Raw genomic sequence first — 112027 nt, 5'->3', positions numbered from 1 at the left:
GTTCGCGGGGGCTGGGGGAGGTGCGTGACCTCGCCGAAGGGTCGGTGATGGCACATATCGCGACCCACGCCGCCTGCCCGGTGGTCGTCGTACCGGCGGGTTGGGTACCGCGTCAGGACCGGCCCGGACGAGTGGTGGTCGGGGTGGACGGATCGGTGCGGAGCGAGCAGGCGATCGGCTTCGCGTACGAGTTCGCGCAGCGCATCGGTGCGTCGGTCACGGCTGTCCTGGCCTGGAAGGATCCGAAGAGCACCGGTGCCGGGGACATCCTGTTCCCCGCCCACGACCCCGCCGTGGTCGACGAAGACGGCGCCGCGGTGCTGGCCGAGTCCGTCGCCGGGCAGGCGGTCGCCCATCCGGACGTGAAGGTCACCGAGAAGCAGATCCGCGGTACCGCGTCGAGGGTCCTGGCCGAGGAGTCCCAGAACGCCGACCTGCTGATCGTCGGCTCCCGCGGCCGCGGTCGGGGCCGGGGACTCGTCCTGGGCTCGGTCAGTCGCGCGGTCCTGCACCACGCCGCGTGCCCGGTCGCGGTCGTCCGCTGAGACCCGGCCGCGGGGCCTGCGGAGCGGACGAAGGTCCCGCCAGATCGAGGGCCGACGGCACTGCCCTGACCTCGGCGGCGCGGATCAGAGTGGTCGTGGGGAGGCGATCGCCATGCAGAAGCGCGGATCGTTGAACGAGTTCGGCCTGGCGGCCGGAAAGAAGGCGCGGCTGCGCCGGATCCTGTTCGACCACGGTCTGCGGAACGGTACGGCGCTGTTCCTGCCCTACGACCAGGGGCTGGAGCACGGACCGCGGGACTTCTTCGCGAATCCGCGGTCCGCGGACCCGGCGTACATCATGAAGCTCGCGATCGCGGGCGAGTTCAACGGCGTCGCGATCCAGATCGGGCTGGCGGAGAAGTTCTTCTGGGACTATGCCGGTGAGATCCCGCTGATCCTCAAACTCAACGGCAAGACCGACATCCCACCCGACGCCGCGGCGCTGTCGCCGGTGCACGCCGGTGTGGAGGACGCTGTGCGCCTCGGGGCCGACGCGGTGGGCTACACCTTGTACGTCGGTTCGCCCGCGCAGGAGGCCGATTTCACACAGTACCGGCGAGTTCGCGCCGACGCCGAGCGCTTCGGGATGCCACTGGTCGTCTGGGCCTACCCGCGCGGTACGGCGATCGAGGCGAAGGGCGGTAAGGACTCGTTCTACGCCGTGGACTACGCGGCCCGGGTGGCGAGCGAGCTCGGCGCGGACGTGGTGAAGGTGAACTTCCCACAACCGGCGAAGCGCGACAACGTCAGACCGCCGTACGAGGAGATCTTCACTCCGCAGCAAGCGATCGACGGTGTGGTGCGCTCGGCGAACCGGACGCTGGTGCTGGTCTCCGGCGGCGAGCGGTCCGGCGACGACGCGATGTACCGCAAGGCCGAGCAGGCGATGGACGCCGGCGGTCTCGGTCTGATCTTCGGGCGGAACGTCTGGCAGCGCGAGTACGACGAGTCGCTGGCCTTCGTCGACGGTCTGAAGGAGATTCTCGTCCAGCACCCGAGCGACTGAGAGGAACGCCGGTATGACCAAGTACGTCCTCGTTGGCGTCGATGGCTCGCCCGAGAGCCGCCTCGCGCTGCGGTGGGCCGTCGGCGCGGCCGAACAGCGGAACCTGCCGGTGCGGGTGGTGCGGGCCTACCAGAGCGACTTCGGCCCGTGGCCGGCCGCCGGCATGTCCGGTTACGCGCCGCCGGAGATGCCGGTGGACGAGTTCCAGTTCGAGCTCGACGAGGCGCTGCAGTACGCCCGGGAGCGGCTCGGGGAGGACGCCGCGTCCGGCTGGCTGGCCCCGGTGGACCCGTCGCACGCCCTCCTGAAGGAGGCCGTCGGGGCCGATCTGGTCGTGGTCGGGACCCGGTCGCGGAGCAAGATGTCGGCCGCGGTGCTGGGCTCGGTCGCGATCGCCGTCGCTTCCAAGGCGCCGTGTCCGGTGGTCGTGGTCCGCGGTACGGGCCGGGCCGGGCCGATCGTGGTGGGCACGGACGGCTCGCCGGACTCCGAGGACGCGCTGACCTTCGCGTTCGAGGAGGCGGCCCGCTCGGGGGAGTCGCTGGAGGTGGCGTACTGCTGGCATCCACAGGCGGATCCTTCCGAGTCGGTCGACAGCACGGACGAACTGCTCGAGGGCTGGCTGACCGACAGCCTGGAACCGTACCGGGACAAGTTCCCGACCGTTCGGGTGCATGCCGCTGTCGTCGCCGGCCGGGCCGCAGCGCGGCTGATCGAACTGTCCGGGAAGGCGTCATTGGTCGTGGTCGGCTCGCGCGGCCGCGGCGGCGTGAAGGGGTTGCTGCTCGGCTCCGTCAGCCAGAGCCTGCTACACCAAGCCGACTCACCGGTCGCGGTCGTCCGCCGGCACGAGACATCCTGATGCGGTCGCCCAGACAGGTCCTCGGCTAGGAGCGCGGGACTGTGGCAGCTGACGAACTGACCCGGTGGCCGGGTAACAGCTGGGTGGGTGAGCTGATGCGGCAGCTCACCCACCCTTCGGCTTGGTCGCCCTGGGGTGCCGACGAGCTGTGGCGACCAGCGCGGAGGACCAGTCGATGAGCGCCGTCCTCGACTGGCTCGCCCAGCTGCCGGCGTGGCTGGTGCTCGCGGTGGTCTGTCTGCTGCCGGCGCTCGAGGCCTCGACGTTCCTCGGACTCGTGGTGCCTGGGGAGACCGCGGTCATCGTCGGCGGCGTAGTCGCGCACGCCGGGGGGCTGCCGCTGTGGGCAGTGATGGTCGCGGCAGCGGTCGGTGCGATCGCGGGTGATCAAGTGGGGTTCCTGGTCGGGCGCCGGTACGGGTCCGGGGTGCTCGAACGGCTGCCGCGGCGTTTCCGGCGACCGGAACAGATCGAGCGGACCCTCGCACTGATCGGCCGCCGTGGCGCCGTGGCGGTCGTCCTCGGGCGGTGGACCGCAGCGTTCCGTGCACTGGTGCCCGGCATCGCGGGGATGAGCCGGATGCAGCGGTCGCACTTCACCGTCGCGAATGTCGTCGGCGGGACTATCTGGGCCGTCCTGGTGGCCGGTGGCGGCTATCTGGCCGGTGCATCGTACCGGGCGCTCGAACAACGCCTGGGGGTCGTGAGCGGCGTGCTGCTCGGCCTGGTCGTGATCGCGATCGTCGTAGCGTTGGTAGTGCACCACCGGAGGTCCCGACGCTGACGTGGTTCGTCCGGCGCGGGAAGCGTCCAAGGAACGACTAAGAATGCAGGGCGATCGTCGGAGCATGACGAACCGCGGCCCAGGGCAAGTGACGACCCGGCCGCGGAGAGTGCGCGTACGCCGGGTTCGCGCGACCCCGGCGTGGTGGCGCGACGCCATCGGCCTCGCCTGCTGGGCGAGTTCGCTGGTCGTGATCGCGCTCTGGGTGTCGGGGCGTGGCCTGCAGAACCTGGCCGGCGGCCCGGCCGACCTGCTCACCACGCTGGGTCGGCTCTCGGGGCTGGTCGCGGCGGATCTGTTGCTCGTGCAGGTGTTCCTGATGGCGCGAGTGCCGATGATCGAGCGCAGCTACGGTCAGGACGAGCTGGCGCGCAGACACCGGCTGGTCGGGTTCTGGTCGTTCAACCTGCTCCTCGTCCACATCGTGCTGATCCTCGGTGGCTACACCTTGCGTGACCACGTCAACCTTCTGCGTGAGACGTGGACCGTCGTCACGACGTACGGCGGGATGCTGTTGGCGACCGCGGCGGCCATCGCGTTGACGCTGGTGGTGGTCACCTCGGTCAAGGTCGCGCGGCGAGCGCTGCGGTACGAGTCCTGGCACCTCCTGCATCTGTACGCGTACATCGGCGTAGGACTGTCCGTGCCGCACGAGATCTGGACCGGCGCGGACTTCACGACCTCGAGGCTCGCGCGGGTCTACTGGTGGTCGGCGTACGGAGTCGCGCTCGGCGCGATCCTGCTGTACCGGCTGGCACTGCCGGCGTGGCGGACGCTGCGGCACGGACTGACAGTGAGCGAGGTGATCCCCGAGGCGCCCGGCGTGGTGACCGTACTACTTGGTGGTCGCGGTCTGCACCGGTTGCCGGTTCGCGCCGGGCAGTACTTTGTTTTCCGGTTCCTCGACGGTCCGGGATGGTCACGGGGCAACCCGTACTCGTTGTCGGCATCACCCGCGCCGGACCGGCTCCGGGTGACGGCGAAGGCCGCAGGCGACGGGAGCAGCCGGCTCGCTCGCCTGCGGCCCGGCACGCGGGTCGCGGTGGAGGGACCGTACGGGCGCTTGACCGCGGAGCGGCGGGAGACGGACCGGGTGGCGATGTTCGGCTGTGGCATCGGCATCACCCCGCTCCGCGCGCTGCTCGAGGAACTGGACTACCGGCCGGGCAACGCGATCCTGGTCTACCGCGCGCACAGCGAGGCCGACCTGGTGTTCCGCAGCGAGCTCGAGCAGCTGGCCGAGCGCCGTGGCATCGCCCTGTACTACCTGCTCGGCCCGCGGCTGCAGCACCGCGCGTCGTGGCTTCCGGAGAGCGCACGGTCCTGGTCCGACGAGGACGCCGTACGGCATCTGGTGCCGGGGATCACGGGGTACGACGTCTATGTCTGCGGACCGGATCGCTGGATGGATGCGGTGTGTACGGCAGTTCTCGCAGCCGGACTGCCGGCCGAGCGACTGCACCAGGAACGGTTCTCGTGGTGAGAGGAGCATGTGTATGAGGCGCGGGGTCAAGGTGCTGATGACGGTTGCGACGACCGCCGTGGTCGCGGTCGCGTTCCGGGCGAGTCTGCAGTCGTCGCACAACGGGATGACGGCAGCCGTGGTCGTTCCCACGGAGCACTCCAAGCGAGCGGGCGGCACGCAGCCCTCCCCGCGGCCCGGACGCACCGGCCACCGGACCTCGCCACCACCCCGGAGCACCGCTCCGACCCCTCGCATCCCGACGACTCCGACGGCGCCGAGATCGACCGCTGCACCGACGCCGCACTCGACCGCTCGACCCACCGCGGCAGCGGTGACCGTCGCCGGGGGCGTGGTGGACACGCAGTACGGGCCGGTTCAGGTGGAGATCACCGTGCGCGGCGGGCGGATCACCAAGGCGCACACGCTGCAGCATCCCAGCGGCGACGGGCAGACCGATCAGATCAACAGCAACGCGGTCCCGCAGCTCAACCACGAGACGCTCGCCGCACAGAGCGCGCAGATCGACACTGTCTCCGGTGCGACTTTCACCTCCGAGGGGTACCGCCAGTCGCTGCAGTCGGCCCTGGATGCGGCGCACCAGGCCGGTGCGCGATGAAGACGCATTCGGAGCGGCTCCGGCGCAATCTGGTGGTGGGCGGGAGTACCGGCGTACTGCTGGTGCTGCTGTTCCTGTACCCGACCAGCCGGAACCATGTCTCGACCGCGTCGGCGCCGGCGGCGGCCGCACCAGGCGTTGTCAGTCCGAAGTCCGGGTCCACTGACCTGACCGCGAACGGATCATCGGAAGACACGCGGTACGGACCGGTGCAGGTCCGGATCAGCGTCCGCGGGCACCGGCTGACCGCGGTGACCGCCTTGGTCTATCCGGCGTCGGGCGGGCGTGACCGGGAGATCAGTTCGTTCGCGCTACCGCAACTCGAGCAGGAAGCGGTTGCCGCGCAGAGCGCCCGCATCGACACGGTGTCCGGGGCAACGTTCACCTCGGACGGCTACCGCCGCTCCCTGCAGTCCGCACTCGACGCCGCGCATTTCCGGCCGGCGGGATGACGCCTTCCAAGAAACCTCCAAGATCGCACTGCCAGCCTGACTGATTCCAGCTCGTCCGAGTCGAAGGAACGTGATCCAGACAGTGCAGACAGTCAACGGTCTCCCGGCCCACGTGCTTCTCGTGCACGCCATCGTCGTCCTCCTGCCGTTGTCGGCGGTCCTCCTGGCCCTGACCGCGCTGTGGCCCGCGGCCAGGCGCCGGCTCGCTGGGCCGAACGCAGTCCTGTCGCTGCTGGTCGTAGTGCTGGTGCCGATCACGACGAGCGCAGGGGAGTGGCTGGAGAGCCGGCTCTCACCGAACCCGTTGATCCATCGGCACGCCGAGCTCGGCGACACCGCCATCTACGCTGCCGTCGGCGTCGCTGTGCTGGCGGTCCTGCTCTGGTGGCGGCAGCGGGAGGCCGCCGGACGTACGCCGGCCAAGCGCACGTTCCTCGCGCCCAGCTCGGGCAGCCTCACCGCCGCGCTGACCGTGGTCGCTGTCCTCGTCGCTGGGGCCGCTGTGTACGACGTCGTACGGATCGGCGACTCCGGCGCCAAGGCGAGCTGGAACGACTGGGCCGCGCGTCCCTGATCCGAACGAGACGTGCTCGGTGAGCTGCACGGTCCACAAAGTCAGCAGCATCGCGATCGCCAGAGTACGGAACAGCGTGGGCGCGAAGGCCATGGCCAGCACGGCGCATGCGGTCGCGGGCACGGCCAGGATCGGCGTGAGCCAGCTGACCACGGGCGGATCGTGCGGGTCGGCGAGGACCAGTGTGAGCACGCCGCCGCAGATCAGGATGCCGGCCGTCATCGCGCGCCCCGGGATCAAGTTGCCGGCGGCAAGGAAAACGCAGTAGAGCGCGATCAGCAGACCGAGCGGGACAGCGGCGGTGACGACACGGCGGCCGGGCACGACGGCGCGGTCCAGATCAGGTTTCCGGCCGGTGGACCACGGCGACCGGACAGTGTGAGTGGTAGAGCAGGCCGCGGGCCACGGACCCCATCCGCAGCTCGGAGAACGCCGTCCGGCCCTGGCCGCCGACCACGACCAGGTCGGCGGCCTGCGACTCGCGCGCCAGCACGAGGACCGGATGATCGATCACGCCACGACGCTGCACGGGTACGTCGGCGTACTTCGCGGCCCAGCCCTCGAGCGTGTGGGCCAACAGGTCGTCGGCGGACTCGATCCAGGGCTGCTGGTTGGGATCGATCCAGACGTTCGGGTCCGGGTAGGTCTCGCCGACGTCGATCGCATGGACGCCGAGGACCTCGGCGCCGGTAGCGTCGGCGAGCTCGAAGGCGAACCGCAATGCGTCCTGGCCCTCGAGCGACCCGTCGATACCGACCACGATCCGTCGGTGCGCGGGCGCGGCCGGGTCCCAGCTGTCCGGTACGACGATCAGCGGGACCTTGGTCGCGAGCGCCGTACAGACCTGGGACGTGGAGCCGAGCACCAGTTCGGCGAAGCCGCCCATGCCGCGCCGACCGACGACCAGTGCGGTCGACTGCTCGGCGAGAGCGAGCAGGGTCTGCGCCGGATGTCCGTGGCGGACCTCGAGCGAAGCGTGCCCGAACCCCAAGCGGTCGAGTTCGTGCAGGGCGTCGTCGAGCACCTCGGTGCCGTCGTCCGCTCCGGCGGGCGGCGCGGCGACGGGCTGTTGCCGTTCGTCGTCGACGACGTACACCGCGTGCAGCGGCGAGTGCTGAAGGACGGCGTACGACGCTGCCCAGGTCAGCGCGGTCAGGCCGTCGCGGGATCCGTCGACTCCCACCAGCACGGGCAGTTGAGGGGACAGTTGAGGGGACATGGGCACCTCCAGGGGCTGGACTCCTGCGGCTCCAGTCAAGTCGCGCGCAACTGGCGCGGGCAGGACGGAAGGTCCCGAACGGGCGCACCGAAGGTCCCGGTCCAGGCGGGCTGTTCGGCCGCTGCCACCGATCGCCGCGGGTTCCAGGGTCGAAGGGAGGGAAGTTTCGTGCGGCGAGATTCGTGATGAAGGCAGGTTCGTGATGAAGGCATTGGTCTACAACGGTCCGGGGCAGCGGAGCTGGCACGAGGTGCCCGATCCGGTGATCCAGGACCCCGAGGACGCGATCGTCCGCGTCGACGCGGTGACGATCTGTGGCACCGATCTGCACATCCTGAAAGGCGACGTGCCGACCGTCGCGTCCGGCCGGATCCTCGGCCACGAGGCGGTCGGGACGATCACGGCCGCGGGGGACGGCGTTCGCGGAGTGGCGGTCGGCGATCGGGTGCTGATCTCGTGCATCACCGCGTGCGGCCGCTGCGAGTACTGCCGGCAAGGGCATTACGGGCAGTGTCTGGGCGGTGGCGGCTGGATCCTCGGGCACCTGATCGACGGTACGCAGGCCGAGCAGGTCCGGGTCCCGTTCGCGGACCGTTCCGTCTACAAGCTGCCGGAGAACGTCAGCAGCGAGGAGGCCGTGCTGCTCGCCGACATCCTGCCGACATCGTTCGAGGTCGGCGTCCTGAACGGCGGGGTCTCGCCGGGCGACACGGTCGTGATCGTCGGAGCGGGCCCGATCGGTCTGGCGGCGCTGGCGACCAGCAAGCTCTTCACGCCGTCGCGCGTCGTGGTCGTCGATGCGGCCGACTCGCGTCGCAAGGCAGCACTTGAACGCGGCGCGGACCTGGCACTCGGGCCGGAAGAGGACGTGGAGACGAAGATCCGCGAGCTGACCGGCGGGCTCGGCGCCGACGTCGCGATCGAGGCGGTCGGCGTACCGGCGACGTTCGAGCTCTGCACCCGTCTGGTCCGCCCGGGCGGAACCGTCGCGAACATCGGCGTCCACGGCGCGCCGGCGACGTTGCACCTCGAGGACCTGTGGATCAAGAACGTCACCATCACCACGGGTCTGGTCGACACGTCCTCGACCCCGAAGCTGCTGTCGATGCTGGCCGCGGGACGGCTCGAACTCCCCGGGCTGATCACGCACCGGTTCGGGCTGGACGAGATGCAGGACGCGTACGACGTCTTCTCGGACCCCGCCACCACCGGCGCACTCAAGGTCGCCCTCTTCAGCGAGCGTGGCGTCGAGTAGCGATTCGTCCAGCGGACTGCCCGATCACCGGACGACGGCGATCGGGCAGTTCGTGTGGTGCAGGACGCTCTGGCTGACCGAGCCGAGCAGCAGGCCGGTGAAGCCGCCGCGGCCGCGGGATCCAACGACGAGCAGGCGTGCGGACTCGGATCGCTGTACCAGGCCCTCGGCCGCGGATCCCGGGACCAGCTCGGTCGTCCAGGCCACGTCAGGGTGATCCGCGGCCGCGCCGGCGACGGACTCGGCGACAAGCAGCCGCGACTCCTCGCGGATCGTCTCCTCGTCGAACTCCAGCTCCGACACGTTGTCGTTGTAGCGGTGGAACGGGCTGCTCCAGGCGTGCACGGCGACTACCGAAGTGTGCAACGAATCGGCCTGATCGTAGGCGAAGCCGATGGCCCGCGCCGAGGCCTTCGACCCGTCGACTCCGACGACCACGGGTGTCTCGTCGTCCGCGTGCGACGGCGCGTCATGTGGGACCACCACGACCGGGCACTCGGCATGCATGGTCACCTGGACCGCGACCGAGCCGACCAGCAGTCCGCTCCAGCCGCCGTGACCGCGGGATCCGATGACCATCAGCCGGGCGTCCTGGGCCGCGTCGACGAGCGTTTTCGGCGCGGCCCCGCCGACAAGGGCGGTGTCGACCCGCAGCCCGGAGTACTGGGCCCGGATGCTGTCTGCGGCGTCGTCAAGCGCTTGCTGGCGGGCCGTTCGGACCGCCTCGAGCGGAACGACGTGGCCCGGTGTCGGGCGCGTGACGATGACGATCTCGAAGGCTTCGAGAATTCGCAATGGTGCCATCGCACGATCCGCCGCGGCAGCGGCCCACTGCAGAGCCGACGTGCTGCCGGGCGAACCGTCGTACCCGATCACGATCGGCGCGGACGCTGACGCCATGAGTGTCTCCTCCTATCAGAACAGGTAGTCAGAACCGCTCGTCGAGGACGTCGCGCCAATGCACCCGCGCTGCGTGCCCGGTGGGCCCGGCGGGGTAGCCGATCCGCAGCACCATCTGCGGCCACGCCCGGCCGCCGATCAGCTCCCGGACCCGGAACCGGGGCTCCGGGTGCTCGAGCACCTGATCGAGGAACGACGCCGTCAGGTCGTACGACGTAGCGACCAGCAGCACGCGTTGGAGCGCGACACCGGCACCGACCCAACCGTCGCTGTCCTCGCCGCGGGTACTGAGTACGGCGATCGCCGGGTGCAGCTCGAAGACCGCCCGATCACGCTGCCGGACGTTGACGCCGGCGGACAGATCACGCACGTACGCCGAGCCGACCGGCACCGGTCCGAGAGCGCTCTCCGGGACACCGTCGCCGACGCGGTCGCCACCGACCCACCGCATCCGCTCGTGCACCCGGTCCTCGTCGTGCAGATCCGCGGCGTCCGCTTGGCGCAGCAGCACGCCGAGTTCTGCCACCGTCGCGGCGTCGAGCCAGTGCAGCCTCGCTCCTTCGGCGCGGGCGGCCGCGTCGAGCTGGTCGCGGACCCGCTGCGGAACCGGGTGGTCGAGCAGCGGACCGCGATACGTGTGCCGCGCGGGAACCTCGCCGTACAAGCGGGCGAGGTCCGAGACCGGCGCCCGGCGGTCGGCAAGGAAGACGCGGGCCACGACCTCGGGAAAGGCCGGATCGGGGTTCGCGGCCAGGTTCGCCTCGTGCCCGAGGACGGCAGCGGCGACGCGGACGTTGAACGCGGCGGCGCCGATCGCGATCCGGGCAGCCCGTCCGGACGGATCGGCCGCGGGCAGCGCCCGGTCCTCGTCGAGCAGGATGTCGAGCACCGGGCCGTGCACCTCGAACCGCCACGGCTGGGTGTTGTGCAGGGACGGTGCGTGCGCCGCGGCGGCGAGCAGGATGCCGACCTCGTCCTCGGTCAGTACGGCATTCATGGTGTCTCCGTGGTGGCGCGGGTGACTCGGTCGTTCCGGGTAGTCATGGGTGTGTCCGTTTCTGCCGCCGATCCGCCGAAGCGGATCAGCGTCGGGTTCAGGCAAGTCGTTCGCACGTCGTGTGCGAGGGCGGTGAGCAGGACGCGCTGCAGCGCCATACCGGTCCGGGTCCTGATCGGGCAGGCCGGTCGGCTGGAGCATGATCCGGACGACCAGGCCGCGGTCGTGCAGGTCCGGGTAGCTGGCCGGCCAGGCGTCGTAGCTCAGCGACGCGGCGCCGGTCGCGATCCGCTCGGCGCGCGACCAAGTCCCGCCGGGCGGTCAGGCCGTCGAGCCGGACATCGATCCAGTCCTGGTCGACCTCGAGCCGCAACGGTCGCCGGACGTGGTCCCCGGCCGCTGCACCGGCGGCCTGCAGCAGGACGCCGCGGGCCTCGGTCGACAGTTGGTCGGTCAGCATCGGCCCCTCCTCGACAGATGTTCCTCCCGCTTCAGCGTCTGCCCGCCCGCCGCGCGATGCACAGCGGCATACGTCCCGGGACCGGCGGGCCGTTCGGCTCCCGCGAGTGAGGTGAGAACGGCTCTGACCGCCGGCGCCGGCAGATTCCACGATCGAAGTGCGGGACTCGAGTGAAGGGACGACATCATGGCCACCACATCGCACCGGCAGCACCTGCCGGCTCCCACGACGCGAACAACTGTGCAAGTTGAAGGCGATCGGCACCCGATCATCACCACCGCGGCCGGCCGCGCACTCGCCGTACTGCGGATCGCGTACGGCCTCACGTTCCTGTGGGCCTTCCTCGACAAACTGTTCGGCCTCGGCTACGCGACGAAGTCGGGCCACGGCTGGGTCGACGGCGGCGACGTGACTGCCGGCTTCCTCAAGGGCGCCACCGGCCCGTTGGACAGCTTCTACCGCTCGCTGGCCGGCGACTGGTGGGTCAGCCCGCTGTTCATGATCGGGCTGGCGGGCATCGGCCTCGCGCTCACGCTGGGCATCGGGATGCGGATCGCCGCCGGTGCCGGGGCGTTGCTGTACCTGCTGATGTGGTCCGCGAACCTGCCGCCGCAGACCAACCCGGTGATCGACGACCACATCCTCGGCGCCATCACCGTGATCGTCCTCGCACTCGTTGCCGCTGGCAACGTGTGGGGCCTGGGCAGGTGGTGGAGCGGGCTGAACCCGGTCCGCCGGTACCCGTGGCTGCGATGAACGAACGATGCGCGAGCGAGGGGTGAGCGAGCAGTGAGCACAATGACCGTGAAGCCGGTGATCCACGTCGGAGTCGACCGCTCCTGGCGGGACACCGGCGCCCTCGAGTGGGCCCTGCAGGAGGCGTTGCTCCGGCAGGAGCCCCTCCAAGTGGTGCACGTGATCGACGAGCAGCTCCGGCGAGTGCCGGGCTGGGACCCGGAACTGGTCGACGACGCGGCGATGGATCTGGTGAACGACATCGAGAAGTACTTCGACGAGACGCCGGACGCCCCCGATCACGAGATGGACCTGACGGTCGGCCCACCCGCCCGCAGCCTGGCAGACGCGGCCACGGGCAGCCGGATGCTGGTCGTCGGCCGTCGCGGACTCGGTACCTTCAAGCGCTTGCTGATCGGCTCCACGTCGGAGGCGGTCGTCGCGCACGCCGCCGTACCTGTGGTGATCGTGCCGGAGCACTGGAAACCGTCCGACCACACCGGTCCGGTGCTGGTCGCCCTGGACGGCCCTCCGGACGGCGCTCCGGACGGCCCAGCCGACGGGCGGGCCGACAAGCCCGCGGGCTCCGCCGAGGAGGCAGCGGTCCGTGAGTTCGCGATCAGCGCGGCCGCCGAACGGCACCTGCCGGTCCGGATCGTGCATGTCTGGGACATCCCGCCGGTCTACAGTTGGGACGCGACGAACGCCGTGAGCGCCGAGTGGGCCGAGACCGCCCAGCGGTACTTCGAGGACCTGGCCACCGGATGGCGCCGGAAGTACCCGGACGTGACGTTCCAGGTCGAGGTCCGCCGCGGCCACGTGGTCGACGGTCTGGTCACCGCCGCCGAACAGTCCGATGCCCGGCTCCTGGTCGTCGGTACCCGCCACCACACCCGGTTGGCGTCGTTCGTGGCCGGTTCGGTGACCCGAGGAGTACTGCACCACGTGACCTGTCCGTTGGCCGTCGTACCTGCTGGAGCGCCAGGTGAGAAAGATGACTGAGTGGAACCGGACCGGGCCTGTCGTGGTGGAAGTGGACGGGACCGCGGAGAACCTGCGGGTGGTGGACTACGCGTCCGCCGAGGCGTTGCGGACCGGCGCGGAACTTGTGCTGCTCGCTCCGTACGGGCCGCGCTCGCTGCACGGTCCAGACGGCCCGGCCGGATTCGATGATCCGATGATGTCCGAGTTCGCGGCGAAGTCACCGGCCGAGCTGGCCGACGCCGCGGTGCGCGCGGCGGTCGCGCACGTGCGGCACCGGGAGAGGCACGCGGCCGAGCTGGCCGCGATCACCGAGGAGGGCTCGCGGCTCCGGGTCCTCGCGCACGCGGCGCGCAACGCGCGGATGCTGGTGGTCGGCCGGTCCCGCAGCCGTGGTCCGCAGCGGCTCGTCCACACCCAGGCCAATCTCACGCTGGCGGGGCGGGCCGGTTGCCCCGTGATCGTCGTACCGCTGTCCTGGAAGCCGTCGTTGCACGACCGGAAGGTTGCTGTCGGCATCGATGGTACGACGCTGTCTGCCGAGGCACTGGAGTTCGCGTTCGGCGTCGCGACCGGCCGAGAGGGCGACCTGATCGTCGTGCACGCCGGGATCCCCGCCGAGCGGCCGTTCGCGGACGCGGACCCGGAGGGCTCGTGGATCAGTCGCGCGGACTACCTGTTGTCGGCCACGCTCGCACCGTGGACCAGCCGGTACCCGACGGTGAAGGTGACGCGCTTCCTGAGTAGCCGTCCACCGGCCGCGGCGCTGGTGCACGAGAGCGGCGAGGTCGGCCTGATCGTGGTCGGCGCGCACACCGGCGCGCTGCCGATCGATCCCGTGGCCCGGCGCTCGATGGCCGCGATGACCTGCCCGGTGGCGATCGTCCCGCACCACCCGACCGCTACTGAGGATCGCCTCGACGCCGCTCGGCTGGAGACCGCTGCGGGTGCCGTGGTCCCGACGTCCTGAACGGAGGCACATCATGTCCGAGACCGTTCGTGCCCTGATCGTGTACGAGTCGATGTTCGGGAACACCGAGCGGATCGCGCGGGCGGTCCGCGATGGGTTGCGACGGTACGTCCCGACCGAGTCGGTGGCGGTCAACCGGGCGCCGAGCGCCGTACCGGGCGACGTCCGGCTGCTGGTCGTCGGCGGTCCGACGCACACGTTCTCGATGAGCCGGGCGTCCACCCGGCAGGAGGCGTGGAAGCAGGCCGACGTGGTGATGCCGATCGAGGTCGGCATCCGCGAGTGGCTGGCGGCGCTCGAGCCGGCCGCCGGATCCGGGACGGATGCGCCGCGGATGGCGACCTTCGACACCAGGATCGCCAAGGTCCGGCGGCTGCCCGGTTCGGCGGCGCGGTCGGCGGCCAAGCTGCTGCGCCGGATGGGGTATCGACAGCTGGGGGAGTCCGGGAGTTTCTTCGTGAACGACTCGACCGGCCCGATCCGCGAGGCCGAGATCGAGCGCGCGCGGAGCTGGGGCCGGGAGCTCGGCCGGCAGTTCCGGGCCGCTGAGCGGGTTCGCCCCGGTCGCGTCCGGGAGGTGAACAGACGATGATGCACTCGGCAGCGGGGGCCGCGTTCTGGTCCGTGACTCTGATCGTCGTCTGGGTCCTGGTGTCGGGCGCCGCGGCCTGGGTCGCGATCCGGCTGCTGCGGCCGCGCCGCCGCCCGCCCCCGCCCACCCTGCCGTCGCCCCTCGACATCCTCGAGCGCCGGTACGCCGCCGGCGAGATCACCCACGAGGACTTCGACGAGGCCCGCGCCCGCCTCCGCGAACACGAAATCGACCTCTGACCAGCACTTTGGGCCCCCACCAACCACTTTCGGGCCGCCTGGTTGGTACGGGCTCAAAGTGCTGTTACCAGGAGCGGATGCGGCGGCCGGTGATGTGGTGGGGGTCGATGACCAGGTACGTGTCGCGGGGGGCGCCGGCCCAGGGTTCGACGCGGTCGCGGACGGCTTCGATCTCCAGGTCGACCGCGGGGCGGACGGTGCCGTTGACGAGTACGCTCCAGCCGTCGCGCATCCCCTCGTCGACGAAGTCGAGCTCGAACGCGATCGGCTCCAGGTCGTACTGCGCGACGGCGCTGTCGGACGCGGTCCGGAACACGATCAGCCGATCGAGAGTGCAGTAGTTCACCGGGATCACGATCAGTTCGCCGACTCCGGCGTACGCGATCCGGCCGATCGAGCGGCTCTCGATCAGCCGGAGGCATTCTTCGGCTCGCATCGGCTCGAGGTGCGGCGCGACGGGCGGTCGCACGGGAGTCCGTGGCCGGTCGGCGTGGGTGAGGCCCTCGACGCTGACGTCCAGGGCCTGCGCCAGCCGGACGAGTTCGGCGCCGGTCAGGGTGAACGGGCGGGTCTCGATGTGGTCGACGCGGGCCACGCTCAGACCGGCCCGGTCGGCGACCTCTGCACTGGTCAGGCCGAGCGCCTGCCGGCGGTACCGGATCCGGCTGCCCAGGTCGTCCGGGCGGTCCGCGAGCTGTGGGTCCATCGGAGTCTGCCTCTCGGTTGATCGTCCGGTTCCAGACCATCATCGGGATGGCGGCGTGGTCAGGGTCCGAGGTCACCGGGGGCCTGGGCCGGAAGCCACCGGGACGCCGAAGGTCCCGCCCGGCCGGGACCGTGGTCCCTGGCGGCCTGCGCGACCGGGAGGCGATGCTGGGGCGGGGGTACGACGTGCTGCCGAAGGAGACGGTGATGACGATCAAGGTGTTCCTGCTCGACGACCACGAGGTGGTGCGGCTCGGGCTGCACCAGCTGCTCGACGGTGAGCCGGACATCGAGGTCGTCGGCGACGCGTCGACCGCTGCGGAGGCGATCGCCCGGATCCCCGCCGTGCGCCCCGACGTCGCGGTCCTCGACGTCCGGTTGCCCGACGGCGACGGGATCACGGTCTGCCGCGAGGTTCGCTCGCAGATGGACGAACCGCCGGCCTGTCTGATGCTGACGTCGTTCTCCGACGACGAGGCGCTGTTCACCGCGATCATGGCCGGTGCCGCCGGATATCTGCTCAAACAGATCCACGGCCAGGCCCTGATCGACGCCGTACGGCGGCTCGCTGCCGGCGAATCGCTGCTCGACCCGAGCATGACCGCGAAGGTGCTGGACCGACTGCGGCATCCTACGGAGTCCGAAGATCCCCGGTACGCCGCCCTGACCGAGCAGGAGCGCCGCATCCTCGCCGAGATCGCCGAGGGCAAGACGAACCGTCAGATCGCCCAGTCGCTCTACCTCGCGGAGAAGACGGTGAAGAACTACGTATCGTCACTGCTCCGCAAGCTGAGCCTGGAGCGTCGTACCGAGGCCGCTGTGTTCGCCATCGAGCACGCGAAGAAGCAGCAGCGCTAGGGTGTGTCTCCCAATCCCGCGCCGTAGCGAGCAGGTGCTCGGTGCGGCGAGGTGCCGTGCCGAGTGCCGCGCAGTAGGCGGGGGATTGGGAGACACGCCCTAGGGCGTGTAGCCGGCCGGACGTGTGGTCTCGTCCTGGACGGGTGTCCGGTGCCAGGTGCTGCGTTCGGCAGCGTGGAGGGCGGCGCTGATGTCGGCGGCCCAGATGCGGATCCGGTTCCAGTCACGGAAGTCGCCGGCGAGGTTCCCGGTGGCCAGCCGCCGGGCCAGGAAGCCGTGCGCGCTGGCTGGGTCGAGACGGCCGGCGAACGTGATCGCCGGCGTCGCCCCGATCTCGTGCGCGAGGCGCCGTACGGTGGGCGGCATCGCCTGGTCCTGGTCCCTGTCCGGCCCGACCGGACCGCTGTGGAACAGCCAGACCTGGCGCGTGCGGAGCGCGTCGGCGTTGTGCTTCAGGAACCGTACGGCGTCCCGGCGCCAGCGGCGGACGTAGATCGCGCTGCCGAGGACGACCGCGTCGTACGCCTCGACGTCTTTGACCGCGGCGACGTCGACGACATCGGCCTCGTGATGATGGATCCGAAGCTCCGCGCCGATGGCCTCGGCGATGCCGGCGGTCGAGCCGGCCTTGCTGGCGTACGCGACCAGAACCTTCTTGGGCATCAGGGACCTCCTTCGCGGTCACGTCCAGCACAGCAGTCGGTCCTGCGACGCCGGGAGTGCCTAACGGCCCGGCCTATCCGGGACCTTCGATCGCCGCCGGCGGAAGGACGGCGACCGGGCAGGGTGCCTGCCGGAGCATGGTCTGGCTGACGGATCCGCGGAGCAGACCGGCGAGACCGCCGCGCCCGCGGGAGCCGACGACGAGCAGATGCGCGTCGCTGGAGTACTCGAGCAGCAGCTCCGACTCGTGACCGCTGACGCGTACGAGGTCGGCATCGCCGGCGTACTGCCGGATCCCGGCGAGCAGGTCGTGGTCACCGCTCTTGTCCGTGACCGCGACGATCCGGGCCGGAAGCTCGTGGCGGTTCGCGTACTCGAGCCCGAACTCGATCGCGGCGCGAGCCAGCGCGGAACCGTCGTACCCGATGACGATCCGGCTGCCGGCCAGCGAGTCGTCGGCCGGCCGTACGACGACCACCGGGCAGTGGGCGTGCGCGGAGAGTTCGACACCCGCGGAGCTCACGACCATCCCCAAGAGCCGTCCGGTGACCCGGCTGCCGATCACGATCAGGGCGGCGGTCCGCGATTCGCCGAGCAGCACCGCGGCCGGGAAACCGTCGACGCTGCTGCCCGTCACCGAGACGCCGGGTTCGAACTTGCGGGCCAGGTCGACGGCGTCCGCGACGATCCCCTCGGCCTGGGCGCGCAGGCCGGGTGCGAGATCGGTCGGGCCGAGCGGCACGTGGAACTCCGACCAGACGAACGCGTGCACCAGCCGCAAACCGACACCCCGCGCGGCGGCTTCGGCGGCACCCCAGCGGATCGCGTTCTCGCAGTCGGGACGGCCGTCGATACCGACCACGACGTACTTCCCCGTCATGCGCTTCCCCTCATTCAGCTCAGCGTCGCGATCCACGCCGCTCGCCACCCAGAGGCGAAGGTCCCGGGCGACGGGACCGGACGGCACTGGCCGGGCACCGCCCGGCCGCGGTGCTCTAAAAGTGGTGCGGTGGGGTGTCGGAGGGGGAGCGGTCATGACGGCGATCGACCAGCCGGGCACCCGGCCGGACGCGGGCTGGGACGTACTGGCGTCGGACGGATCGGTGGTCCGCATCCGGCCGGTCCGCGGCGACGACGAGCCGGCCCTGCATGCGATGAACGGCCGCGTCTCGGACGAGTCGATGTACCTGCGTTTCTTCGGCATCAACCGGCGGTCGGCCGACGAGTACACGCGGCACCTGGCCGCCGATCAGGACGGTCACGTCGCGCTGGTCGCGGAGTACGGCGGTGACCTGGTCGGGATCGCGAGCTACGAGCTGTTGCGCCCGGGCGAGGCCGAGATGGCGTTCCTGCTGCAGGACTCGGTGCATGGGCGGGGGATCGGGACGCTGCTCCTCGAGCAGCTCGCCGCGACCGGCCGCGAGCACGGCATTCAGCGACTGCGCGCGGACACGCTCGGCGAGAACGCGAAGATGCTGCGACTGCTCGCCGGCTCGGGATTCGAACAGGTCCGCCGGTTGGAGAGCGGAGTCGTCGAGCTGGTCCTCGACACGGCGTACCACCCGGTGACGCTGGAGCGGATGGCCGATCGCGAGCGGGCGGCGGAGAACCGCTCCCTGCATCGGCTGTTCTCGCCGCGGACCGTCGCGGTGATCGGCGCCGGCCGTGAGCCCGGCGGCATCGGCCACGAGCTCCTGCGCAACATCGTCGCGGGCGGTTTCACCGGTTCGGTGTACGCCGTGAATCCGCACGCGGCCCGGATCGCGGACGTGCCCGCGTACCGCTCGATCGCGGACGTGCCACGGACGGTCGACCTGGCGGTGATCGCGGTTCCGGCGGACCAGGTACCGGCCGTCGTCGCCGAGTGCGGTGACCGTGGTGTCGGTGGCGCGGTCGTGCTGACGTCGGGGTTCTCCGAGCTCGGCGCAGCCGGACGCGAGCTGCAGCGCGAACTGCTGTCGGTCGCACGCCGCCACAGCCTCCGGCTGATCGGCCCGAACTGCCTCGGCCTGGTGAACACGGCTCCGGAGGTGAGTCTGAACGCGACGTTCGCGGAGCTCGCACCGAGGGCCGGCGCGCTGGCCATCGCGGCGCAGTCCGGCGCGGTCGGGATCGCGGTGCTGCAGCATGCCGGCCAGACCGGACTGGGCATCTCGGAGTTCGTCTCGCTCGGTAACAAGGTCGATGTCAGCGGCAACGACATGTTGCTGCACTGGTGGGGCGACCCGCGAACCGCGGTGATCGGGCTGTACCTGGAGTCGTTCGGCAACCCGCGGAAGTTCGGTGGGCTGGCCCGGATGATCGGCCGGACGAAACCGATCCTGGTGGTCAAGGGCGGACGCTCGGCCGGTGGTCGCCGGGCCGGGGCCTCACACACCGCGGCGGCCGCAACACCCGAGACCGCCGTCGACGCGCTGTTCGCGCAGTCCGGCGTACTGCGGATGGACACGGTCGAGGAACTGGTGGAGACCGCCCGTCTGCTCGCCGTCCCGCCGCTCCCGCACGGCCGCCGGGTCGCTGTGGTTGGCAACGCAGGTGGCGCAGGGATCCTCGCGGCTGACGCGGCCGGCCGGCTCGGGCTGGAGCTGCCAGAGCTGAGCCCGTCCGTCCAGGAGCAGCTCGCGGCGACCGGCGCCGTGGGTACGGCGAACCCCGTCGACCTCGGAGCGGCCGCGTCGCCGGCGTCTCTCACGGAAACCCTGCGGGTGCTGAAGACGAGTGCTGAGATCGACAGTATCGTGGTGAACTACGCTGCGACCCGGGCCGGCAAGGTCGATGAGATCTACGCTGCGATCGCCGCGGCCGGCAACGAGGCCTTGCACCCGCTCGTCGTGAACTGTGTCGGTTCGGCGAACGCAGCGCCCGAGATCGCACTGGCGGACGGCCGTCGGTTGCCGGTGTTCCCGTTCCCCGAGAGTGCGGTCCGGGCGCTGGCCCATGCCGTGCGGTACGCCGAGTGGCGGGCGCGACCGCAGGGCGCCGTACCGGAACTGGCGCGAGTCGACTCGGTGGGCGCGCGGGCGGTCGTGCAGCGCTTCTTCCAGCGGATGCCTCGAGGCGGGTGGCTGGATCCTCGGCAGGCGGGTCTGCTGCTGGACTGCGCTGGTGTGCCGATGATCCCGGTCGTGCCGGCGCTGACGCGTTCAGAGGCGATCGCGGCGGCCGAGGCGGCCGGGTATCCGATCGCGGTGAAGACGGGCGCGCCCGGCGTACTGCACAAGACCGACATCGGCGGCGTGCGCGTCGGGCTGACGAACTCCGCGCAGGTCGGGGTCGCGTACGACGAGATCACGCGCGCGACGGGTGACCCACAAGTACTTGTGCAGGCGATGGCGCCGGACGGGACCGAGCTCGTGATCGGCGTGGTGCGGGACCAGCGCTTCGGGCCGCTCGTGATGGCGGGCAGCGGCGGCGTGCTGACCGACGTACTGGCCGATCGGCAGTGGCGTGGCCTGCCGCTCACGGATCTGGACGCACGCGAGATGGTGCACTCGTTGCGGTGCGCGCTGCTGCTCGCCGGCTACCGCGGTGCGCGAGCCGCCGACCAGGAGGCCGTTCTCGACGTCGTGCACCGGATCGCGTGGCTGGCGAGTCAGGTCCCCGAACTCGCCGAGCTCGATATCAACCCGTTGATCGCCACCCCGTCCGGGGCCTTCGCCGTGGACATCCGGGTCCGGCTCGCCTCGGCGGAGCCGGAGACCGACTGGTTCGCGCGCCATCTCCGTCGCGACGACGCGTGAGGCTCAGGACGCGTAGGTTCGCTCGAACCGGAGCGCCACTCGGCTGAGCGCGCGCAGGGCAGCGACCGACTCGGCGATCTCCCGGTGCGATTCGACCGGGTGCACGGTCCGGAACAGGTCGTTGCGCAGGTCCTCGAGCGCGTCCACCAGATGCTCGATCTCGTCGGCGACGATCGTGTCGTGCGGCTGCTGAGCCGTGATCATCGGCAGGATCCGGCCGCGGAACGCGACGATCGTGTGCTGCGCCTCGGTCAGCCGGCGCTCCTCGAGAAACCAGTTGTCGGCGAGGCTGTTCTCGGCGATGGTCGTGAGATCGGCCTCCCAGCGGTCGATCTCCTGGCGCAAGGTGGTCATGACTGCTCCTTCGCCTGGAACTCGGCGACGGGCCGGCGGGCGGCGCCGCGGTGCGGCCGGCTGTGGCCGAAGCGGATGATCATGTCGGCGTGCCCGGGCCGTCCGGTGAGCAGTTGGACCCGTGGCCGCAGGTCGTCGAACTCCAGCGGCTGGTTGAGGAACGAGGCGCTCACCCCCGCCCGGGTCGCCGTCAGGAGCACGCGCTCCAGCGCCGCCCCGGCCGTCACCTGGTCGCTCGGTTCGTCGAAGGCCGTCGAGAGCACGGCGATGTCCGGATGCTCCTCGAACTTCCGTTCGGCACGGCTCCGGTCGTTCGGCCTGGTGGCCAGGTCGCGGACGATCGCCGGGTAGCTGGCCGACCGCGGGCCCAGAGCCGAGCTGGGTACGCCGTCGGCGGCGCGGTCGCCACCGACCCAGCGTGCCCGTTCGGCCCGCCGGTGCCAGTCGCCGATCTCCCGCAGGTCGGTGTCGAGCACCATGTCGAGCACCGTGTGGACGCCGTCCTTGCCGAGCCACGTGAGCTCGGCGCCCTCGGCGTACGCGGCGCGCATCAACGCCACCCGGACGTTCTCGGCCAGTGGCGTGGTGTCGGACGGGTTCCGGTCGGTATGGCGGTGCGGGATGTACTCGGCGAGGTCCCGGAGCTCGTCGTTACGGGCCGCCGTGGGTTCGAGCACGATGCGGGCCAGTAGATCGGGCTCATCCGGGTACGGAGCCAGCCCGAACCAGGCGCCGTACCCGAGGCTCTCGGCCGCGCAGCGGAGGTTGAAGCTGGCGGCGCCGGCGGCGATCCGCATCGCCCGTCCGGTCGGGTCCTCGGCCGGCAGGGTACGGGAGCCTTCCAGGTAGATGTCGACCACGTGGCCCTCGACCTCGAAGCGCCACGGCTGGGTGTTGTGCATGCTCGGCGCGGCGACCGCCGCCGCGAGCAGATCCTCGACGTCCTTGGCGGGGAGTTGATCGGACACGGGATGCTCCTCCCACTGGTTCTCCATCTCCAGGTTCGCCGGTGCAAGGGCGTGGCGCTGGGGGCAAGAGTCCCGATCGCGGGAGGCCGTTCGGCCGTCAGTCGCCGAGCGGCGCGCGCAGCTCGACCACCGTGCCGTGCGGCTCCTTGTCCGTCATGTCCACGGTGCCGCCGAGCGCCTCGGCGCGCTCGGCCAGGTTGCGCAGTCCGCTGTTGCGGCTGCGTTGGTTGATACCGATCCCGTTGTCGGAGACCCGGGCGAGCACCTGGCCGGCGTCGACACCGATCTCGACCGTCGCCGCCGACGCCTCCGCGTGCCGAACGATGTTCGACAGGGACTCGCGGACGGCGGCGAGGATATGCGGGCGGACGGCCGCCGGCACCACGGTGTCGACCGGGCCGCTGAAGATCAGCTGTGGACGGAAACCGAGCGGACCGGCGTACTCCGCCACCAGGGTGTGGATGTCGCCGCGCAGCGAGCTGCTGTCGGAGGTCTGCTGGAGCTCGAAGATCGCGGCCCGCAGGTCGTGGATCGTGGTGTCGATGTCCTCGACCGCGCGGCTGAGCCGGTCCCGGTGCTCGGGCCGGACCAGTCGATTCATGCCCTGGAGCTGGAGCCCGGTAGCGAACAGCCGCTGGATCACCAGGTCGTGCAGGTCGCGGGCGATCCGGTCGCGGTCCTCGAGAACGGCGAGCATGTCGCGATCCCGCTGGGCCTGGGCACGCTCCAGCGCCAGGGTCGCCTGGCCGGCGAAGATTCTCACCAGGTCGGCGCCTTCGGCGACCCGAGTGCTCACGCCCTGTTCGGCCGCGACTGCGAGCACACCACCGGTGCGCGTACTGCCGGACGGCAACGGCGCCAGCGTCGTGCGCGCCAGGGCCGCCCCCTCGGGGAACTCGGTCAGCCCACCGGAATCCTTCAGCAACTGCGCGAGGTCCTCGATCACGACCTGTTCGCTGGTCCCGGAACTGGCCCGGCCGAGAACCGGCAGATCGGCGGGAATCCGGCGGCCGAGGTACTTCGTGAACGCGGCCGGACCGTCGACGGCGCGGACGACCAGCTCGTCGGCGTCGACCAGCAGAACGGCCGCGACATGTGCACCGGACACCTCGCGGGACCGCTGCGCGATCAGCTGCAGCGCCTGGTCGGCGTCGAACTCGCCGAGCATCAGCTGGGTGATCTCGGCGGTGATCTCGTGCCAGCGCCGGCGCTGCTCGGTGTCGGCGTACAGCCGGGCGTTGTCGATCACCACACCGGCCGCGGCGGCGAGCGCGGTGACCGCGCGTTCGTCGTCCTCGGTGAAGTCGGCGCCCCCGGTCTTCTCGGTCAGGTACAGGTTGCCGTAGACGTGCTCGCGGGTCCGGATCGGGACCCCGAGGAAGCTCCTCATCGGCGGGTGGTTGGTCGGGAACCCGTAGGACCGCGGGTGCTCGGCGAGGTCGTGCAACCGGATCGGTTCGGGGTGCTCGATCAGCAGGCCGAGGATGCCGTGTCCCTCGGGGTACGCCCCGATCGCGGAGATCTCGTCGTCGTCCACCCCGTAGGTGATGAACCGGACCAGCCGCTTGCCGTCCGGTCCGACCACGCCGAGGGCTCCGTAACGCGCTCCGGCCAGTTCGCAGGCCGCCGTGACGATCCGGTCCAGGGTGCTGTTCAGGTCCAGGTCCGCCCCGATGCCGACGACCGCGTCCAGCAGCGCGCGGAGCCGGTCCTGGTGCTCCATGATCTCGTCGACCCGGCCGAGCAGCTCCTGGAGCAGGGCATCGAGACGCACCCGAGACAACCCGGCGTACTCCAGCGCCCCCTCGTCCCAGCTCCCGCGTCCTGCCCGTGAGCCATTGACCACCCCACCAGCCTACGTACCGTCACACATTGTGGGAACTCCCGAATCTTGGGCGTTGTCCCCAGGGCACCAGGCGGCGGCCCTGCACGGACTCGACTCCCAGCCGTACGAACTGCGGTTCGTCCATCGGCATCCAGGAGTGCAGCGGCAGGGTACGGCGCAGTGCGTCGGCCTCGTCGCGGGTCACGACCGACAGGTGCCCGATCGCGGTCACGGTCCACCCGGTGTGCCGCTCGGGATCCACGTTGTCGGCCTCGAACGCGACCACGTCACCGCGCTCGGCGGCCCGGAACTTGTCACCCGGCCCGGTGCTGAACACGATGGTGTCGTCGTCGACCACGAAGTTGACCAACCGGATCGCCGGGAGACCGGCATAGGTGTACACCAGCCGGCCGAGCGGCACCGATCGGAGCAGATGGAGGCACTCCGCCGTACCAAGGATCTCGAGCCGGGAGCGGTCGAACTGTTGGGGCATCGTCATCGGACATCCTCCAGGCACCGTGGACCGGGGCGCCCACGGTTCAACCTTGGAGGTGGCGGTGGACCGGAGCCAGGGCCGAAAGTCCTCAACCGGCAGCCGCGTGCGGAAGGACTTTTGGACCGCAGGACCCGGGACCCGAGGCCCTGCCGGGGCGAGCCGGCGCGCTGTTTTCTGGAGGTGAGACCCGGAGAGACTGGAGGCCGGTCGCCATGACTAGTCCGTTGCAGGTTTCCGATGTGATGACCCGTGACGTCGTCACGGTGGCCGAGGACACGCCGTACAGGGAAGTGGTCGAGCTGCTCGCCGGGCAGCACATCAGCGCCGTACCGGTGCTGGATCGGCGCGGCGGTATCGCCGGGGTGGTTTCCGAGACCGACCTGCTCCGCAAAGAGGAGTTCCAGCAACAACCGAAGCGGTCCTGGCTGGCCCGTCGGCGGCAGCGGCGCGCTTCGGCGTCCGCCGGCGGCCGGTTGGCCGGTGACTTCATGTCGCGGCCCGCGGTGACGATCGATGAGACGGCGACCGTTCCCGAAGCGGCGCGGGCGATGGCGGCGCACGGGATCACCCGGCTGGTGGTGACCGGCGGCGACGACCTCACCGGCATCGTCACCCGCTCGGACCTGTTGAAGACGTTCCTCGCCGCCGACGACCGGATCCTGCACCAGATCCGGCACGACATCGTCGAGCGGGGACTCTGGGCCGACCCGGCTACGATCGAGATCCGCGTCAACGACGGTGTGGTGACGCTGTCCGGTGAGGTCGACGAGCGCAGTACCGCTCTGGTCGCGGGGAAGCTAACGGCCGCGGTCGATGGTGTCGTCGGCGTCGACAACCTGCTGACCTGGGGGTACGACGATGTGGCGGCCAAGCCGGACCCGACACCGTCCCCCGAGCTGCGACGCCCCTCGTGAGTTCAGGCGGACGTCGTTTCCTGATCTGACGGCCGGAGAGCGGCGAGCTGCACCAGGCGCGTCACGTCGTACCCGTGCACCACTCCGGCCAACCGGCCGTCGCCCCCGACGACGAGCGCGAGCTCGTCCGGGCCTGATGGCATCTGGATGACCAGATCGCCGAGCAGATCGTCGGCGTGCCCAACAGGTACGTCGTTCAGCGGTCGCTGGGCCGCCCTGATCGTCAGACCGGCTCGCTGGTGAACAGGAACCCGGGCCAGCCGGCGCAGCGACACCGTGCCGGTCGGGCGGGCGTCGAGATCGACCACCGCGAACACCACGTCGCGGGTCCGCGTCATCGCATCCGCGACGAAACGGTCGATCGGCATCGCGGCGTACGCCGTCACTGGCGGGACCGACATCGCGGCCGCGACCGGTGTCGGCCCGAGCGCGATCCGCAGCCGGGCGGTCCGTGACTCGGCGGTGACCGAGGTGACGATGAGATAGCCGATCATCACCAGCCACAGGCCGGTGTAGCGGCCGGTGACCCACTCGGCGAGCCCGATGCCCGCGATAACGACACCGATCACGCGACCGGCCCGACCCGCCGAGAGCGCGGCCCGGTTCGGGTCGCCCGTGCGCCACCAGAGGGCGGCACGAAGGATCCGGCCACCGTCCAGCGGCAGACCCGGCAGCAGGTTGAACACGGCGAGGAACACGTTCATCACGGCGAGCCACACAAGCGTGGCGGCCACCAGTTGCGGCGCCCCGGCGATGTTCAGCAGCAGCGCGAGTACGCCGGAGCCGAGCCCCAGCCCGAGGCTCATCAGCGGCCCGGACGCCGAGACCCAGAACGCGGTCCGCGGTGAAGCCGGCTCGCCGCCCAGCACGCTCACCCCTCCTAGCATCCATAGGGTGATGCGCTGGACGGGAATCCCAGCCCGCAAGGCAACCACCGAATGTGCGAGTTCGTGCAGCAGCAGCGAGCCGGCGATCAAGAGACCGGCCAGGATGCCGATCGCCCAGTAGACGCCGGCCTGGTGTCCGGGCGCGAGCTCCGGCAGGACGGCTGTCGCCAACCCGTAGGCGACCAGCAGGACGAGCACGATGAGCGACCAGTTGGCCCCGACCTCCACGCCCGAGATCCGGCCGAACCTCACGGTCTGCTTCATCTGCCCTCCTGCTGGGCGCCGGGGAGCGGAGGAAGTCCACCGCCGCTGATGCAGCGGGACGAGCTGTACGGTGCGCGGCTTGGGGTCCGCTTCTCCGTACCTGCGTACCGGGCTTCCTCCGCCTGATACCAGTGGATCTCGCGAACGCGCTGTACAGAAGGGCGTTGGGTCCCGAGAACACGGGACTTTCGGACCGAAAGCCGGCGGCTGTGGGCCGGTGCCGGGTTCGGGACCTTTGGCCCTGCCGTCGGCCGCGGTCGCTCGGGCACTGTGGGTGGTGTGGGAGCCGGTATCAGGGGTCCGGTGACCCGACGACCGGGGGGTCAGGTGTCGCGCGCCACCCCCGGGGGGTGAGGCCACAGAGGGGTGTTGGCCTCGACCCCACAGGTGCCGTGCAGCGTTCGCTGCACGGCACCTGCTTGTGCGTGTTCGGGCGTGTTGGACGGCGGCCGCGGTTACAGTCGCTCTCGAAGGGGGACCGTTGGCCGTTCCTGGTGTCGAGACGCTGCGGCAGTACCAGCGAGGCTGGTTGCGGTCGGACGTGCTCGCCGGGCTGACGGTGGCGGCGTACTTCGTCCCGCAGGTGATGGCCTACGCCCAACTCGCCGGGCTTCCGGCGGTCACCGGACTGTGGGTCGCGCTGTGTCCGCTGGTCCTGTACTTCCTGCTCGGCTCGTCGCGCCTGCTGTCGCTGGGCCCGGAGTCGACGACTGCGCTGCTGACCGCCGCCGCGATCGGCCCGCTCGCCGCCGGGGACCCGGTGCGGTACGCCGCGTTGGCCGCCGTACTCGCTCTCTTGGTCGGTGTGATCTGCGTGGTGGGCTGGGCCGCCCGTCTCGGGTTCCTCGCGGATCTGTTGTCGAAGCCGGTGCTGGTCGGCTATCTGACGGGGATCGCGATCATCATGATCACCGGTCAGCTGGGCCGGCTGACCGGTGCGCCGGTGACGGGTGACTCGCCACTCGCCGAGGTGGTGTCGGCGATCCGGTTGGTCGGTCAATGGGAATTCGCACCGGTGGTGATGTCGATGTCGGCCCTGGCGTTGCTGCTGGCGCTGGCGCGCTGGGCGCCGCGGTTGCCCGGTCCGTTGATCGTGGTCGCGTTGGCCGCACTGGTGACCTGGGCGGCCGACCTGGGCGCGAAGGGTGTGGATGTGGTCGGTCCGGTGCCGAGTGGGCTTCCGGTGCCGCACCTGCCGGCCATCACCGTCCACGATGTCGGCCTGCTCGCGCTGCCCGCGGTCGGAGTCGCCCTGGTCGGGTACACCGACACGGTCCTCACCGCCCGTGCGTTCGCCGGCCGGACCGGAGAACGCATCGACGCGGGCGGCGAGTTGCTCGTCCTCGGACTCTCGAACATCTCGGCCAGTCTGTTCCGCGGTTTTCCGATCAGCAGCAGCGGCAGCCGGACAGCGCTCGCCGAGGCCTCCAACGCGAAGAGTCAGGTCTACTCCCTGGTGGCCGCGGCGGCGATCGTCGCGACCCTGCTCTTCGCCGGCCCGCTGCTGGCGACCTTCCCGATCCCGGCCCTCGGCGCCCTCGTCGTGTACGCCGCTCTGCGCCTGATCGACCTCGCCGAGTTCCGCCGGATCGCCTCGTTCCGGCGCAGCGAACTCCTCCTGGCAGCGGCGACGACCATCGGCGTGGTCGCGCTCGACGTCCTGAACGGCGTCCTCGTCGCGGTCGCACTGTCCGTGCTCGACGTACTCCGGCGGGTCGCCCGCCCGCACGACGGGATCCTCGGCTACGTCCCGGGGATCGCCGGTATGCACGACATCGACGACTACCCGGACGCGCGCCCGGTGCCCGGCTTAGTCGTGTACCGCTACGACTCGCCGCTGTTCTTCGCCAACGCCGAGGACTTCCACCGCCGCGCGCTGGCCGCGGTCGACGACGCACCGACGCCGGTCCGCTGGCTGCTGCTGAACACCGAGGCGAACGTGGAGATCGACATCACCGCGCTCGATGCGCTCGACACCCTCCGCGTGGAACTCGAGGCCCGCGGTATCGTCCTCGCCCTGGCCCGGGTCAAGCAGGATCTCCGCGACGACCTGGAGGCCGCCGGATTCCTCGACCGCCTCGGCGCCGACCGGGTCTTCTACACCCTCCCGACCGCTGTCGAAGCGTTCCGCGAAGAGACCTAGGCCTGGGTCACTTCAACGGCCTGCCGGGCGATCTCCCACTCCTCGTTGGTCGGGATCACCAGCACCGCGACCGGACTGTCCGCCGTCGAGACGACTCCGCCCGCCGGCTGCGCATTCCGCTCGGGGTCCAGGCGGATGCCGAGCCCTTCAAGTCCGTCGAGCGCGGCAGCCCGGACCTCGGCCGAGTGCTGCCCCACCCCTGCGGTGAACACGATCGCGTCCACAGTCCCCAGTACGGCGTAGTACGCGCCGATGTACTTCCGCAACCGGTAGCAGAAGATGTCGAACGCGAGTTGCGCGCGCTCGTCACCGGCCGCGCGGCGTCGCGACACCTCCCGAAAGTCGTTCGCCCCGGTCAGCCCTTTCAGTCCGGACTGCGAGTTGAGCGCCTGGTCGGTCTCCTCGGCCGATCGCCCCGCGACCCGCGCGAGATGCCCGTGGATCGCCGGATCGAGATCGCCCGACCGCGTCCCCATCACGAGGCCCTCCAGCGGAGTCAGTCCCATCGACGTGTCGACCGACTGCCCCCGCCGTACGGCGGCCGCGGAGCAACCGTTGCCGAGATGCAGAACGATCACGTTGATGTCATCGGGTTCGCGACCGAGCAGTCGCGCGGCCTCTCCGGACACGAACGAGTGCGACGTCCCGTGGAACCCGTACCGCCGGATCCCGTACTCGTCCAGCCACTCCGACGGCACCGCGTAGGTGTAGGCGTACGGCGGCAACGTCTGGTGGAACGCCGTGTCGAACACCGCCACGTGCGGCAGGTCGGGCAGCAGCCGTCGCGCGACCTTGATGCCCTCGAGGTTGGCGGGATTGTGCAACGGGGCCAGCGGAACCAGGTCGGTCACCTCGGCAACCAGGGCGTCGTCCACCAAGGTGGGCGCCGCGAACTTCGAGCCACCGTGAACGACCCGATGACCGACCGCCACGATGTCCATCTCAGCCAGTGCCGGACCGTGCGTCTCGAAGGCTCGCACTGCGGCCTCCAGCGCGGCCTCGTGATTCGGCACGGCCTGGTTGTCGTCGAAGTCGCCGGCCGGCCCGTGATGCTCGTGGTGGCTCTGATCCTCACCGATCCGTTCGACGAGGCCGGTCGCCGCGGCCTCGCCGGAGGCGGCGTCGACCAGGCTGTACTTGAGCGACGACGAACCGGCGTTGATCACCAGAACGTGGCCGGTCATCGAGTTTCTCCCTGCTGGGCCTGGATCGCGGTGATGGCGACCGTGTTGATGATGTCCCGGACCGTGGCACCGCGGGACAGGTCGTTGACCGGCTTACGGAGGCCCTGCAGCACCGGGCCGACCGCCACCGCGTTCGCCGAGCGCTGGACCGCCTTGTAGGTGTTGTTGCCGGTGTTCAGGTCCGGGAAGACGAAGACCGTGGCCCGGCCGGCGACGGGGGAGCCGGGGAGTTTCGTCTGCGCCACGGCGGCATCGATCGCGGCGTCGTACTGGATCGGTCCCTCGACCGGGAGCCGGGGCGCCCGGTCCCGGACGATGGTGGTTGCCTTGGACACCTTTTCGACGTCGGTGCCGGTCCCGGACGAGCCGGTGGAGTAGGACAGCATCGCGACCCGCGGTTCGACACCGAAGGCGGTTGCGGTGGCGGCCGACGAGATCGCGATGTCGGCGAGTTGCTCGGCGGTCGGGTCCGGGTTCACAGCGCAGTCGCCGTACACCAGGACCTGGTTCTGCAGGCACATGAAGAAGACCGAGGAGACCACTGACACGTCCGGAACGGTCTTCACCACTTCGAGGGCCGGCCGGATGGTGTGCGCGGTGGTGTGGACCGCTCCGGACACCATCCCGTCCGCCAGTCCGAGGTGGACCATCATCGTGCCGAAGTACGACACGTCGCGGACCAGCTCCCGCGCCCGGTCGAGGTCGACGCCACGATGCTGCCGCAGCCGGTGGTACTCCGCGGCGAACTGCTCGGTCAGCTCACTGCTCTCCGGGTGAACGACTCGGGCTGCGGCGACGTCCACGCCGAGACTCGCGGCCTTCGCGCTGATCGTCGTCGCGTCGCCGAGCAGCGTCAGGTCGGCGACACCCCGCCGCAGCAGTACGTCGGCCGCGCGCAGGATCCGCTCCTCCTCGCCCTCCGGCAGCACGATGTGCCGGCGGTCGGACACCGCGCGATCGACCAACTGATGCTCGAACATCAGCGGCGTCACGGCACTGCTGCGCGCCAGCGCGAGTTGGTCGAGCAGCGCCTGCCCATCGACGTACTGGTCGAACAACGCGAGTGCGGTGTCGATCTTGCGTGGGGCGTCCTTGGTGAGGCGGCCGCGGACCGCGGTCAGCTTGGCCGACGTGGCCTGCGTACCGAGACTGGTCTCGATGATCGGCAGCGTGGCGCCGAGGCCCTCGATCAGCCGCTGCACCTGGGGCGGCAGCTCGAAGCCGCCGTTCAGCACGATGGCCGCGATCTGCGGGAAGGTCCGCGAGGTGTGGGCCATCAGGACACCGAGGACGACCTCGGGCCGGTCGCCGGCGGTGACGACCGCGGCGCCCTCGAACAGCCGGTCGAGCACGTTCGGCATCGTCATGCCCGCGATCATCAGCCCGGTGACCTCGCGGGTCAGCAGCTGCGGGTCGCCGCTGACCAGTCGCCCGTCGATCGGTGCCATCAGGTCCGTGACGAGCGGCTGGTTGAGCACCGGCTCCTCGGGAATCGCGAACGCCGGCGCCCCAATACCGTCCAGCGCGGCGACCAGCGGCTTGCCCTCGTCGACGCCGACCCGGTTCGCGATCACCGCGAACAGCGACCCGTGGTTGGCGACGAGTTCCGCGACGGCCATGTCCGCGAGCGCGCGGACGTCGTGCGGCGTGCGGCCGAAGCCGTTCAGCACCAGCAGCACGGGTACGCCGAGGTTCGCCGCGATCTTGGCGTTGAACGAGAACTCGGTCGGCGTCCCGACATCGGTGTAGTCGCTGCCGACGATCACCACCGCGTCAGCCTGCTCGGCCACCGCGTGGTACCGCTGCACGATCGTATCGAGCGCCGCGTCGGGGTCTTCGTGCACCGCTTCGTACGTGACGCCGACCCCGTCGTCGTACGAGTGGACCACCGCGTCCTGCGAGATGAGCAGGTCGAGGACGTAGTCACGGCCGCCGTGGGTGGCCGTGTCCGCGCGGACGATCGGCCGGAAGACGGCGACCCGTCCGACCCGGCGTGAGAGTTGATGGAGGACCCCTAGAGCCACCGTCGACTTCCCGGTGGTTCCTTCCACCGAGGCGACGTAGACGCTGCTTCCCATGCCTGAACCCTACGGAACCGGCCCTGGAGTCGTGGCGTGCAGGTGGGCGAGCCGCGTCACGATCGTTCCGGCCGGAGTTACGCCGTACGGGTGTCAGAACGGATCAGAGGAGGACATCATGCCTAGTGCGAACCTTGCCACCACGCCGGTGGCGATCGACATCCCGCAACTGATCGGCAAGTACGCCGAGCTGGACGGTTACACCGCGGCGTTCGAGAGTTACCCGCTGGATGCGGATCCGGCGGAGTTCTTCGCCGGGCTGCCCGACGACCGGTGCCAGTGCCCGCACTGGGGCTTCGTCACGGCCGGCGCGATCACGTTCCGGTGGGCCGATCACAGCGAGACGTACCGGACCGGTGACGCGTACTACGCCGGGCCGGGCCACCTGCCGCTCATCACGGCGGGCACGAGCATCGTCGAGTTCAGCCCGACCGTTGAGCTCGAGAAGACGATGGCCGTGATCGGCGCCAACCTCGAGCGGGCGGGAGCGGAAGCATGACCAGCGTCGCGGAACGAGCTGAGGTCGACGCGGCGGTTGCGCGCCTCGTGGAGTGGCTGGAGACCGGAGTACCGCCGGAGGGGACTTTCGCGGTGGACTGTTTCGCGGACCTGAGCACGCCGCACTGGCGGATGCAGTACGGGTCCGGCGCGGCGACGATCGCCGCCCGGCGCGAGCTGCATCCGTTCCCGGGAGTCGTCCGGGTGGAGCGTGTACGCCGGACGGACGGCGGGTTCGTGATCGCGTTCGAGGAGCGGTGGCGGCACGACGGACAGGACTGGTACTGCCGCGAGCAGATCGCCGCCGACGTGAACGCGGTGGGGGAGATGAGCGAGCTGTCGGTCTACTGCACCGGCGACTGGGACGAGGCAGTGCAGGCTCAACACGCCGACGAAGTGCGCCTGCTGAGGCCCTGAGCAGCAGCCCGGGTTCGCAGTACCGTGAGCGGTGTGGCGAGCAGTCGGCGTGACACCGAGCTGGCGGCGCGAACCCGGGCGGTTCTCGAGGCTGCGTCCGGTCACGTCTTCGGCACCGAACCGGGACGGCTCGCCGCCGAGCTGTACGACGTACTCGCGCGGACGACCGACGACGCCGACCGGGCCCGGGTGGCCGCGGCGCTCGCGCGCTGCTGGGTGTACGGCGGCCACGCGGACCGGGCCGCACCGTTCGCGGACGAAGCACTGGCACACGCGGAGCAGGCCGGCGACCCTGAGCTGATCGCGAACTGCCTCGACGCGGTCCTGGCGGCGCATTGGGGACCGGACGAGCTGCCGTTGCGCCAGGTGACCGCTTCCCGCCTGGACGAGGTATCGGCGCATGTCCTCGACCCGGACGCGCGACTGCGCGGTCATCTGTGGGGACTGCAAGTCGGGTGGGAGACGTTGCGGTTACCGACGATCCAGCGTCAGCTGCGCGCGCTCGAACTGCTGGCCGGCGAGTCGCCGCGAGCCCGGTTCTTCGCCGCCTCGCGCCGGTGGATGTACGAGCATGTCCGCGGTCTCGAAGCTCGCGAGTTCATCGAGGTGGCCGAGGACGCGGCCGCCGAGGCCGGGCTCGCGGACGCGTGGATGGTGACCGGCCTGATGCGCGGATACACCGCACTGCGCACCGGCGACGAGGCGACGGCGACCGAGATGGCCGAGCGGATGGAGAAGTTCGCCCACGACGAAGGTGTCACCGAAGTCGCGACCGAGGCCGCATCGGTCTGGGCGCTGAGCGGACATCCCGACCGAGCCCGAGCGCTCCTCGACCAGCTCGGCCCGGACGTCCTGGAGACCATGCCCCGGGACGTGAACTTCCTGCTCAACCTGCACTGCGTTCTCGAAGCCGCCCTGGCCGTAGGCGACGAGGACATCGTCCGTACGGCGGTCCGCCTGCTCACGCCGTACGAGAACCGGGCCGTGGTGAATTCGGGTGCTGTCTACTTCCACGGGGTCACCGACGACACGCTTGCCCGGGCTGCGGCGCTGACGGGTGACACCGAGCGTGCCGAACAGCTTCGCTCGCGCGCGATGTCGACGTACCTGAAGCTGGGCGCGACTTGGTGGCACGAGCGGCTGTCTGATGCTCCGGAGTCGGCGGTCGTGCATTTCCATCCGGCCGAGGACGGGCTGTGGCTGGTCGGTTCGGCGGCCCGGCCGATGCGGGCGTTGCGGGGCTTCGGCTACCTCCACCGCCTGCTCGAGCAGCCCGGTCGGAGGGTCTCGGCCATCGACCTCGTCACGGGCGGGGTGGCCACCGTGATCCAGTCCGACGCCGGACCGAACCTCGATCACCGGGCCGCGACGGCGTACCGCCAACGCCTCAACGACCTCGCCGCCGAACTCGACGAAGCGACCGACTGGTCGGACCGGGCCCGGGTCGAGTCACTGACCGCGGAGCGCGACGCCCTGCTGGCCGAGCTCAGCTCCGCCGCGGGCCTCGCCGGCCGTTCCCGGGCCACGGGCTCGACCTCCGAACGAGCCCGAGTGGCCGCCACCAAGGCGATCACCACCGCGATCACCCACATCGAGGCCGTCGACCCAGACCTCGCGACCCACCTCCGTGACGCCATCCGCACGGGCACCGAATGCAGCTACCGCCCGCGTCCCGACGAGCACCGCGCCTGGTTGCTGTCCGGCTAGGTGACGTTCTGCCGCGCGAACGCGACCGCCTCGGCGATGAGCGCCTGCCAGGCAGCTCGGTCCGGGACCGGGATCGAGACCCATTCGCGCATCGGGTTGCCGGTGGGGGCGAACGGGTCGCCGGTGCCGTCCGCGATCAGCTCGGTGACGCGGTCCGCCGGAAGCTTCAGGATCAGCGACGTCCCGTTCCTCTCGAGGCAGGTGACGAACTGCCCGGCGAGCCGGACGCACGGATGGCCCATGATCGTGCCGCGGCCGATGGCGGGGTCGTACAGCAGGTCGTCGGTGAGCTCGTCGTACAGCTCCCGCGGGGCGTCCCCGCCGGCGTCGGCCGACGGGGACGTAGGGGTCGCGGCAGGCGTCATGACGCGGGTGGGGTGAAGACGCCGAACTGGTTGCCCGACGGGTCGCGCAGGTACGCGAAGTCCGGCGTACCGCCGCCGACGGCGAGGTGCTTGCTGATCACCGTGCCGCCGAGTTGCTCGGCGTCCGCGCAGGTGGCCTCGATGTCGGCGACCAGGATGTAGAACACCGCGTGGTTCGGCAGCTGGCCGTTGGTGCCGAACAGGCCGCCCATCGGCTGCTGGGCACCGGAGGCGGTGATGTTGCGGTAGTCGAGGCCGCCCGAGGTGAGGCTGCCGGACGACTCGAACGACCAGTCGAAGAGGCTGCCGTAGAACTTCTCGGTGCCGTCCGGGTTGTCGGTCGCGACCTCGAACCAGGCGAGCGTGCCAGGGGCCGGAATACTCATGATCTTCTCCTTCACAGGTTTGGGTGGTGCAACAGGACCCACGCTGTCAGCGGTTCGCGACAGCCCTATGTCGGAGTTGGGAAAAGATCTTCTGGATGCAGCGCCGCGGCGGGCAGCTTGGTCTCGTACCCGTCCACCCGCAGGTCGGCGGTCTGCGGCGGCCGTCGCGGCCGGGTCGGGGTCCGCTCGGCGCGGGTGATCCGGTCCATCCGGAAGACGCGGTCCTCCTGGCGCAGGTGGCACCAGGCGGTCAGGTACGACCCGTTCGGCCCGACCACGACATGCTGCGGCTCGACCTCACGCTCGGTCCCGACACCACCGACATCGGTGTAGGAGATCCGCAGCACCTGGTTGTCGCGGACCGCCCGCCAGATCTGCTCGGCGACCTCGCTGTCCGGATCCGGCACCGGCTGCACCAGCAACCGCACCTTCGCGGCCGCCGTCCGCGCCTCGTCGAGATCGCGCTGCGGCATCGCGGCGACGATCTTCTGCAGCGCGGTCCGGGAGTCCCGCGAGAACAGCACGTGGTCGCTGCGGCTCAGCGCGACCGCGACCGCCATCGCCTCCCGCGCGGTGAAGTTGAGCGGCGGCAGACTCATCGCCCGGTCCACCGAGTACCCACCGGTGCGCCCCTGCTTCGTCGCCAGCGGTACGCCAGCCTGTCCCAGCGCACTGAGATCTCGCTCGATGGTCCTGACACTGACCTCGAAGCGTGCCGCCAACTGCCGCGCCGTACGCCCCCGCGGTCCCGCCGCGCGCAGCTCCTCGGCGAGGGCGTACAGCCGATCGATCCGGTTCATGCCTCGCAATCTAGGCGTGACCATGGACAAGTTTGCGCGCCTGCTGACCAGTCAGTTGTTCGCACCGAGTTCTTCGGCGAGGGCGACGATCAGGCCGGACGGGCCGCGGAGGTAGCAGAGCAGGAAGATCGACTCGAACGGCGTGATCTCGCCCATCAGTTCGCCGCCGTGCGGTTTCAGCCGGGCGACGGTGTCGTGGATGTCGTCGACGGCGAACATGACGCTGCGGTAGCCGATGGTGTTAGGCGGTGCGGACGGTTCCGCCGTACCCGCCGGTGGGTTCTCGAACTGCATCAGTTCGAGCTGGCTGTGGCCATCGGGGGTGCGGAGCATCGCCATCTCGAGGCGGACGTCCTTGAGGCCGTTCACCGAGTCCACCCAGTCGCCCGAGACCGGGGACCCGCCGACGTGTTCCATCCCGAGTTCCTCGAAGAACGCGATCGCCGCCTTCAGGTCGTGCACCGCCACGCCGACGTGGTCCATCCGCTTGATCGCCATACTCGCGATTCTCCTTCGGTCAGCTGGTCAACTACCCGAAGGACGGAGCCACGCCGGCGTTCTCGACACGAACTACTGGGGCAGTTCGGTCCCGGTGCGCTCGGCGACCATGTAGGCGGCGTACCAGGCCGGCCAGTTCGCGTCCTCTTCGCCGGTGCGCGCCTCGTGCTCGCCGTGCGCTGCGGCGGCCCGCCGGAGCGCGCCCTCGAGGTCGTCGGCCGAGGTGTACGTCGACTCCGCGGGGTCGACCCGGTTGGGGAGTCGCGTGGTGACCTCCTGCAACAGCCAGGTGTTGCCGTCGGGGTCGCTGAACGTCGCGAACGAGCTGTAGCTCGAGCGGTCGTCCGCCCGCCCGGCCACCCGGCCGCCGCCCTCGCTGACCTCGAACTGCGCTCCCGGCGCGCCGGGGTGGAAGACCTCGCTCACCTTGGCGCCCTGCGCGAGCAGCTCGTTCCGCGCCGCCTCCACGTCGGTGACAACGAGGTACAGACCCTGCGCCGTGCCGGGCTGGGCCGAGGTGATCCTGGTGCCGAACTGCACCGACGCGGGGGAGCCCGGCGGGGTGAACTGCACGACACGGAATCCGTTGTCGAACGCGAAGTCCGCGTCCAGACGCCACCCGAGGCCGCTGTAGAACTCCTTGGCGCGATCGGTGTCGATGACCGGGATCACGACGGCTTCGAGCTTCAGGTCGGTGCTGCTCATGACTTCCTCCTGGGATCAATGTGCAGGATCAGCGTGGTTCGTTGACCTCTAATCTGCCGCTCAGCGACCCCCGTGACACCAGTGGGAATCCCTGGTCGGCGCCCTGGCCCCCGGGACTTCGCAGTGATCCGCCGGGGGATGTCGGTGCCGTCCGGTGCCGTCCTGAGCCGTCGGACGGGCAAAACGCTCTAAACTGCCGTCGCGTGGACCACCAGATCGTGCTGATTGCCGGTGCGGGGCTAGCGATCATGATCGCGGCCTCCGTGTTCGCGCGGCGGACCGGCGTCGCGGCGCCGCTGCTGCTGGTTGCCCTGGGCATCGGAGCCAGTTACCTACCGAGTACGCCGGTGATCCATATCGAGCCCGAGATCATCCTGGCCGGCGTCCTGCCGCCGCTGCTGTACGCGTCCGCGGTGCAGCTCCCGGTGCTCGACGTACGGCGGAACTTCGGGCTGATCTCGTGGTTGTCGATCGTGATGGTGATCGTCTCGGCCCTGGTGATCGGGGCGCTGGTCCACGCGCTGTTCCCGAGCATCCCGTTCGCGCTGGCGACCGCGCTCGGCGCCGTGGTCAGCCCGACCGATGCGGTGGCTGCTACCGCGATCGGCCACCGGGTCGGACTGCCGCCACGCCTGATGACGGTGCTCGAAGGTGAAAGTCTGGTCAACGACGCGTCCGCGCTGGTCGTACTGCGGACGGCGGTGGCCGCGCTCGCCGTCACCACGCACTTCAGCTTCGGTCACACCGTCCTCGACTTCGCCTGGGCGGTCGTCGGCGCGATCCTGATCGGGGCCGTCATCGGGCTGCTCACGGTCCTGCTCCGGCAGCGGCTCGACGACCCGGTGCTGAACACCACGATCTCGTTCGCCGTCCCGTTCCTCGCCTACTTCCCGGCCGAGGAGGCGCACGCGTCCGGCGTCCTCGCGGTGGTGATCGCCGGTCTGCTCACCGGTGCGCTCGGGAGCCGGAAGTTCAGTGCCCGTGACCGGCAGACCCAGGCGACCACCTGGACGACGATCAGTTTCATCCTGGAGAGCGGCGTCTTCCTCGCGATGGGCTACGAGCTCCCGAACCTCGTCAACGATGCCCGCGCCGAGACCACGGTCGGGGAGATCACGACGCTGGTCCTGCTCGTGGTTTTCCTGCTGATCGCGCTGCGGTTCCTCGGGCTGGCCTGGCCCGCGCTGCAAGGCCGGATGGGTTCGAGCGATCGCAACGACCAGGTCCGGGCCAAGCTGAACCAGATGTCGGAACACCTGGACTCGGTGGAGCCGTCGGGGGAGCGCGAGGAGAACCGGCTCGCCTGGGCCCGCAAGCGGCTCGCCCGCAGCCAGGCGGACGTCGACTTCGAGGAACGCGAGCCGATCACCGGCCGCGGTCTCCTGGTACTGGCCTGGGCCGGCATGCGCGGCGTCGTCACGGTCGCCGCCGCCCAGACCATCCCCGCCGGTACGCCCCACCGCGCGACCGTCGTACTGGCGGCGTTCGTCGTCGCGCTGATCACCCTGGTGCTGTTCGGGCTGTCGCTGCCCTGGGTGATCGCACGGATGCACTTCTCGTCCGAGACCGCGGAGGAGAAGCGGGACTCGGTCCAGGCGCTGATGCGGCAGATCGGTGAGGCCGCGATCGACGCCGTCGGCCCGCTGGACGAGCAGACCGTCGACGGCGAGCGGCTCGACCCGGTCGTGGTGAGCACGCTGAAGGACCGGATCGTGCCCCGCCTCGTGTCCGGGAGCCAGGAGCTCCGGGAGACCAAGCCCGATACCCGCGAGCAGATGAGCATCGTCCAGCGCCGCTACCTCGACGCGATGCGCGAAGCCCTCGGCACCGAACGCAGCATCGGCGCCTACAGCTCCGACACCTACCGCCGTGTCGAAACCTTCCTCGACACCATCGAACAACGCTTCAGCACCGCCTAGCGCCCTGGGTTATTTAATTCATTGTCTTGACAAAAATAATCGGCGGCGCCAGGGTCGGTTGTTGTGGGTAAGGAGACCGGCGGGCCGCTGCGGTTGCTGCGGGAGACGCATGAGCAACGCGTGATCTCGGCGTTGCGGACGCAAGGTGCTTTGACTCGTGCTCAGCTCGCCGAGCGGACCCGACTCTCGCGGGCGACGGTGTCCGTGATCATCCAGGCCTTGCTGGCCCGGAAGGCCGTGACCGAGACGTTCCCGGACGAGACGGATCCGACCGGTGACCCGGTCGTGCGGGGCCGTGGTCGGCCGGTGTCGCGGCTGATCTTGAACGCGGCCGGCGGGTTGGCCCTCGGGCTGGATCTCGGTCACCGGCGGATCCAGGTCACCATCGCCAACGTCGCGCATGAGATCGTCGCCTCCGACAGCGTCTCGTGCGCGGAGCGATCGCCGTGGCCCCGCCGCCTCGAGCTCGCCCTCGACCTCGTCGACGAACTCACCACCCGCCACGAGCTGTCCCTCAACACGCTCGCCGGCGTCGGGGTCGGCATGGTCGGCCCGGTCCCGAGCGGCCGCAACTTGATCCTGAGCGGCCGCCCCGCCGAGGTGCGGGACAGGCTGAGTGAACGCTTCGGCGTGCCGGTGCAGCTCGACAACAACACCCGCCTCGCAGCCCTGGCCGAGGCCCTGTGGGGCGCGGGTTCGGGCTTCGACAGCGCCCTCTACCTCCGCCTGTCGTACGGCGTAGGCGGCGGACTCGTCCTGGGCGGCCGACTGTTGGCAGGCGCCACCGGCGCGGCAGGGGAGCTCGGCCACATCAGCGTCGACCGCGATGGCCCGGAGTGCTCCTGCGGCGGCCGTGGATGCCTCGAGCGGTACGTCGCCCTCGCAACGCTGCTCGAACGATGCAACGACCTCCTCGAAGCGAACAGCCAGCAGGCCCGCGACCTGCTGACTGAGGCAGGCACCCGGATCGGCGAGGTCCTGGCCGCGGCCTGCAACACGCTCAACCCGGAAGTCGTCATCATCGGCGGCGAACTCGCCGACACCGGCGACCATCTCCTCGACCCCCTGAACGCCGCGCTCCACCGCTACACCCACGCCCAGGTGCACAAGAACCTGAAGGTGACCCGAGCAGCCCTCGGCGCCGATGCGGCCGCCCGCGGCGGTATCGCGCTCGTCCTCACGTCCCCCAACCAGGAGGCCTCCCACTCGTGACTCCCGCCATGAGTCCCACCATGACTACCGTCGCCACCATCGACATCCACCGCGACCGCCGCCACCCGATCGACCCGATGATCTACGGCCACTTCCTCGAGTCGGCCTTCTTCGGCAACATCCAGGGCGGCGTGTTCGACGAGGGCTCCCACCTGGCGTACGGCGGTGACGACGTACGGAACGGTCTGCGCACGGACGTGATCAAGCTCTGCCAGGAGCTCGGGCTCCCGGTCGTCCGCTGGCCGGGCGGGAACTTCACGTCGCCGTACCGCTGGGAGGACGGCGTCGGTCCGCGAGGCTCGCGGCCGCGGCGGCTCGAGTTGGCCTGGGGTTCGGAGGAGGACAACCACTTCGGCACCGACGAGTTCCTCGCGTGGTGCGCCGAGGTCGGCACCGTGCCGTACCTCGCGCACAGCTGCCGCGACGTGGACGACGCGGTGCGCTGGGTCGAGTACACCAACTACGGCGGCGACACGGAGTACACCCGGCAGCGGGCGCACAACGGCCACCCGGCGCCGTACGGCGTGCAGTACTGGGGTCTCGGCAACGAGGTGTACGGCGACTGGCAGATGGGCCACCGCAGCGCGGCCGCGTACGCCGCCGACGCTACGCAACACGCACGGTTCATGCGCGCGGTCGATCCTGGACTGAAGTTCATCGCGGTCGGGAAGACCGACGACCGCGACGGCTGGACCGAAGCGGTGCTAGGTGCCGTCGGCAACCAGATCGACTACCTCTCGTTCCACCTGTACGGCGCGACCACCCAACTGACCGACGGCGCCGCCGAGTACGACGCGATCGTTGCCCAGTCGCTGTACTTCGAGCAGCAGATCGTCGATTACTCCGAACTGGTCGCCGGGATCGCCGCTCGGGCGGGTGTTGATCGTCCGCTCGGTCTCGCCCTGGACGAATGGAACATCCGGCACGTCGAGCCCGCGAGCTGGCCGGCTCCACAACCGTCCGACGACGGCGGCACCGTCGAGCGCGACGTCACCGGTCTGCCCACACAGCCGGCGCATCGGGTCAACCGCTGGAGCCCGCGGACGCTCGCCGACGCCCTCTTCTACGCCGGTGTGTTCCATGCGCTGCATCGCGCGGGCGGGCGTGAGGTGCCGGTGACGATGGCAAACACGGTCAACCTGCTGAACGCGAACGGGGTGATCGTCGCGCGGCCGGGCGGTGCGGTGCGCGCGGCGACGTACCACGTCTGGGATCTGTATCAGAACCACCTCGGCCCGATCGCACTCGGCGCCGACGTGCGCTCACCGAGCCGGCTGGCCGCCGTACGGCAGGGGGATGAGCGGGATCATCGTGGCGACTTCCAGACGCGGTCGGCGACCGTTCCGGACCTGGACGTGTCCGCGGCACAGACGGAGGACGGGCGGTCCGTGCGGATCGCGGTGATCAACCGGAACCAGACCTCTGCGATCCGCGCCGGCCTGACGCTCGACGGTCGCCGGGAAGCGCTGCCGACGCAGGCAGTGGTCAAGCAGTTGGCAGCCGACGATGTGCTCGCGTCGAACAGCCTGAGTGCGCCTGACGAGGTCGCGCTCCGCGACCTCGGAACGGTCGAGCTCGTCGATGCGTCCTACGACTTCCCGCCACACAGCATCACGCTGCTGTCCTTCGACGTCAGCTAACGCAGGTCGAGACGCATCAGGATCCGGGGATGGCCGGACAGCGTGGAAGTGGTGTCGGCCGCCTTGGTGAAGCCGGCGTGCTCGAAGTTCTTGCGAAGTCCGGCGTACGCCATCGTCAGGTCGACCTTCTGCGCACCGTTGTCGAGAGGATAGGCCTCGACAACGGGGGCGCCGTTGTCGCGGGCGAAGTCGACGGCGCCGGCGATCAGCGCGTGCGAGATGCCCTGGCCGCGGTGCCCGGGCCGGACGCGGATGCACCACAACGACCAGACCGGGAGGTCGTCGACGTGCGGAATCTTCCGGTTACGCGCGAACGTCGTCGCCGCGCACAACCCGGCGACGTACTCTGCGCGTTCCGGACCACGGAGCGTGTTGTTGAGCTTCGACGGGATGCGGTAGCTGAGGCAGAAGCAGACGCTGGCGGACGGCGACTTCGGTCCGATCACCGCGCGCACGTCCTCGAAGACGGTCGCCGGGCGTACGTCGATCATCGCGTCCCCTCGGGTTTCAGCAACTCGTTGTGGATCATGAACGCGGTCCGCAGCTCCTTGTAGCCGACCCGGTCGAACAGCACCGTCATCGTGGTGCCGTCGTAGTGCTCGACCAGGCCGGGTCCGAACGTTCGGTGCACGACGCGGCCGCCGACCGGGAACGGCTGCTCCTCGGGCGGTGCTGCCGTCTTACCGGCCAGGTCGTTGTCACAGTTGCCGCACGGACCGGCGTACTGCTCGCCGAAGTAGCTGAGCAACCACTCGCGCCGGCAGCCGCCGTACTCCGCGTACGTGGCCATCATCTCGACTCGGGACCGGGCCACCTCGCGGCGATCGTGCTCGACGGCCGAGGCCGCGGCGACGGCCTTGTCCACGTCGACGCCACGGGCGAGGTGGAACTGGTGGCCGATGGCAACCACCCGGGCATCGGTCAGCCGGCCGAGAGCGCGCTCGACCCGCGCCGCGCTGAGACCCGCCGCCTTGGCGAGCGCGGGTACGTCGGCCGGCCGGTGCTCGTGGATCGCGCCGGCGACCGCGACGAGATCCTCGTCGGTGACACCACCGGATGCGAAGAACCGGTTCAGACCGAGGTCGGCGTGCCGGAAGAACAGTTCGATGTCGGCCGCGGCGCCGTCGCGGCCCGCGCGCCCGATCTCCTGGTAGTACGCGTCGATCGAGGACGGCGCCTCGGCGTGACTGACCCACCGGATGTCAGGCTTGTCGATCCCCATCCCGAACGCGATCGTCGCGACCACGACCCGGCAGTCACCGGCGAGGAACGTGTCCTGCACCTCGCGCCGTTGCTTCGCGGACAGACCGGCGTGGTACGCCTGCGCGGGTACGCCGGCGGTGTGCAGGTCGCTTGCGAGCTCCTCGGCGTGGCGGTGCGTGCCGACGTACACGATGCCGGGACCGCGGGACGAGCGGACGTGGCTGAGCAGGCGGCGGTTCTTGGTGTCGTCGTCGGCGAAGGTGAAGACGGCGAGGTTCAGGTTCGGCCGGTCGAAGCCGCCGACGACCACGTCCGGGTCGGTCATCTCGAGCCGGTGCGCGATCTCCTTGCGCACCGGCGGCGCGGCGGTCGCCGTCAGCGCGAGCACGGGCGGGCGCCCCATCGCGCGGATCGCCGTCGCGAGGCGGAGGTAGTCGGGCCGGAAGTCCTCGCCCCATTCACTGACCAAATGCGCCTCGTCGACGGCGACCAGCTTCGGGCGTGACGCTGCGAGCAACTCGAGTACGTCGGCGTGCGTCAGCTGCTCGGGGGAGAGCAGCACGAAACCCGGCCGGTTGCTGGTCAGCAGCTCGTGAGCGGCCCGACGGCCGGCGTGATCGGTCGCGTTCAGCTCAGCGACCTCGACACCGGCAGGATGCTGCGACAGAGCGCGCAGCTGGTCCCGCTGCAATGCGACCAGCGGACTGACCACGACCGTCACCCCACCGAGCGCGAGCCCCGCGAGCTGGTAGATCGCCGTCTTCCCGGTCCCGGTCGCCAGCACCGCGAGCGTGTCCCGCCCGTCGAGCACCGCCCGTACAGCCTCCTCCTGCCCAGGCCGCAAACCGCCGTACCCAAGCACCTCCCGCGCAAGCCCCGCAACATCAAAAGACATGGCGGTACCGCGTCCTGTTCCTCCCCAGAACACTCATGGAGGAACGGTAGTACAGGGGTCAGCGCTGGACGGCGTACACCAGCTTCTGGATGCCGTTGGCGTAGGAGTCGCTCTCGATCAGCTTGAGGTTGAGCTTGTCGTGGTCGCCGTCGCTGAACAGGCGCTTGCCGGCGCCGAGCAGGACCGGGAAGACCAGCAGGTTGTACTGGTCGATCAGGCCCGCGTCGGACAGGTTCCGGTTCAGCGTGGCGCTGCCGTTGACGATGATCGGGCCGCCGTCGGTCTCCTTCAGCGCCGCGACGTCGTCGAGCGAGCGGAGGATGTGCGTCTCGCCCCAGTTCGTCACCAGGTCGGTGTCCTTCAGGGTCGTCGAGACGACGTACTTCGGCATCGCGTTGTAGCCCGCGAAGTCGTCGACCATGCCCGGCCAGACCGGCGCGAACGACTCGTAGCTGACCCGCCCGAGCAGCAGCGCGGTCGCCTCCTCCTGCTCGCGGCCCTTCAGCTCGAACGCCGCCTCGTCGAACGGGATGTCCTTGAACGTCCAGCCCGCGTTGCGGTAGCCCTGCTCGCCGCCGGGCGCTTCGACGACGCCGTCCAGAGAGACGAACGCGGTGGTGATGAGGGTACGCATTGGGGTGCTCCTTGACTCGTTGTTGTGCTGCTCTTGCCTACGCGTCGAGCAGTGCCGGGTCCACTCGACATCTGCTGCGGAGAATCCAAGTGTGATCCAGGCCACTCAGTTCCGCTGGGTGTTCACGAGCCACGCGGCGGAGTCGAACAGCACCCCGTCATCGGTCTCGTGAGCGACGAGCGTCGCCCGCAACGCGTCCCGAGCGCGGTCGGCTGCCGCGGTGTCGAGCCCAGCCAGCAGCGCCTGTGGCTCCTGCAGCCGGAGCACGTTCTCGTACGCCGCGTCGGCATCGGGACCGTAGTAGATCCGCTCGTGGACCGCGGTGAAAGTCGGCTCCGCAAACCCGGCTGTGGTGAGAATCTGCCGCGTGAGCACCCGGTCGCCGAGCGCGAACGGCGAGTCGTCCCGAAACTCACCCCCGAGCGCCTGCGGAATCACCCGCGCCCACTCGTTGTCGGCCCGCGGCTGCCACACGAGCAGCACCAACCGCCCGCCCGGCCGCAACGCCCGCCGAAGGTTGCCGAAGGCGCCCATCAGGTCGTCGAAGAACATCACCCCGAACCGGCTGATCACCACATCAAACCCACCGCCGAAGTCATACGCGGCCGCGTCGGCCAGAAGATAGCTAACCCGCTCCGAGCTCTGACCGAGTGCATGCTCAAGCATCCGCTCCGAAACATCCACCCCAACCACACTGCCCCGCACGGCGTCACCCGCCGCATCCCGCGTCGTCTGCCCACCCCCACACCCAACATCCAGCACCCGATCGTCAGCCTCAATCGCACAGGCATCCCGAAAGCGCGGGCGATAGAACCGCAGCTCGGCGTCGTAGTCGAACATGCCCAGAGCTTACGCACCAGCAGCTCACCCGAAATGCCTACGCGGATGCGGTGAAGATGGTTTTGGCGACTTGGATGGCGGACATCGCTTTGGGCCAGCCGGCGTAGAACGCGAGGTGGATGATCGCCTCTTTGAGTTCGGCTTCGGTGAGTCCGTTCTGGCGGGCCAGGCGGAGGTGATTGGGCAGCTGCTCGACGCTGCTCGAGGTGAGCAAGCTGGCGACGGTGATGAGGCTGCGGTCGCGGGGTGACAGTTCGGTGCGTTTCCAGACGTCGCCGAACAGGACGTCGTCGGTGAGCTCGACGAGTTTGGGTGCGAAGTCGCCGATGGCTCGTTGGGCCGGTGTGGGTTCGGGCACGGTGGATTCCTTCACGTCAGACGTCGAAGTCGGTGCTGCGGCTGAGGTCTTCCCACGCGTCGGCATCGGCGCGCAGGGCGTCGAGGGCGGCGCGGAAGCCGTCGGAGGTGTCATTGCCGAGCAGCAGCATGTACGGCGGAGAGTCGGACTCGACGGCCTGGATGAGCGCGGTCGCGGCCTTTGCCGGGTCGCCTGGTTGCTTCCCATGCCCGGTGTCGTGGTCTTTGCGGCGCTTGCCGGCGGTGTCGGCGTAGTCGGCGATCGGTACGGCGGCCTGCGTCAGTGACCGTCCGGCGAAATCGGTGCGGAAGCCGCCGGGCTCGACGACCAAGGCGGTAATGCCGAGTGGCGCGACCTCCTTGCGCAGCGACAGGGTGAGCGCTTCGATCGCCGCCTTGACGGCCGAGTAGTAGCCCGAGCCCTCGGGGCAGATCCGTGCACCGATCGAGGACAGATTCACGATCGTGCCGCTGCGGCGGAGACGCATGCCCGGCAGGACAGCCTTGATAGTGCGGACGGTACCGAAGACATGGGTGTCGAAGAGCTGCTGAACGGCGTCGTCCTCGCCTTCTTCGACGGCGGCGCGGTATCCGTAGCCGGCGTTGTTGACGAGGACGTCGATGGCGCCGAACCGGTCCTCGGCTGCACCGACGGCTGCGGTGACCTGTGCGTCGTCGGTGACGTCGAGCGGGAGAGCCAGGGCCGTGTCGGGGTACTTGTCGGCCAGGTCCTGCACCTTGCCGACGTCGCGCGTGGTGACGACGACGTTGTGCCCGCGGTCGAGGACGGCATCAGCGAAGGCGCGGCCGAGGCCGGTGGAGCAGCCGGTGATGAACCAGGTGGTCATGGTGTGCCTTTCGATTCTCAGTTCTGAGGTGGTCAGGCCAGCCCGATGCGTTGCAGCCATTCGGTGACTTGCGGTCGGGCTTGCTGGGCTTGTTCGCCGCGGACGGCCAGCCCTTCGGCGAGGGTGGTGCCGGAGGTACGGGCGTAGTCGCGTTCGGTTGTCCCGAGCCCGCTCATGGCGTAGGTGGTGAAGGCGTGAACGGTCTTGCCGGTGAAGTCGAGCTTCTCGGTGAAGGTCGACATGATCATCGGCGCGCGCACGTTCCAGATCGGGCTCCCCAGCAGTACGACGTCGTACTGGTCGATCGCGGGCAGGGGCTTGGCGATCGCGGGTCGCGCGTCGGTGTCCTGCTCGCGGACGTTGCGGGCGACGGTGTCGTCGTAGTTGCCGGAGTAGGGCTCGGCGGCCTCGATCCGGTAGACGTCGCACGGTACGAGATCGGCGATCATGGTCGCGACAACCTCGGTGTTGCCGACCTTCAACCAGGTGCGGCCGCCGTTGTCGTAGTTCTCGCCGGGGCGCGAGAAGTAGGCGACCAAGACCTTTGCCGCGGTCAGGGTGGAGGGAGCGGTCGAGGGCTGCACCGTGGGTGATCCTCCTTGGCCTGTGCTTTCGGTGCCGGGCGCGGTTCCTTCGCCGCAGCCACTGGGTGCCGCCGCGAAGAAGGTGCCTGCGAGCGCGAAGCGGAGCAGATTCCGGCGGGGCAGGCCGCGGGAGCCGCTCGCCAGCTGTTGGTGCATGGGACGTCAGCCGATCCTGCGGCTGCCGAGGGCGGTGACCATGGCAGGGTCGCGGTGGTCGAAGAACTGGCTCTCGCCGGTGTCGAGGGCCGCGATCTCCTCGAGCTGGGCGTCCGTGAGGGTGAAGTCGAAGATGTCGAGGTTCTGCGCCATCCGGTCCGGGCGGACAGACTTGGGAATGACGACGACGTCGCGCTGGACGAGCCAGCGGAGCACGACCTGCGCGACCGACTTGCCCGTTGCCTCGCCGATCGCGGTGAGGACAGGGTCGGTGAACAGGTTGTTCCGGCCTTCGGCGAACGGTCCCCACGACTCGATCTGGACACCGTGCTCGCGCATCAGCTCCTGGTCGGCGACCCGCTGGTGGAACGGGTGGGTCTCGATCTGGTTGACCGCAGGCGTGATCCCGTTGTGCTCGATCAGATCGACGAGCCGGTCGGCGTGGAAGTTCGAGACCCCGATCGCCCGGGCCCGGCCGTCGGTGTGGATCTTCTGCATGGCCCGCCACTCGCTGTAGTAGTCGCCGAGCGGCTGGTGGATCAGATACAGGTCGAGGTAGTCGAGACCGAGGCGATGCAGCGAGGCGTCGAACGCACGCAGGGTGTCGTCCTCGACGCTGCCGGTCGGCGCATGCTGGATCCACAGCTTGGTGGTGACGAACAAGTCGTCGCGGGCAATGCCGCTGGCGGCGATCGCCGCCCCGACGGCCTCCTCGTTGCCGTACGAGGCGGCGGTGTCGAGGTGGCGGTACCCGGTCTCGAGGGCGGCTTCGACGGCGGCCTGGGTCTGGTCGTCGGGGATCTGGAAGACACCGAATCCGAGGATCGGCATCTCGACGCCGTTGTTCAGCGTGACGGTCTGCATGGCTGTGTTCACCTTTCGATAGTGGAGATGCTGGGTTTGCGCAGGTTGAGGCTGAGCGCGGCGGTGATGCCCAGGACGGCGACGGTGACGATCAGGCCGGTCCGGAGCCCATCCATGAAGACGCCGTGCCCGGCGACGACGGCCCCGACGCCGGCGACTCCGAGCGATCCGCCGAGTTGGCGGCAGGTGTTGAGCACACCGGACGCGGTGCCGGCGAGCTCGGACGGCGCGTGGTCGAGCACCAGGGACGCGATCGGCGGAACAGTCAGCGCACCGCCCACGCCGACAGGGACCATCGCGGCAGCCGCGCCCCACAGCGGTACGCCGACCGGCAGGGCCACGATGAGGACCAGTCCGGCGCACTGCACGAGCAGTCCTGCCGTGATCAGGGCACGAGGACCGAGCCGTGCGCTCAATGCGGCGGCCCGTGAGCTGACGATCGTGACCAGCCCGGTCATCGGCAAGAACAGCAGCCCGGTGAGCAGGGCCGAGGCCCCGCGCTGCTGCTGGAAGTACAGGCTCTGAACGAAGACAACGCCGTAGAAGGCGGCCATCGAGGTAAACGCGATAGCCAACGCGATCGACAGTTGGCGGGACCTGAGCAGAGACAGCGGCACCATCGGTTGCCGTCCCCGGGCTTGTGCCGTCGCGAAGGCGAGGGCGGCGATGACTGCGGTCGCCGCGAGTCCGACGATGACCGGGCTTGTCCAGCCGCGGCTACCACCTTCGATCACTACGTAGCTGAGCGACCCCAGGGCAACGACCGCGGAGACCTGGCCCACCGGATCGAAGCGGGCCGGTCGCTGCGGTGAGGCCGCGGTCCGCGAGATGCACACGAGCGCAAGCGCCGCGACAGGCAGGTTGACCCAGAAGATCAGCCGCCAGTTCAGTAGCGTCAAGGCACCACCGGCGATCGGCCCGGCAGCGGCCGCGACCGAGCCGCCGACCGCCCACAGCCCGACCGCGCGAGCACGCCGGCGTGCATCGCTGAAGCCCTCACGGATCAGCGCCAGCGAGGTCGGTGTGACCAGTGCCGCACCGGCCCCCTGCAGCAGCCGCGCGGCGATCAGCGTCCCGAGGCCCGGCGCCAAGCCGCACAGTGCCGACGCCAGGGCGAAGATCAGCATGCCGACGCCGTAGGCACGGCGTGCTCCGATCCGGTCCGATACCGACCCCGCGAACAGGATCAGCGCCGAGAAGGTGAGCGTGTAGCCGGTGACCACCCACTGCAGCCCGGACAGCCCACCGCCGAGCGTCCGGCCGATGTCCGGGAGCGCGACGTTCACGATCTGCGCGTCGAGGGCCACGACGAAGAAGCCGAGCATCGCCCCGCCGACGGTGGCGAGCTGACGGCGGTCGAACGACATCTCGGTGCCCGGTGCCGACGCGGTAGTGATGGTCATGGCTCCAGGAAACAAGCGCATGGCCCCTGAGTGAGAGTTCCCGCTGTACCAGGTACCAGCAGACCCTCCCAGGCCGGCCAGACCCCGCCGTACCGTGGTCACCGTGAGCAACAAGGACGACGTACGGGAGTTCCTGACCGGTCGGCGAGCCAACGTGACGCCGGAGCAGGCCGGGCTGCCCACGTTCGGCGACAAGCGCCGCGTCGCCGGCCTCCGCCGCGAGGAGGTCGCGCTGCTTGCCGGTGTCAGCGCCGACTACTACACCCGCCTCGAGCGCGGCAACCTCTCCGGTGTCTCGGAACAGGTCCTGGACGCACTTGCCCGCGCACTGCGCCTGGACGACGCCGAACGTGCCCACCTGTTCGACCTGGCCCGCGCCGCCACCGGCCCGGTGCGCGGCTCACGCCGTACCGCCGTCTCCAAGGTCCGCCCCGGCATCCACCGGATCCTGGAATCGCTGACCACACCCGCCTACGTGCGCAACGCCCGCACGGACATCCTCGCCGCCAACGACCTCGCTTTCGCCCTGTACGGCGACATTCTGGACCGCGACAGGATGCCGCTGAACCTGGCGAGATTCCTGTTCCTCGACCAGCGCGCTCCCGCGTTCTTCCTCGACTGGGAAACCGTCGCCGACGACTCCGTCGCCGCACTGCGGGTCGAAGCCGGTCACAACCCGCACGACAAGAGCCTCACCGATCTCGTCGGCGAGCTGGCCACCCGAAGTGACGAGTTCCGCATCCGGTGGGCCCGGCACAACGTCAAACACCACCGCACCGCCGCGAAACGACTCCACAGCCCCTTGGTCGGCGACATCGACCTCACCGGCGAAGCCTTGGAACTACCCGGCGACGGTCTCGTCATCATCACCTACACCGCCGAACCTGGCAGTCCCGCCACGGAAGCCCTCCGCTTCCTCTCCAGCTGGGTAAGCCGCACCGGTACGCCGGCAGAGCAGGCCTTGCCCGAGCACCAAGGCTGATCCCACACACCGACCAGCCCCGGCTGGACACGAACCGTCGCGGATCTGCATTTCGACAGGAGGTGTCGGGCCCCGGGGTAGTGCACTTGAGCGTGAACCGGTCCGCGCGTACGCCGTCTCGCGGGTGCACTACCTGTCGAGCTGCCGACTCAACCCGCCGACGGGATGAAGGTCAGGTGGGTGCCGTCGGGGTCTTGGGTGTCGGAGGCTGGGGTGGTGGTGGCGAGGCCTAGTTGGGCGATCGTGGTTGTTGCAGAGGGCAAGAGTTTGATGGCGTCGAGGCCCAGGCGGAAGGTGTCGTCGGTGACGCGTTCCATGCCGAGGTGGGTGCCGTAGAACTCGGCTGCCGCGTCCAGGTCGGGGGCGGCGAGGCCGACGTACGCGAACTGGCGGACCGGGCCGGTGGTGATCGGCGGGACGCGGAACTCCTCGGTGCGCTGCAGTAGCTCGACGCGTACGCCGTTCGGGTCCGAGAGGAATGCGAGCCGGCCCTGGCCGCTGCCCGCGACCCGGGGGGCCGAGATCTCGGCGTACCCGAGCGCGATCAGCCGCGCGTAGTCGCCGTCGAGATCGTCGGTCATGAAGCCGACATGGTTCAGCCCGTATGTCGCCTGCGCGCCGGGCTCCTCGGAGTTGAGGAGCTCGACCAGGCCGGTGGCCAGTTGGATGTGCACGCGGTGCACGCAGGGACCTTGCATGAACAGCCGGTCGACCACCTCCGCCCCGAGTTCGCCGTAGAACGACAAGCTCGCCTCGAGATCCCGTACCGGTCCGCCGACATGGTTCAGCTCGTAGATCACCCAACCACGATAGCAAGCGCTTTCCGATCGTGTCGCGACGGAGAGTCTCCGCGATCTGACGGGGTGTGCCGTCACCTGGTGGTCACGTGGCGGTCACCTGGAGTCCGGGGGAGACGCATACGTTCCCGATGTTTTGACCGACCAGAAAGGCCCGTAATGATCAGGAAAAAGGCTTTTGTCGCCGCGCTCGCCGCGACCACGGTGATCGCTGCGGCGGGGATGGCCTCGGCCGCCGCCAGCGGAGCGTTCAGCACGGCCCAGGCCGGCGACGCGGCCGCGGACGCCGCCGCCCACCAGCCGCAGCGCGGCCCGAAGAACGTGATCTTCTTCCTCGGTGACGGGATGGGGACCCAGGAGATCACCGCCGCCCGGTACTACCAGGGTGTCCGGAACAAGCTGAACGTGGACCGGGCCCGCTACACCGGGTTCGACACCACGTGGTCGGTGAAGCCGGCCGCGAAGGCGCCGTACCTGCCGGACTACGACCCGGACTCGGCGTCGACCGGCTCGAGCTGGGCGACCGGCAAGAAGACGATCGACGAGCGGATCTCGCAGGGCCCGAGCAGCGCCGAGAACGTCCCGGGTACGAACTACCAGACCGTGCTCGAGCTGGCGCAGAAGCGCGGCCTGAAGGTCGGCGACGTCTCCACCGCGGAGATCACCGACGCGACCCCGGCGGTGCTCGCCTCGCACATGTCGCTGCGCGGCTGCCAGGGCCCGGCCGACATGGCCAACTGCGCGAAGGAGACCAAGGCGGCCGGCGGTCTCGGCTCGATCGCGGAGCAGGAGGTGGACCACAAGGTCGACGTACTGCTCGGTGGTGGCCGGGCGCGGTTCGAGCAGCAGATCACCGGCGGCCCGTACGCCGGCAAGACGGTGGTCGACCAGGCCAAGGCGAACGGCATCCAGTACGTCACCGACGCGGCCGGACTGAAGTCGGTCAAGGGTGACAAGCCGGTGCTCGGCCTGTTCAACAAGAGCAACATGTCGCTGGAGTGGAGCGGCCCGTCCGCGGCCCTCGGCAAGGGTGCTGCGCCGCAGTCCTGCCAGGAGAACCAGCGTCCGTCGACCGAGCCGAGCCTCGCCGACATGACCTCGAAGGCGATCGGCCTGCTGGAGAACAAGAAGGGCTTCTTCCTGCAGGTCGAGGGCGCCTCGATCGACAAGCAGGACCACGCCACCAACGCCTGCGGCCAGATCGGTGAGACGGTGAACTTCGACAAGGCGATCGGTGTCGCGTTCGACTACCAGAAGACGCACCCGGACACGCTGATCGTCGTCACCGCCGACCACTCGCACACCAGCCAGATCGTCGGCGAGGACGCCTCCGGCACCGGTCTGCCGACCGGCTACTCGACGAACCTGACCACGAAGGACGGTCAGACCCTGACGCTGACTTACGGCACCGCCGGCTTCGGAGGCGACGGCAAGGCTCCGGTCGCGGCCGGTCCGAGCCAGCAGCACACCGGCGCGGTCGTTCCGGTCTGGGCCAACGGCCCGGGAGCGGACGCCGTCCTCGGCACCAACGACCACACCCACCTGTTCGACGTCCTGCAGGGGAAGTAGTCGGCCGGCTACCTTGAGTGGCCCCCGGTTCACGCGAACCGGGGGCCACGCGCATTGTCGTGAAATCCGCCGGCGGCAGTGCCAAGATGTGCCCATGGAGTCGGTGATCTTCGAAAGCCGGGACCTGGGGCGGACCGAGGAATTCCTGAACCGGGCGTACACGAAAATGCAGATCGGCGGTACGCCGAAAGACGTCCGGGCGCGGATCTCGCGGGCGGCCGCCGAGTCGATCAGCATCGACCGGATCGAGATCGGTTTCGAGATGAGCTACGACGCGAATCCGCTCGGCAAGATCTGCCTGTGCGAGGTCCACTCCGGGAGCATCGGCGACCACGCGACCGACGGCTGGCGGGACGAGTTCCACCCAGGGGACCTCGCGTACTTCGCCCCGCCGGACAAGCCGTACGCCGGGACGGTGCGCAGGTCGGCGTACACGATCACGATGTTCGACGAGTCCCTGCTGACTCGGGTGGCCGGCGTCAACCGCCGGGACACCGCGCCGGTCCGGCTGGTCGCGCACCGGCCGCGCTCGCGGGAGGCGGCGCGGCACCTGTCCCGGACGATCGCCTATCTGGGCGACCACGTGCTGCCGAATCCCGCCGTCCAGTCGTCACCATTGCTGGTCGCGTCGGTCTCGCATTTGCTCGCCGCCAGTGTGCTGGAGGCATTTCCAAATACTGCGACGCCTGACCACAGAGCGGACAGCCGGGATGCCCGCCCGGCGACGATCAAGCGCGCTGTGGCATTCATCGAGTCGAATCTGGACAAAGCCATCGACGTCTCGGACATCGCAACCTTCGCCGGAGTCTCCGTGCGCGCCGTGCAGACTGCGTTCCAGCGACACCTCGGTACGTCGCCCCTCGCGTACCTGCGGCGCCTCCGGCTGGAACAGGTGCGGGCCGACCTGCTCGCTGCCGACCCGGCGGAGTGCACCGTCGCCGGCGTCGCGGCCCGCTGGGGCTTCCACCATCACGGGCGGATGTCCGCGGCGTACCACGACGTCTACGGCGAGCTGCCGAGTGCGACGCTGGATCGTTAGGGCAGCTTCCGGGTGTCGATGAGCTGCTGGGCGACGTCCCGCAGCTTCGTGTTGGTGTCCTGCGAGTACCGCTTCAGGATCGCGAACGCGCGGTCGGCGTCGACGTCGAAGCGCTCCATCAGGATGCCCATCGCCTGACCGACGAGCTTCCGCGCGTCGACCGCCTGCGCCAGCGTCGCCTCGTGCTTCGCGGACGCGAGTGCGACCGAAGCGTGCCGGGCGAGGATGTGCGCCACCGCCTCGTCGTCGGCCGTGAACGCGTCCGGGAGCGGACTGTAGAGCCCGAGCACGCCGACCGTCCGGTACTGCTCCTGACCGGTCACCAGCGGTACGTCGAGGACGCTCCGCACGCCCAGTGCGGCGACTTTGGAGGCCCAGAGCGGCCAGCGGTCGTCGGTGCCGGTGTCGCGGATCAGGACCGGCGATCCGAGACGCAGGGACGTGACGAGCGGACCGTCCTGGCTGCTGAGCTGCAGCTCGTACACCTCCGCGACCACCGGATCCGTCACGGCCGCGATCTCCGTCCGCGAGCCACGGCTGGAGAAGACGACACCGGCGTACGTGCAGTTCAGCGCCTGGAGTGCGAACTGGACGACCGCGTCCAGGGTCTCCTCGATCCCGGGTGCGTCGTGCAGCTCGACCGCGAGCCGCGCGAAGGCCGACGCATCGGTGTCGTTCACCGGGTCGATCAAGGTCATCTCTTTCTCCTGGCAGCCTGGCGGCGGAAGTGCCCGCCGTCGGGCCGCCGTGGTGCTAATCATGCGTCGACGGTGTGGGGCGCACGCGCGAATCCGGCCTATTGCCGCAGAATTGGCGTTCTGCGGACAGGCCGGTGTTCGTCCTACGGATAAGTTGGAGAGGTGCAGGTGCCGAAGCGCTGGTCATGGGTGGCCGTGGGAGTGCTCCTGGTCGGCGGCTGGGCAGCCTGCTCGGACGAGTCCGAGACCACCAAGCCGGCCGCGGTGCCGAAGACCTCACCACCACCTGTGGCGAAGCCATCACCCACCAAGACGAGCGCGAAGCCCTGGTACGACGACTACGACCCGGCACACTTCGCGCCGCAGGTACGCCGCTACGCCAAGGCGGCCGGGATCAACCCGCAGCTGCTGATGGCGATCCTGTACAACGAGGACTACAAGCCGCACGACCCGAAGTTCGAGCGGCAGTGGGCCGAGGTCGACTCGGACCCGGCGTTCGGGATCGCGAACATGCACGAGGCGGCGTTCGACGAGACGAAACGCGGCCGGGACTTCGCCAAGCGCAGGTGGGACGAGCTGCCGGACAACCCCGCGCTGGCGATCGAGGCCGCGGCCTGGCACCTGCACGACCTGGCGAAGCGCATCCCGAGCAAGCGCGCCGACCTCTACACGAAGGACGAATTGCTTGCCCTCGGCTACAACGCCGGTGGCGGGAACATGCGGATCTTCGCCCGCGGCCGGAAGGCCGGTCCGCAGGCGTCGTCGTACCTCGACCGCCTGCACCGCAACTGGGCGAAGTCCGGCGAGGCGATCAAGAGCTGACAGGAGACACCGTGGAATTCAGGGCACCCGCGCTGGCCGTGGCCGACTGGCGGCGGCAGGTGTTCGCGCTCTACCGGTCCGTCCGGGACGAGTCCGATCCGGCCGTCGCCCACGAGCTGTGGCGAGCGGGCCGCGACGACCTGCTGACCAACCACCCCGCATCACCGGTCCCACCCGAGGACCGCTCGGCGTACGCCGGTGCGCGGGTCGCGCCGTACCGGCCGGAGCTGCGGTTCGACGCGGAGATCGACGCCGACGTCGAGCCGTTCGAGTGGGAGTTCGTGTCGGCCACCGACGGGGTGATCCCGTTCTCGCGGGTCGGCGTACTGCACCTGCCCGCGGTGGGGGACCTCGACGTGTGGTGGCTCGAGTCGTACGGCGGTGGGCTGTTCGTCCCGGTGAAGGACGCGCTGGCCGGCAAGTCGACGTACGGCGGTGGTCGCTATCTGATCGATACGGTCAAGGGTGCCGACCTCGGTGGCGACCTGCGCGCAGGTCACCTCGTCGTCGACCTGAACTTCACCTACAACGCATCGTGCGCGTACAGCCCGGACTGGACCTGCCCGCTCGCACCGGCAACCAACACCGTCGGTGTCGAGTTGCCGGTGGGCGAGCTGTCAGGCTGAGGGCTCCAGCGCCTGGGTGAGCAGGGCGATCAGCGCCTCGAGCTGGAAGTCGGCCGAGGAGCCGACCTCTTCGTCGGAGCCGTCGAGGGCCATCGCGGCCAGGCCGGCCTTGGCGTCGATCAGGTCGGCGATCCGCGTGTCGATGGTCTGCGCGGCGATGATCCGCCACGCGGTGACCGGCTCGTCCTGACCGATCCGGTGCACCCGGTCGATCGCCTGGGTCTGCTCGGCGTTCGTCCAGGACAGCTCGGCGAGCACGACGTTCGACGCGACCTGGAGGTTCAGGCCGACGCCCGCGGTGAGCAGCGAGCAGACCGCGATCGACACGTCGGGATCCTTGACGAAGGCATCGATGTTCTTCTGCCGGGTCCTCGCGGTCTGGTCGCCGCGGATCGACGAGTACTGGATGCCGCGCTCGGCGAACAGTTCCTCGGCGGTGTCCATCACCTCGATGTGCCGGGCGAAGAACACCACCTTGCCGACGTTCTGCGCGAGCTGCGCCGCGTAGTCCGCGGCCAGTCCGGCCTTCGCCTGACCGATCCGGCGGAACAGACTGAACACGTTGTCGCCGGTCTTCTTGGCGGCCATCTCGGCCCGCTCCCAGCTCGCCACCTGACGAACCAGGTCGTGGTCGACACCCTCGACCGTGACGCCGGAGCGGCGGGTCTCCAGAGCGGTCTGGTAGCGCGCCACCAGCCGATCGGCGAGCTCGCGCTCGGCGGCCCGGATCGAGCGGCCGACGGCGCCGTCCAGCTCGACCGGCAGGTCGGCGATCCGGCGGGCCGGGATGTCCGCGGCGACGTCCACCTTGCGGCGGCGGACGATGCCCATGTCGATCACGCTGGCCCGCGCGGCGGCCGCGAAGCCCGGGTCGGCCGGGGTCAGTTCGGTCGCGTCGAGCTTCTCCATCAGCTCGGACCGCGGCGACTTCTCGTCGACCCAGCCGAGGAACTCCCAGATCGCGGTGAAGTCCTCGATCGAGTTGATCAGCGGCGTACCGGTGAGGGCCATCAGCAGCGGCCGGGCGGTCCGGGTCCGGAGCCGGTTGGCCAGCTCGAGCACGTTGCGGGACCGCTGCGACTTCTTGTTCTTGATGAAGTGCGCCTCGTCCACCACCATGCCGCGGAAGCCGAGGTCGCCGAGCCAGCCGACGTGCCGGTCGAGCACCTCGTAGTTCACCACGACGATGTCCGCGAACCCGTCGATCGAGTCCCCGTCACCGTGGATCACAGTCGGCGTACGGCGGGGCGTCCAGAGGCCGGCCTCGCGGGCCCAGTTCGTCTTCACGACGTTCGGGACGACGGCGAGCAGCGGGTAGGCCTCGGCGGCCTGCGCGGCGAGCAGCGCCTGGGCGGTCTTGCCGAGGCCGGGCTCATCGGCGAGCAGGAACGTCCGGTGACCGTCGGCGGCGGCCGCGACCAGGCCGGCCTGGTGCGGCATCAACTCCAGGCCGCGGAGGCGGAGCGCGTCGATCCCACCGGTCAGCCGGAGCGAGGTCGGGTCGGGCAGGCTCATGCTCGCCGAGGCGGCCGCCTGCTCGAAGGAGCGCAACAGCGGGCCGATCAGCTCCCAGCCCGCCAGCCGCCCGGGGCGGGCCGGCCGGGACGGCGGGGCCGAGAAGTCCGGGGCGAGGAACGGGTTCGCGAGCTGCCGTGAGACCACCGCCTGCGGCACCACCCGGCGAGTCTGCGTGTCCTGGGGAGCGACCGGTTGCACCGGCTCCGGCTCCTCGGGGGCCTCCAGGCCGGCGTCCTCGAGCATCTGCCGCTTGAGCGCGGCAGCCGCTTCGGAGATCACCGCGTCCTCGGCCAGCAGACCGAGCAGCGACGGCTCGAGCGCGGCGGTCTTGGCCAGGATCGTGGCGATCCCGTCCAGCCTCCGAAGCTGCTCGGTGCGGTACGCCTCGGTGGCGGACTCGGCCGCGTTCACCCGGGCCCGCTCCTCGCGGACCAGCAGGGCGACGATCTGGAACTTCGTCCGGGTCGACGGCTTGGTCGCGCCCCGGGTAACCGCGGACTCGACCTCGCGCACGGCCTGTGCGAGGACCTGGATCAGACCGTCTGACTCACCGTCGCGGACGCGCCGCTTGCGACGGGGTGCGGAACGGGTAGCGCCGGGCTGGCGCTGACCTCGTCGGGCCAACATTTCCTCCTGTGTCGTGCCACGGCCGAGCCATGGCGGAATGCCAGACCGCACGAGAACCGACCCGCCGGCGAAACGCCGCGCGGAGCCGTCCAGAGGGTCCCCCAGGAACACGGCTCAGAATGCACCGCTCCTGTGTGCGCGATCGAGAAGCAACTCTACCCGCACTAGCCTGAATGTTGCAGACCGGGATCGGGTACCAGGGTCGGCGCACCGGAAAGCTCCCCACATCGCGAGGGGTCGACAGTGGAGCAGATCGACGGAAAACCGCTGGGTGACGACGAGTTGCAGGCCCTCGACGCGTACTGGCGGGCCGCCAATTACCTGTCCGTCGGGCAGATCTATCTGCTCGCCAATCCACTGCTCCGGGAGCCGCTGCGACCGGAGCACGTCAAGCCGCGACTGCTCGGGCACTGGGGTACGACGCCGGGGCTGAACCTCATCTACGCGCACCTCAACCGGGTGATCCGGCAGCGTGACCGCGACGTGCTGTTCGTGACCGGGCCCGGGCACGGCGGGCCGGCCTTGGTGGCGAACACCTGGCTCGAGGGCAGCTGGACGGCGGCGTACCCGAACACGACACAGGACGAGCTGGGGATGGGGCGGCTGTTCAAACAGTTCTCGTTCCCGGGCGGCGTACCGAGTCACGTCGCGGCAGACGTGCCGGGGTCGATCAACGAGGGTGGCGAGCTCGGGTACTCGCTGAGTCACGCGTACGGCGCCGCCGCGGACAACCCGGACCTCGTGGTGGCCTGTGTGGTGGGCGACGGCGAGGCAGAGACGGGACCGCTCGCGGCGTCCTGGCACTCGAACAAGTTCTTGAACCCGGCGCGCGACGGCGCCGTCCTGCCGATCCTGCACCTGAACGGGTACAAGATCGCGAACCCGGCGGCACTCGCGCGGATCGGGGACGAGGAGCTGTCGGCGCTGATGCGCGGATACGGGTACGAGCCGCACCTGGTCGAAGGCTCGGACCCGGCGACGGTTCATCAGGCGATCGCGGCGACGCTGGACACCTGCTTCGACCGGATCGACGAGATCCAGCGCGAGGCCCGGTCGGCGGCGGGTACGCCGGAGCGGCCGGCGTGGCCGATGATCGTGCTGCGCACCCCGAAGGGCTGGACCGGTCCGCACACCGTGGACGGCCAGCAGGTCGAGGACACCTGGCGGTCGCATCAGGTCCCGCTGTCCGGCGTGCGGACGAACCAGGACCATCTGCACCAACTGGAGTCCTGGCTCCGCAGCTACCGTCCGGAGGACCTGTTCGACGACGACGGGCGTCCGGTCGCCGGCCTGACGGAGTTGGTCCCCGATCCGGCACGTCGGATGGGAGCGAGTCCGCACGCGAACGGCGGGGTGCTGAGCCGGGATCTCGAGTTGCCCGCGGTCGAGGAGTACGCCGTACCGGTGGCTGTGCCGGGGGCGGACGACGGGGAGCCGACGAAGGTGTTCGGGGCGTTCCTGCGGGACGCGTTCCGGCGGAACCCGGACAATCTGCGGCTCTTCGGCCCGGACGAGACCGAGTCGAACCGGCTCGGGGCGGTGTACGAGGAGACGGGCAAGCGGTGGCTGGCCGAGCGGCGGGACGGCGACAACCACCTCGCGGCCGACGGCCGGGTGCTGGAGATCCTCAGCGAGCACACCTGTCAGGGGTGGCTGGAGGGTTATCTGCTGACCGGGCGACACGGGCTGTTCTCGTCGTACGAGGCGTTCGTGCACATCGTCGACTCGATGGTGAACCAGCACGCGAAGTGGCTGAAGACGATCAACCGGCTCGAGTGGCGGCGTCCGGTGCCGTCGCTGAACTACCTGCTCACGTCGCATGTGTGGCGTCAGGACCACAACGGGTTCTCGCATCAGGATCCCGGGTTCATCGACCACGTGGTGAACAAGAAGGCGGAGGTCGTCCGCGTCTATCTGCCGCCGGACACGAACACGCTGCTGTCCACGATGGACCACTGCCTGCGGACCCGGAACTACATCAATGTCGTTGTCGCCGGCAAGCAACCGCAGCCGAACTGGCTGAGCTGGGACGAGGCCGCGCTGCACTGTGCGCGGGGCGTCGGCGTCTGGGACTTCGCCAGCAACGACGAGGGCGAACCCGATGTGGTGATGGCGTGCGCGGGCGACGTGCCGACGCTGGAGACGCTCGCGGCGGTCGACCTGCTTCGCGAGCAGTTGCCGGAGCTGCGGATCCGGGTCGTGAACGTTGTCGACCTGATGCGGTTGCAGGACCCGACCGACCATCCGCACGGGTTGCCGGACGCGGAGTACGACGCGCTGTTCACCACGGACAAGCCGGTGATCTTCGCGTACCACGGTTACCCGTGGCTGATCCATCGCCTCACCTACCGCCGGCACGGGCACGCCAACCTGCACGTCCGCGGCTACATCGAGGAAGGTACGACGACCACGCCGTTCGACATGACCGTCCGCAACAACCTCGATCGCTACCACCTCGCGATGGACGTGATCGACCGGGTGCCGTCCCTCGGCTCGCGCGCGGTGACGACTCGGCAGTACCTCGCCGACCAGCGCACCCGTCATCACACGTACGTGACGCGGTACGGCGAGGACCTCCCAGAGGTCCGCGAGTGGCGCTGGGCTACTCGAGAAGCGCGGCCGCACCTCGGAGGTCTGTGACGAACCGCTCGAGGTCGCGACGGAACTCCTGAGACCGTACGACGGCCGATGGGTGCACCGTCGCGACGGCCGCGCGCCCGTCCGCGAGCTCGACGCGTTCACCGCGGTGCTGCGTGACCCGGAAGCTCGTACCCAGCAATGCCCGCGCGGCGACCGCGCCCATCACCACCACGACGTCCGGCTTCACGATCTCCAGTTCGCGATGCAACCAGGGGGAGCAGGCAACGATCTGCCCGGCGGCCGGGGTCTTGTGGATCCGCCGCTTCCCGTCCCGCTCGAACCGGAAGTGCTTCACGGCGTTGGTCAGATAGACCTCCGACCGCTCGATCCCCGCCTCCACGAGCGCCTTGTCCAGCAGGTGCCCGGCCGGCCCCACGAAGACGTGCCCTTCCTTGTCCTCGTGATCCCCAGGCGTCTCGCCGACGAGCATCATCCGCGCCCGCACCGGCCCTTCACCCGGCACCGCCTGCTCGGCGTCCTCCCACAGGTCGCACCCGCGACAATCCCCGATGACGGCGCGGACCTTCCGCATCCCACCGTCCCGCGGTACCCACTCCTCAGCCCCGGCGTACTTGTTCATCACCCACCCGTTTCGGAGTGCGCCGCATGCACCGGCTTCGACTGCGCCGACCGTCGCTGCCGCAGGTAGACCGACCCACCGATGATCGCCGCCACCGCTAGGAACTCACTCTGCCAGTTCTGCAGCGACTCGTACCAGAACTGCGAAGTCCCGAGGTACTGCCAGGTCGTCACCGCACCGCCCCCGTGCAACTCCTGGTCCTGGCTGTACGCCGCCGCGCCGGTGGCCGCGTGCAACCAGATGGACAGCAGGAACGCGAGCCCGAAGGCGATCGCCAGCGAGTTCTCGTACAGCTTCAGGACTACTGCGGAACCACGTCGTACCGGCCAGGGTGCGTCGCGGTCGGCGCGGTGGTCGCGGGGATCCGCGTCTTGCGGTGCCGGCTCGTCGAGGGGGCGCGACTCGGCGGAGCCTTTCTGCACGAGGTACGCCGTGAGCAGGACGTACATGAACATCTGCAGGAACTCGGACTCCCAGTTCTCGAAGACCGCTTCGCCGAACGACGACGAGCCCAGGTACTGCGTCAGGCTCTCCGCGGCCCGGCCGTGAGAGGTGAGCTCGGCGTTCTGCTGGGCGTGACCCACGAACATGAGCCCGATCAGGAACCCCAGGAACAAGACGAGGTTCGCGAGCAGCAGCCCCCGGAGTCTCAGCCATCGCATACCGGTCCGGTACCCGCCCGGGGCTAATTCATGACGTGGGTGGGATCAGTGCCTGGCGGATGATGACCAAGGCGAAGAGGACGAGGGTGAGGGCGTGGACGACGGTGCACCACAGGCAGATGGCGTCGATCTGGAAGAGCTCGGCCCAGATCAGGTAGCAGACGAAGACGACGCCGGCGAGGACGCCGGCCAGGCGTAGGCGGCCCGGCCAGGGGGACGAGGTGCGCCACATCGGGGGGAGCGACAGCGCGGTCATGCCGACGAAGAACGCGAGCCCGAGGAGCGCGACCGGGATGCCGAACAGCTTGGAGTACTGGCTGCTGGTGACCTTGGCGCAGTTGACCACGCCGGTATCCGGGCACGCGAGCGTCGTACCCGCGGTGAAGTGCTCATACGTCAGGTACGCCGCGACCGCGACGCCGGCCAGTGACACCAGCAGGGTCGCCCACGGGATGACTCCCAGACCGGTGGACGAGGTCTGGGAGGACCGTTGTGCCGTGTCGCTCACGTCAGCTCTTCCCGGTGCCGAGCTTCGAGGCCGCGGCGGTGATGGCCTCGGTCGAGCAGACCTTGGCGGGCTGGTTGTTCGTCATCTTGCAGATCGCGGCGGTGTAGACGTTCGCGGAGGCGATCACGGCCTTCGCGATCGGGCTCGACGGGTCCTTGAGCGCGTTCGCGATCTCGGTCTGCGACTTCCCGGCCAGGACCTGCGGACTGTACGTCGCCCCGGAGGACACGTACTTCCCGCCGAGATCCACGAACGGGATCGACCCGTCACTCGAGACGTACGGCGGCTTGTTGTACGTGTCGAACGTCTTCTGGTCCTCGGCCGTCGGTGTGTCGAGCGGCTTGTACCCGTTCCCGACCTGCTCGTTGGTCGTCGTCTCGACACCCGTGAACGCGACGTACTGACTCGTGTACGTCGCTCCGTGGAACGACAGCGTCGCCGTGTTCGGGAAGACGTCGCTCCCGGACGAGTGCGTCGTCCCGAGGTTGCTGAAGGTGCCGAACCGGGACAGCGCGACCGAGACCGGCCAGCGCTCGGCGGCGCAGTACGGGCAGAACTCGGCGCCGATGTAGAGCACCTTCGGCTTGCCGTCGGCGGTCAGCGGCGGCGCGGTGATCGCGGACGGCGTGGCCTGGACGCCCTCGGTGCCGACCGCGGCGAACGTCGAGTCCGGGATCGAGGAGAGCGCGGTGACGAGACCGGCGTCGGCGGAACCGGACGCGCCGGTCGCGGTCTTCTTCCCGCCGCCGGCCAGCCGGATCGTGATCAGCCCGCCGACGATCACCACCACCAGCACGACGGCGCCGACCGCGAGCAGGAGGCGTCGTCGGCGCTCCGCCTGCTGCTGAGCCGCCAGCTGCGCCGCGATGCGCTCACGGGCCGCAGCCTTCTGTTCGACGCGCCGTGCCATGACTCTCCTCCACTCGCCCCCAGGTCCCTCAAGGACAACTATGCATCGGTCCCAGAAGTTCCTGCCTGTCTGTCACCGTGAGATTACAGATCCGCACAGCGGGCGCCGAAAGGAGGTCAGCGGTTGAGCTTCGGGCGGCCTAATGTTTCCTGACATGGACTGGCGCGCGTGGCATCAGGCGTACGAGGATCCCGAGTCGGCGTTGTCGCGGCGGTTGGAGGCCGTGCAGGAGCAGATCCGGATGGCGCTCGATCGCGCGCCGGCGGGTCCGGTCCCAGTGGTCAGCCTGTGTGCGGGGCAGGGGCGCGACCTTCTCGACGTACTGTCTGCTCATCCGCGGGGTGCCGAGGTACGGGCGCGGCTCGTCGAGCTGGATCCTGATCTCGCAGCGTCCGCCCGCGAACGAGCGGCGGGCCTGGAGTACGTCGACGTGGTGACCGGCGACGCCTCGCTGACCGATCACTACGACGGCCTGGTGCCGGCCGAACTGGTCCTGCTCTGCGGGATCTTCGGCAACATCAACGCCGACGACATCCGGCGCACCATCGACTCGGCTCCGCAGTTCTGCCGGACCGGCGCCACGGTGATCTGGACCCGCCACCGCGGGGAGCCCGATCTGGTGCCGACGATCTGTGAGTGGTTCGAGGCGCGCGGGTTCGAGCAGGTGTGGCTGTCGGACGCCGACACCGGGTTCGGCGTCGGCGTGCACCGTTTCACCGGCGTACCGCAGCCGCTGGTGAAGGGTCAGAGCCTGTTCAGTTTCGTGCCGGGCGGAGTATGAACAGCCCGAGCAGCAGCAGTCCGGCGAGCGCCAGGTAACCGACTTCCAGTACGGCGATCGTCGCGACCGCAGCGACCAGGATCGGACCGCCCGCGTCGCCGAGCTCACGCCCGAGTTCCGCGGTGCCCATCGTCTGCCCGAGCCGCTCGGGCGGCGTACTCGACGCCAGCGCCGCGAAGCCGAGCGGCGTGATGACGCCGGTTCCCGCCCCGATCAACGCGGCCGCGATCAACAGGAACACCACACCCGGCAGGGCCGCGCAGACGAAGCCGGCCGCGGCGAGGCCAAGCCCGAGTGCGATTCCTTTCTGCAACGACAACTTGCCCGCGTCGAGCGCGCGCCCGGTCCGGGGCTGCACGATCGCTGCCGTCGCGGCAAGCAACGAGACCGCTGCCCCGGTGGCGATGGTCCCGAGCCCGTCCGAAGCGCCGGTGACCGGCAGGAACCCGACCCCGACCGACAACGCGGCAGTCGCTGCCGCCAGCGCTGCGGTCGGCCGCAAGAACACCGGATCCGTGATCCGCTTCGCGAGATCCAACACCGTCTGTCGAGTCTTCGGCAACGGCGGCACCACGGGTACGACGATCAGCGCCCAGACCGCGACACCGATGGCAAGAACAGTCATCACACCGAACAGCAGCCGGAATCCACCGAGCCACACCAACGCGCCACCGAGCAACGGACCGGCCGTGTACCCGAGGCTCTTGTAGAACCCGTAGCTCCCGAAGGCCCGGCCGTGCTTCGCCGCCGGGTTCAACCGGGCGACCATCGCCGACGCGGCGGGGGAGAAGGCCGAGGCCGCCGCGCCCTGACCGAGTCGCGCTACCCACAACCAGCCGGGCCGGTCCGCGATCACATAGGTGCTGGAGGCAACGGCGAAGCCGACCAGTCCGAAGAGCAGCACCGGCCGCGCGCCGACCCGGTCCGCGATCGTGCCGAACACAGGCTTGAGCAGCACCTCGGCGCCGTCGTACAACGCGAGCAGGAAGCCGAGGGTGAGCAGTGAGGTGACGGCGTCGGACGACGAGCCGCCGAGATTCGCCGCAATCGCGTGCGCGCCGAAGGCCGTGGTGAAGCCTGCCGCGTAGAGCGGCCACATCGTCTTCACTGCGCTTCTCCCGGGAGTTGGTGCAGTGCGCGGAACACGAGTTCGGCGTACTCCTCGCAGCGGGCGGCGCAGTCCTTGAGCCGGGCGGTCGACTCGGCGGCTTGCGGCGTACCGAAGACGTCGCGGCTGGTCAGGTCGCGGTGCCAGCGGCGGAGGCGTTCGAGACTCTGTTCCTCCTCCTCGAGCTCGGCGAGGGTGAACTTCTCGATCCGGATCTCCTTGGCGATCTCGGCCTCGAACTTCGTGCAGTCGGCGAGGAACTCGGTCCAGTCCGCGCGCCGCGCCTCGTCGTACAGGCCGCGCAGGCGAGCGCCGTCGGCGGCGTCCTTGCCGGCCGCCTCGAGCATCGTCACCTCGCCCTCGGCACGGGCGACCAGCTCGGTCGTCCGCTGCACCGCGGCCTCGAAGACGGGGAGCTCCGGAACCGCCCAGACGCCTTGGCCGAGCGACAGCGCGCCCGCCTTCCGGAGCTCGCGCCACACGGCCACGCGATGCCGCGAGGGTTCCGCCGGGATGCGTACGAGGAGTACCAGCCATCGATCCGTCACAGCGCTCAATGTAGCGCGCGTTACAGAGATGTGCATCTCGACAGATTTTGGGTACATCAGTTATGTTACATAGACGATGTCATATCGCCGGAGGTGAGCGATGGACCAGACCGCGCAGCGGTTGCTGGGATCCGCGACCCGGTTGTCGCGGGATCCCGAGACGGAGATCGACTGGGACGCGCCGGTCGGCGACGGGTACGGGTTGTCCCCGGAGTGGAGCACGCTCTACGGGACGCCGTACTGGGACGAGCTGTCCGAGGAGCAGCGGCGGGAGCTGACCCGGCACGAGTCGGCGTCGGTGGCCACCACCGGGATCTGGTTCGAGCTGATCCTGCAGCAGCTGATCCTCCGCGACGTGTACGACAAGCCGGCCCGGAGCGCGGAGTTCCAGTGGGCGCTGACCGAGATCGCCGACGAGTGCCGGCACTCGATCATGTTCGCCCGCGCGACCGAGAAGCTGGTGGAGCCGGCGTACCGGCCGCGGCTGTTGGCGCGTGAGCTGGGTCGCGCGTTCAAGACGATCGCCACGGGTGAGTCGGCGTACGCCGCGATTCTGGTCGCCGAGGAAGTGCTCGACGTGATGCAGCGCGACTGGATGCGCGACCGCCGGGTCGAGCCGATGGTGCGCACCGTGAACCACATCCACGTGGTCGAGGAGTCGCGGCACATGGTGTTCGCCCGCGAGGAGACGCGCGAGCGGCTGGCCGGTGCGTCGCGCGGCCGGCGCTGGGTGAGCGCGCTGGTGATCGCGATCGCGGCGGACATGATCGTGTCCAGCATGGTGGGCCGTGAGGTGTACAAGAACGTCGGCCTGGACCCCGACCGCGCGGTCCGTGAAGCGCGGCGCAACGAGCACCACCGGTCGCTGCTGCGAACCAGCTGCGCGAACCTGATGGACTTCCTCCGGGAGGTCGGCCTGCTGACGCCGGCCGCGGCCCGCGTGTATCGGCGGACCGGGCTGCTGTGAGCTACGCGATCTCGGGGGAGTGCTGCTCGGACGCGAGCTGCGTCGCGGTCTGCCCGATGAACAGCATCCACCCGTCGCCGGGCGAGCCCGGGTTCGGGACCGGTGCCAGCCTGTTCATCGATCCGCGGACCTGCATCGACTGCGGTGCGTGCGCCGATATCTGCCCGGTCGACGCGGCGCAGCCCGCCGACCAGTCAGCGCCCGAGGACGTCGAGCGGAACGCGGCGTACTTCGCTGATCGGGAGCCGCTGAACGCGTTCGATCTGGACGCGTGGGAGCCGACGACGTACGAGACCTGGGGCGGCGGCCCGCGACGCGTGCTGGTCGTCGGCGCGGGACCGGCCGGGATGTACGCGACACGTGAACTGTTGCTGCGGACCACGGCCGAGGTGACGCTCGTCGACCGGTTCGACCACGTCGGCGGGCTGGTGCGGTTCGGTGTTGCGCCGGATCATCCGCGGACCAAGCAGATCATCTCCACCTTCGAGCGGATCGTGCAGCACCCGCGGGTCCGCTGGCGCCCGCGCACCGAGGCCTCCGAGATGACGGGGTACGACGCGGTGATCCACGCCGTCGGCGCTTATGAGAGCCGCCGACTCGGCTTCGAGGGCGAGTGCACCGCCGAGCAGTTCGTTGCCTGGTACAACGGACGACCGGGTACGACGTTGCCCGTCGAACTGATCGGTCCGCGAGCAGTCGTCGTCGGCAACGGGAACGTCGCGCTCGATCTGGCACGCCTGCTCCTGAGTGACGAGGAGCGGCTGCGCGCCATGGACGTGACGCCTGAGGTACGGCGGGCGCTCGGTGCGCGCGGGATCAAGGAGGTCGTGCTGCTCGGACGGCGCGGGCCCGAGGAAGCGGCGTACACGGAGTCGGCGTTGCGGGAGTTACTGGACGCCGCCGGTGACCGGGTCGAGCTGCGGTACAACGCGCGGCCGACCGGGTGGGGTGCGGACGGGCTGACGCTGGACACCGGCGAGACGATTGCGGCGGGCAACTTGTTCAGCGCGATCGGGTTCGTCGGGCAGCCGGTCGACGGGTTGCCGTTCGACGTGCAGCGGGGCGTCGTACCGAACGTCCGCGGCGCCGTCGTCGACCGGCCGGGCCACTACGTGGCGGGCTGGATCAAACGCGGTGCGCGCGGCGGGATCGGCGTGAACAAGGCCTGCGCCCAGGAGACCGTGATGACGCTGGTCAGTGCGTCCAGGGGTGCAGCTTCTCCGGGTTCCTGATCGCCCAGATCTTGGTGATCTGGTCGCCGGCGACGTCGAACGCGATCACGGTCTCGACGACACCCTCGAACTCGATCACCAGGCCCGGCTGACCGTTGACCGTCCGCTCGACGATCTGGCGTCCGAGGTTGAACACCGGCAGACCGGTGAAGTACTCGGCGACCTGCGTGCCACCGCGCACCGGCTCGAGCGCGGCGGTCACCACGCCGCCACCGTCGGCGGTCGCCAGCACATCCGGGTCGAGCAGCGTGACCAGCGCGGCGATGTCCGTCGCCTCCCAGGCGGCCTTGAACTCGCGGACGAGCTCGGCCCGCCGCGCGGACGGCGGCGTCGGCGATTCCGCGTCCCGGATCCGGCGCCGCGCCGAGGACGCGAGCTGACGGCAGGCCGCCGGCGTCCGGCCGACGATCTCGGCGACCTCCGGGAACGGGTACCGGAACACGTCGTGCAGGATGAACGCCACCCGCTCGGCCGGCGTCATCGCGTCGAGAACGACCAGGAACGCCATGTTCACCGATTCGTCGAGCGTCACCCGGTCGGCCGGGTCGGCCAGCTCACCCGAGCCGGTCGGGCCGCTGTGCCACTCGGTGCTCTCCGGGAGCGGCTCGGGGATCCACTCGCCGACGTACCGCTCGCGCCGGGCGCGGGCGGAACGGAGCAGGTCGAGGCAGATCCGGCTGGCGACCTTGGTCAGCCACGCGGCCGGGTTGTCGATCGCCGACTGCTCGGCGGGCGTCATCGCGTACCAGCGGGCGTAGGTCTCCTGGACCACGTCCTCCGCGTCGGCGAGCGAGCCGAGCAGCCGGTAGGCGAGGTTGATCAGCTGCCGCCGCTCGCTCATGATCGCGCTCAGACCCGGGTCCGTCATGTCGGTCCTCTCCTCGTTCATACCCGGACGACGAGACAGCCTGCGCGAGTGTGAGATCTGACAGTTCGCCGGCGTGTTCCGTCGTACCGATCATGACCACACAGAACGCAATCGCCGAAGTCGACATCCGGGAACGGGTCGACGCACTCGTCACCGCCGTACGGACCGGTGACCTGGAGACCTTGCGGACGATCTTCGCGCCGAACATCGTCTCGTTCGACATCCAGCCGCCGCTCCGGCACCTGGGTGCCGCGAAGAAGATGGAGAACTGGGAGCTCGTCTTCACCGCCTTCGAGCTCCCGCTGGAGTACGAAGTCCGCGATCTGACGGTGCTCGTCGACGGAGAGTTGGCGGTCGTGTACGCCGTGAATCACATGAACTCCGCGCTCGCCACCGGCGGGAAGATCGACTACTGGCTCCGCTGGACCGCCGCGTGGCAGAAGGTCGACGGCCACTGGATGATCGTCCACGACCAGGTATCCGTCCCCACCCACTTCCCGGACGGCCGCGCTGCGATGGACCTCACCCCCTGAGCCGGCATGAGCCTGCCGCCGGTGGTCGACCACCGGCGGCAGGCTGGGGGATCAGCAGCGGGTTCAGCCGCGCGAGCGGCTGCGGGAACGGCTGCGGCTGCGGCTGCGCGAACGCGACCGGCTGCCGGACCGTCCGCCGTGGTGCAGGACCGGCTTGATCCTCAGGGTGTCCTGGAGCTTCATGGAATTCACCTCCTTCCGGTGAGTGCGTGGTCGAGCGTGACGACCCGGTCGGCGATCGCCGCCAGGTCGCGATCGTGGGTGACCATCAGCACCGTGCGCTGCGCGGTGGTGGTCCGGATGGCCTCGATGACGGCGGCCGCGGAGACCGGGTCGAGGGAGGCGGTCGGCTCGTCGAGCAGCACCATCGGCGCGGACGAGACCGCGGCCCGGGCCAGCGCGACCCGGCGACGCTGACCGCCGGAGAGCCGTACGCCGCCCTCGCCGAGCGGAGTGTCGTACCCGAAGGGCAAGCGGTCCGCGAACTCGTCGACCAGAGCGGCCCGGCCGGCGGCGACGACACCACCGCGGGTCGCGTTCTGGTTGCCGAACGCAATGTTCTCGGCGACGGTCGCGTCCAGCAGCCACGGGTCCTGCGGGACGAAGGCGAAGCGGTCGCGGAGGCTGTGCTGGTCGCAGTCGCGGAGGTCGACGCCGTCGATCAGGATCCGGCCGGCGTCCACGTCGTACAGGCGGAGCAGGAGGTGCAGCGCCGTACTCTTGCCGATGCCGCTCGGGCCGAGCAGACAGACGGTCTCGCCGGCTGCGACGTCGAGGACGAAACGGTCGAGGACCGGGCGGCCGGGTTCGTAGCCGAAGGACACGCGCTCGAAGCGGATCCCGGAGCGGAGACGTGGTGCCGGGCGGGCGTCGTAACGGTCCTGGACGGCTTCGTCGCAGTCGAGTACGTCGCGAACTCGGACGGCACTGGCACCGGCCTTGGCGAGTACGACGGACAGCCGAGTGAGGCCGCGGACGGGGGAGTAGAGGTCTCGGAGATAGGCCAGTACGACGAGGAGGCCGCCGACGCTCAGCGCTCCGGTGAGGACGTGACGGCCGCCGACGACCAGGACGAGCGCGGCACCGACCGCGAGGACGACGTCGGCCATCGGGGTCCAGCGGGCGTCGACGTCGATGGCGCGGAGCTCGACGTCGAGGACGGCGCGGTTGCGGGTGCCGAAGATCGCGGCGGCGCGGTCGATCCGGCCGAACGCCTGGACGGCGCGGACGTTGCGGAGCAGGTCGGTGGTTGCTCCCGCCAACCGTCCGGCCTCGGTCCGGGCGTCCTGCTGCGCGGCGCGGATCCGTCGGCGCTGGCGGACCGCCAGTACGGCGAGGATGGGGGCGACCGTGAGTCCGATGAGCGCCAGCTGCGGGTCGAACGCGACGAGCAGGGCGAGTACGCCGGCGAGCATGACCGCGTCGGGGAGGAAGGACGTGGTGACCGCGACCACGGCGTCGAGGAGGCGGCCGACGTCGGTGGTGAGCCTGGTGACGAGCTCGCCGCTGCGCATCCGGTCGTGCCAGCGCAGGGAGCGGGTCATCGTGCGCTGGAACATGGTGGCGCGCAGCGAGGCGCCGATCCGCTCGGCGGCCCCTTCGACCGACCGCAGGCTGGCCATGTCGAGTAGCCCGACAATCGCCGAGAGCAACACGCTCGCAGCCGCCGCGAGTGCGAGTACCAGCAGCGGATCAACTGTTGGTTCCTGGCTGAAGGCATGGTCGACGGCCAGGGCGAGGGGCCAGGGGCGGAGGAGGACCGCGCCGACTCGGACGACGACGAGGCCGGCCGCGGTGGCGAGAGCGGGGAGCTCTGCTCGTGCGGCGGGCCCGGCGACGGCGAGCGACAGCGGAAGTTTCATGCCGCCAACGCTCGCCGCCGGTTGGTCGGCTCCGGTAGTGCACCTTGGTACTACGACCGTTGTCGGGCTGCCGCCGACCGGTGCGCGCACCCTACGATCCCTGCCATGGGGAGACTTCGACGCGCCGACCGCGGCCCGATCTCGACGGTCGGGCTGCTGGTGCGCTTCACCGCCGCCGGCCTGATCGTGCTGCTCTCACTCGCGGCCTTGATCGCGTTCGTGGCCCGCCAGGCGGGTGTCGAGCAGGCGACCGAGTCCGCGCGCCAGGTGACGTACGTGACCGCCCGCGGCGTGGTCGAGCCGCGCCTGGACGCCGCCGTGGTCGCCGGTCAGCCGGCCGCGCTGCGGTCGTTCGACGAGGCGATGCGGAAGTACGTGTTGCAGGGTTCGCTGGTCCGCGTGAAGGTGTGGAACGCCGACGGGAAGATCGTGTACTCCGACGAGCCGCGACTGATCGGCCGCCAGTTCCCGCTCGGCGCCGAGGAGCAGGCGGCCTTGCAACGGCAGGGCAGCAGCGCGTCCGAGGTCAGCGACCTGAGCCGACCCGAGAACCAATTCGAGATCCCGTACCAGAAACTCCTCGAGGTGTACGTCGGCGTTCGCGCGAGCAACGGTCAGCCGATGCTGTTCGAGGCGTACTTCGAATATCGGGCGGTGACCGAAGCGGGACAGGCGGCGTGGCAGCGGTTCGCACCGCCGTCGCTCGGGGCGTTGCTGGTGCTGGAGCTGGTGCAGATCCCGTTCGCGTGGTCGCTGGCGCGGCGGGTTCAGCGACAGCAGCGGGACCGTGAGCGGTTGCTGCAGCACGCCGTGGACGCGTCGGACGCCGAACGCCGGCGCATCGCGGGCGAGCTGCACGACGGTGTCGTCCAGGAGCTGACCGGGTTGAACTACGCGCTGGACGCCATGCGGCTGGGGCAGCCCACCGAGGGACAACGGGCGGAGTTGATCGCCGACAGTGCCTCGCGATTGCGGGGCAGCATCGGGTCGCTGCGATCGTTGCTGGTGGACATCTATCCGCCGAACCTGGCCGAGGAAGGGCTGGCGTCGGCGTTGGCCGAGTTGGCGGCCGGGCTGGAGCGGACCGGCGTACAGGTCCGGCTGGAGACCGACGGGGCGGAGTCGTTGCCGACGGCTGCCGCGGCGTTGTTGTTCCGTACGGCGCAGGAAGTCGTACGCAATGTCGCCGCGCACAGTGGGGCGCGGGAGGTGCTGATCAAGGCGGGCCGTGAGGACGGTCGCGCGGTGCTCGTGGTGGACGACGACGGGCGCGGGTTCGACGAGTCGCGGCTCGGGGAACGCAGCAGCGACGGGCACCTCGGGCTACGCTCGATCGGCGACCTGCTCGCCGAGTCGGGTGGCACACTGACCGTCCGGGCCGCTCCCGGCCAAGGGACACGGGTGGAAGCCGAGGTGCCAGTGTGAGCCGGGTGATCCGGGTGCTGATTGCCGACGACCACGCGATCGTCCGGACCGGCCTGTCCCAGTTGCTGGGTACGGCGGACGACATCGAGCTCGTCGGCGCGGCCGGTGACGGCGCCGAGGCGGCCACGATGGCGGCTGACCTCGCGCCGGACGTCGTACTGATGGACCTGTCGATGCCGGAGACGGACGGGATCACGGCGACCGAGCGGATCGTGACCGCGAATCCGGACGCGCATGTGCTGGTGCTGACCTCGTTCAGCGATCAGACGCGGATCCTGGACGCGCTCCAGGCGGGCGCCGAGGGCTACCTGTTGAAGCACAGTGAGCCCGAGGTGATCCTGGCGGGGATCCGGGAGATCGTGTCGGGTGGTTCACCGCTGGACCCCAAGGCGGCGCGGGTGCTGCTGACGAATCGGCGGTCGCCCGGTCCGGACACGAAGCTGACCGACCGGGAGCAGGAGGTCCTCGACATGGTCGGGTCCGGTCTGCCGAACAAGACGATCGCCCGGCGGCTCGGGATCAGCGAGCGCACGGTGAAGGCGCATCTCACCAACATCTACCAGCGGCTCGGCGTCACCGACCGCACCCAGGCTGCCCTCTGGTCCCAGCGGCAGCGGCGGGCCGAGTAGATAGCTGAGTAGGTACTAGTACCAAGGTCCGATGGTCCCGGGCCTGCCGCTTCGGCCAGGATCGACCCATGGACGAGAAGCCAGCAGACCCGCGTCGGCGCCCGGTGGTGCTGCAGTCGGGGCAGGCGACCGACGAGCCGGCGCACCGCTCGCGGCGTTACCTCGCCTGGGTCGGCACCGGCGTCCTCGGACTGGCCGCGGCCGCGGGGCTGGTCGCGGGCGGGACAGCCGTCTGGTCGGCCTTCGACCCCGGTACGCCGGGCAACTCGCCGGCACCGCTCTGGTTCCCACCCCCCGAAACGATCACGCCGCAGAGCGAGCAGATCACCCCGACGCCGACCCGCACCACGCCGGACGATCACGGCGGCGACCGGAAGCGTACGCCCGGCGCGACGAAGACCGCCGAGCCAGGCGACGACAAAGGCGGGAACCGCACGAAGGCGCCAACCAGCACGAGGTCGACCTCGGGCAAGGCATCGTCCGGCACGACGTCGACCTCGGGCAAGCACGGTTCAGGCGACGGGACGTCCGGAAAATCCTCGGACGACGGGCCTAACCATCACTAGCCGCCACTAACTAGCACTGACCGGCCGGACCGCCCGGCCGAGAATGTGCGGGCTCGCCGGCGTCGCCCGATCCGGTGGGAACGAGAACTGATCCAGCTCCGCGATCTCGAACCCCGCCGCGGTGATCGCTCCCTCGGTGTCCCGATGCGTGTGACAGCCGCCCACGAACCACGGCCACACCGTCGCGTCCATCACCTTCTGCACCTTCGCCAGCCGACTCCCGTCCTCGGCCGCGACGTGCTCGTAGAACCGCAGCTCACCACCGGGCCGAAGCACCCGCCGAGCCTCGGCCAGCGCGGCCGACTGGTCAGGCACCGAGCAGAGCACCAGCGACACCACGACGACGTCGGCCGACTGATCACCCGCGGGCAGGCGGTCCGCCGTACCCTCGACGACCTCGACTCGCACCGGTGCGGTGGACGCGGCGCGCTGGGCGGTGGCGCGCAGGAACGGTTCGGGCTCGACGGCCAGCACTCGCTCGACTGCGGCGGGGTAGTACGCGAAGTTGCCGCCGTCGCCCGCGCCGACCTCGACGACCTGTCCGGCGACCCCGGCGAGCAGCCGCCGTCGGTGATCGGCAGCGCCGACCTCGTCCAGTGACGGGCGGACCCGCGCGTACATCCGGGCGAACACCGGTCGATTCATGCGGCCCAGTTTCTCAGACGTGTCGGATCAGGGCCTGCGCCGATCGTCTCCAAGGTGTCAGCAGTTCGACCACCAAGGAGTACCCACCGTGCCAACCACAGTGAAAGCGATCGACATCGTCGTGTCCGACCTCGGCGCGGCGATCGAGTTCTACCGCCGCCTCGGCCTGGAGTTCGTCCCGGACCCGTACATGCCGGACAACCACGCCGGCTGCGACCTGCCGAACGGCCTGCACCTGATGCTCGACACCGAGGAGATGCGCAGCCAGAGCACCGCGGGCTGGACCCCGCCGAAGCTCGGCCGGACGTTCCTCACCTTCGAGTACGACGGTCGCGCGGCGGTCGACTCGACGTACGCCCAGCTGGTGAGCTCCGGCGTCCAGAGCCTGCAGGAGCCGTTCGACGCGCCGTGGGGGATGCGGTACGCGACCGTCGCCGACCCGTCCGGGAACGGTGTCGATCTCTACGCCAACCTGCCCGCGTCCTGAGCCAGACTGTCACCAGGAGGTTTACCCGTGAAGTACGTGCTGATGTTCATCGAGACCGAGGAGTTCGCGCAGGAGTTCGCGGCGCAGGCGCCGGCCGAGAAGGAGGCGGCGTACCGGCGGATCTACCAGTGGTTCGACGATCACAACGACAAGATCACCAACCGCGGCAACAAGCTGCAGGGTCCGGAGTCCGCGACCACGGTCCGGCTGGACGGCGGGGTGCTGACCACCGACGGGCCGTTCATCGAGGGCAAGGAAGTGGTGTCCGGGTTCACCGAGATCGACGTGGAGGACCTCGACGAGGCGCTCCGGATGGTGAAGACCTGGCCGGGCTGCCCGGTCGTGGAGATCCGGCCGGTCCAAGAGATGTGATGTGACGGATGTGAGGACGCAGGACGAGCTGGCCCGGGTGGTGCGTGACCACGCGGGCCGGTTGGCCGGTGCCCTGGTCTCGTTGCTCGGCGACTTCGCCGCCGCCGAGGACCTGGTCCAGGACGCGGTCGAGGTCGCGCTCAAGCGCTGGCCGGTCGAGGGGATCCCGGAGCGGCCGGACGCGTGGCTCTTCATGGTCGCGAAGCGACGCGGTCTCGACGTACTGCGGCGGCAGCAGAACTACCGTGCCAAGTTGGCTCTGCTCGAACCACTGGAGCAGCCGCCGGTGGACGACCGGCTGCGGTTGATCTTCACCTGCTGCCACCCGGCCCTCGCCCGGGAAGCTCAGGTCGCGCTCACCCTGCGCGTGGTCTGCGGACTGACGACCGCGCAGATCGCTGCCGCGTTCCTCGCCTCCGAGTCCGCGGTTGCGCAACGCATCACGCGGGCGAAACGCAAGATCACCGACGCCGGCATCCCGTACCGGATCCCGCGCGACGACGAGCTGCCCGAGCGCCTCACCGAAGTACTCACGGTCATCTACCTGCTCTTCAACGAGGGCTACCTGTCCAGTACGGCGGAACGCGCGCACTCCCGCGACCTCGTCGACGACGCCGAATGGCTGACCGCGCTCCTGCACGGCCTGCTCCCGAACGAGCCCGAGGTCGCCGGCCTGCTCGCCCTGATCCGCCTGCACCGCGCCCGTACGGCGGCCCGCTTCACACCGCACCTCGTACTGCTCGCGGACCAGGACCGCACGCTCTGGGACCACGCCGCGATCGCCGACGCGACCGCGCTGCTCACCCGGACGGCGCGGCGTTTCCACGCGCCGGCGCCGTACCAGCTGCAGGCCGCGATCGCCGCTTGCCACAGCGAGGCGCCCACCTGGGGCGAGACCGACTGGCCGCAGATCCTCGTGCTGTACGACATGCTCCTGACCGTCCAACCGAGCTCGGTCACCTGTCTGCACCGGGCGATCGCGCTGTCGTACGTACGCGGTACGGCGCCGGCGCTCGAAGAGCTCGATCGGCTGGACGACCTGCAGAGCTATCCGCTGTTCCACGCCACCCGGGCGCAGTTCCTCCGCGACCTCGGCCGTGATGCCGAAGCGCATGCCGCCGACGAGCGGGCCGCGGAGCTCACCACCAACCCGGCGCAACTGGACCTGCTTCACGAGCGCCTGGCCAAGTAGTCAAGGATGAGCCGAAGGAGAACCGAGATGGGATCGATCGTCACGAAGGTCGAGGTCGAGCGCCCGGCGGACGAGGTGTTCGCCTACGTCACCGACCCGGACCACTTCCCCGAATGGCAGGCGAACGTCACCGGCGGCCACCTCGAAGGCGGCGAACCGGTGATCGGCGCGAAGTGCCTGACCCGCCGCAAGATCGGTGGCCGTGAACGCGACGTCACGTCCCGGCTGACCGTCTTCGACCCGCCCCGCGCGTGGGCGGTCCGCGGCGAGGACGGCCCGATCCGCGCGACCGTGAACGTGACCGTCGAGCCGATCGCCGACCGCGCCGCGAGCACGGTCACGATCGACCTCGACTTCGAGGGCCACGGCATCGGCAAGGTCCTCGTACCGCTGATGGTCGTGCCACAGTCCCGCAAGGAGATGCAACACAACCTGGCCCGCCTGAAGACGAACCTCGAGAAGACGAACCTGGAGCGCTAGACGCTGCGCAGTACGGAGACGACGATGCCGAGGATCGTGGCGTTGTCGCCGTCGATGACCTCGTACGCCGGGTTCCGCGGCTCGAGGTAGACGTGGCCGTTGCGGCGGCGGTAGACCTTCACCGTCGCCTCCTCGTCGATCATCGCGGCGACGATCTGGCCCGAGTGCGCCTCGGACTGCTGGCGGACCACGACGATGTCGCCGTCGCAGATCGCCGCGTCGATCATCGACTCGCCGCGGACCCGCAGGCCGAACACGTTGCCCCGCCCGGTCAGACCACGGGGGAGCTGCAGTACGTCGTCCACGTGCTCGACCGCGGAGATCGGCGTACCGGCCGCGATGTCGCCGACCACGGGGACCGGAACGTTCTCGCCGCCCGTGTCGCGGCTCGTGGACTCCTGCAGGAACATCCGGACGTCGATCGGCCGGGACACCGACGGGCTGCGGCGTAGGAAGCCCTTGTCCTCGAGGCTGGCCAGGTGCTTGGACACCGACGACGAGGAACGCAGACCGACCGCGTCGCCGATCTGCCGGCTGCTCGGCGGGTACCCGTGCCGGGTCACCCAGTCCCGGATCACCACCAGGATCCGCTGCTGCCGCTCCGGAAGAGCGGCGGTGTCGAGGTCGCCGAACGGGTCGAGATCAGTCACCGCGAAATCCTAAAGCGCCGCCCGCCGGTCGTCGTGCTCCGACCCGCCCGTCACCAGAAGCAAGCAGCTAGCGCAGCGCCTTCGGCAGCCAGAGATCGTCGACGTCGGGCTGCGGCTGCCGGCGTACGTGCTCGATGAGCGCAGCCAGATCGGGATGCTTGTTCGAGCTCAGCCAGATCAGCGACCACGGGTAGACGGGCGTCGGATCCACCACCCGCAGCCTCCGCAGGCCACGCGGCCACGGCCCGGCCTCGCGCGTCCGCTCGCCCCAGAAGGTGATCACCGACTTCGACTCGGCGATCGTGCCGATCAGATCCTCGAACCCGAAGTTCGGCCCGGTCGAGTCGATCGTCAGGCCGAACTCCGCGGACAGCTCCTGGTAGAACGCGCCCCACTCGCTGCCGTCGATGATCCCGGGGATCCAGAACGTGTGCTGACGCAACTCGTCCACCGCGACCGCGGTCCGGTGCGCGAGTGCATGGTCGGCGCCGACGATCACTTCGTGCGGCTCGAGGTACGCGACCGTGCTCTCCACCCCGGGCGGCAACGGCTCCGGGTGATACGCGAACGTCGCATCGATCTCGCCCGACAGCAAGGCCGGCAGCGCCGCGCCCAGACCGCGCAGTACGAGCGTCTTGAGCGCGATCTCCGGATGCCGCTGGTGGAAGTCGAGCATCATCACTCCCGGCAGCAGCCTGGATCCGAGGATGTCGACCCGCAGCGGCCGCGCCTCGCTCTGCACCGACTCGACCGCATGCCGTGCGGCGATCAGTACGGCATGCGCGTGTGGCAGGAACCGCCGTCCCTGCGGCGTCAGTGTCGCGCCGGTCGGGACGCGGTCGAAGAGCGTGACGCCGAGCGAGGACTCCAAGGCGGCGATCCGTTTCGACACCGCCTGCTGACTCAGTCGCAACCGATCCGCGGCGTACCGGAACTGGCCTTCCTCGGCGACGGCCACGAACGCCCGCAGGCTGTCGAGATTCACGGGACCAGACAGTACAACCGGCAGTTGTGGACCGGCCGCTCGGGTTGTTTGATCACACGCTCCCACGGCGCCTTGGATGAGGGCTCCAGACAACTGACGGTTGTGGAGCTCGAGTGCCTTCGTTCACACATCTGCACGTCCATACGCAGTACTCGCTGCTCGACGGGGCCGCGCGGCTGAAGGATCTGTTCGCCGCCTGCGCCGAGCAGGGTATGACGCATCTCGCGATCTCGGACCACGGGAACCTGCACGGTGCGTACGACTTCTTCCACCAGGCCGGCAAGGCCGGCATCACGCCGATCATCGGCATCGAGGCGTACGTCGCGCCGGGATCCCGCCGTACCAAGGAGCGGGTGTTCTGGGGGCAGCCGCAGCAGAAGCGCGACGACGTCGCCGGGTCCGGTGGGTACACGCACAAGACGATCTGGGCGCGCGACGCGACCGGTCTGCACAACCTCTTCCGCCTCTCGTCCGACGCGTACCAGGAGGGCTGGCTGCAGAAGTGGCCGCGGATCGACAAGGAGAGCCTGGCCCAGTGGTCGGAGGGCCTGATCGCGTCTACCGGGTGTCCGTCCGGTGAGGTGCAGACCCGGCTCCGGCTCGGACAGTACGACGCAGCAGTCGAAGCAGCCGCGCAGTACCAGGACATCTTCGGCAAGGAGAACTACTTCCTGGAACTGATGGACCACGGCATCGAGATCGAACGCCGGGTCCGCGACGGGCTGCTCGACGTCGCGCGGAAGCTCAACATCCCGCCGCTGGTCACGAACGACTCGCACTACACGTACGCCGCCGAAGCCACCGCGCACGATGCGCTGCTGTGCATCCAGACCGGCAAGACACTCACCGACGAGAATCGCTTCCGGTTCGACGGGACCGGGTACTACCTCAAGTCCGCGGCCGAGATGTACGCCATCGACTCGTCCGACGCCTGGCAGGAGGGCTGCCGGAACACCCTGGTCGTTGCCGAGCGCATCGATACGAGCGGGATGTTCGAGAAGCGTGACCTGATGCCGCGCTTCGACGTACCCGAGGGGTTCACGGAGGTGACCTGGTTCCAGGACGAGGTACTGCGGGGCATGCGGCGGCGGTACCCGGACGGGTGGGACGAGCGGTACCAGAAGCTGGTCGAGTACGAGATCGACGTGATCATCCAGATGGGGTTCCCCGGGTACTTCCTGGTGGTCGCGGATTTCATCATGTGGGCCAAACGGAACGGGATCGCGGTCGGCCCGGGGCGCGGCTCGGCGGCCGGTTCGCTGGTGTCCTACGCGCTCGGCATCACCGACCTGGACCCGATCGAGCACGGCCTGATCTTCGAGCGGTTCCTGAACCCGGAGCGGGTCTCGATGCCGGACGTCGACATCGACTTCGACGAACGCCGCCGGGTCGAGGTGATCCGCTACGTCACCGAGAAGTACGGCGCCGACAAGGTCGCGATGATCGGCACCTACGGCACGATCAAGGCGAAGAACGCGATCAAGGACTCGGCCCGCGTGCTCGGCTTCCCGTACGCGACCGGCGACCGGATCACCAAGGCGATGCCCGCCGACGTCGGCGGCTCCGGGATCGACCTGACCGGCATCACCGACCCGAGCCACCCGCGGTACGACGAGGCGTCCGAGGTCCGGTCGATGTACGAGAACGATCCCGACGTCCGGACCGTGATCGACACCGCGAAAGGGGTCGAGGGGCTGGTCCGACAGATGGGCGTGCACGCGGCCGGCGTGATCATGTCCAGCGAGTCGATCGTCGACCACGTCCCGGTCTGGGTCCGGCACACCGACGGCGTCACGATCACCCAGTGGGACTACCCGAGCTGCGAGTCGCTCGGGCTGCTGAAGATGGACTTCCTCGGCCTGCGCAACCTGACGATCATCGACGACGCGGTGAAGATGGTGCAGGCGACCAAGGGACTGGACATCGACCTGCTCCGGCTGCCGCTCGACGACACCCGGACCTTCGAGCTGCTCGGCCGCGGCGACACCCTCGGCGTCTTCCAGTTCGACGGTACGGCGATGCGCGCGCTGCTCCGGCTGATGCGCCCGGACCAGTTCGAGGACATCACCGCCGTGACCGCGCTGTACCGGCCGGGGCCGATGGCGATGAACTCGCACAACAACTACGCGCTCCGGAAGAACGGGCAGCAGGAGATCACGCCGATCCACCCGGAGCTCGAGGAACCGTTGCGGGAGATCCTCGGGATCACGTATGGGCTCGTGGTGTATCAGGAGCAGGTGCAGAAGGCGGCGCAGATCCTCGCCGGGTACAGCCTCGGGCAGGCCGATCTGTTGCGCCGGGCGATGGGCAAGAAGAAGAAGGAAGTGCTCGACCAGGAGTTCGGGCCGTTCCGGGACGGTTGCCGCAAGCACGGATTCTCGGACGTGGCGACGCAGGCGGTGTGGGACGTCCTGGTGCCGTTCGCCGGGTACGCGTACAACAAGGCGCACGCTGCGGCGTACGCGCTGGTGTCGTACTGGACGGCGTACCTGAAGGCGAACCATCCGGCCGAGTACATGGCCGCGTTGCTGACCTCGGTGAAGGACGACAAGGACAAGTCCGCTGTGTACCTGAACGAGTGCCGGCGGATGGGGATCAAGGTGCTGCCGCCGGACGTCAACGAGTCGCTCGCGAACTTCGCGGCGCAGGGCGAGGACGTGGTCCTCTTCGGACTGTCCGCCGTTCGGAACGTCGGGTCCGGGGTCGTCGAGGGGATCATCCGGTCGCGGGAGGGTGGGCGGTACGCGTCGTTCCCGGACTTCCTGGCGAAGGTCGAGACCGTTGCCTGCAGCAAACGTGCGGTCGAGTCACTGATCCAGGCCGGTGCCTTCGACACCCTCGGGCACACCCGGATGGGGCTGCTCGAACGGCACGAGGAGTTGGTCGAGAACGCGGTCGCCGTGAAGCGGAAGGAAGCCGAGGGCCAGTTCGACCTGTTCGGTACGACGGATGCGCCGGTGTTCACGCTCGACGCGAACTTCGCGCCGGACGAGTGGGACAAGGCAACGTTGCTGGCCCGCGAGCGGGAGATGCTCGGGCTGTACGTCTCGGACCATCCGCTGTTCGGGCTCGAGAGTGCGCTGGCCGAGCGGGCGGACGTCGGGATCTCCCAGCTCGCCGATCGTCCCGACGGCGCGGTCGTGACGATCGGCGGGATCATCTCGGGACTGCAGCGCCGGGTGACGAAGAAGGGCGATCCGTGGGCCACGGCGACGGTCGAGGACCTGGCCGGCTCGGTGGAGTGCCTGTTCTTCCCGGCGACTTATCAGTTGGTGGCCGAGCGACTGCGGCAGGATGCGGTCGTCTTTGTGACGGGGCGCGTGGACAAGCGGGACGACGTACCGCGGTTGATCGGGTCCGAGGTGCAGGTCCCGGACCTGACGACGGTCGGGGTGGTCGAGCTGGAGATGACACAGCACAACGTCGTACCCCGCACGGTAAACCTCCTGCGCGACGTCCTCGCGGCTCACCCGGGCCGCTCCGAGGTGCAACTACGCGTCCGCGGCCCGGAGAAAACAACGGTCTACCGCCTGGCCTTCCGCGTCACCGCCGGCCCAGAGTTCTGGTCCGACCTAAAAGCCGAAGTAGCCACAGTCCACGCCCGCCGCCACTCCACCTGAGCGGTAGACCCCACCCATCCTTCTGCCTCTTACCCATCACCCTGGCAGTTGCTCGTTGGGGCGACGGATGTTCGGCGGCAGGACGACCTACTCAGGGTTGCGGTTGATGGACGTGCGGCGTAGGTCGAGCTGGTCGGGCCGTTGCTCGGTGTGTGGCGGCACCTGGACCGGCGCCCGGCGAGCGGCTTACGCGCCGGTGATCGAACTGGCGGTTTCGTACGCCGGTTGACCAGCCCGCGCCTGGCCCGCGGCGCGGAGGGCGAGTGGGATGGTGCCGAAGGCAAGGACTGCGAGACCGGCGCCGATCCAGCCGACCGACGAGTACCCGGCGCCGGCGTCGAGCGCGAGCCCACCGAGCCACGGGCCGACCGTGATGCCGACGTTGAACGCGGAGATGTTGAACGCGGCAGCCAACGTCGGCGCCGAACCCGCGACGCTGAACACCCGCGAGTTCACCGCCGGGTTGGTCGCGAAGCCGAACGTCCCGACGCCGATGATCGCCGGTACGGCGAGCCACGGGGTGCCGGTGGCGAGTGCCAGCACCACCGCCGCGCCGATGACTCCGGTCAGGCTGAGAACCAGCGTGCCGAACGGCCGCCGGTCCGCGGTCCGTCCGCTGATCGTGATACCGATCAGCGCGCCGACGCCGTACAGCGCCAGGATGACCGGCACCCACGCGTCGGACAGCCCTGTGGTCTCGGTGAGTAGGGGAGCGAGGTAGCTGAAGATCACCAGGATCGCGCCGGTCGACAGCGCCGTGGTGCCGTACGCGAGCCAGAGCTGCGGGTTCGCCAGGTTCCGGAACTCCTGCCGGAGCTGCGGAACGTTCTCGCTGCGGCCCTTCGGGATTGTGGTGACGATGCCCGCGATCGACAGCGTCGACAAGATCGCGACCGCCCAGAACGCCGACCGCCAACCGAGGTGCTGGCCGAGCAGCGTGCCGGCCGGCAGCCCGACGATGGTGGCGACCGTGAGACCACCGGCCAGGATGCTCATTGCCTTCGCGCGAGCCTCGGGCCCGGCGAGCTCGATCGCGGTTACCGAGGCGACCGCCCAGAACCCGGCGTACACGAAGGCTCCCGCGACCCGCGTCGCGAGCAGGACGCCGTACGACGAGGTGAGCGCGGCGGCGACGTGGGTGAGCGCGAAGATCGTCAGGAATGCCAGCATCGCGGCCCGGCGGGACCAGCGCAGCGTGGTGACGGCGAGGATCGGGGCGCCGACGAGCATGCCGATCGCGAACGCCGAGATCAGCAGCCCGGCGGCCGGGATCGAGACGTGCAGATCGGTGGAGATCTCGGGGAGCAGACCGGCGAGCATCAGCTCGGACGTGCCCTGGGCGAAGATCGCCAGGCCGAGCAGATAGACAGCGCGAGGCATGAGGTCCTCTCATAGTGGATCGAGCGGTTCAAAACCTGGGCGGAGTGAACCGGGAAGCCTGGCGGGGAGTTCAGAGACTGCTGAGGGTCGCCTCGACGACGGCCCGCTGGGTGTCCGCGTCCGCGCCACGGCGGGCGGCGACCCGCAGGCCGCCGAGGACGGTGAAGATGTACGTCGCGAGCCCGGCCGAGTCACGCTCCGGATCGAGCTCGCCGCCTGCCTGCGCTGCTCGGATGGCAGTGGTCAGCGCAACGAGCTTGACCTCGTGGTCGCGGTCGAGCCGCTCGATGATCTCCGCGTCCTTCGGGCCGAGTTCGACGATCGTGTTGATCACGAAGCAGCCGGACGGATCGTCGGGGTCCGGCTCGACCGCGGTCCAGAGGATCCGGCGGATCCGCTCCTTGATCGGGAGCGTGGCGTCCTGGATGACCTCGAGCTGGTCGGCGGTGAAACGGTCGGTGTAGCGCCGCAGCGCGCGGTCGAACAGATCGCGCTTGCTGCTGAACGTGTTGTAGATGCTGCTCCGGCCGAGGCCGGTCGCGTCGCAGAGGTCCTGCGTCGAGGTCGCCTCGTAGCCGGAGGTCCAGAACACCCGCATCGCGGCATCGATGGCGCGATCCTCGTCGAACGTCCGCGGTCTCGGCATGCCGCCGAGCATAGCACGTTATGGACCGATCGATCCAAAACAGGCCCTGGGTACGTAGAACTCGGCCGCCGATAGCATCTGGGCATCGAGGCGAGTGCCGGAAGCTCTTCGACAGAGCGCGGGCGCTCGCCTTCACTTGGGGGCACCGTCCAACGATGAACTGGGGAGCACTGTGAGGTTGTTAAGACCTGGGGGGCTCGCACTCGCCCTCACGCTGGTGGCAGGCATCACCGCCACCGGCCCGGCGGCCGCCGGCGAGACGAAGACTGTCTCGTACCGCGGCTACCAAGTAACTGTTCCGTCCGACTGGCCGGTCGTCGACCTGGCGGCGAACCCGACGGCATGCGTCCGCCTCGACCAGCCGGCGGTCTACCTGGGCCGCAGTACGGCACAGTCGAACTGCCCGGCCCACCTCGTCGGCCGCAGCTCCGGCCTGGTGCTCGAGCCGCTGACCACCGCGCAACCGCCGACGGACGGCCTGCTGCGGCGCGCGATCACCGACGCCGGCGTGCTCGCGACCGCGTACTACGCACCCGGCGACGAGCGCGCGGCGAACGACGTCCTCGCCACCGGCCGGGTCGTCACGAAGACCTCGTCGGCCCGCGTCGCCCAGCAGGCCGCGGTCGCACCGACTGTGGTTGCCACGGGCAACTTCGCGGGTCAGGGTTTCGATGCCTGCGACGCACCGCCGCAGTCCACGATGGATGCGTGGCGCCCCAAGTATCAGGGCATCGGCATCTACATCAGCGGCGGCGTGCGTACCTGCGCCACGCAACCCAACCTGACCGCGAACTGGGTGTCGGCGAACGCAGCCAAGGGATGGCAGTTCCTGCTGCTCGACGTCGGCCTGCAGGCGCCGTGTACGACGAGGTTCCCGTCTGCCAGCCGGATCTCGACCGTCGCATCGACTGCGGTGACGCAGGGCCGGAACGCCGCGATCAACGCCGTCGCCGCTGCCCAAGCGCTCGGCTTCGCACCGAGGAGCGCGATCTACAGCGACATCGAGGGCTACCCGTCGACGGCAGCGTGCAAGGTGTCGGTGCTCTCGTACCTGAGCGGCTGGACCCAGGAGCTGAACTCCCGTGGGTACCTCGGCGGCGCCTACGTCAGCGCCTCGTCGGGTGGTGCGGATCTGAACAGCGCCTACACGAGCACGGCATACACGCGACCGGACAACATCTGGTTCGCGCAGTGGAGGTCTGGGTTGCCGCAGGGGACGAGCAACTACATCACCTCGACCTACTGGAACAACCACCAGCGCGTCCACCAGTACGACAACGTGACGGAGACCAACGGTGGTGTGACGCTGAACATCGACAAGAACTACCTGAATCTGACGGCTCCGCCGCCGCCCGTGACCAGTTTCAGTGTGACCGGTGGACCTGGGGCTGCGACGTTGCGTTGGGGTAAGCCCGCGAACACGACGCTCGGCCAGATCATGGTGCGCAACGCGGCCGGGTCGACCCCGCCGCCGCTGGTGACTTCCGGTACGGCGGTCTACGGCGGCACCGCCAGTCTATTCACCCAGACCGGACTGTCGAACTCGGCCAGCTACGCGTACCGCGTGTGGGTGAAGGACAGCAAGGGCAAGGTCAGCCCCGGTGTCGACGCGCGGTTGGTCGGCACGAAGGCGACGATCGGAGCCAGTGCGGCATCGATCATGTACACGGGCGCGGTCACGCTGTCGACGGCCGTGACGCGGCTGGACGGTGCGGCGAAGATGGCCGGCGTACCGGCGGTGCTGTACTCGAAGGCGATCAACGCGAGTAAGTGGACGACGGTCGGCTCGTTCACCACCGACGCGAACGGTGTGGCGTCGACGTCGCAGAAGCCGACGGTGTCGACCAACTACATGTGGGGTTACAACGGCGCGACCGGGCTGCTCGGGACGCGGAGTTCCGCTGCGCTGGTCCAGGTGCACCCGGCGCTGTCGGCGTACCTGACTCCGGGAGCGATCAAGCTCGGCGCGTCGACGCTGCTCTACGGCTACCTGAACCCCGCGCACGCCGGTACGACGGCGTACCTGCAGCGCCGGTCCGGTACGTCGTGGGTCGCGGTGACGACCGGGAAGCTGACGACCAACGGGAAGTACGCGTTCAGCATCAAGCCGACGGCGCGCGGGACGTACACGTACCGCGTGGTGTGGCTGGCGGACGCCGACCACCAGGGCACGCAGACGGCGTCGAAGGTCCTGACGGTCAGCTAACTGGCGAGGTCGGCCGCCGCACTCCGCGAGAGTTCGATCGCGTGCGCCGCGAGCGGTGAGTGCGTGCGGCCGGCCTGCCACAACAGGAAGATCTCCCGCGGCGGGAGCTCTGGCGTGAGTTCGTGCAACGCCAGGCTCTCGTCGTCCCGGAGTACGGCGAGGCGTGGCGCCAGTGCCGCACCGAGACCGGCGCGGACCATCGCCAGCAGCGCTTCGTTGCCCTCGGTGCGGAACACGAACTGCGGACGGATGCTCCGCGCGCGCAGGAAGTCCTCGACGACCGCCTGGTGGCAGATCGGCGGATGGGCGACCAGCGGTAGCGCGTCGAGCTTGTCGAGCGGGACCGGCCCGGCGGGGAAGTCGCCCGGTCGCGCGACGAGGACGTACGGATCGTCGAACAGCTTGAGGTGCTCGATGCCCTCGCCGCCGCGGCCGTCGAAGAACATCAGGTCGAGCCCGGTCAGGTCGGGGTCGTCCGTCTCCTCCTCGAACAGCCGGATGTCGCAGCCCGGGTGGGCGTCCCGGAGCTCGCGGATCACCCGCGGCAGCAACGTGTTCGAGACGGTCTGGAACGTGCCGATGTCGATCCGGCTGTCACCGGCCCGGAACCGCTCGATCCCGTCGCTCATCTCGTCCGCGCGGCGCAGCAGGTCGCGTCCGTGCCGCAGTACGACGGCGCCGAGCGGCGTGATCCGGACCGGCTTCGGACCGCCCGGCCGATCGAACAGCGCACCACCGGCCGCCTTCTCGAGGACGGCGATCTGCTGGCTGACACTCGACTGCGTGTACCCGAGCCGGCTCGCGGCGCGGCCGAACGATCCTTCGTCGGCGACCGCGGCCAGCGTCGCCAGATGACGCAACTCGTACATCCGCCCACTCTATCGCCTCTGGCGATCGCTTTGATCAGAATCAATCGCTTTTCACGATCATCGACCGCTTCTACGGTCGATACATGACCACCGAGAAGATGTACTCCGTCAACGGCATCGAGCTGTACGCCGAGACCTACGGCGACCACGCCGATCCCGTGGTCCTGCTGATCCACGGCGCGTCGGCGTCGATGCTGTGGTGGGACGCCGAGCTGTGCGCCGAGCTCGCCGCCCGCGGCCGCTTCGTAATCCGCTACGACCAGCGCGACACCGGACGGTCGACCTCGTTCCCCGTCGGCGCACCGGGGTACGCGATGAGCGACCTCGCCGCGGACGCCCTCGGCCTGCTCGATGCGCTGGGCGTCGAGCGCGCGCACGTGGTGGCGCAGTCGATGTCCGGCGGTACGGCGCTGATCCTCGGCGTCGACCACCCGTCCCGAGTCGCCTCCTTGACGTTCGTGTCGACCAGCACCGGCGACGAGGGACTCCCATCACCATCACCGGACTTCCCGCACTTGGGTACGCCGGACTTCAGCGATCCCGCCGGCGTCGAGGAGTACGTCGTACGCGCGATCGAGGCCGAGGCGGCGGGACAGTGGGACGCGGCGTCGGCGCGAGTGTTGGTCCAGCAGGACATGGCGCGAGCGCGGGACTACGAGGCGGCGCTGACGAACCACTACGCGATGACATTCGACGGGCCGCGGAACGGTGGATACTCGGATCTCGCGATGCCGGTGCTGGTGCTTCACGGCGACGCCGATCCGCTGCTCCCGTTGCCGCACGGTGAGGCGATTCGCGACGCGGTGCCCGGGGCCGAGCTCGTCGTACTGCGCGGCATGGGGCACGGACTGTCGGCGCCGTACTGGAACGTGTTTGTGGACGCACTGGTCAAACACACCGAGGAGCGATGATGAAGTTCGCGATCTGGCTGCCACTGTTCGACGAGTTGTCCGATCCGGTCGAGGTCGCGCGCCTGGCCGCGGCCGCCGAGGAAGCCGGGTGGGACGGGTTCTTCGTGTGGGACCAGCTGTGGTGGCGGCCGCCGATCCGAGAGGTCCTGGATCCGTGGATCACGATGAGCGCGATGGCGACTGCCACCGAACGCCTGCGGATCGGGCCGATGGTGACGCCGATCGCGCGCCGGCGGCCGACGAAGTTGTTGCGTGAGACAACGACTCTGGACCGGCTCTCGGGCGGTCGGCTGACGCTCGGGGTGGGGCTGGGGAGCGATCGGTTCGCGCAGGAGTATTCCAAGACCGGCGAGGAGCTGAATGACCGGATCCGTGCGGAGCAGATGGACGAGACGCTCGACATCCTGACCGACGGCTGGACGGGGGAGCCGGTCCGTCACCACGGCCGGCACTACACGGTCGACGACGTGCAGTTCCTGCCGTGCCCGGTGAACGGCCGCGTTCCGATATGGGTCGCGGGCTTCCCCGGCAACGCCAAACCGGTCCGGCGCGCAGCGAAGTACGACGGCTTTTTCCCGGTCAACCTGACGTCGGTGGACCAGCTGTCCGAGGCCACCGCCGTACTCCGTGACCTGCGAGGAAACCTCGACGACTATGACATCGCGGTGGAAGTTCTCCCGTCCGCCGACCCCCGCCCGTACGCCGACGCCGGCGCGACCTGGTCCCTCACAGACATCGAGCCGGAAACCCTGCGCCTGGCCGACGTTCGTGCGGTGATCGCCGCCGGTCCTCCGAAGTAGCCGGGCGTGACGGGGTGTTGCTGTCGCGGGCCTAGGTGTCTAATCAAAGGAATGCGGTAGCAGGGGAGAGGTCGCATGGTCAGTGTTGGTGGACAGGCTGGGGTTACCGAGCGCACCGGACCGAACGCCGTTCGGTCACGGCGGCCGTTGGGCCGGCTGCTCGGGCGGGTACTCACAACGACCGATCACAAGCTGATCGGCCACCTGTACCTGATCACATCGTTCGCGTTCTTCCTGATCGGCGGCGTGATGGCGTTGGTGATCCGCGCCGAGCTGGCCAAGCCGGGCCTGCAGTTCGTGGACGAGGAGGTGTACAACCAGCTCTTCACGATGCACGGCACGATCATGCTGCTGCTGTTCGCGACCCCGCTGTTCGTTGGGTTCGCCAATGTCATCATGCCGGTGCAGATCGGTGCCCCGGATGTGGCGTTCCCGCGGCTGAACATGTTCAGCTACTGGCTGTTCCTGTTCGGTGGACTGATCACGATCAGCGCGTTCCTGACCCCGGGCGGAGCGGCCGACTTCGGCTGGACGGCGTACTCGCCGCTGTCCAACGGTGAACGGTCACCCGGTATCGGCGGAGACCTGTGGATCATGGGTCTGTGGATGGCCGGTCTGGGAACCATCCTCGGCGGCGTCAACTTCATCACCACGATCATCACCATGCGCGCTCCCGGGATGACGATGTTCCGGATGCCGATCTTCTGCTGGAACATCCTGGTCACGTCGATCCTGGTGCTGATCGCCTTCCCGATTCTCGCGGCGTCGTTGCTGGTCCTGGAGGCGGACCGAAGACTCGGCGCGCATGTCTTCGACGCGGCGAACGGTGGGCCCATCCTGTGGCAGCACCTGTTCTGGTTCTTCGGGCATCCCGAGGTGTACATCATCGCGCTGCCGTTCTTCGGCATCATCACCGAGATCCTGCCGGTCTTCAGCCGCAAACCGATCTTCGGGTACGTCGGTCTGGTGGCGGCCACGATGGGGATCGGGGCCCTGTCGATCGCGGTGTGGGCGCACCACATGTTCGTCACCGGCGCGGTGAATCTGCCGTTCTTCTCGTTCATGACGTTCTTGATCGCGGTCCCGACCGGGGTGAAGTTCTTCAACTGGATAGGTACGATGTGGGGTGGTCAGCTCTCCTTCGAGACACCCATGCTCTGGTCGATCGGGTTCTTGGTGACGTTCCTGTTCGGCGGGCTGACCGGTGTCATCCTGGCCTCGCCGCCGCTGGACTTCCAGCTGTCCGATACCTACTTCGTGGTCGCGCACTTCCATTACGTCGTGTTCGGCACGGTGGTGTTCGCGATGTTCGCGGGCTTCTATTTCTGGTGGCCGAAGATGACCGGCCGGATGCTCGACGAACGGCTCGGCAAGCTGCACTTCTGGCTGCTGTTCATCGGCTTCCACACCACGTTCATGGTGCAGCACTGGCTGGGCGTCGAGGGGATGCCGCGGCGGTACGCCGACTACGCTCCGCACGACGGTTTCCAGACGCTGAACGATGTCTCGAGTGTCGGCGCGTTCATCCTGGGCCTGTCGATGCTGCCGTTCTTCTACAACCTGTACAAGTCGCGCCGGAACCCGCGGGTGAACGTGGATGATCCGTGGGGCTGGGGCCGCTCGCTGGAGTGGGCGACGAGTTGCCCGCCGCCGCGGCACAACTTCAACAGCCTGCCGCGGATCCGGTCCGAGTCGCCGGCGTTCGACATGCACCACCCGGATCTCGCGATGGCGCACAACGGCGTACGGGCGTCGAAGAACAACCTGTTGGCAGACCCGGACGACGATGAGGGTGAGCTCGACCGGTAGTCAGCTCGGTAGGCGGTCAGCTCGGTAGACGGTCGAGGAGGCGGGTTAGTTCCTGCGCAGTGTGCTGGGGTGACGGGCTGGTGGAGGCGAGCAGGTCCAGCGCTTGGGTGTAGGCCTCGACGTCGTCGCGCTTGTCGAGGTAGAGCGCGCTGGTCAGATGCTCCAGGTAGACGACATCGGGCAGATCCCGCTGCGGGAAGCGGAGCAGGCTGAAAGCGCCGCCAGTGGCGGCGTGGCCGGCGCTCTCCAGCGGGATGATCTGAACGGTCACATTCGGCCGGGCGACGGCTTCGCGCAGCGCGCCGAGCTGATCCCGCAGCACCTCCAGCCCGCCGATCGGACGATGCAGCACCGCCTCTTCGATCACGGCCCACAGCTTGAGCGGCGGCTCCCGGTCGAGGACCCGTTGGCGGCGCCTGCGGAGCGCGACGACTCGCTCGACCTCGGCGGCGCTCCGCGCTCCGTTCTGGGACAGCTGCGCGACCGCGCGGGCGTAGTCGGCGGTCTGCAGGAGGCCGGGCACGAACTGGATCTCGTACGTCCGGATCAGCTCGGCGGACGCTTCGAGGCCGAGGTAGGCATCGAACCAGTCCGGCGTGACGTCGCCGTACCGATGCCACCAGCCGGGGTCGTTGGCTTCGCGGGCGAGCTGCAGCAGACGGTCACGCTCGTGGGCCTCCTGCACGCCGTACAGCGTGAGGAGGTCGGCGACGTCACGCTCCTTGAACCCGACCCGGCCGAGCTCGAGCCGGCTGATCTTCGACTCCGAGGATCGGATCGCCCAGCCCGCGTCCGTACGGCTCACACCGGCGCGCTCCCGCAGCTCCCGCAGATGACTCCCCAACATCATCCGCAAGGCCGTCGGCCCCACCACGTTTCGCCCCGCCATACCCCAAGCCTACATCATTATCGAACAAATGTTCCCATGCGATCTCAGCTTCTCCTGGTCGCCACTGTGATGTCTCAGGACATCGGTGAGACTCATGGTCAACCAAGGCATCTGCTCGGCCTGACCCGGACGCGCTCGCTCGGCGGCATGTCAGTGCGTTAGAGATCGGGGCGTTCGGGGTCCGTGATATCGACGCGGCCGCTCTCCTGCACTGTGAACTGCACGCTGCCGCGCCATCTGGGCAACTTGCGCTGAAGCCCTCGGAGAAGGCCGACGGACTCCTCGTCCGAGATGCCGGACGTGATCCGCCAGTCGAGGCCGGAACCGACGACATCGCTCGCAAACACGATCTCGACTGATAGCAGGACTCGTCTCCAGTCGTCTGCTGTCATCGTCTGGCCTGCTTCGATCCGCTTCCAAAGCGCCCAGGCCTCGCTCGACAGGCTGTCGGCGCTTGTGAAGCCTATGGCGACGGCGAGTTCATCCGTGGGCTGCGCGGGGCCGCCCCAGTCCAGCAACGCGGCCCGTAGAAAGCGTCGTTCCATGTCATCGAGCAGGACTGGCAACCGGGCAGCGTCACTCACAGCGCCGATACTGCCAGGGATCGCCGCACAAGCGTACTCGACGGCACGACTGCGCGGATCGCGGCAGATGAGTGCGTTTCCCGAGTCAGCGTTTAGTAGCGCCACAGCAGCGCCAGGGTGGGCCAGGGCGTAGATCGGGGTGATCCCCGTTGATGATTGCGGCTACACAGGCGCATGCTGTGGCCGTGAACAAGGTTTCGCTGACGGCGCCGACCCCGGCGCTCGGGGAGCGGGTCGTGGGCGCGGCGGCGATCGCATTGGTAGCGTCGTTGGTCATTCAGAATGCTGTGCTCGTCTGGGCCCGAGCGCCCGGCTACGGCGACCCGATCGAGAAGGTGCTCGCCTGGCACGCGGTTCACCGGGGCGCGGTCGCGATCGCGGTCGGCTCAGAGGCGCTGAACCTGCCGCTACTGCTCGTGTTCGTGACCGGTCTCCACGGGCTGGTCGGGCGTCGCGGGGGTGCGGGCGCCGACTGGTCGCGCCTCGCGGTGGCCGCGGGCGCGACTCTCGCGGCGGTCCTCGCGCTCTACGCCGTTCTGTGGAACGGAGTCGTATTGTCCGCCGGCGAGCTCGCCGAGCCGAGCCCGCTGTTCAAGCTCGTCTGGCAGCTGCATGCAGGAGCATTCGCTCTGGCGCTGTCGGCGCTCGGCACCACCTTCATCGGCGCGGCGCTGGCGGCGCATGCGAGTCGGCTGGCGGCGCCGTGGCAGCGTGTGCTCGGCGTGGCCGGGGGAAGCCTGGCGATCGCCGCCGGGGTGGCCAACCTCGCGATCGCTGACGGCTCGCCGATCCTGTTCGTGGGGCTGCTCGGCTACGCCGCCTGGCTCGTGTGGCTGCTGGTGACCGGGGTACGGCTGGTTCTGACGCCAAGGAAGGTCGGCGCTGCCTAGGAACCGTTCCCGCCACGCGGCAGCCCCGATACAAAGATTGCGTCCATCTGGGCGAGCCGAAGTGACACGACCGCTCATCGGCATGACAGCGCCTTACTGTCCGCGCCAAATCCGGACGTGCGGATCGCGGCATCCGCGGTGGTCGGCCGAGGACTCGGCTCAGGTGCTCTCCGGTGAGTAAATGGTTGGCGGCCACGCGTCGGGGCAGTCCCGCGGATCGCGGCAGATGCGGATGTTCGAGAGCTGCGGCGGCTCTGCATAGCTATGCAAGACGAACGTGCGCAGGGCCGTCGCAGTCACGTCCTCGACCGACCGACAGAGCACCCGTCTCTGCCTTCGGCCGGGGTGTGCCGAAAGGGGATCCGGATCCGGGCTCGGCAAAATGGATGGACGGGCGCCCGGTGATCACGCAGCAGGGCTCCTTGACCGGGCGGCTCGCGGGCGGCCCCGACCGGGCGGGCCGGCGACCGGCCTGCGCACTGGGTGTCCGGACTCGGATCAGTCACCCCGATGGCAGCGACTGGGTGCCGGCTAGTTGCTCGGAGAGCAGCTCGGCGAAGCGGCCGGACCGCTGCAGCAGCTGGTGGTAGTCGCCTTGCTGCACGATGTGGCCCTGGTCGAAGACATAGATGCGGTCCACGTCACGAAGCTCGTACGCGACGCCCGCGACGGCGTTGCGCACGCAATCCGGGACCCCCTATTGCCCCAGGACGCTGGCAAGTCCTACTACGTCCTCGAGATCAACATCATGTTCGTCAGCCTTGTGCTGATGGCCCGCATTGGCGTTCCTGCCGAGGTTCAGCGAAGGGCTGCCAATTCGTGCCACCTCTCATACATCGTCGAGCAGTTCAATCAGTCCCTGGCTGATTCTTGGTCGTGATCAAGAGAGCATTTTGTGGCCGACGGCACCGCGCTCGCGGCCGGTTGGGATCCTTCGACGGACAGGCGAGCTGTCGGCTCTCTCGTTCGGCCCCGACCTGCCTGTCACCGAAGTAGTCGGTAGCGAGACAGTCTGGTGTCAGGGAACCGCCATGAGTTGACGGCTTCTCGCACGGTGTAGATCAATCGGGGACTCGACCAGGACTGTGACGGCTTGGTGAGCATCCAACCGCCACCGATGGTCACGGTCGCGTGGGCGAGGTCTCCGTGCTCTGTCCAGACGAACACGACGCCCGGGTCGTCATCGCACTCGGTGCTGTTGATGGGTTCGGTGTGCTCGTCCAGCCAGACCCGAAACCTATCTGGGGCAATCAGGCCGTCGGTGACATCGAGGCCGGCGGCGGCCAGCACGGTGCCGAAGCAGTTGGGTCCTGAACCGCTGGTCGGGAAGGTACCGGCCAGTCGCTCGGCCTGTGGCAGTACCGCCTGAGCGCGACCCCACACTCCGCCGGGCACATCTCGGTGCCGACTCGGTCGGACCGCCCCCGACGCAACCCATCGGAACATCAGATCGTCGCCGGATCGGGCCAACTCCGACGGCCATACGGGCATCAACTTGGGGTGCACCGTTCGCCGCCGAGCGGCGAGCAGGCTGCGTCGAAGGCTCGGGCGCAGCGAATCGAACTCTTCCTCGCAGAGCCACGTCCAGGTTCCGCTGTACATGAAGAACGTGTCGGTCCACTCCGGTGTCGGCTCGACCTGCCTGAAGGGGACAGCGGCAGCGACTTGAGGCGGAAGCACGTCGGTCCGGAAGGGCTGTACCGACGGAGCGAACCAGTCGCGCCACCGGTCGATCAGGGCCTCATCGACACCAATCCCGAGCACCTCCGCCGACGTCACCCGACGGAGTCTGCCAACGCCGGCACCCGTGGACCACCATTTTTCTGTAAAAGCGCGCCCATCGTTCCCCGCCGACGCTGCTGATGGTCAATCCAGCAAAGTCAGCTGAGCTACGCCGAGCGTGCGGGATGGGATCCGCTGACGCGATGCCGGGTGGCCGGCACCGGACTTGGTGGCTCCAACCTAGACCTCGAGTTCGATGGCTCGCCGGACCGAGCCGCACTGGTCTGCGAAGTTAGGGCCACGCTTGGTGCCCTGACAGTTGTCGGAGCAAGCATGCGTTTCGAGGGCGCTGCCGAGGCCATCACGCTCTAGATACCAGTGACCCGCACGGCGGGAGTGTCACTGACATCGGCAGATCCGGAAGGATATGCCTTGCACGTCGGGCCGCAGAAGTGTCACACCAAGCGCCCCGGAAGCTTCACCGATGTCCTGGTACAGATTCGTCACCGCTGTCCTGAGACATGACGCATCCTGGTCGCCACCAGCAGCGAGTTCTGCAGGTCCGGCAGTACCACCTCGGTCGCCACCAGCCGCCGGTCCCCGAAGAAGACCTCCCGCTTCGGATCATGCGTCCGGTACGGCGAATCCACCGGCAACGCCGCGATCGGCGTCACGTCATCGACCACCAACCGCCCGCCGATCCGGAGCAGCTCCACCAGTTCGCGCGAGTGCCCACCGCCGTCGGCGAAGACCAGGTCGAACGGCGCTCGGCGGGACAACTCGTCGTACGCATCGCCATGCACCACTTCGACGCGGGGCTGGTCGGCGAGCACTCGGCGAGCTGCCGCGACACGCGCCTCGTCCAGCTCGACCGTCACCAGGTGGCAGTCGGCAGGCATGGCGGACGCCATCCACGCCGTGCCGAAGCCGACACCGGTGCCCATCTCGCCGATGCGGCCGCCGACGCAGGCCGCCGCCATCACGGCGAGGAACCGCCCCGCCTCCGGCGAGCAGCACGACGGGCCGGTGCCCGCGCGGGCCAGTGGCATCCCGATCTCGATGGCTGCTTCCCGCGCACGCCTGACCAGCGGTGGCAGATCGGCGGTGCCTCCTGCGGCCATGCGGCTAGTCGCGGAGGTATTCGGCGCGCCAGCGGAGGAGGGTGGGGGCTGCGGGGCTGGGGGACTGGTCGAGTTGGATGAGGTGTAGGTCTGGGGCGGTGAAGGATTGGATGGCGGCGCGGGTCAGGGGCCAGGGTGGGCCCTGGACCTGGTCGTCGGGTACGTCGTCAGCTCGGGCGGCGGCGATGACCAGGAGCGTTCCGCCGGGCGCGACCAGCTCGGTGACCTGCTTGATGGCTTGTGGTTGGAGCGCGATCGGCAGGGCCTGCACGGTGTAGATCTCGACGACCAGGTCGAACGCCCGGTGCCAGTCGGCGGGCGGCGCGAAGAGGTCGGCGACCAGGTAGTGCGCCTTCGAGTCCGGGTGATTGCGATGCGCGGTCTCGATCGCGCTCGGCGAGATGTCGAACCCGGTCGTGTCGTACCCGCGGTCGACGATCAGCTCGGCGTCCCACCCGGTGCCGGCGCCGACGACGAGCGCGGTCTTCCCGGTGCCGTCGGGCTCCGCTTCGTTGATCCAGTCGGTCAGCAGTTGATGCGCCGTACCCCGATCCCAGGGGACCACCGCGTCGCCGTCGGCGGCCGCGGCGTACAGATTCTCGAACCAGCCGGTCGGGTCGTCGCGGTCGAGGGACTCGCGCGCGATCCGCCGGGACACGACGTCCGGGTCCTCAGTCATCGGCCAAACCTATCTCCTCGGGACCGGCATGAATCGCGCGCACCGCCTGCACGGTGTCGACGTCCGCGGGCGCCTTGTCCTCGCGATACCGGATCACCCGCGCGAACCGCAGCGCCATACCGGCCGGGTACCGCGGCGAGGTTTGCACACCGTCGAACGCGATCTCGACGACCACCTCGGGACGGATGTGCACGACCCAGTCGTCCCGCTCGACGGCGAGCTCCTGGAAGCGCTCGGTCTGCCAGCGGAGCAGCTCGTCCGTCAGCCCCTTGAACGTCTTCCCGAGCATCACGAACTCGCCGGTGTCCTCGTCCCGCGCGCCCAGATGCAGGTTCGACAGCCAGCCCGTACGACGCCCGTGGCCCCACTCGGCCGCGAGCACGAGCAGGTCGAGCGTGTGGGTCTGCTTGACCTTGACCCATCCGGACCCGCGCCGGCCGGCCTCGTACGGCACGGTCAACGCCTTCACCACCACGCCCTCGTGCCCTCGGCGCACCGCGTCCGCGAAGAACTCCTGCCCGGCCTCGGCGGCATCGGTCACCAGTCGCGGCACCCGCCGCTCCTCAGGCACGAGCTTCGCGAGCCGATCGTGCCGCGTCGCACCGTCGAGCCCCAGCAGGTCCTCGCCGTCCTGGTGAAGGATGTCGAAGAAGTACGGCGTCAGCGGTACCGACTCCGGCCCGGTCGCGGCCCGCGTGGCAGTCCTGGACCCGGTCACCTGGAACGGCTCGGGACGCCCATCCGGCCGCAGCGCGATCAGCTCACCGTCGAGCACCACCTGCTGCGCATCCAGCGCGAGCACGGCGCTCACGACCTCGGGCACTCGCGCAGTGATGTCGTCGAGCGTCCGCGTGTAGACGACCACCGTCTCGCCATCCCGGTGCACCTGGATCCGGATCCCGTCGAGCTTCCACTCGAGCGCGGCCGGCGTACCCGTCTTCTCCAGCGCCTCCGCCACCGTCGTCGCCGACTGCGCCAACATCGGTTGCACCCCGCGCCCGACCTCGAGCCCGAACTGTGCCAGCCCCGCCTCACCTTCGGTCAGTAGGGCGACCGCGACCGGCGCCGTCGCCCCGCGCAACATCGCCGCGGCCCGGATCTTCGCGAGCGGAATGCCGGTCGCCCGCGCGACCGCGTCCGCCATCACACCGTCGAGCGCACCCTGCCGCAGCTCACCGCCGACCAACTGACGCAGGAACCGCTGCTCGTCCGCGGTCGCGCGACCGAACAACGCATCCACCGCGGCGCGCCGTCGGGCCTGCACACCGGCGCCCGACATCTCGGCCAGCTCCGCGAACGCCTGGTTCACCTCCGACACCGTCAACGACGGCTCGGCGGCCGGCTCCGGGGCCTCCATCAGCGTCCGCCAGCCCACCCCGGTCCGCCGCTGCAGCAGCTCGCCGGACAGGTAGGTCACGACGATCTCGATCTCGGCGGGCTCGGTGGCCTTCGACAACAAACCCGCGATGAACTCGGCCTTCTTCAGCCGCGACCGGGTCCCGGCCAGCGCGGCCGACGTCTCGACCACCTCGGTGAGCAACATGCACCCAGTCTTGCTCATCCCACGGACAGAACTACGGACAGAACTTTCGCCCTCGCAGAGGCATCGAGCTGTACGAGAGCTTTAGCCCGTCGATCCACCCTGGGGGAGAACATGCGACGTACGCTCGCGGCCGCCGCCGGCGTCCTGCTGGCGCTGCCTGTCCTGACAACGATCAGCCCAGCCTCAGCTACACCAACGACACAGACCGCCAACGCCTGCTACGTACAGGCCGGGGCGCTGACGACCGGCAAGGATTCGGTTGACCGGTACGTGAACGCCACCGCGCCGACCTCGGTCAAGCCGGTCTCCACGATGGCCAAGGCGCCGTACGGCGACCGCGCGGTCTCGCTCAGCAGCGAGTGGACCTGGGACGACGACTTCGGCGACGACATGTCCCTGAGCGGCAACATCGTCACCGGCGGCGCGCTGTACCAAGCCGGCCAGCTGGTCCAGAAGGGCACCGGAGGCAAGGTCGTCAGCAGCACGCTCAACCGCATCGGTGGCGGCTGGGGCAGCTTCCGTACGCTGACCAGGTCCTGGTCACTCGACCAGCCGACCTGGCGGACGTACGCGCTGCGCAACGACGGCGTACTGCTGCGCTGGTTCGTCAGCCTGGACAAGACCGGCAAGGAGGTCTGGCGCGCGGCCGGGTCGTATGCGGGCTTCTCAGCGGTCAAGACCGTCGCGTTGCTCAGCCGTACGTCGTCGTACGACACGCTGCTCGCGACGACCCAGGGCGGTGCGCTGTACACCATCCGGATCCCGCTGACCTCGCCGATGAAGCCGATCGTGAAGACGGTGCGCAGCAGCACCTGGCAAGGTTTCGAGACGCTGCTGACCAGCCGCTGTGGTCAGTACGGCACACTCCTGCTCGGCATCGACAAGGACACCGGCTCCGGATACCTGTACGCCGTTGGGCACGCCAACGGGACTGCGACGGTCATCAACAGCCTCGGCAAGGTCCCCGCGACCTTCAGCGACCCGGTGAACTTCAGCTGGGCGAGCGTCGTGGACGCCCCGCTGTTCGGCGAATAGGTCTCAGGGCGCCGGTGGCAGGTCGTCGAGGAAGTCCGCGGTCGGCGTGAAGAACAGGCAACCGGTGACCGCGGTCGAGAAGTCGAGCAGCCGGTCGTGGTTGCCTTCGGGTACGCCGATGAACATCCGCCGGAGCATCAGCTCGGTGACCGACGGTGTCTTGGCGTACCCGATGAAGTACGTGCCGAACTCCTGCTCGCCGATCGTCCCGAACGGCATGTTGTCGCGCAGGATCTGCAGCTCGTTGCCGTCCTCGTCCTCGACGACGTTGAGCACGATGTGCGCGTTGCCCGGCTTCTTCGCGTCGTCGAGCTCGATGTCGTCGAGCTTCGTCCGGCCGACGGCGAGCTCCTGCTGCTCGACGCTGAGCGCGTTCCACGCCTTCAGGTTGTGCAGGTACTTCTGCACGATCACGTAGCTGCCACCCTGGAAGTCGGGGTCCTCGTCACCGATCAGTACGGCGGCCTGGGCCTCGGAACCAGTCGGGTTCTCGGTGCCGTCGACGAAGCCGAGCAGGTCGCGCATCTCGAAGTACTTGAAGCCATGCACCTCGTCGACGACCGTGGCGGCGCCGTCGAGGACATTCATGATCTGGGCGGCCAGCTCGAAGCACTGGTCCTGGTGCGCGGCGCGGATGTGGAACAGCAGGTCGCCGGGTGTCGACGGCGCGTGGTGAGTGGCGCCCTGCAACTCGACGAACGGGTGCAGCTCGGCGGGGCGGGGGCCGCTGAACAGGCGGTCCCAGACGTCCGAGCCGATGCTGGTGACGCAGGACAGATTGCCGGCCGGGACGCGGAACCCGACCGAGCGGACGAGACCGCTCAGGCGCTCCAGCAGGTCGCGGGCCTGGGCCTCGCCGCCCTCCTCGATCCGCACGATCAAGAAGATCGCCGAACCGCTCAACGGCATCAGTACAGACTGCGGCAGCGCGTCCGTCGACCTGTCCGCCGCCGGCACCGGTTCAGTCACCACCGTGTTCTCCCTCCGTCCAGTTGGCCCGATCTTCTAGAGTCCAGTCATGGACCCGCAACAGCCCGGGCCGTCTCCGCGACCGGGCCCATACTCCCAGCCGGGACAGCAGCCACCGCCGCCGCCCCGCCCTGGCCCCTACCCACCACCGGGTCCATACCCCCAACAAGGCCCCTACCCACAGCAGGCCCCGCATCCGCAGCAGGGCCCGCATCCCCAGCAGGGCCCGCATCCGCAGCAGCCGTGGCCGTATCCGCAGCCTTGGGGCGCGCCGGCGCCGTACCCGGCTCCGTATGCCTACCGCGAGCCCCGCATCGTCCCGGCCCCACCAGGTACGCCGTTCCATCGCCTGGCCCGTACGCCGAAGAACACCTGGTGGCGCCCCCTGCTCGGGACACTGCTGCTCGGCGCCTGCGTCTTCTTCCTGACGTCGGCCGTCGTGGTCGCCTGGGCGATCGCGCACCGGGTCCTCGCCGGCCCGTTCCCGTCGCCCAGGGGAACGAACATCTTCCCGAGCGACACCGAGAACCTCGCGCTCACCCTGGTGATGCTCGGCGTCCTCACGCCGTGCGTCGGTCTGGCCGCGTGGCTGGTCCAGCGCCGGCCGTTCTGGAGCGTCGCGTCGGTGCTCAACCGCATCCGTTGGCGCTGGCTGTTGCTGTGCTGCGTGCCGGCGCTGGGGTACCTCGCGCTGTCGTACGGGATGAGTGTGCTGGTCGACGCGCTGTTCCCGGCCGGCGATGCGACCGGATCCTCTGGTGGTTCGTGGGTCGGCTTCAGCGCGTTCGTCGTACCGGCGCTGGTGATCCTGTTGCTCGTGCCGTTCCAGTCGGCGGCGGAGGAGTTCATGTTCCGCGGGTGGCTGATCCAGGCGGTCGGAGCGTACGGCCCGGACAACCCGAACGGGCGGGCGCGCTGGCTGCGGGTCCTGTTCCGGTCGCCCTGGCCGGGGATCGTGGTCGGCGGTGCGGCGTTCGTATCGGCGCACGGGTACACCGGCTGGGCGATGGCCGACATCTTCCTGTTTGCGGTGACGGTCGGCTGGCTGACGGTACGGACCGGGGGACTGGAGGCCGGTATCGCGCTGCACGCGCTGAACAACCTGCTGGCCTTCATGTTGCCTGCGGCAACTGGTCAGCTGTCCGGTTGGGACCAGCAGGGTGGCGCGCCGTGGACGCTGCTGATCTCGGACATCCCGTGCCTGGCGTTCTACGCGTTCGCGATCACCTGGCTGGCGCGCCGGCGAGAGATCGCCCGGGTCAGCTGAAGCAGGCTCAGCTAAAAGCAGGCTCGGCTAAAAGCAGGCGAGAACTGTCGGTCCGCTCTGGCAGGCTGTGCGGCGTGACGAACGCGAAGATCGAGGCCGTCCTGTTCGACTGGGGCGGCACCCTGGCAACCTGGCACGACATCTCCCTGTACGACACCTGGCGGGCGGTGACCGGCCACCTCGACGCGTCGGACTCCGCGGAGGCCGACGAGTTGGCGACCCGGCTGGTTGCGGCCGAGGGATCGGTCTGGCGGCGGTCACGCGACGAGCACCGGAGCAGCACGCTCGAGGAGGTGTGCGCGTTGGCAGGAGTCGAGCTGACGTCGGCGGCTCGTGCGGAGTACGAGCGGCAGTGGGATCCGCACACCGTGCTGGAGCCGGACGCGATGGAGACCCTGGCCGCGCTGAAGTCCCGCGGGCTGAAGATCGGTGTCCTGTCGAACACGATCTGGCCGCGTCGGCGCCACGAGGAGGTCTTCGCGCGGGACGGCGTACTCGATCTGCTCGACGGGGCGGTGTACACCAGCGAGATCGCGCACACCAAGCCGCACCCGGAGGCGTTCCTGGCCGCGATGCAGGCGGTCGGAGTGGCGGAGCCGTCCCGGTGCCTTTTCGTCGGCGACCGGCTGTTCGACGACGTCTGGGGAGCGCAGAACGCCGGGATGCGCGCGGCGCACCTGCCGCACAGCGCGATCCCGACCGAGCAGATCGGCCACACGGAAGGTACGCCGGACGCGACCGTCCAACGCCTGACCGAACTGATCGCCCTGGTCGACAGCTGGAACGAGGCCGCAGCCTGAGAGCTGTCTAGCACCGTTACGTCATGCGCCCGACGCGCTACGGCTAGCGACGCGTCACCGAGTCTGGTTAACGTCCAACCTCCTGCCAAACCGCCCTTGGAGGTTCTTCACATGCTCACCACGCGCCGTCGGTTCGCCGCGCTCGTCGCGGCGGCCGCAGCCGGTCTGACGCTCACCAGCGGCATCTCCCAGGCCGCACCGCCCTCAGCCAGTACGACAGCCAGCACAGCGGCCAGTACGACGACCGCCGGGGGACCGCTGCACGTGATGTCGTACAACCTGCGCTACGCCAGCGCCACCCCGCCGAACTCGTGGGCCGAGCGGCGACCGGTGATGCGTGAGCAACTGCGGAAGGCTCGTCCGCAACTGCTCGGCACCCAGGAGGGTCTGTACTCGCAGCTCCAGGACATCCGGTCCGACCTCGGGCCGTCGTACGACTCGATCGGTGTCGGGCGGGAGGGCGGCAGCAAGGGGGAGTTCATGATGATCTTCTTCGACCAGCGCCGGCTGCAGCCGCTCGAATACGACCACTTCTGGCTGTCGGACACCCCGAACGTGATCGGTTCCCAGACGTGGGGCGGCTGCTGCCCGCGGATGGTCACCTGGGTCCGGTTCAAGGACCGGGCGACGGCGAAGGAGTTCTACGCCGTAAACACGCACCTGGAGGCGTACGACGCGACCGCGCGGTCGAAGTCCGCGGATCTGATCCTGCAGCGGATCGCCGGCTTCGACCCGGCGCTCCCGGTCGTCCTGACGGCCGACTACAACGAGGCTGCGAAGCCCGGGCTGACCGTGTACGACAAGCTCGTCACGAGCGGGAAGTTCGCGGACAGCTGGGTGACCGCCGAGCAGCGTAGCCCGCTGTTCGCGACGTTCCACGGGTACAAGCCACTGACGCCGAACGGGTGACCGGATCGACTGGATCCTCACCACGCCTGGCCTCCGGGTGCCGAAGGCGAACATCAACACCTTCAGCAAGGACGGCCAGTTCCCGAGCGACCACCTCCCGGTCGAATCCTGGATCAACCTCGGCTGACCCCCCGGCCCCTCAAACGGTGCGCATCCCGTCAGGTGACGGGCCGGCCTCTCAAACGGTCGGGGGGAGGAAACGGGAGGACCCCCGGGGCCAGGTCGTGGCTTCGGGGGTCCCTCGAGGGGTTTCGGTCGGGGTGTTACGCGGCGAGTGTCGGGTCGGCCAGCAGGCGGAGGCGGCCCAGCGCCTCGCGCTCGATCTGGCGGACCCGCTCCGCCGAGATGCCGTGCACGGCGCCGATGTCGGCCAACTTGGCCTGGCGGCCGTCGTGCAGGCCGTAGCGCCGCCGGATCACGTCCGCGGACCGCGGGTCGAGCTGGTCGACCAGGCTGAACAGGCCCGAGCGGTCCGACGCGTCCGCGACCAGCTGGTCCGGACCCGGCGCGGTCTCGGCCGCGATCAGGTCACCCAGCGAGGTCTCGCCCTCGTCGTCGACCGGACTGTTCAGGCTGATGTGGTCCCGGCCGATGCGGATCAGTTCGGTGACCCGCTCCGCGTCCAGGTTCAGCTCGGCTGCGATCTCGTCGATCTCCGGCTCCCGCCCGAGCTTGCGCTCCAGCGTGCGCCGCGCGGACCCGATCTGGTTCAGCTGCTCCACCACGTGCACCGGCAGCCGGACCACACGGGCCTGCTGCGCGATACCGCGGGTGATGGCCTGCCGCACCCACCAGGTCGCGTACGTCGAGAACTTGAAACCCTTCCGGTAGTCGAATTTCTCCACCGCCCGGATCAGTCCCGTGTTGCCCTCCTGGACCAGGTCCAGCAGCGGCATCTGGGACCGCCCGTACCGGCGAGCGATCGACACCACGAGCCGGAGGTTGGCGGTCACGAACCGCTGCTGCGCGCGCCGGCCCTCTTCGGCCAGCCACTCCAGCTCCTCCTCCGTGGCATATTTGGGCGCTCCGCCCTTCTTCCGTCCAACCCGCCCCTCGGCCAGCAGTTGCTCCGCCAGGAGTCCTGCCTCGACCGTCTCAGCGAGCTCGACCTCTTCCTCTGCGGTCAGCAAAGGCGTGCGTGCGATCTCTTCGAGGTAGAGACCAACACTGTCCTTGCCGTCGATACCGTCGTCCGTGCTGCGGACACGAGCCGTGCGAGCCACCGAAACTCCCTTCGTCGTTACATGGAGAGCAACGCTCGAGTAGGGTTCAAGATTCCAGGACGAGTGTGTAAACACCCTGAAGGTTCCCTGAGAGTTCCCGGCAGGGTTTCCGCCGTGGAAACCGATGTCCCACGGCCTTGCTGCCAAATGCGGCGCAACACCCCGGCGACTTCCTGAGAATCCGTCCAGAAATCAAACGCTCCGGTGTCCCCGGATGTGCTGCACAACACACATCCGGGCCAGAAATTCCGCCTTTCTAGCTCAGGCCGAGGGTGTCGAGCTCCCAGGCGAGCGTGAACGCGACCTCGCGCCAGGCGTCGTACCGCCCGCTGCGGCCGCCGTGGCCGGCCTCCATCTCGGTCTTCAGCAGGACGTCGGGATCACCGGTCGCGGTCGCGCGGAGTTTCGCCACCCATTTCGCCGGTTCGACGAAGAACACCCGGGTGTCGTTCAGGCTGGTGATCGCCAGGACGCGCGGATAGTTCTGCGCGCTGATGTTCTCGTACGGCGAGTAGGACTTCATGTACTCGTAGACTCCGGCGTCCTCGAGCGGATTGCCCCATTCCTCCCACTCGATCACGGTGAGCGGCAACGACGGGTCGAGAATCGTGGTCAGCGCGTCCACGAACGGGACCTCCGCGACGATTCCGCCGAACGCCTGCGGCGCGAGGTTCGCGACCGCGCCCATCAGCAGGCCACCGGCGCTGCCGCCCTGCGCGACGATCCGTTCCGGCCGTGTCCAGCCGGCCTCGACCAGGTGCTCGGCGGCCGCGACGAAGTCGGTGAAGGTGTTCCGCTTGGTGAGCATCTTGCCTTCGTCGTACCAGTGCCGGCCGAGCTCGCCGCCGCCGCGGATGTGCGCGATCGCGAACACCACGCCACGGTCGAGCAGCGACAGCCGCGGAATCGAGAACCACGGGTCCATCGAGCTCTCGTACGAGCCGTACCCGTACAGCACGACCGGCGCGTTCCCGTCCTTCGCGACGTCCTTGCGCGCGACCAGCGAGATCGGAACCTTGGTCCCGTCCGGAGCGGTCGCCCATTCGCGGTACTGGGTGTACGCGGTCAGGTCGACGCCGCCGAGCACCGGCTGCTGCTTGAGCAGTCGCCGCTCACCGGTCGCGACATCCACGTCGTACGTCGAGCCCGGCGTGACCAGAGACGTGTAGCCGAAGCGGTACCGCGTCTCGTGCCACTCGTCGTTGCGCCCGGGGGAGACCGTGTGGATCGGCTCGTCGAACTCCAGCCCCTCGGGCGCGCCGAAGCCATCCTCCGTACGGCGCATGATCGCCAGCTCGGTGAGCGCGTTGCGGCGCCGGTACAGGATCACGTGGTCGGCGAACGCGTCCGCGCCGAGCAGCCGGCTGCTCTTGTCGCCCTCGAGCAGCGTCGTCCACTCGCCGGGGGAGTTCAGCGGCGCGGTGGCGAGCGAAAAGTTCGGGGCGTCGGCGTTGTGCGTGATCAGCAGCTGGTCGCCGGCGTGCTCGACGTCGTACTCGACCCCTTCACGCCGCGGCGCGACCACGACTAGCTCGCCGGCCGGGTCCTGGGCGTCGAGCAGCCAGACCTCGCTGGTGAGCTTGCTGCCGAGCGCGATCATGATCGCCTTCTCGTTGCGGGTCAGGTCGACGCCGACCCAGAACCGCTCGTCGGTCTCTTCCATCACGAGCACGTCGTCCGGCGTACCGAGCGTGTGCCGCCAGACCTGGTACGGGCGCCAGGCGTCGTCGACCTTGGTGTAGAAGATCGTCGAGCCGTCGGCGGACCAGGCCGAGCCGTAGTGCACCTCGGGCAGCTCGTCCGGCAACAGCTCACCGGTGCCGAGGTCCTTGATCCGCAGGGTGAACCGCTCGTCGCCCTTGAGGTCGACGGAGTAAGCGAGCAGGCGGCCGTCCGGGGAGACGTCGACGGTGCCGAGCGAGAAGAACTCGGAGTCGCCGGCGACCTCGTTGCCGTCGAGCATCACCTCCTCGCCCGCGATCTCGCCGTCGGTGGCCGGCGGCTGGTCGCCGTCCACCTTCACCCGGCAGTGCAGCGCGTACTGCCGGCCCTCGATCGTGCGCGAGTAGTACCAGTACCCGCCGCGCCGGGCCGGGACGCTCAGGTCGGTCTGCAGCGTCCGGTCGGAGATCTCCTTGAAGAGTGCCTCACGCAACGATTCCAGGTGCGCGGTACGCGCCTCGGTGTAACTGTTCTCGGCCCGCAGGTACCCCAGCACCTCGTCGTCGGTCTTGTCCCGCAACCACTCGTAGTCGTCGACGAAGGTGTGACCGTGATGGGTCCGCTCAACCGGCTTCCGCGCGGCGATCGGGGGCGTAAGAGATGAAGACTCAGACATGCCCGCGAGACTACCCGGCGAGCCTCAGATCCCGTACGTCGCGACGACCGGTGCGTGGTCGCTCCAACGCTCGGCGTACGTCGGGGCTCGGTGGACGACGCAACCGGTCGCGGCGGTCGCCAGGTCGGGGGAGGCGATCTGGTAGTCGATGCGCCAGCCGGCGTCGTTGTCGAAGGCCTTGCCTCGCCAGGACCACCACGAGTACGGACCGGGACCGTCGCCACCGAAACGGCGGCCGAGGTCGACCCAGCCGGACTCGAAGAGCCGGTCCATCCAGGCGCGTTCCTCGGGGAGGAATCCGCTCTTCTTGCGGTTCGCCTTCCACGCCTTCAGGTCCTCTTCGCGGTGCGCGATGTTGAGGTCGCCGCACATCAGCACGTGCCGCCCGTCCGCGCGTAGTTCGGCCAGCCGCGCGGTGATCGCGTCGAGGAACGCGTACTTCTCCTCCTGGCGCGGCGGCGTCTCGAACTCGCCCGTGAACACATACGTGCTCACTGCGGTCAACGTCGTACCGTCGTCGAGGACGACATCTGCCTCGACCCAGCGCCCGGAGCCGTCGAAGCGCGCCGGTCCGATCGCCGCGCGCTCGTCCTTGATCGGCCGTCGGCTCGCCACGGCCACGCCGGCGCGACCCTTGTGGCCGTCGATCGTCGGCTCGGCATGCGCGATGTTCCAGTCGCCGCCGAGCAGTTCCCGCAGTACGTCGTCCGACGCGCGAACTTCCTGCATCAGCACCAAGTCGGGGTCCGTGCTCTCCAGCCACGGCACCATCCCTCGCCGGAAGGCGGCCCTGATCCCGTTCACATTCACCGTGGCAACCGTCAGCACGCCGGAACCCTACCCGTTGTGGTGCCCCGGCTTGACCACCATCAGCACCAGCACGACCAGCCAGAGCAGCGAGAAGATCCCGGACGTCATCGACAGCATCTTCGCCTTCGACACCACCGCACCACGCGCCTCGGCGTCCCCACCGGCCACCGCGAGCACACTGGACTGCGCCGGTACGACGAGGAACGCCAGCACCAGCGCTGCGGCCAGCGTGAGAACGATCGACACGATCACCCACGCTTCACCGGTGACCTGCATGCCGCCCGCGACCGCGAACCCGAACACCGGGACGGCGAGGCTCGCCCACGCGTACACCCGGGTGATGCGGTGCAGCACCTCCAGGCCGCCCGCGTCCGGCGTCTCGGCGGTCAGCACGCGGCGCGCGATCGGCGGGAACATGCTGGCCGCGATCGTCACCGGGCCGACGCACAGGATGGCCGCGAGGATGTGCACCGTCAGGAAGAACTTGTTCATCAACGCTCACTCGGACGTAGTCGTGAGGATCGCGTCCAGCGACCGTTCGCAGAGGTGCTCGAGAGCTTCCGGTGACACGGTCGGGTTGTCGATCCACAGCAGGAGGGTCTGCTCGACGTAACCCTGCCAGCCGTGGCACGCGAGCTCGACGACGGGGGTGACCTCGACGCCACTCTCGGCGACCGCGCTGATCACCCACTGGCTGAAGACGCGCCGCAGGTCCGAGTGCAGGGTGCGGATGTCGGGATCACCGGCCGCGGACATCAGCAGCGTCGCGCGGTACAGCTGCGGAGCCTCGAGTACGGCGCGGACGAACGCGCGGATGCCGGCTCGGAGCTGCTCGTGCGGAGGCAGCGAGGGGTCTGGAGCGGTCCGCAGCATGACCTCCGCGGCGGCCTCCTCGATGACGGCGTACTGGAATTTCTTCTTGGAGCCGAAGTAGTGGAACAGCAGCGCGGGGGAGACGCCGGCCTCGGTCGCCACCAGTTCGACGGTCAGCTCGCGGTGCGGGTCCGCGAGCAGCACCCGGCGGGCGGCCTCGAGGATCTGCGCCCGCCGCTGGTCGGGCCGCAGGCGCGAAGTGGAGGTCGAGGTCATAGCGGACAGTCTATTGAGTAAATGGTCAACAAGCCATTACTGTTGAGTACCCACTCAACAAGCTGGAGGTCCAGATGCGTCCGTTGGCCGGTCAAGTCGTCCTCGTCACCGGAGCTTCCCGGGGGATCGGCGCCGCGGTGGCGCGGAAGCTGGCCCAGGACGGCGCGAAGCTCGCGCTGGTCGGTCTCGAGCCCGACGAGCTGAAGAAGGTCGCCGAGGACTGCGGCCCGGACGCCGGCTGGTGGGAGGCCGACGTCACCGCCACCGACTCGTTGCGCGCCGCGGTCGAGGGGATCGCCGAGCGCTACGGCCGGATCGACGTGGTGATGGCGAACGCGGGGATCGCGGCGCCGGGGTTCAGCCGGAGCATGGACCCGAAGGTGTGGGAGCGCGTCATCGACGTCGACCTGCTCGGCGTCTGGCGGACCGTGCACCTGACGTTGCCGTACCTCCTGGAGAGCAAGGGGTATCTGCTGCTCGTCTCCTCGCTGGCCGCGATCGTGCACATCCCGGGCCTGGCGTCGTACAACGTCGCCAAGGCCGGCGTCGAGGCGATGGGGGACACGCTGCGGCCGGAGCTGAAGCACCTCGGCGTGCGGGTCGGCGTCGCGCACATGACGTTCGTCGACACCGACATGGTGCGTGGGGTCGACGGGCACCCGGTGTTCGGCAAGGTGCGGACCGGGATCCCGCTGGTGAGTAAGACGTACCCGCTCGAGTTCGCCGTGGACAAGTTCGTCGAGGGCATCAAGAAGCGGTCCCGAACGGTGCACGTTCCGGGCTGGATCGGCGCGATGAAGGTGGTCCGCTGGGTGCTCCCGCACGTCATCGAGCTAGGCTCGCGATTCAGCGTTCCGAAGTCCGACGCGGCCGCGCTCGCCGACATCCAGACCCGCGGCGCCGAGGCGTCGTCGCGACCGAGCGGCGCTGGCGGCCAGGCCGACTCGGAGAAGGCAGCCCACAGGTGAGCCGCGAGTACGACGTCGTACTGCTCGGCGCGAGTGGTTTCACGGGGGCGCTGACCGCGGAGTACCTGGACAAGAACGCTCCGGACGGACTCCGCTGGGCCGTTGCCGGACGCAACAAGTCGAAGCTGGAGCGGTTCGGCAAGGACATCCTGCACGCGGACGTGACCGACCCGAAGTCGCTGCAGGCGCTGGCCGAGTCCACGAAGGTCGTCGCCACCACGGTCGGCCCCTACATCCAGTACGGCGAAGCGCTGGTCGCCGCCTGCGCCGAGGCCGGAACGGGGTACCTCGACCTCACCGGCGAGCCGGAGTTCGTGGACCGGATGTACGTGCGGTACCACGAGCGCGCGCAGCAGACGGGTGCCCGGATCATCCACGCGTGCGGCTTCGACTCGATCCCGTACGACCTCGGTGTGCAGTTCACCGTCGAGCAGTTGCCGGAGAACGTGCCGATCCAGCTCGACGGCCTGCTCCGGGCCGGCGGCCGTCCCTCGGGCGGCACCTTTCATACTGCGATCACCGCGTTCTCCCGGCCCAAGCAGAACCTGGACGCACACCGTGCCCGGCGGGCCGCTGAACCGCGTCCGGTGGGACGGCGAGCCCGCGCGGTCGCGGGCAGCATCCACCGCCAGGAAGGGTTCTGGGCGGTGCCATTGCCGACCGTCGACCCGCAGATCGTCGGGTACTCGGCGCGTCTGCTGGACCGCTACGGACCGGACTTCCGCTACTCGCACTATGCCGCGGTGAAACGTCTGCCCACCGTCGCGGCGGGCGTCGGCGGCGTCGGCCTGCTGATCGCTGCGGCGCAGATCCCGCCGGCCCGCAAGGCCTTGCTGAACCGCCTGCAACCCGGCGACGGACCGAGCCCGGAGCGCCGCGCGCGGTCCTGGTTCAACGTCCGCTTCGTCGGCCGGGGCGGCGGCAAGCAGGTGATCACCGAGGTCGCCGGCCGCGACCCCGGGTACGACGAGACCGCGAAGATGCTCGGCGAGAGCGCACTGTGTCTGGCGCTCGACGACCTGCCGGAGACCGCCGGTCAGACCACGACGGCCGCAGCGATGGGACCCGCGCTGCGCGAGCGACTGGTGAAGGCGGGGATGACCTTTGCCACCCTCGGCGTCGACCACTACTAGCCCGGACGGCACCCGGGTCGCCGTCTACGACTACGGCAACGCCGGCGCGCCGGTGCTGATCTGCGTCCACGGCTACCCGGACAACGGGTCGCTCTGGGAGCCGGTCGCCGAACGTCTCGCCGATGACTTCCACGTGATCGCGTACGACGTCCGCGGCGCCGGTGCTTCGGATCAGCCGAGCCGCACGGCGGCGTACCACCTCGATCGGTTGCAGGACGACTTCCGCGCGGTGATCGACGCGGTGTCGCCCGACCGGCCGGTGCATGTGCTTGCGCACGACTGGGGATCGATTCAGTCCTGGCACTTCGTCACCGACCCGGCGTTGCAGCACCGCATCGCGTCGTTCGTGTCGATCTCCGGGCCGTCGCTGGACCACGCGGGGCACTTCCTCCGGCGACGCAGCCGCGCCGCACTCCGGCAGCTCGTGCACTCCTGGTACATCTTCTACTTCCACCTGCCCTGGCTGCCCGAGCTCGGCTGGCGGAAGGGATGGGCGCACCGCGTCTTCAGCCGGCTGGAGCCGCAGGACGCTGAGGACAAACGATTGATCGGCGACTACCTGCACGGCATGAAGTTGTACCGCGCAAACGTTGTCCCTCGCCTGCTGCGGCCGGGTCAGCGGCGGACCGACGTACCTGTGCTGGCGGTGTCACCGGAGGGCGATCCGTTCGTCACGACGCCGCTGCAGATCGACGGAGCGCGATGGGCCACCGACCTGACGGTGAAAGTGGTCAGGGGCGGCCACTGGATGCCCCGGAACGATCCCGGACTTGTCGCCGAACTGGTACGGAAACACGCCGGTCAGGTGGCAGGCTGGGAGGTATGAGGACGCTTCTGAACCTGATCT

At 69.4% G+C, this 112027-nt stretch carries 112 protein-coding genes (2 of these 112 running past the window's edge); 55 read left to right on the top strand and 57 right to left on the bottom strand.

Annotated elements, in window-relative coordinates:
* From AC0662_RS08060 to AC0662_RS08025, 8 genes are all read left to right on the top strand, one after another.
* On the top strand, positions 1–545 hold the 3' portion of the coding sequence (locus tag AC0662_RS08060) for a universal stress protein (protein ID WP_452196574.1). 352 nt of this gene lie to the left of the window's left edge; 545 of the gene's 897 nt are visible here — the last part of the coding sequence; the start codon falls outside the window, past its left edge; it ends in the stop codon at positions 543–545.
* A gap of 112 nt (positions 546–657) precedes the next feature.
* Positions 658–1551: a class I fructose-bisphosphate aldolase gene (locus AC0662_RS08055; protein WP_478299292.1), complete on the top strand. Its 894-nt coding sequence runs from the start codon at positions 658–660 to the stop codon at positions 1549–1551.
* Positions 1552–1564: 13 nt separating this feature from the next.
* Positions 1565–2413, top strand: a complete 849-nt coding sequence (locus tag AC0662_RS08050) for a universal stress protein (RefSeq protein WP_452196572.1) — start codon at positions 1565–1567, stop codon at positions 2411–2413.
* A gap of 175 nt (positions 2414–2588) precedes the next feature.
* Complete coding sequence (locus AC0662_RS08045) at positions 2589–3197, top strand: DedA family protein (RefSeq protein ID WP_452196571.1); 609 nt, start codon at positions 2589–2591, stop codon at positions 3195–3197.
* A 64-nt stretch (positions 3198–3261) separates the two neighbouring features.
* Positions 3262–4680 (top strand): ferredoxin reductase family protein, encoded by a 1419-nt coding sequence (locus AC0662_RS08040; protein WP_452196570.1) that lies wholly within the window; start codon positions 3262–3264, stop codon positions 4678–4680.
* 13 nt (positions 4681–4693) lie between these two features.
* Positions 4694–5278 (top strand): FMN-binding protein, encoded by a 585-nt coding sequence (locus AC0662_RS08035; protein ID WP_452196569.1) that lies wholly within the window; start codon positions 4694–4696, stop codon positions 5276–5278.
* A complete protein-coding gene (locus tag AC0662_RS08030; protein WP_452196568.1) occupies positions 5275–5730 on the top strand; it encodes an FMN-binding protein in 456 nt (151 codons plus the stop codon). The genes AC0662_RS08035 and AC0662_RS08030 overlap by 4 nt, the downstream gene beginning before the upstream one ends.
* 70 nt (positions 5731–5800) lie before the next feature.
* Positions 5801–6304, top strand: a complete 504-nt coding sequence (locus AC0662_RS08025) for a DUF2231 domain-containing protein (protein ID WP_452196567.1) — start codon at positions 5801–5803, stop codon at positions 6302–6304.
* Between the two features lie 340 nt (positions 6305–6644).
* Here the strand turns inward: AC0662_RS08025 and AC0662_RS08020 are convergent, their stop codons facing one another.
* Entirely contained in the window at positions 6645–7523 is an 879-nt protein-coding gene (locus tag AC0662_RS08020; protein ID WP_478299289.1) for a universal stress protein, read from the bottom strand.
* A 202-nt stretch (positions 7524–7725) separates the two neighbouring features.
* Here AC0662_RS08020 and AC0662_RS08015 point away from each other — a divergent pair, with 202 nt between their 5' ends.
* Positions 7726–8778 carry a zinc-dependent alcohol dehydrogenase family protein gene (locus AC0662_RS08015; protein WP_478299287.1) on the top strand — a complete coding sequence of 351 codons (1053 nt, stop codon included), beginning with the start codon at positions 7726–7728 and terminating at the stop codon, positions 8776–8778.
* Between the two features lie 24 nt (positions 8779–8802).
* On the opposite strand, the gene AC0662_RS08010 is transcribed toward AC0662_RS08015, so the two are convergent.
* The 3 genes from AC0662_RS08010 to AC0662_RS08000 form a co-directional block, all read right to left on the bottom strand.
* On the bottom strand, positions 8803–9678 hold the full coding sequence (locus AC0662_RS08010) for a universal stress protein (protein ID WP_452196563.1): 876 nt from the start codon (positions 9676–9678) through the stop codon (positions 8803–8805).
* 28 nt (positions 9679–9706) lie between these two features.
* Positions 9707–10675 (bottom strand): Acg family FMN-binding oxidoreductase, encoded by a 969-nt coding sequence (locus tag AC0662_RS08005; RefSeq protein WP_452196562.1) that lies wholly within the window; start codon positions 10673–10675, stop codon positions 9707–9709.
* 97 nt (positions 10676–10772) lie between these two features.
* Positions 10773–11135 (bottom strand): hypothetical protein, encoded by a 363-nt coding sequence (locus AC0662_RS08000; protein WP_478299285.1) that lies wholly within the window; start codon positions 11133–11135, stop codon positions 10773–10775.
* Positions 11136–11321: 186 nt separating this feature from the next.
* Between AC0662_RS08000 and AC0662_RS07995 the strand changes: the two genes are divergently transcribed.
* Genes AC0662_RS07995 through AC0662_RS07975 form a run of 5 tightly spaced genes read left to right on the top strand, consistent with a single transcriptional unit; the run spans position 11322 to position 14652 of the window.
* Positions 11322–11891, top strand: coding sequence for a hypothetical protein (locus AC0662_RS07995; protein ID WP_452196560.1), 570 nt, complete (start codon positions 11322–11324; stop codon positions 11889–11891).
* Between the two features lie 42 nt (positions 11892–11933).
* Positions 11934–12872 carry a universal stress protein gene (locus tag AC0662_RS07990; RefSeq protein ID WP_452196559.1) on the top strand — a complete coding sequence of 313 codons (939 nt, stop codon included), beginning with the start codon at positions 11934–11936 and terminating at the stop codon, positions 12870–12872.
* Positions 12865–13821 carry a universal stress protein gene (locus tag AC0662_RS07985; protein ID WP_452196558.1) on the top strand — a complete coding sequence of 319 codons (957 nt, stop codon included), beginning with the start codon at positions 12865–12867 and terminating at the stop codon, positions 13819–13821. The genes AC0662_RS07990 and AC0662_RS07985 overlap by 8 nt, the downstream gene beginning before the upstream one ends.
* A 13-nt stretch (positions 13822–13834) precedes the next feature.
* Entirely contained in the window at positions 13835–14413 is a 579-nt protein-coding gene (locus AC0662_RS07980) for a flavodoxin family protein (protein WP_452196557.1), read from the top strand.
* Complete coding sequence (locus AC0662_RS07975) at positions 14410–14652, top strand: SHOCT domain-containing protein (protein ID WP_478299282.1); 243 nt, start codon at positions 14410–14412, stop codon at positions 14650–14652. Before AC0662_RS07980 ends, AC0662_RS07975 begins: the two co-directional genes overlap by 4 nt.
* 64 nt (positions 14653–14716) lie before the next feature.
* On the opposite strand, the gene AC0662_RS07970 is transcribed toward AC0662_RS07975, so the two are convergent.
* Positions 14717–15358, bottom strand: a complete 642-nt coding sequence (locus AC0662_RS07970) for a helix-turn-helix domain-containing protein (protein ID WP_478299280.1) — start codon at positions 15356–15358, stop codon at positions 14717–14719.
* A gap of 47 nt (positions 15359–15405) precedes the next feature.
* Between AC0662_RS07970 and AC0662_RS07965 the strand changes: the two genes are divergently transcribed.
* Positions 15406–16215, top strand: a complete 810-nt coding sequence (locus AC0662_RS07965; protein WP_452196554.1) for a response regulator — start codon at positions 15406–15408, stop codon at positions 16213–16215.
* Between the two features lie 99 nt (positions 16216–16314).
* Here the strand turns inward: AC0662_RS07965 and AC0662_RS07960 are convergent, their stop codons facing one another.
* Both AC0662_RS07960 and AC0662_RS07955 read right to left on the bottom strand, forming a co-directional pair.
* Positions 16315–16878, bottom strand: a complete 564-nt coding sequence (locus AC0662_RS07960; RefSeq protein ID WP_452196553.1) for a flavodoxin domain-containing protein — start codon at positions 16876–16878, stop codon at positions 16315–16317.
* Positions 16879–16951: 73 nt separating this feature from the next.
* Positions 16952–17758, bottom strand: coding sequence for a universal stress protein (locus AC0662_RS07955; RefSeq protein WP_478299278.1), 807 nt, complete (start codon positions 17756–17758; stop codon positions 16952–16954).
* A 154-nt stretch (positions 17759–17912) separates the two neighbouring features.
* Between AC0662_RS07955 and AC0662_RS07950 the strand changes: the two genes are divergently transcribed.
* Positions 17913–20618 carry a bifunctional acetate--CoA ligase family protein/GNAT family N-acetyltransferase gene (locus tag AC0662_RS07950; protein WP_478299276.1) on the top strand — a complete coding sequence of 902 codons (2706 nt, stop codon included), beginning with the start codon at positions 17913–17915 and terminating at the stop codon, positions 20616–20618.
* A gap of 3 nt (positions 20619–20621) precedes the next feature.
* Here the strand turns inward: AC0662_RS07950 and AC0662_RS07945 are convergent, their stop codons facing one another.
* The 4 genes from AC0662_RS07945 to AC0662_RS07930 form a co-directional block, all read right to left on the bottom strand.
* On the bottom strand, positions 20622–20972 hold the full coding sequence (locus AC0662_RS07945) for a hypothetical protein (protein ID WP_478299274.1): 351 nt from the start codon (positions 20970–20972) through the stop codon (positions 20622–20624).
* On the bottom strand, positions 20969–21940 hold the full coding sequence (locus AC0662_RS07940) for an Acg family FMN-binding oxidoreductase (protein ID WP_452196549.1): 972 nt from the start codon (positions 21938–21940) through the stop codon (positions 20969–20971). The genes AC0662_RS07945 and AC0662_RS07940 overlap by 4 nt, the downstream gene beginning before the upstream one ends.
* A gap of 97 nt (positions 21941–22037) precedes the next feature.
* On the bottom strand, positions 22038–23786 hold the full coding sequence (locus tag AC0662_RS07935) for a GAF domain-containing sensor histidine kinase (RefSeq protein ID WP_452196548.1): 1749 nt from the start codon (positions 23784–23786) through the stop codon (positions 22038–22040).
* Between the two features lie 19 nt (positions 23787–23805).
* Positions 23806–24264 carry a pyridoxamine 5'-phosphate oxidase family protein gene (locus tag AC0662_RS07930; protein WP_452196547.1) on the bottom strand — a complete coding sequence of 153 codons (459 nt, stop codon included), beginning with the start codon at positions 24262–24264 and terminating at the stop codon, positions 23806–23808.
* A 209-nt stretch (positions 24265–24473) separates the two neighbouring features.
* On the opposite strand from AC0662_RS07930, the gene AC0662_RS07925 reads away from it, so the two are divergent.
* A complete protein-coding gene (locus AC0662_RS07925) occupies positions 24474–25175 on the top strand; it encodes a CBS domain-containing protein (RefSeq protein ID WP_452196546.1) in 702 nt (233 codons plus the stop codon).
* Between the two features lie 2 nt (positions 25176–25177).
* Here AC0662_RS07925 and AC0662_RS07920 read toward each other — a convergent pair whose 3' ends face one another.
* Positions 25178–26326: a site-2 protease family protein gene (locus tag AC0662_RS07920; protein ID WP_452196545.1), complete on the bottom strand. Its 1149-nt coding sequence runs from the start codon at positions 26324–26326 to the stop codon at positions 25178–25180.
* Between the two features lie 481 nt (positions 26327–26807).
* Between AC0662_RS07920 and AC0662_RS07915 the strand changes: the two genes are divergently transcribed.
* Positions 26808–28469: a SulP family inorganic anion transporter gene (locus AC0662_RS07915; RefSeq protein WP_478299271.1), complete on the top strand. Its 1662-nt coding sequence runs from the start codon at positions 26808–26810 to the stop codon at positions 28467–28469.
* On the opposite strand, the gene AC0662_RS07910 is transcribed toward AC0662_RS07915, so the two are convergent.
* Both AC0662_RS07910 and pta read right to left on the bottom strand, forming a co-directional pair.
* Entirely contained in the window at positions 28466–29653 is a 1188-nt protein-coding gene (locus AC0662_RS07910; protein WP_478299269.1) for an acetate/propionate family kinase, read from the bottom strand. The two genes, AC0662_RS07915 and AC0662_RS07910, sit on opposite strands and share 4 nt — an antisense overlap.
* Positions 29650–31731 (bottom strand): phosphate acetyltransferase, encoded by a 2082-nt coding sequence (gene pta, locus AC0662_RS07905; RefSeq protein ID WP_478299267.1) that lies wholly within the window; start codon positions 31729–31731, stop codon positions 29650–29652. Before pta ends, AC0662_RS07910 begins: the two co-directional genes overlap by 4 nt.
* Before the next feature lie 118 nt (positions 31732–31849).
* Here pta and AC0662_RS07900 point away from each other — a divergent pair, with 118 nt between their 5' ends.
* The 3 genes from AC0662_RS07900 to AC0662_RS07890 are packed head-to-tail and all read left to right on the top strand — an operon-like array spanning position 31850 to position 34353.
* Entirely contained in the window at positions 31850–32230 is a 381-nt protein-coding gene (locus AC0662_RS07900) for a cupin domain-containing protein (protein ID WP_452196541.1), read from the top strand.
* Positions 32227–32646, top strand: coding sequence for a hypothetical protein (locus AC0662_RS07895; RefSeq protein ID WP_478299265.1), 420 nt, complete (start codon positions 32227–32229; stop codon positions 32644–32646). Before AC0662_RS07900 ends, AC0662_RS07895 begins: the two co-directional genes overlap by 4 nt.
* Positions 32647–32679: 33 nt before the next feature.
* The gene (locus AC0662_RS07890) at positions 32680–34353 is read left to right on the top strand and encodes a hypothetical protein (protein WP_478299263.1); all 1674 of its coding nucleotides are present in this window, start codon (positions 32680–32682) and stop codon (positions 34351–34353) included.
* Here AC0662_RS07890 and AC0662_RS07885 read toward each other — a convergent pair.
* The 5 genes from AC0662_RS07885 to AC0662_RS07865 all read right to left on the bottom strand — a co-directional run bounded on the left by AC0662_RS07885 (position 34350) and on the right by AC0662_RS07865 (position 37107).
* On the bottom strand, positions 34350–34718 hold the full coding sequence (locus AC0662_RS07885; RefSeq protein WP_452196538.1) for a hypothetical protein: 369 nt from the start codon (positions 34716–34718) through the stop codon (positions 34350–34352). The two genes, AC0662_RS07890 and AC0662_RS07885, sit on opposite strands and share 4 nt — an antisense overlap.
* A complete protein-coding gene (locus AC0662_RS07880) occupies positions 34715–35104 on the bottom strand; it encodes a VOC family protein (protein WP_452196537.1) in 390 nt (129 codons plus the stop codon). The genes AC0662_RS07885 and AC0662_RS07880 overlap by 4 nt, the downstream gene beginning before the upstream one ends.
* Before the next feature lie 65 nt (positions 35105–35169).
* A complete protein-coding gene (locus AC0662_RS07875; RefSeq protein ID WP_478299261.1) occupies positions 35170–35904 on the bottom strand; it encodes a helix-turn-helix transcriptional regulator in 735 nt (244 codons plus the stop codon).
* A gap of 51 nt (positions 35905–35955) precedes the next feature.
* Positions 35956–36402, bottom strand: coding sequence for a VOC family protein (locus AC0662_RS07870; protein ID WP_452196535.1), 447 nt, complete (start codon positions 36400–36402; stop codon positions 35956–35958).
* A gap of 72 nt (positions 36403–36474) precedes the next feature.
* Positions 36475–37107 carry a VOC family protein gene (locus AC0662_RS07865; protein WP_478299259.1) on the bottom strand — a complete coding sequence of 211 codons (633 nt, stop codon included), beginning with the start codon at positions 37105–37107 and terminating at the stop codon, positions 36475–36477.
* Positions 37108–37310: 203 nt separating this feature from the next.
* Here AC0662_RS07865 and AC0662_RS07860 point away from each other — a divergent pair, with 203 nt between their 5' ends.
* From AC0662_RS07860 to AC0662_RS07850, 3 genes are all read left to right on the top strand, one after another.
* Complete coding sequence (locus AC0662_RS07860; RefSeq protein WP_452196533.1) at positions 37311–39026, top strand: cation:proton antiporter; 1716 nt, start codon at positions 37311–37313, stop codon at positions 39024–39026.
* Between the two features lie 63 nt (positions 39027–39089).
* On the top strand, positions 39090–40238 hold the full coding sequence (locus tag AC0662_RS07855) for an ROK family transcriptional regulator (RefSeq protein ID WP_478299257.1): 1149 nt from the start codon (positions 39090–39092) through the stop codon (positions 40236–40238).
* A gap of 20 nt (positions 40239–40258) precedes the next feature.
* On the top strand, positions 40259–41878 hold the full coding sequence (locus AC0662_RS07850; protein ID WP_478299255.1) for an alpha-L-arabinofuranosidase C-terminal domain-containing protein: 1620 nt from the start codon (positions 40259–40261) through the stop codon (positions 41876–41878).
* On the opposite strand, the gene AC0662_RS07845 is transcribed toward AC0662_RS07850, so the two are convergent.
* The 9 genes from AC0662_RS07845 to AC0662_RS07805 form a co-directional block, all read right to left on the bottom strand.
* Entirely contained in the window at positions 41875–42369 is a 495-nt protein-coding gene (locus tag AC0662_RS07845; RefSeq protein WP_478299253.1) for a GNAT family N-acetyltransferase, read from the bottom strand. The two genes, AC0662_RS07850 and AC0662_RS07845, sit on opposite strands and share 4 nt — an antisense overlap.
* Positions 42366–43976 carry a RecQ family ATP-dependent DNA helicase gene (locus tag AC0662_RS07840; protein ID WP_478299251.1) on the bottom strand — a complete coding sequence of 537 codons (1611 nt, stop codon included), beginning with the start codon at positions 43974–43976 and terminating at the stop codon, positions 42366–42368. Before AC0662_RS07840 ends, AC0662_RS07845 begins: the two co-directional genes overlap by 4 nt.
* A gap of 58 nt (positions 43977–44034) precedes the next feature.
* Positions 44035–44610, bottom strand: coding sequence for a dihydrofolate reductase family protein (locus AC0662_RS07835; protein WP_478299249.1), 576 nt, complete (start codon positions 44608–44610; stop codon positions 44035–44037).
* Positions 44611–44715: 105 nt separating this feature from the next.
* Positions 44716–45450: a class I SAM-dependent methyltransferase gene (locus tag AC0662_RS07830; RefSeq protein ID WP_478299247.1), complete on the bottom strand. Its 735-nt coding sequence runs from the start codon at positions 45448–45450 to the stop codon at positions 44716–44718.
* Positions 45451–45487: 37 nt separating this feature from the next.
* A complete protein-coding gene (locus AC0662_RS07825) occupies positions 45488–45808 on the bottom strand; it encodes a carboxymuconolactone decarboxylase family protein (protein ID WP_452196525.1) in 321 nt (106 codons plus the stop codon).
* Positions 45809–45824: 16 nt separating this feature from the next.
* Positions 45825–46655 (bottom strand): oxidoreductase, encoded by an 831-nt coding sequence (locus AC0662_RS07820; RefSeq protein ID WP_452196524.1) that lies wholly within the window; start codon positions 46653–46655, stop codon positions 45825–45827.
* Between the two features lie 32 nt (positions 46656–46687).
* The gene (locus AC0662_RS07815; protein ID WP_452196523.1) at positions 46688–47239 is read right to left on the bottom strand and encodes a flavodoxin; all 552 of its coding nucleotides are present in this window, start codon (positions 47237–47239) and stop codon (positions 46688–46690) included.
* A 162-nt stretch (positions 47240–47401) separates the two neighbouring features.
* A complete protein-coding gene (locus AC0662_RS07810; protein ID WP_478299245.1) occupies positions 47402–48271 on the bottom strand; it encodes an aldo/keto reductase in 870 nt (289 codons plus the stop codon).
* A complete protein-coding gene (locus AC0662_RS07805) occupies positions 48268–49662 on the bottom strand; it encodes an MFS transporter (RefSeq protein WP_478299243.1) in 1395 nt (464 codons plus the stop codon). The genes AC0662_RS07810 and AC0662_RS07805 overlap by 4 nt, the downstream gene beginning before the upstream one ends.
* Positions 49663–49765: 103 nt before the next feature.
* On the opposite strand from AC0662_RS07805, the gene AC0662_RS07800 reads away from it, so the two are divergent.
* Positions 49766–50644: a helix-turn-helix transcriptional regulator gene (locus AC0662_RS07800; RefSeq protein ID WP_478299241.1), complete on the top strand. Its 879-nt coding sequence runs from the start codon at positions 49766–49768 to the stop codon at positions 50642–50644.
* Positions 50645–50793: 149 nt separating this feature from the next.
* On the opposite strand, the gene AC0662_RS07795 is transcribed toward AC0662_RS07800, so the two are convergent.
* Positions 50794–51444: a VOC family protein gene (locus tag AC0662_RS07795; RefSeq protein ID WP_452196519.1), complete on the bottom strand. Its 651-nt coding sequence runs from the start codon at positions 51442–51444 to the stop codon at positions 50794–50796.
* Between the two features lie 156 nt (positions 51445–51600).
* Here AC0662_RS07795 and AC0662_RS07790 point away from each other — a divergent pair, with 156 nt between their 5' ends.
* Both AC0662_RS07790 and AC0662_RS07785 read left to right on the top strand, forming a co-directional pair.
* Positions 51601–53010 carry an alkaline phosphatase gene (locus AC0662_RS07790; protein ID WP_452196518.1) on the top strand — a complete coding sequence of 470 codons (1410 nt, stop codon included), beginning with the start codon at positions 51601–51603 and terminating at the stop codon, positions 53008–53010.
* A gap of 94 nt (positions 53011–53104) precedes the next feature.
* Positions 53105–54049 carry an AraC family transcriptional regulator gene (locus AC0662_RS07785; protein ID WP_478299239.1) on the top strand — a complete coding sequence of 315 codons (945 nt, stop codon included), beginning with the start codon at positions 53105–53107 and terminating at the stop codon, positions 54047–54049.
* Here the strand turns inward: AC0662_RS07785 and AC0662_RS07780 are convergent.
* Complete coding sequence (locus AC0662_RS07780; RefSeq protein WP_478299237.1) at positions 54046–54747, bottom strand: GAF and ANTAR domain-containing protein; 702 nt, start codon at positions 54745–54747, stop codon at positions 54046–54048. The two genes, AC0662_RS07785 and AC0662_RS07780, sit on opposite strands and share 4 nt — an antisense overlap.
* 162 nt (positions 54748–54909) lie before the next feature.
* On the opposite strand from AC0662_RS07780, the gene AC0662_RS07775 reads away from it, so the two are divergent.
* The gene (locus AC0662_RS07775) at positions 54910–55569 is read left to right on the top strand and encodes a transglycosylase SLT domain-containing protein (protein ID WP_478299235.1); all 660 of its coding nucleotides are present in this window, start codon (positions 54910–54912) and stop codon (positions 55567–55569) included.
* 11 nt (positions 55570–55580) lie between these two features.
* Positions 55581–56195, top strand: coding sequence for a DUF1684 domain-containing protein (locus AC0662_RS07770; protein WP_452196514.1), 615 nt, complete (start codon positions 55581–55583; stop codon positions 56193–56195).
* Here the strand turns inward: AC0662_RS07770 and AC0662_RS07765 are convergent.
* Complete coding sequence (locus AC0662_RS07765; RefSeq protein WP_478299233.1) at positions 56187–58340, bottom strand: DEAD/DEAH box helicase; 2154 nt, start codon at positions 58338–58340, stop codon at positions 56187–56189. The two genes, AC0662_RS07770 and AC0662_RS07765, sit on opposite strands and share 9 nt — an antisense overlap.
* A 243-nt stretch (positions 58341–58583) precedes the next feature.
* On the opposite strand from AC0662_RS07765, the gene AC0662_RS07760 reads away from it, so the two are divergent.
* On the top strand, positions 58584–60980 hold the full coding sequence (locus AC0662_RS07760; protein ID WP_452196512.1) for a phosphoketolase family protein: 2397 nt from the start codon (positions 58584–58586) through the stop codon (positions 60978–60980).
* Here AC0662_RS07760 and AC0662_RS07755 read toward each other — a convergent pair.
* The 4 genes from AC0662_RS07755 to AC0662_RS07740 are packed head-to-tail and all read right to left on the bottom strand — an operon-like array spanning position 60943 to position 63640.
* Positions 60943–61560: a UdgX family uracil-DNA binding protein gene (locus tag AC0662_RS07755; protein WP_452196511.1), complete on the bottom strand. Its 618-nt coding sequence runs from the start codon at positions 61558–61560 to the stop codon at positions 60943–60945. The two genes, AC0662_RS07760 and AC0662_RS07755, sit on opposite strands and share 38 nt — an antisense overlap.
* Positions 61560–62222 carry a DUF6766 family protein gene (locus tag AC0662_RS07750; RefSeq protein ID WP_452196510.1) on the bottom strand — a complete coding sequence of 221 codons (663 nt, stop codon included), beginning with the start codon at positions 62220–62222 and terminating at the stop codon, positions 61560–61562. The genes AC0662_RS07755 and AC0662_RS07750 overlap by 1 nt, the downstream gene beginning before the upstream one ends.
* Before the next feature lie 28 nt (positions 62223–62250).
* Positions 62251–62730, bottom strand: a complete 480-nt coding sequence (locus tag AC0662_RS07745; protein WP_452196509.1) for a vitamin K epoxide reductase family protein — start codon at positions 62728–62730, stop codon at positions 62251–62253.
* A 1-nt stretch (position 62731) separates the two neighbouring features.
* Positions 62732–63640: a DUF929 family protein gene (locus AC0662_RS07740; protein ID WP_452196508.1), complete on the bottom strand. Its 909-nt coding sequence runs from the start codon at positions 63638–63640 to the stop codon at positions 62732–62734.
* 154 nt (positions 63641–63794) lie between these two features.
* On the opposite strand from AC0662_RS07740, the gene AC0662_RS07735 reads away from it, so the two are divergent.
* On the top strand, positions 63795–64421 hold the full coding sequence (locus AC0662_RS07735) for an SAM-dependent methyltransferase (RefSeq protein WP_452196507.1): 627 nt from the start codon (positions 63795–63797) through the stop codon (positions 64419–64421).
* On the opposite strand, the gene AC0662_RS07730 is transcribed toward AC0662_RS07735, so the two are convergent.
* Together AC0662_RS07730 and AC0662_RS07725 are read right to left on the bottom strand one after the other, a co-directional pair.
* Positions 64396–65520, bottom strand: coding sequence for an MFS transporter (locus AC0662_RS07730; protein ID WP_452196793.1), 1125 nt, complete (start codon positions 65518–65520; stop codon positions 64396–64398). The genes AC0662_RS07735 and AC0662_RS07730 overlap by 26 nt on opposite strands.
* Before the next feature lie 5 nt (positions 65521–65525).
* Positions 65526–66077: a Chromate resistance protein ChrB gene (locus AC0662_RS07725; RefSeq protein WP_452196506.1), complete on the bottom strand. Its 552-nt coding sequence runs from the start codon at positions 66075–66077 to the stop codon at positions 65526–65528.
* A 100-nt stretch (positions 66078–66177) separates the two neighbouring features.
* Here AC0662_RS07725 and AC0662_RS07720 point away from each other — a divergent pair, with 100 nt between their 5' ends.
* Both AC0662_RS07720 and AC0662_RS07715 read left to right on the top strand, forming a co-directional pair.
* Positions 66178–67044 carry an AurF N-oxygenase family protein gene (locus AC0662_RS07720; protein ID WP_452196505.1) on the top strand — a complete coding sequence of 289 codons (867 nt, stop codon included), beginning with the start codon at positions 66178–66180 and terminating at the stop codon, positions 67042–67044.
* Complete coding sequence (locus tag AC0662_RS07715; protein WP_452196504.1) at positions 67041–68276, top strand: FAD-dependent oxidoreductase; 1236 nt, start codon at positions 67041–67043, stop codon at positions 68274–68276. Before AC0662_RS07720 ends, AC0662_RS07715 begins: the two co-directional genes overlap by 4 nt.
* Here AC0662_RS07715 and sigJ read toward each other — a convergent pair.
* Positions 68239–69165 (bottom strand): RNA polymerase sigma factor SigJ, encoded by a 927-nt coding sequence (sigJ, locus tag AC0662_RS07710; protein WP_478299229.1) that lies wholly within the window; start codon positions 69163–69165, stop codon positions 68239–68241. The two genes, AC0662_RS07715 and sigJ, sit on opposite strands and share 38 nt — an antisense overlap.
* A 71-nt stretch (positions 69166–69236) precedes the next feature.
* Between sigJ and AC0662_RS07705 the strand changes: the two genes are divergently transcribed.
* Positions 69237–69677 (top strand): YybH family protein, encoded by a 441-nt coding sequence (locus AC0662_RS07705; RefSeq protein ID WP_478299227.1) that lies wholly within the window; start codon positions 69237–69239, stop codon positions 69675–69677.
* A 188-nt stretch (positions 69678–69865) separates the two neighbouring features.
* On the opposite strand, the gene AC0662_RS07700 is transcribed toward AC0662_RS07705, so the two are convergent.
* Complete coding sequence (locus AC0662_RS07700; RefSeq protein ID WP_452196501.1) at positions 69866–71539, bottom strand: ABC transporter ATP-binding protein; 1674 nt, start codon at positions 71537–71539, stop codon at positions 69866–69868.
* A gap of 105 nt (positions 71540–71644) precedes the next feature.
* On the opposite strand from AC0662_RS07700, the gene AC0662_RS07695 reads away from it, so the two are divergent.
* From AC0662_RS07695 to AC0662_RS07685, 3 genes are all read left to right on the top strand, one after another.
* Complete coding sequence (locus tag AC0662_RS07695; RefSeq protein WP_452196500.1) at positions 71645–72964, top strand: sensor histidine kinase; 1320 nt, start codon at positions 71645–71647, stop codon at positions 72962–72964.
* Positions 72961–73593, top strand: a complete 633-nt coding sequence (locus AC0662_RS07690) for a response regulator (protein WP_478299225.1) — start codon at positions 72961–72963, stop codon at positions 73591–73593. The genes AC0662_RS07695 and AC0662_RS07690 overlap by 4 nt, the downstream gene beginning before the upstream one ends.
* Positions 73594–73661: 68 nt before the next feature.
* A complete protein-coding gene (locus AC0662_RS07685) occupies positions 73662–74159 on the top strand; it encodes a hypothetical protein (protein ID WP_478299223.1) in 498 nt (165 codons plus the stop codon).
* Positions 74160–74165: 6 nt separating this feature from the next.
* Here the strand turns inward: AC0662_RS07685 and AC0662_RS07680 are convergent, their stop codons facing one another.
* Positions 74166–74804 carry a class I SAM-dependent methyltransferase gene (locus AC0662_RS07680; RefSeq protein ID WP_478299221.1) on the bottom strand — a complete coding sequence of 213 codons (639 nt, stop codon included), beginning with the start codon at positions 74802–74804 and terminating at the stop codon, positions 74166–74168.
* An 88-nt stretch (positions 74805–74892) separates the two neighbouring features.
* Here AC0662_RS07680 and AC0662_RS07675 point away from each other — a divergent pair, with 88 nt between their 5' ends.
* From AC0662_RS07675 to AC0662_RS07660, 4 genes are read left to right on the top strand one after another with little or no spacing between them, the layout of a single operon-like run.
* A complete protein-coding gene (locus tag AC0662_RS07675; RefSeq protein ID WP_478299219.1) occupies positions 74893–75291 on the top strand; it encodes a VOC family protein in 399 nt (132 codons plus the stop codon).
* Positions 75292–75318: 27 nt separating this feature from the next.
* The gene (locus AC0662_RS07670; protein WP_452196495.1) at positions 75319–75663 is read left to right on the top strand and encodes a YciI family protein; all 345 of its coding nucleotides are present in this window, start codon (positions 75319–75321) and stop codon (positions 75661–75663) included.
* A 1-nt stretch (position 75664) separates the two neighbouring features.
* Entirely contained in the window at positions 75665–76855 is a 1191-nt protein-coding gene (locus tag AC0662_RS07665) for an RNA polymerase sigma factor (protein WP_452196494.1), read from the top strand.
* A gap of 27 nt (positions 76856–76882) precedes the next feature.
* On the top strand, positions 76883–77335 hold the full coding sequence (locus AC0662_RS07660; protein ID WP_478299217.1) for an SRPBCC family protein: 453 nt from the start codon (positions 76883–76885) through the stop codon (positions 77333–77335).
* Here the strand turns inward: AC0662_RS07660 and lexA are convergent.
* Together lexA and AC0662_RS07650 are read right to left on the bottom strand one after the other, a co-directional pair.
* On the bottom strand, positions 77332–77985 hold the full coding sequence (gene lexA / locus AC0662_RS07655) for a transcriptional repressor LexA (protein ID WP_452196492.1): 654 nt from the start codon (positions 77983–77985) through the stop codon (positions 77332–77334). The two genes, AC0662_RS07660 and lexA, sit on opposite strands and share 4 nt — an antisense overlap.
* Positions 77986–78052: 67 nt before the next feature.
* Positions 78053–78970, bottom strand: coding sequence for a LysR family transcriptional regulator (locus AC0662_RS07650; protein WP_452196491.1), 918 nt, complete (start codon positions 78968–78970; stop codon positions 78053–78055).
* A 113-nt stretch (positions 78971–79083) separates the two neighbouring features.
* Between AC0662_RS07650 and dnaE the strand changes: the two genes are divergently transcribed.
* Positions 79084–82590 carry a DNA polymerase III subunit alpha gene (gene dnaE, locus AC0662_RS07645; RefSeq protein ID WP_478299215.1) on the top strand — a complete coding sequence of 1169 codons (3507 nt, stop codon included), beginning with the start codon at positions 79084–79086 and terminating at the stop codon, positions 82588–82590.
* Between the two features lie 186 nt (positions 82591–82776).
* Here dnaE and AC0662_RS07640 read toward each other — a convergent pair whose 3' ends face one another.
* Positions 82777–83970: a Cmx/CmrA family chloramphenicol efflux MFS transporter gene (locus AC0662_RS07640; RefSeq protein ID WP_478299213.1), complete on the bottom strand. Its 1194-nt coding sequence runs from the start codon at positions 83968–83970 to the stop codon at positions 82777–82779.
* Between the two features lie 70 nt (positions 83971–84040).
* Positions 84041–84616 (bottom strand): TetR/AcrR family transcriptional regulator, encoded by a 576-nt coding sequence (locus AC0662_RS07635; RefSeq protein ID WP_478299211.1) that lies wholly within the window; start codon positions 84614–84616, stop codon positions 84041–84043.
* A 178-nt stretch (positions 84617–84794) separates the two neighbouring features.
* Here AC0662_RS07635 and AC0662_RS07630 point away from each other — a divergent pair, with 178 nt between their 5' ends.
* Complete coding sequence (locus AC0662_RS07630) at positions 84795–86822, top strand: DUF1906 domain-containing protein (RefSeq protein ID WP_478299209.1); 2028 nt, start codon at positions 84795–84797, stop codon at positions 86820–86822.
* Here the strand turns inward: AC0662_RS07630 and AC0662_RS07625 are convergent.
* On the bottom strand, positions 86819–87691 hold the full coding sequence (locus AC0662_RS07625; RefSeq protein WP_478299207.1) for a LysR family transcriptional regulator: 873 nt from the start codon (positions 87689–87691) through the stop codon (positions 86819–86821). The two genes, AC0662_RS07630 and AC0662_RS07625, sit on opposite strands and share 4 nt — an antisense overlap.
* Before the next feature lie 83 nt (positions 87692–87774).
* On the opposite strand from AC0662_RS07625, the gene AC0662_RS07620 reads away from it, so the two are divergent.
* The 3 genes from AC0662_RS07620 to ctaD all read left to right on the top strand — a co-directional run bounded on the left by AC0662_RS07620 (position 87775) and on the right by ctaD (position 91211).
* On the top strand, positions 87775–88602 hold the full coding sequence (locus AC0662_RS07620; protein ID WP_478299205.1) for an alpha/beta fold hydrolase: 828 nt from the start codon (positions 87775–87777) through the stop codon (positions 88600–88602).
* On the top strand, positions 88602–89402 hold the full coding sequence (locus AC0662_RS07615; protein WP_452196484.1) for an LLM class flavin-dependent oxidoreductase: 801 nt from the start codon (positions 88602–88604) through the stop codon (positions 89400–89402). The genes AC0662_RS07620 and AC0662_RS07615 overlap by 1 nt, the downstream gene beginning before the upstream one ends.
* A gap of 75 nt (positions 89403–89477) precedes the next feature.
* Positions 89478–91211: an aa3-type cytochrome oxidase subunit I gene (ctaD, locus tag AC0662_RS07610; RefSeq protein WP_478299203.1), complete on the top strand. Its 1734-nt coding sequence runs from the start codon at positions 89478–89480 to the stop codon at positions 91209–91211.
* 16 nt (positions 91212–91227) lie between these two features.
* Here ctaD and AC0662_RS07605 read toward each other — a convergent pair whose 3' ends face one another.
* Both AC0662_RS07605 and AC0662_RS07600 read right to left on the bottom strand, forming a co-directional pair.
* Positions 91228–92100 (bottom strand): helix-turn-helix domain-containing protein, encoded by an 873-nt coding sequence (locus AC0662_RS07605; RefSeq protein WP_452196482.1) that lies wholly within the window; start codon positions 92098–92100, stop codon positions 91228–91230.
* A 158-nt stretch (positions 92101–92258) separates the two neighbouring features.
* Positions 92259–92684 carry a hypothetical protein gene (locus AC0662_RS07600; RefSeq protein ID WP_452196481.1) on the bottom strand — a complete coding sequence of 142 codons (426 nt, stop codon included), beginning with the start codon at positions 92682–92684 and terminating at the stop codon, positions 92259–92261.
* A gap of 185 nt (positions 92685–92869) precedes the next feature.
* Between AC0662_RS07600 and AC0662_RS07595 the strand changes: the two genes are divergently transcribed.
* On the top strand, positions 92870–93574 hold the full coding sequence (locus AC0662_RS07595) for a hypothetical protein (protein ID WP_452196480.1): 705 nt from the start codon (positions 92870–92872) through the stop codon (positions 93572–93574).
* Between the two features lie 502 nt (positions 93575–94076).
* Here the strand turns inward: AC0662_RS07595 and AC0662_RS07590 are convergent.
* The 4 genes from AC0662_RS07590 to AC0662_RS07575 all read right to left on the bottom strand — a co-directional run bounded on the left by AC0662_RS07590 (position 94077) and on the right by AC0662_RS07575 (position 98657).
* The gene (locus tag AC0662_RS07590; protein ID WP_452196479.1) at positions 94077–94256 is read right to left on the bottom strand and encodes a hypothetical protein; all 180 of its coding nucleotides are present in this window, start codon (positions 94254–94256) and stop codon (positions 94077–94079) included.
* Positions 94257–95799: 1543 nt separating this feature from the next.
* Positions 95800–96417: an O-methyltransferase gene (locus tag AC0662_RS07585; RefSeq protein WP_452196477.1), complete on the bottom strand. Its 618-nt coding sequence runs from the start codon at positions 96415–96417 to the stop codon at positions 95800–95802.
* A 4-nt stretch (positions 96418–96421) separates the two neighbouring features.
* Complete coding sequence (locus tag AC0662_RS07580; RefSeq protein WP_452196476.1) at positions 96422–97096, bottom strand: class I SAM-dependent methyltransferase; 675 nt, start codon at positions 97094–97096, stop codon at positions 96422–96424.
* Positions 97089–98657, bottom strand: coding sequence for an ATP-dependent DNA ligase (locus tag AC0662_RS07575; protein WP_478299199.1), 1569 nt, complete (start codon positions 98655–98657; stop codon positions 97089–97091). Before AC0662_RS07575 ends, AC0662_RS07580 begins: the two co-directional genes overlap by 8 nt.
* Before the next feature lie 93 nt (positions 98658–98750).
* On the opposite strand from AC0662_RS07575, the gene AC0662_RS07570 reads away from it, so the two are divergent.
* Positions 98751–99674 (top strand): hypothetical protein, encoded by a 924-nt coding sequence (locus AC0662_RS07570; protein WP_478299197.1) that lies wholly within the window; start codon positions 98751–98753, stop codon positions 99672–99674.
* A 3-nt stretch (positions 99675–99677) separates the two neighbouring features.
* On the opposite strand, the gene AC0662_RS07565 is transcribed toward AC0662_RS07570, so the two are convergent.
* Entirely contained in the window at positions 99678–100646 is a 969-nt protein-coding gene (locus AC0662_RS07565) for a Dyp-type peroxidase (RefSeq protein WP_452196472.1), read from the bottom strand.
* 46 nt (positions 100647–100692) lie between these two features.
* Here AC0662_RS07565 and AC0662_RS07560 point away from each other — a divergent pair, with 46 nt between their 5' ends.
* From AC0662_RS07560 to AC0662_RS07550, 3 genes are all read left to right on the top strand, one after another.
* On the top strand, positions 100693–101910 hold the full coding sequence (locus AC0662_RS07560) for a CPBP family intramembrane glutamic endopeptidase (RefSeq protein ID WP_452196471.1): 1218 nt from the start codon (positions 100693–100695) through the stop codon (positions 101908–101910).
* A 74-nt stretch (positions 101911–101984) separates the two neighbouring features.
* Positions 101985–102710, top strand: coding sequence for an HAD family hydrolase (locus tag AC0662_RS07555; protein WP_452196470.1), 726 nt, complete (start codon positions 101985–101987; stop codon positions 102708–102710).
* A 111-nt stretch (positions 102711–102821) separates the two neighbouring features.
* Positions 102822–103619: an endonuclease/exonuclease/phosphatase family protein gene (locus tag AC0662_RS07550; RefSeq protein WP_478299194.1), complete on the top strand. Its 798-nt coding sequence runs from the start codon at positions 102822–102824 to the stop codon at positions 103617–103619.
* A gap of 263 nt (positions 103620–103882) precedes the next feature.
* Here AC0662_RS07550 and AC0662_RS07545 read toward each other — a convergent pair whose 3' ends face one another.
* The 5 genes from AC0662_RS07545 to AC0662_RS07525 all read right to left on the bottom strand — a co-directional run bounded on the left by AC0662_RS07545 (position 103883) and on the right by AC0662_RS07525 (position 109079).
* On the bottom strand, positions 103883–104842 hold the full coding sequence (locus AC0662_RS07545; protein WP_452203958.1) for a sigma-70 family RNA polymerase sigma factor: 960 nt from the start codon (positions 104840–104842) through the stop codon (positions 103883–103885).
* 256 nt (positions 104843–105098) lie between these two features.
* Positions 105099–107180, bottom strand: coding sequence for a S9 family peptidase (locus AC0662_RS07540; RefSeq protein WP_452203959.1), 2082 nt, complete (start codon positions 107178–107180; stop codon positions 105099–105101).
* Positions 107181–107204: 24 nt separating this feature from the next.
* Positions 107205–108008 carry an exodeoxyribonuclease III gene (xth, locus tag AC0662_RS07535; protein ID WP_478299191.1) on the bottom strand — a complete coding sequence of 268 codons (804 nt, stop codon included), beginning with the start codon at positions 108006–108008 and terminating at the stop codon, positions 107205–107207.
* Positions 108009–108017: 9 nt separating this feature from the next.
* On the bottom strand, positions 108018–108482 hold the full coding sequence (locus tag AC0662_RS07530; RefSeq protein WP_452203961.1) for a hypothetical protein: 465 nt from the start codon (positions 108480–108482) through the stop codon (positions 108018–108020).
* Positions 108483–108488: 6 nt separating this feature from the next.
* Positions 108489–109079 carry a TetR/AcrR family transcriptional regulator gene (locus AC0662_RS07525; protein WP_452203962.1) on the bottom strand — a complete coding sequence of 197 codons (591 nt, stop codon included), beginning with the start codon at positions 109077–109079 and terminating at the stop codon, positions 108489–108491.
* Positions 109080–109153: 74 nt separating this feature from the next.
* Here AC0662_RS07525 and AC0662_RS07520 point away from each other — a divergent pair, with 74 nt between their 5' ends.
* The 4 genes in view from AC0662_RS07520 to AC0662_RS07505 are tightly spaced (each overlapping or abutting the next) and all read left to right on the top strand, a layout consistent with a single transcriptional unit that may run on beyond the window.
* Complete coding sequence (locus AC0662_RS07520) at positions 109154–110047, top strand: SDR family oxidoreductase (RefSeq protein ID WP_452203963.1); 894 nt, start codon at positions 109154–109156, stop codon at positions 110045–110047.
* The gene (locus AC0662_RS07515) at positions 110044–111180 is read left to right on the top strand and encodes a saccharopine dehydrogenase family protein (protein ID WP_478299188.1); all 1137 of its coding nucleotides are present in this window, start codon (positions 110044–110046) and stop codon (positions 111178–111180) included. The genes AC0662_RS07520 and AC0662_RS07515 overlap by 4 nt, the downstream gene beginning before the upstream one ends.
* Positions 111152–112006 carry an alpha/beta fold hydrolase gene (locus AC0662_RS07510; RefSeq protein ID WP_478299186.1) on the top strand — a complete coding sequence of 285 codons (855 nt, stop codon included), beginning with the start codon at positions 111152–111154 and terminating at the stop codon, positions 112004–112006. Before AC0662_RS07515 ends, AC0662_RS07510 begins: the two co-directional genes overlap by 29 nt.
* Positions 112003–112027, top strand: the beginning of a protein-coding gene (locus AC0662_RS07505) for a YccF domain-containing protein (RefSeq protein WP_452203966.1). 368 nt of this gene lie beyond the right edge of the window; the window shows 25 of its 393 coding nt (coding positions 1–25); its start codon is at positions 112003–112005; the stop codon falls past the right edge of the window. The genes AC0662_RS07510 and AC0662_RS07505 overlap by 4 nt, the downstream gene beginning before the upstream one ends.

It is taken from the genome of Kribbella sp. NPDC043289, from assembly GCF_056436705.1.
This window is presented reverse-complemented; position numbering and strand designations above follow the sequence as displayed.

Excerpts from the sequence above, each read along its gene's own strand:
- AC0662_RS08030 (WP_452196568.1), top strand. The coding sequence starts at position 5,275 with ATGAAGACGCATTCGGAGCGGCTCCGGCGCAATCTGGTGGTGGGCGGG.
- AC0662_RS07910 (WP_478299269.1), bottom strand. The coding sequence starts at position 29,653 with ATGACCGGCCACGTTCTGGTGATCAACGCCGGTTCGTCGTCGCTCAAG.
- AC0662_RS07530 (WP_452203961.1), bottom strand. The coding sequence starts at position 108,482 with ATGAACAAGTTCTTCCTGACGGTGCACATCCTCGCGGCCATCCTGTGC.
- AC0662_RS07525 (WP_452203962.1), bottom strand. The coding sequence starts at position 109,079 with ATGACCTCGACCTCCACTTCGCGCCTGCGGCCCGACCAGCGGCGGGCG.
- AC0662_RS07730 (WP_452196793.1), bottom strand. The coding sequence starts at position 65,520 with ATGTGGCCGCTCTACGCGGCAGGCTTCACCACGGCCTTCGGCGCGCAC.
- AC0662_RS08000 (WP_478299285.1), bottom strand. The coding sequence starts at position 11,135 with ATGCTGACCGACCAACTGTCGACCGAGGCCCGCGGCGTCCTGCTGCAG.
- AC0662_RS07895 (WP_478299265.1), top strand. The coding sequence starts at position 32,227 with ATGACCAGCGTCGCGGAACGAGCTGAGGTCGACGCGGCGGTTGCGCGC.
- AC0662_RS07695 (WP_452196500.1), top strand. The coding sequence starts at position 71,645 with ATGGGGAGACTTCGACGCGCCGACCGCGGCCCGATCTCGACGGTCGGG.
- AC0662_RS07585 (WP_452196477.1), bottom strand. The coding sequence starts at position 96,417 with ATGGCCGCAGGAGGCACCGCCGATCTGCCACCGCTGGTCAGGCGTGCG.
- AC0662_RS08010 (WP_452196563.1), bottom strand. The coding sequence starts at position 9,678 with ATGGCGTCAGCGTCCGCGCCGATCGTGATCGGGTACGACGGTTCGCCC.
- AC0662_RS07845 (WP_478299253.1), bottom strand. The coding sequence starts at position 42,369 with ATGATCGACGTACGCCCGGCGACCGTCTTCGAGGACGTGCGCGCGGTG.
- AC0662_RS07620 (WP_478299205.1), top strand. The coding sequence starts at position 87,775 with ATGACCACCGAGAAGATGTACTCCGTCAACGGCATCGAGCTGTACGCC.
- AC0662_RS07570 (WP_478299197.1), top strand. The coding sequence starts at position 98,751 with ATGCGACGTACGCTCGCGGCCGCCGCCGGCGTCCTGCTGGCGCTGCCT.
- AC0662_RS07850 (WP_478299255.1), top strand. The coding sequence starts at position 40,259 with ATGACTACCGTCGCCACCATCGACATCCACCGCGACCGCCGCCACCCG.
- AC0662_RS07575 (WP_478299199.1), bottom strand. The coding sequence starts at position 98,657 with ATGAGCAAGACTGGGTGCATGTTGCTCACCGAGGTGGTCGAGACGTCG.
- AC0662_RS07660 (WP_478299217.1), top strand. The coding sequence starts at position 76,883 with ATGGGATCGATCGTCACGAAGGTCGAGGTCGAGCGCCCGGCGGACGAG.
- AC0662_RS07955 (WP_478299278.1), bottom strand. The coding sequence starts at position 17,758 with ATGACGGGGAAGTACGTCGTGGTCGGTATCGACGGCCGTCCCGACTGC.
- AC0662_RS07625 (WP_478299207.1), bottom strand. The coding sequence starts at position 87,691 with ATGTACGAGTTGCGTCATCTGGCGACGCTGGCCGCGGTCGCCGACGAA.
- AC0662_RS07980 (WP_452196557.1), top strand. The coding sequence starts at position 13,835 with ATGTCCGAGACCGTTCGTGCCCTGATCGTGTACGAGTCGATGTTCGGG.
- AC0662_RS07605 (WP_452196482.1), bottom strand. The coding sequence starts at position 92,100 with ATGGCGGGGCGAAACGTGGTGGGGCCGACGGCCTTGCGGATGATGTTG.
- AC0662_RS07640 (WP_478299213.1), bottom strand. The coding sequence starts at position 83,970 with ATGCCTCGCGCTGTCTATCTGCTCGGCCTGGCGATCTTCGCCCAGGGC.
- AC0662_RS07950 (WP_478299276.1), top strand. The coding sequence starts at position 17,913 with ATGACGGCGATCGACCAGCCGGGCACCCGGCCGGACGCGGGCTGGGAC.
- AC0662_RS07755 (WP_452196511.1), bottom strand. The coding sequence starts at position 61,560 with ATGAACAAGTACGCCGGGGCTGAGGAGTGGGTACCGCGGGACGGTGGG.
- AC0662_RS07720 (WP_452196505.1), top strand. The coding sequence starts at position 66,178 with ATGGACCAGACCGCGCAGCGGTTGCTGGGATCCGCGACCCGGTTGTCG.
- AC0662_RS07840 (WP_478299251.1), bottom strand. The coding sequence starts at position 43,976 with ATGTCTTTTGATGTTGCGGGGCTTGCGCGGGAGGTGCTTGGGTACGGC.
- AC0662_RS07835 (WP_478299249.1), bottom strand. The coding sequence starts at position 44,610 with ATGCGTACCCTCATCACCACCGCGTTCGTCTCTCTGGACGGCGTCGTC.
- AC0662_RS07560 (WP_452196471.1), top strand. The coding sequence starts at position 100,693 with ATGGACCCGCAACAGCCCGGGCCGTCTCCGCGACCGGGCCCATACTCC.
- AC0662_RS07965 (WP_452196554.1), top strand. The coding sequence starts at position 15,406 with ATGGCGGCGTGGTCAGGGTCCGAGGTCACCGGGGGCCTGGGCCGGAAG.
- AC0662_RS07615 (WP_452196484.1), top strand. The coding sequence starts at position 88,602 with ATGAAGTTCGCGATCTGGCTGCCACTGTTCGACGAGTTGTCCGATCCG.
- AC0662_RS07735 (WP_452196507.1), top strand. The coding sequence starts at position 63,795 with ATGGACTGGCGCGCGTGGCATCAGGCGTACGAGGATCCCGAGTCGGCG.
- AC0662_RS07580 (WP_452196476.1), bottom strand. The coding sequence starts at position 97,096 with ATGACTGAGGACCCGGACGTCGTGTCCCGGCGGATCGCGCGCGAGTCC.
- AC0662_RS07750 (WP_452196510.1), bottom strand. The coding sequence starts at position 62,222 with ATGCGATGGCTGAGACTCCGGGGGCTGCTGCTCGCGAACCTCGTCTTG.
- AC0662_RS07985 (WP_452196558.1), top strand. The coding sequence starts at position 12,865 with ATGACTGAGTGGAACCGGACCGGGCCTGTCGTGGTGGAAGTGGACGGG.
- AC0662_RS07865 (WP_478299259.1), bottom strand. The coding sequence starts at position 37,107 with ATGAGCAGCACCGACCTGAAGCTCGAAGCCGTCGTGATCCCGGTCATC.
- AC0662_RS07975 (WP_478299282.1), top strand. The coding sequence starts at position 14,410 with ATGATGCACTCGGCAGCGGGGGCCGCGTTCTGGTCCGTGACTCTGATC.
- AC0662_RS07540 (WP_452203959.1), bottom strand. The coding sequence starts at position 107,180 with ATGTCTGAGTCTTCATCTCTTACGCCCCCGATCGCCGCGCGGAAGCCG.
- AC0662_RS07520 (WP_452203963.1), top strand. The coding sequence starts at position 109,154 with ATGCGTCCGTTGGCCGGTCAAGTCGTCCTCGTCACCGGAGCTTCCCGG.
- AC0662_RS08005 (WP_452196562.1), bottom strand. The coding sequence starts at position 10,675 with ATGAATGCCGTACTGACCGAGGACGAGGTCGGCATCCTGCTCGCCGCC.
- AC0662_RS08045 (WP_452196571.1), top strand. The coding sequence starts at position 2,589 with ATGAGCGCCGTCCTCGACTGGCTCGCCCAGCTGCCGGCGTGGCTGGTG.
- AC0662_RS07705 (WP_478299227.1), top strand. The coding sequence starts at position 69,237 with ATGACCACACAGAACGCAATCGCCGAAGTCGACATCCGGGAACGGGTC.
- AC0662_RS07930 (WP_452196547.1), bottom strand. The coding sequence starts at position 24,264 with ATGACGATGCCCCAACAGTTCGACCGCTCCCGGCTCGAGATCCTTGGT.
- AC0662_RS07700 (WP_452196501.1), bottom strand. The coding sequence starts at position 71,539 with ATGAAACTTCCGCTGTCGCTCGCCGTCGCCGGGCCCGCCGCACGAGCA.
- AC0662_RS07925 (WP_452196546.1), top strand. The coding sequence starts at position 24,474 with ATGACTAGTCCGTTGCAGGTTTCCGATGTGATGACCCGTGACGTCGTC.
- sigJ (WP_478299229.1), bottom strand. The coding sequence starts at position 69,165 with ATGAACGAGGAGAGGACCGACATGACGGACCCGGGTCTGAGCGCGATC.
- AC0662_RS07805 (WP_478299243.1), bottom strand. The coding sequence starts at position 49,662 with ATGACCATCACTACCGCGTCGGCACCGGGCACCGAGATGTCGTTCGAC.
- AC0662_RS07780 (WP_478299237.1), bottom strand. The coding sequence starts at position 54,747 with ATGACCTTGATCGACCCGGTGAACGACACCGATGCGTCGGCCTTCGCG.
- AC0662_RS07790 (WP_452196518.1), top strand. The coding sequence starts at position 51,601 with ATGATCAGGAAAAAGGCTTTTGTCGCCGCGCTCGCCGCGACCACGGTG.
- AC0662_RS07820 (WP_452196524.1), bottom strand. The coding sequence starts at position 46,655 with ATGACCACCTGGTTCATCACCGGCTGCTCCACCGGCCTCGGCCGCGCC.
- AC0662_RS07885 (WP_452196538.1), bottom strand. The coding sequence starts at position 34,718 with ATGACGCCTGCCGCGACCCCTACGTCCCCGTCGGCCGACGCCGGCGGG.
- AC0662_RS07740 (WP_452196508.1), bottom strand. The coding sequence starts at position 63,640 with ATGGCACGGCGCGTCGAACAGAAGGCTGCGGCCCGTGAGCGCATCGCG.
- AC0662_RS08055 (WP_478299292.1), top strand. The coding sequence starts at position 658 with ATGCAGAAGCGCGGATCGTTGAACGAGTTCGGCCTGGCGGCCGGAAAG.
- AC0662_RS07765 (WP_478299233.1), bottom strand. The coding sequence starts at position 58,340 with ATGTTGGCCCGACGAGGTCAGCGCCAGCCCGGCGCTACCCGTTCCGCA.
- AC0662_RS07830 (WP_478299247.1), bottom strand. The coding sequence starts at position 45,450 with ATGTTCGACTACGACGCCGAGCTGCGGTTCTATCGCCCGCGCTTTCGG.
- AC0662_RS07785 (WP_478299239.1), top strand. The coding sequence starts at position 53,105 with ATGGAGTCGGTGATCTTCGAAAGCCGGGACCTGGGGCGGACCGAGGAA.
- AC0662_RS07685 (WP_478299223.1), top strand. The coding sequence starts at position 73,662 with ATGGACGAGAAGCCAGCAGACCCGCGTCGGCGCCCGGTGGTGCTGCAG.
- AC0662_RS07875 (WP_478299261.1), bottom strand. The coding sequence starts at position 35,904 with ATGAACCGGATCGATCGGCTGTACGCCCTCGCCGAGGAGCTGCGCGCG.
- AC0662_RS08020 (WP_478299289.1), bottom strand. The coding sequence starts at position 7,523 with ATGTCCCCTCAACTGTCCCCTCAACTGCCCGTGCTGGTGGGAGTCGAC.
- AC0662_RS07945 (WP_478299274.1), bottom strand. The coding sequence starts at position 20,972 with ATGACCACCTTGCGCCAGGAGATCGACCGCTGGGAGGCCGATCTCACG.
- AC0662_RS08050 (WP_452196572.1), top strand. The coding sequence starts at position 1,565 with ATGACCAAGTACGTCCTCGTTGGCGTCGATGGCTCGCCCGAGAGCCGC.
- AC0662_RS07995 (WP_452196560.1), top strand. The coding sequence starts at position 11,322 with ATGGCCACCACATCGCACCGGCAGCACCTGCCGGCTCCCACGACGCGA.
- AC0662_RS07870 (WP_452196535.1), bottom strand. The coding sequence starts at position 36,402 with ATGGCGATCAAGCGGATGGACCACGTCGGCGTGGCGGTGCACGACCTG.
- AC0662_RS07550 (WP_478299194.1), top strand. The coding sequence starts at position 102,822 with ATGCTCACCACGCGCCGTCGGTTCGCCGCGCTCGTCGCGGCGGCCGCA.
- AC0662_RS08015 (WP_478299287.1), top strand. The coding sequence starts at position 7,726 with ATGAAGGCATTGGTCTACAACGGTCCGGGGCAGCGGAGCTGGCACGAG.
- AC0662_RS07635 (WP_478299211.1), bottom strand. The coding sequence starts at position 84,616 with ATGCCGAGACCGCGGACGTTCGACGAGGATCGCGCCATCGATGCCGCG.
- pta (WP_478299267.1), bottom strand. The coding sequence starts at position 31,731 with ATGGGAAGCAGCGTCTACGTCGCCTCGGTGGAAGGAACCACCGGGAAG.
- AC0662_RS07990 (WP_452196559.1), top strand. The coding sequence starts at position 11,934 with ATGACCGTGAAGCCGGTGATCCACGTCGGAGTCGACCGCTCCTGGCGG.
- AC0662_RS08035 (WP_452196569.1), top strand. The coding sequence starts at position 4,694 with ATGAGGCGCGGGGTCAAGGTGCTGATGACGGTTGCGACGACCGCCGTG.
- AC0662_RS07920 (WP_452196545.1), bottom strand. The coding sequence starts at position 26,326 with ATGAAGCAGACCGTGAGGTTCGGCCGGATCTCGGGCGTGGAGGTCGGG.
- AC0662_RS07880 (WP_452196537.1), bottom strand. The coding sequence starts at position 35,104 with ATGAGTATTCCGGCCCCTGGCACGCTCGCCTGGTTCGAGGTCGCGACC.
- AC0662_RS07900 (WP_452196541.1), top strand. The coding sequence starts at position 31,850 with ATGCCTAGTGCGAACCTTGCCACCACGCCGGTGGCGATCGACATCCCG.
- AC0662_RS07970 (WP_478299280.1), bottom strand. The coding sequence starts at position 15,358 with ATGGACCCACAGCTCGCGGACCGCCCGGACGACCTGGGCAGCCGGATC.
- AC0662_RS07960 (WP_452196553.1), bottom strand. The coding sequence starts at position 16,878 with ATGCCCAAGAAGGTTCTGGTCGCGTACGCCAGCAAGGCCGGCTCGACC.
- AC0662_RS08040 (WP_452196570.1), top strand. The coding sequence starts at position 3,262 with ATGACGAACCGCGGCCCAGGGCAAGTGACGACCCGGCCGCGGAGAGTG.
- AC0662_RS07680 (WP_478299221.1), bottom strand. The coding sequence starts at position 74,804 with ATGAATCGACCGGTGTTCGCCCGGATGTACGCGCGGGTCCGCCCGTCA.
- ctaD (WP_478299203.1), top strand. The coding sequence starts at position 89,478 with ATGGTCAGTGTTGGTGGACAGGCTGGGGTTACCGAGCGCACCGGACCG.